Genomic DNA, 115,343 nt, shown 5'->3' with positions numbered 1-115,343 from the left:
CATATTTGCTGCTGATATTATGACAACAGGTAAAACATCAAATCGTCTGTTAGATTTCATCGGCTCGTTCATCGGTCATATCCGAGGCGGGTACGCGGTTACAACAGCTGCCGCTTGTACGCTTTTCGGAGCAATTTCTGGTTCTACACAGGCGACTGTGGTAGCTATCGGTAAACCGATGAGAGAAAGATTACTTAAAATTGGTTATAAAGATCCGACAGCAATGGCATTGATCATCAACTCAAGTGATGTGGCTTTGCTGGTTCCACCGAGTATCGGAATGATTATATACGGACTTGTTTCTGGGACATCTGTAGGAGATTTATTTATTGCCGGAATTATCCCGGGCGTTATTGTATTTTTAAGTTTTTCTATATACAGTATCATTTATGCGAAAATGGCAGATATCCCTCTTGCTAACAAAGCAAGCTGGAGTGAGCGTTTGCACTTGACTAAGAAAGCACTGCTCCCATTAGGGTTTCCGGTCATTATTATCGGAGGTATATATACGGGCCTCTTCAGCCCCACAGAAGCGGCTGGAATGTCTGTTCTTTACGCCTTTGTATTAGAAGTATTGATCTACCGTTCGGTGCATCTGAAAGAATTACCTAAAATCGCACGTTCCACAGGACTGGTTACTTCGGCAGTATTTGTTCTTGTTGCCGGCGGGCAGGCTTTTACATGGGTGATTTCATTCGCTAGGATTCCTCAAATGATTACCGAGACTGTCCTGGGTACAGATCCCAGTGCCATTTATATCCTACTGATGGTGACGATTTTCTTCTTTATCGGTTGTATGTTCGTGGACCCGATAGTCGTCATTTTGATTTTGACACCGATCTTTTATCCAGCTGCCATGAGTGCAGGCATCGACCCGGTTCACCTGGGTGTTGTCATTACTTTCCAAGCAGCACTTGGATCAGCTACACCGCCGTTCGGAGTCGATATATTTACAGCCAGTGCGGTGTTTAATAAACCGTACCTTGAAGTAATCAAAGGCACACCACCGTATATCATCATGATGGTTGCCATATCATTTTTACTTATCTTTTTTGAAGAACTTTCACTCCTTTTACTTTGAGGAGTTGAAAGCTGATATAAAAATATGGGGAGGTCATTGGTATTTTTAAGAAAAAGAGTATTTTTACTTTAGTGTCGTTAGTTATGATAAGCATGATTCTTGCAGCTTGTGGCGGAAGTGACGAGGGTGAAGGAAGTGCAGATGGCGGCGAGACTTATAATTGGAAATTCGTAACCGAAGAAGTGGATGGTCAAGTCCAGTATGAATATGCGGAAGAGTTTGCAAAACGAATGAATGAAAAATCTGATGGTGCCGTAAATATTGATGTTTATGAATTTGGCGGACTTGGAAGTGAAACAGACCAAGTCGAACAGTTGCAGGGCGGTACGGTGGAGATGGCCGTCATGTCCCCTGGTTTTACAGGGAATATGGTAAAAGAAGGACAAGTTTTTGCATTGCACTTCTTGTTTCCTGATAGTGTAGAGAAAACACAAGAAATATTGAACGATAGTGAAGCTTTAAATACTGATCTGCGAGAACTGTATGAAGAACATAGCATTACTCCACTTTCCTATTGGTCAGAGGGTGCGATGCAGTGGACATCCAGCAAACCGATTTCTGAGCCGGCAGATTTTGAAAATTTCAAAATGCGTACACAGACGTCACCTTTGATTCTGAAATCTTATGAAGCATATGGTGCTGAGCCGACTCCGATGAGTTGGTCTGAACTATACACAGCTCTTGATCGTGGTACAGTTGAAGGTCAAGAAAACCCTATTTTCTTCATCGGCGATGCTTCTTTCCATGAAGTACAAGATTACATGACTATTTCAAACCATAATAACTATGTGGCCATGACGACAGTTAATACTGATTGGTATAACGGGTTAGATGATGAGATGAAATCTATGGTCGATGAGACAGTTGAAGAAATGCAGAGCTGGGTCTTCGATGAGCAGAAGAAACAAAACGAAGAATATCTAGAAACGATTAAAAATGATACAGAAAATCCGACAGAGATCATTGAGTTGACAGAAGAGCAGCGTCAAATGTTCAAAGACAAAGCTGAACCTGTCCGTGAATTCTATCGTGAAGAAGTATCTACTGTAGATGGACAAATCCTCGACAAGTTACTCGAAGAGATTGAAGCTGCAGGAGAATAAGTTAAAAAGCTCGCACCCAAATTCCGGGTGCGAGCTTTTTTGTCTTCTCGCTCATTGCGGAGACTGCCACGGTTCGGTTTGCTTTCTGTAATCCAACAAGGTCAATACCATTACAATGATGAAAAGGAAGCTCGAGAGCTTGAAAAGGGTGGCAGTTGTAACGTATTGATAAATAAACCCAAGAATAAAAGCACTTGAACCAATCCCGAGATCGATCGAAGAATAATACATACCATTGGCTATTCCACTTCTTTCTGTCGTTGTTTTTGAAATGACCCATGCTTGAAGTGCAGGCATCATAGAACCAAAGCCGATACCGAATACAGCTCCGGCAAGGACGAGATGTAAATTGGAGCTGGCTAAGGCAAGGATCCACATAGCGATGAATGAAAGCCCAGAGCATACAATAATCAACTTCCACGGGCCATGTTTATCAAAATAACGCCCCGTGATCGGACGGGTGATTGTTGCTAACAAGGCGTTGAAAAAATAAAAAAGGAATGTTCCCGACAACCCTTGTTCATTTCCGAAAATGACTATGTATGTAACAACCGACCCATAACCGAACGTATTGAGAATGGTCACTAGAGCAGGGTATGCACTTTTTTTCTCAATCAATGACCCAGTGAAAGAGAAGGGAGGGGGGGTTTTCTGGTTTTCATAAACTTGGTCTGGAGTAACAAAACGAGTGACTGAAAATAAAACAATAGCCACGCCCCCGAGTGCTAAAGCAATCCATACAAGGAGGTTGAAAGAAAAACTCTGATAAAGATAAATACCGAGACTTGGCGCCATGATCATTCCGACTGTAACAGAAAGTCCAAAATACCCCATCCCTTCGCCGACTCTTCTCCTTGGAACAATGTCAACGGCTGCTGTTCCGTTAACCGTCGTCGACCAACCCCAGGCAAGTCCATGGATGAAGCGGATGAGAAGAAGGACAACTACTACCTGAGTCACTGGGTACAAGGCTGTCATGATCAATAGAGAGATAGCACCTGTAACTACCAAAATTTTTCTCGGTCGGGTCATTAATATATGACCGATGAATGGACGTATGAGGATAGCGGCAAAAGCAAAAGTAGTCGTAATGAGCCCGATTTGTAAACTGCTCCCCCCGATCGACTCGATGTAGGGAGGGAGGTTGGGGAGTAACATTTGAAAACTCATGAATGTGAATAAATTAGCTAATATCAAAAAAATGAAAGGCCATGTCCATAGTTTAGGTTGTTGCATAAATCAGATCCTCGCTTTCGTGTTGTAAGCATGTTCAAAAGGAAACCCACTATCGTCTAGGACATAGCGGGTAATAATAATATGTCTTTGTTCAAAGTCATATTTGAGTAAACTTAAGTATTATACTGGAACATTCGATTCCAAGATGTTGTGTGGAGGAAGGGGCGTTGGGGAACGAGTCGCTTTCCGCGGGAGTCCGTTGAGCCTCCTCGAGCTAACGCTCTGCGGGGTCTCACCTAGAACTCTTATCCCGCAGGAGTCTCCACGTTCCCCCAACGCTCCTTGCGATATAAGTTTCTTTGGAATCGGTCACAACTAATCCTGGCCAGGAAGGTGGAGGTAACGCTCAAACCCCCATGGTAGAGCCTTTTCCGGTAGTCTTCCTTTATGATTTGGAATGATGGTTTCGTTCCTCCAATCATGGGAATGGGGTTTTGGAAATGGCGAGCCTCCTGCGGGAAAGGATAGACTGGCGAGACCCCGCAGAGCTTTAGTAGCTCGAGGAGGCTTGCCGTCTTCCCCGCGGAAAGCGAACCATTTCCAAAACCCCATTTCTCCAAGCAAAAGTAACGAAATCGATCTTACAAATAAGGGGGCTTTAATGGGATATTATCAATGTTATTGATTATTTATGGTCCGTTTCGGCTTTTCTTTCCAACCATTCGTTATAAAAGTGACTGATAATGGCTTTGACTACAGCGTAAGCCGGGATGGCAAACAGCAGTCCAAGGAATCCGGCTAAACTTCCAGCCGCCAGGATCAAGGTGATGATCGTCAGGGGATGAATGCTTAAAGCTTTCCCCATGACATTCGGGGATACAAAGTTTCCTTCTAGTTGCTGAGCGATGATGGTGATGACGACGACCCAAACGGCGAGGATCGGCTCCTGGAACAGTCCGACGAGAATGGCTGGGACAACAGCTAAGAAAGGACCGACGAATGGGATGACATTCATGACCATTGCAAATAAGGACAAGGTCAATGCATAGTTGAGATCGATGATCATATAACCGATCAAGAGCAAAAGACCGACTACGATGCTTACAGTCATTTGACCTAGAATAAACGCATTCAACGTATAGTCGACAGAGTGGGCAAGTTTTTCAAAACTCTTGGCTGCTCGTTTATTCAGGAATTGTTTCACAAAGGGAACGAGCTTATCGCCATCTTTCAACATGAAAAACAAGAAAAATGGAATGAGTACAAGTGCGAAAATAAAACCGATCAATTGGCTTATGACGTTGATGATAATCTTGGAAGCGTTTTGCAGGTATGTCTGTAAATTTTGAGTAACACTCTCAATCGTCCCGTTGAACTGGCTTGGGATAATATCCTGATTCTGGTGCCAATAAGTGATCGTTTCACCCAGCATTTCAGCCATTTCCGGAATGTTGTTCACAAGCTTAGTGAATTGCTCCTGAGCAATCGGGGCGATGAATCTTGTAATTAAGAATCCGATAAAGATATAAAACAGAAAGATAATCAAAATAGCTGAAATGCGCGGGATGCGGTACTTTTCTAAAAGCTTGAGAATCGGTCTGGAGATATAAAATAGGATTCCGCCCCCAATTAAAGGGACGGCTACAGCTCCGATATAGGTCAAGATCGGATCGAAGAAAAACTGGATTTGGTGCAGCAATAGTATAAGCAAAGAGATTAAAATTGCTGCTGCTATAACTTGAAACCAACGTTTATGAATCATTTTTAGACACACCTTTTATGTAAAATTGCAATCTATCATTAGATTCGGCATCGAGAAGGTAATTCCTTTAATGGCTTATAATAAGGGCAGTACAATCCAAATAAACACCATGTATAAATGGAACACTAATCTAAGAATATCAAATATTGGTTGGGAAGCAATACATTTACTTTTTATCGTTGTGCGAATAAACTGATAAAGAAGAACTTTTGAGGAGGAAAGCAATTGAAAAAAGAATTACTCGAACGCTTCACATCATATGTGAAAATAGATACACAGTCTGATGAAACAAGTGATAAAACCCCTTCTACGGAAGGCCAATGGGACCTTGCACATCAACTGGTTGAAGAATTAAAAGCTATAGGTATGAGTGATGTTACTGTGGATGAGCATGCTTATGTAATGGCAACACTTCCTTCCAATACAGATAAAGTTGTACCTACCATCGGATTTCTTGCTCATATTGATACAGCGCCAGATTTCACAGGAAGTAACGTAATGCCGCAAGTGGTTGAAAATTATGATGGGGGAGACATATTTCTAAATGAAAACGTTAAGTTGACACCTGGAGAGTTTCCTGAACTTGTTACATATAAAGGTCAAACCTTGATTACAACAGATGGTACAACTCTTCTTGGGGCTGATAACAAAGCGGGGGTAACTGAAATCATGACGGCTTTGAACCACCTTTTGAAGCACCGGGAAATTAGACATGGGGAAGTGAGAGTAGCTTTTACGCCTGATGAGGAAATCGGCAGAGGACCCCACAAGTTCGATGTGGCTAAGTTTGGTGCTTCCTATGCTTATACAGTAGATGGCGGGCCCGTGGGTGAATTACAATTCGAAAGTTTTAATGCAGCTACAGCTCAGGTCACTTTTCATGGGCACAGTGTTCATCCAGGAACGGCCAAGGGGAAAATGGTCAATGCAGTCAAGCTGGCCATTGAATTACAGAATGCTTTGCCCGAAAAAGAAGCACCGGAATATACAGAAGAATATGAAGGATTTTACCACATGCATTCTTTTGAAGGTGATGTAGAAAAAGCGGAACTGATTTATCTCGTGCGCGATCATGATAAAGAAAAGTTCGAAGAAAAGAAAGATACTCTTATAAAGCATGTGGGTCAAATGAAGGAAAGACACGGAGAGAATCAAGTATCCATCGAAATCAATGATCAGTATTACAACATGGGTGATAAAATCCGTCCACAAATACAGATTGTAGATATTGCTCACAAAGCGATGGAAAAGTTGGGTATAACTCCTTTAGTCAAGCCGATCCGCGGTGGGACAGATGGTTCGCAATTGTCTTATATGGGGCTGCCTACCCCTAATATCTTTACTGGAGGGGAAAATTTTCATGGCAAATATGAATACATATCCCTGGAAAGCATGGAAAAATCATCTAAAGTGATTGTCGAAATAGCGAGACTTTTTGAAGAAGAAACCGATCTTTGAAGAATTTCGCTTTTTCATAAAACGTTCGTTTAGCACCTGCATAAGGAATTGTGTCTGTCCTCATACTAAAGTTATTCCAGGATGTGGGTAAAGATACCCGTTGACAATAGAAGGTTGCGTGCTATGATAGGTATAGATGTAGCATTCCTAAAGGGGAGTAGCTGGTACAATAAAGTCGTCATTTCGGGATAAATCCCCGGCTTTATTGGCAACGTACGTTGTTAGCGAGACCTTTACCCACAGTGGTAAAGGTCTATTTATTTGGTCCTTACCATAGCGGTGGGGATCATTTTTTTATGGGAAAAGGAGAGAATATACGTGGATGCACAATTACTGATTGAATACGGCTGGGTATTGATTGTCTTAGTAGGTTTAGAAGGAATACTTGCAGCAGATAACGCGCTGGTATTGGCAATCATGGTTAAACACTTGCCAGAAGAGAAAAGGAAAAAGGCTTTATTTTATGGTTTAGCAGGTGCTTTTATACTTAGGTTTGGATCTCTATTCATCATCTCATTCCTCGTAGATGTATGGCAGGTACAGGCGCTGGGTGCTGCCTACTTGTTATTCATCTCTGGTAAACACCTTATCGATAAATGGCGGAAGCGCGGGGAGGAAGAAGTAGAGGAAGTAACCGAAGAGGATGCAATGAACCAAAGAGGGAAAGGGTTTTGGGCTACTGTACTCAAGGTAGAACTGGCTGACCTGGCATTTGCTGTCGACTCCATTCTTGCTGCCGTTGCGTTAGCTGTTGCATTGCCTGAGACGGATCTGCCTTCTGTAGGCAGTTTAGATGGTGCTCAGTTTGCTGTTATTCTTACCGGGGGTATGATCGGTATCATCATTATGCGTTTTGCAGCAAACGTGTTCGTGAGATTGCTTAAATCGAGACCTGGTTTGGAAGTAGCCGCCTTCGTTATCGTTGGTTGGGTCGGTGTGAAGCTTGTTGTATCTACCCTTGCTCATCCAAATATCCAAATACTTGATGAGCACTTTGCCCACTCAACAGTGTGGAAGATAATTTTCTACTCTGTGCTTGTTTTGATTGCTGTCCTTGGTTGGTTTTTATCAAGCAAAAAAGAAGTAGAAGAAGCATAAATGAAAACAAGCTGCGATACTATCTCGCAGCTTGTTTTTTGCATCTATGAAAGTGGCATTATACTAAGAGGGACAACCCGGTTATTTGTACAGCTTTCAGCTTGATAATCTTAATCATTTCATCTTTTTCTTAATGGAGGTATGATGGAGATAACCATACTTTTGAATGAGGAGGGACCAGGATGGGGAAAGCAGCTCAACATCCTTCTGAACAGTTTCATTATATTAAGAATCGTATCCAAATGTTAAACCAAGTCGTCTCCACAATGGAGGCCGAAGACGTGGATATGGAAGATTTCAATCGTGTACTTGACATGATTGAACAATTACAAATGAAGATGACACGCTTCAAAAAAGACTGGGAGCAAGGTTCATGAACGCTCGGCATTTGAGTTTGATGACACAGGAGGAAGCCGAAACAATAGCTGCATGGAAGTATCCGCCTCCCTATAACTTTTACGATATGACGGCTGATGAAGAAGACTATGAAGAGTTCATTCATCCAGAAAAAAGAAGCCGGCATACGTACAGTGTTTATGATCGTCACCAACTCATCGGCTTTTTTACTATAAACCCGTTGGGGGAACGAACGGTCGATATCGGGTTGGGTATGCACCCCCAGCTTACGGGAAGAGGAAAGGGGGAGGCATTTTTAGAACAGGGACTTGGTTTTGCTAATCATCAATATCAAGCTGATTGCTTCACCCTTTCTGTCGCTGCCTTCAATCAACGGGCTATTTCAGTCTATGAAAAGGCTGGGTTCTGTAGGAAAGAAACCTTCATTCAAGCGACTAATGGAGGGAAGTACGAATTCGTTAAAATGGAGAAAAATATTCACGATAAACGTTAGGAGAGAGTTACTTTGGCTTTACATCACTTTCATTTGAAAGCAGACTGGCCAGGAGGCCGTAATGAAGTCGGTTATATAGAGTCAGATAAATTGAAAACTGAAATTTCTATTCCGAAAGAGATGAATGGACCGGACATTGGTACGAACCCTGATGAAATGTTGTTAGGGGCAGCCGCTACTTGTTATATCATCAGTTTAGCCGCAATGATTGAACGAGCAAATCTGCCACTGAAAGAATTGGATATGGAGTCAGAAGGGATCGTCGATGTTACAGAGGGCGTATTCACTTATAAAAAAATCATTCATCGCCCACGTGTTTTATTGAGTTCGGAAGCGGATGTGGGAGACTTGAACAAATTAAATCGTTTAATAGAAAAAGCAGAGAAGAACTGCATGATTTCTAAAGCCATTGAGGGTAACGTTGAGCTTGAAATGGATGCAGAGACGTATATTAGTGAATAATGAAAAGGGCCTCCAGCTATGATGTGGCGAGAGGCCTTTTTTGTAATATGGAAAATTATAAAGCGTCCAAGCATGCGGATGTTTTGTGTCTTGGTGCAGGAATTTATTTATCTAACAAATATACTCTGGATTCGAAAGGTTTTAAGGTAAAACTCTTTATCCCCACATGCTGATGAACATTATAATTGGACAAAATCATCTGTTCAGAACTTAAAGTGTAAGAGGACTGGAAACTGCATTCAGCTTTCGTTAAGTTCGTAATGACAAGCGCAACCTTATTATCAAGGGTACGGGTGTAGGCATAAATGCAAGCATCATCTTCCAGCAACAAGTCATAGGACCCATACGTGAACAAGTCGTGCTTCTTTTTCAATTTAATCATTTCTTTGTAATGACTCAATATGGAATGAGAACTGCTTTGTTGGTCCTCGACGTTGATCACTTTATAATTCGGATTGATTTGCATCCAGGGTGTGCCGGTCGTGAATCCTGCCTGGGGCTTGCTGCTCCATTGCATGGGTGTTCGGCTGTTATCGCGCGATGTGTTCCAGAGAATTTTCATGATGTCCTCATGCTTCATTCCTTGTTCTTTTTTCGCTTTGTATAAATTCTTTGCCGCCACATCATCATAATCTTCGATGGAAGGGAAGGCAACATTCGTCATTCCGATTTCCTGTCCCTGGTAAATGTATGGAGTCCCTTGCATGAAGAAATACATGGTCCCGATCGAAGTTGCGCTCTCACGCCAATATGTTTCATCATCACCCCAAGTGGAAACGACTCTCGCTTTGTCGTGGTTCTCAACGAACAGTGCATTCCAACCGTCATCTTCAAGCGCTTTCTGCCAGCGGGTCAATACTTTTTTCAAGCCGATGATATCAAGCTGCTGCTCTGCATCTTGATCCCAAAGATCTAAGTGTTCGAATTGGAAAATCATATCCATTTTCCCATTGTCCCCGACCCAGAGGTCCGCTTCCTCTGCATTGACTCCGTTCGCTTCACCGACAGTCAGGACATCATAGTTTGAATATGTTCGCTCCTTGAATTCTTGTAAAAATTCATGAATTCCTTTTTGGTTCATGTGCATATCAAAGGAAGAAACATATTTCTTTTTTTGCGGATTCGGCATGTCGGGGTAGCCGGGACGCTTTTTGATGTGACTGATGGCATCAATTCTGAATCCATCAATTCCTTTATCCAGCCACCAATTGACTGTATCATACAAGGCTTCACGGACTTCAGGGTTTTCCCAGTTCAAATCCGGCTGTTTTGTTGAGAACAAATGGAGATAATATTGATCCGTCTTTTTATCATACTGCCATGCTGAACCATCAAAAATACTCTCCCAATTATTCGGCTCGGCTCCATTCTTACCATCTCGCCAAATGTACCAGTCACGTTTAGGATGGTCCTTAGACTGGCTGGATTCAATGAACCATGGATGCTCATCACTTGTGTGGTTTAAGACAAGGTCGATGATCAACTTCATGTCACGTTTGTGCACTTCTTCCAATAACTGATTGAAATCGTCCATTGTACCGAATTCTTCAAGGATATCCTGGTAGTCAGAGATATCATATCCATTATCATCTTTCGGAGATTTGTACATAGGACAGATCCAAATGAAGTCGATGCCCAATTCTTTCAAGTAATCAAGCCGATTGATCATCCCTTGTAAGTCCCCGATCCCGTCTCCGTTTGAATCTTGAAAACTACGGGGATACACTTGGTAGCCTACCGCCTCTTTCCACCAAACACGTTCCATAAAGATTCCTCATTTCATAATGATATTTGTCCAAAGACGCCATCTGTTTTTATGCAACCGATTGCATTTTTTAATGGGTAATGGAATTCGGTTCTTATCAAATAATTATAGATGAAAGTATGAATGAAATCGCCAGTATAATAGTCTGATTTATGCAAACGTTTTCTTAATGTATCCTATGTTATCTGATTTTTTGAGCTTTTACAATAGTTTGAAAAGGAGAAAAATAATAAAACAGAGTTGAATCATAAGAATTGCACTATCTTTTGTTTTGATTTATATTTACTATATAGGAACATAATAAAATATCGTTAACCTTCGGGGTCGGGTGGAAATCCCAACCGGCGGTAATGAGCATTTGCTCCGAGCCCGCGACGGAGAACCAGTGTCAAGCACGGTTCTCCCTGATTTGGTGAAACTCCAAAGCCGACAGTCAGAGTCTGGATGGGAGAAGGTTTCAGAAGCGTAAAAGGTACAAAAATGTAACGAGACGTGTACCCTTTATTAGGTGTACTCGAAAATTTTACGTATAAGACCCTGGGGAAGTATGTCTTCTTCAGGGTCTATTTTTTTCGGAAAAGTGCAGGTGAAAGTAATGGATCGTGATGAGAGATATATGTCCATGGCGATACAAATGGCTGAGGAAACAGTCGGTCAGACGAGTCCTAACCCTTCCGTAGCCGCAATCGTAGTCAAGGACAACCAGGTGGTCGGTGTGGGTGTACATGTCCGAGCAGGGGAGCCCCATGCAGAAGTCCACGCATTGACCATGGCTGGCAGTAAAGCAGAAGGTGCCGAGATCTATGTCACATTAGAACCATGCAGCCACTATGGAAAGACTCCTCCTTGTGCGGAAGCAGTCATTAAAGCTGGGATAAGGCGAGTTGTAGTAGCATCCCATGACCCTAATCCGAAAGTTGCAGGCAGGGGCATACAGATGATGAAAGATAAAGGGCTGGATGTACGTACAGGTGTATGGAAAGAAGCGGCTGACGAACTGAATCGCTCATTTTTTCATTTCATACAGACGGGGGAACCTTATGTCAGACTGAAATCGGCGATGAGTTTAGATGGGAAGATAGCGACTGGTTCGGGTGAAAGCCAGTGGATTACAGGGGAAGAATCCCGTCGTGATGGCCATTTTTATCGTCATAAATCTGATGCTATTTTGGTCGGGGTCAACACGGTGCTTGCGGATAACCCTGCATTGACAACGAGGATTGAAGGGAATGGCAGCCATCCGATAAGGATCGTAATGGACACCCATTTGAGAACGCCCCTTTCATCTCAGCTTATTTTAAATGATCAGGCCCCTACCTGGATTTTCGTAGGCAGCCAAGTCCCTGATGCACATTTGCAATCTTTTCAAGAGCATCCGCATGTCCGTGTCATACCTCTAATGGGTGAAAGGGTGTCTGTTGAAGAGGTGCTCCGATACTTAGGTGAGCACAAAGTGACGTCGTTGCTTGTCGAAGGAGGCGCTACAATCGCTGATGCATTCGTTCGTTTAGACAGGGTAGATGAAACGGTCACCTATATGGCCCCGAAGCTTATTGGTGGAAAAGAAGCGTTGACCCCTGTAGCAGGAAAGGGGATTCAGCAGCTGAAAAACGTGCAATCTTTTCAAATCGTTTCCACTGAAATACTGGGAGAAGATCTGAAGATTGTTTCAGTGAAAAAGGAGAATGGCGATGTTTACAGGGATAGTTGAAGAAATAGGGACATTGAAATCTGTGAAAAGTAAAACCGAATCATTAGAGATTACGGTGACGGCTGAAGAAATATTAACAGATGCCAAGCTCGGGGATAGCATTTCCATTAACGGTGTCTGCTTGACGGTGACGGATTTCACGGAGCGCACAGTTTCTTTTGATGTCATGCCTGAAACCTACCGGGCTACGAATATTCACGAATTGAAACAAGGAAGTCCAGTGAATCTAGAACGGGCCATGGGAGCCGGGGGGCGCTTTGGGGGACACCTTGTATCCGGTCATATTGATGGTACAGGTACAATCGTTTCCAAAAATCCAGAATCAAACGCAGTTTATTATGAAATTGCCTTGCCTGATGAACTCATTCATTATTTTGTATATAAAGGTTCAATCGCTGTTGATGGTACGTCCTTGACTGTTTTCGGTGTAGAGGATGACAAGGTGACGATTTCCTTAATTCCTCATACGATGGAACACACGGTACTAGGTGGGAAGGGTCCTGGGGATCACGTGAACATCGAGTGCGATATGATCGGAAAGTATGTAGCCCACTTCTTGGGCGGTCAAAAAAACGAAGAGCCTAAGTCAGCATTGTCGAAGCAATTCCTCTCTGACAATGGCTTTGCTTAAGAGGGTGAGAGTATGTTTGATAGTATTGAAAAAGCAATAGAAGATTTGAAGCAGGGAAAAATGGTTATTGTTTGTGATGATGAAGATCGTGAAAATGAAGGGGATCTGGTTGGAATTGCGGAATATGCCACACCAGAGATGATCAACTTCATGATCAAACATGGACGCGGGTTGGTGTGTACACCGATTACAGATACATTGGCAGAAGATTTAGAGCTGATGCCGATGGTTGACAAAAACTCTGACCCGAACGGAACAGCTTTTACTGTCAGTATCGATCACAAAGATACTACGACAGGGATTTCGGCGGATGAACGGGCTTTGACAATCAAAGAAATGCTTAATCCTGAAACGACGGCTGTAGACTTTCAAAGACCTGGTCATATTTTTCCGTTGATTGCAAAAGAAGGCGGCGTCCTTCGCCGGGCAGGACACACAGAAGCTTCTGTGGACTTAGCCCAACTAGCGGGGGCTCGCCCAGCGGGAGTCATTTGTGAGATCATAAAAGATGATGGGACAATGGCCCGTGTTCCTGACTTGAGAAAAATGGCAGATGAATTTGATATCCCAATGATTACAATTGCAGACCTTATCCAATATCGTCATAAGAAAGAAAACCACGTAAAACGTGAAGTGGAAGTGAAAATGCCTACAGAATACGGTGATTTCCGTGCCATTGCTTTTTCCAATGATATCGATTATAAAGACCACATCGCTTTGGTCAAAGGGGAAATCAACCCAGATGAACCTACACTTGTCCGTGTGCACTCAGAATGTCTGACGGGTGATGTATTCGGTTCCTATCGGTGTGACTGTGGTCCTCAACTGCACAACGCTTTGAAACAGATTTCTGAAAACGGAAGCGGTGTTTTGCTTTATATGCGTCAGGAAGGCCGGGGCATAGGTCTTTTGAATAAGCTTCAAGCCTACAAACTGCAGGAAGAAGGCTACGATACCGTAGAAGCCAATGAAAAACTTGGCTTTGGTCCGGATCTTAGAGATTATGGTGTCGGTGCTCAAATTTTGAAAGACTTAGGCATTACGAAATTGAAGATTCTTACGAATAACCCCAAAAAGATTTCAGGCCTTGGTGGTTTCGGTCTCGAAGTTGTTGAACGCGTACCGATTCAAACGGAGTCCAGAAAAGAAAACGAAGTGTATCTCAAAACCAAACAGTCCAAGATGGGACATTTATTCCACTACTAGAAGGGGAGTCAAACAAATGGTCAAAACAATTGAAGGCAGCTTAGTCGGAACAGGATTGAAAGTAGGAATCGTTGTAGGACGATTTAATGATTTCATTACAGGGAAATTATACGAAGGTGCTGTCGATGCTTTTAAACGTCACGGTGTTGAACTGGATGATGTGGAAGTCGCTTATGTACCTGGCGCGTTTGAGATTCCATTAGTAGCCAGTAAAATGGCTGGCTCCGGTAAATATGATGCTGTTGTTACATTAGGAGCTGTCATCCGCGGGTCTACACCACATTTCGATTACGTATGCAGTGAAGCAGCTAAAGGGGTATCGCAAGCCACACAGCAGAGTGGTGTCCCAGTCATCTTCGGAGTTATCACCACAGACACCATCGAGCAAGCAATTGAACGGGCAGGCACAAAAGCTGGTAATAAAGGATGGGAAGCAGCGACGGCAGCAATCGAAATGGCTACTTTAATGAAAAATTTTGAATAAAGGATGTTGAGCTGACCATGTTTTCTGGTCAGCTTTTTTTATAGTGGAAACCTGACAGGAAGGAAATTTTAAGAGTAAATATATCAGAGGAAAATAAAAGATGAAAAACTTAAAACCATTCATATTTCAAGTGATCTGCTGATCTTACAGAATCGTGGTTTACACCCGCAAGTTTAAAGGAAGGATAAAGGAGAAGGAGGGGCATGATGACGACACGCGCTGTCTGGTTTCGCAGAGATTTGCGATTAAATGATCACACCGCTTTAGCCAAAGCGTTAGAACATACAAAAAAAGGGGATGAAATCGTTTGTGTATTTCACATAGACCCAGCATTGAATGAAACATTTACCCCTAACCACGATTACTTTTTTCAAACATTAGCCACCTTTGTTGAAGATGCGGAACAAAAGGGTGCGCCTATCCACATTATCGAGGGTGATATAGAAGCAGCATTCCAGAACTTGATTGAACAGTTAGATGTTAATATGGTCTATTTCAATCGTGATGAAACTGGGTATGGGAAGAAGCGTGACCAGCAGCTTCTTCCATTCTTGAATTCCATCAATGTAGAGGCTTACCACTATATTGACCATCATTTACATGGCTCAGGTGAAGTGAGGAAGCCAGATGGGAACCACTATAAGGTCTTCACTCCCTATTTCAGGAATTGGAAACAGCTCCAGAAACCAACTGTACAGAAAGTTGACCACGAGCTACTCTCGAAGGTCTCCATCAATGAAAGGATGTCTTTTTCGCAAGGGATAAAGGCTTTCGATGATTTGGTGAATCATACAGAAAGAGTGTTTGAAGGGGTTGGTGAAAAGGAAGCCCGACAACAGTTGGAGCATTTCCTTGAGGAAGATATTTATGACTATGACGAACGGAGAGACTACCCCGCCGTTGATGGGACGAGTCTTATGTCTCGTTATTTACGTACAGGAGCGATTTCCATACGTACCATCTATCATCAGATTGAAGATCGAATCGACCACCGCAGAAAGACGACAGGTGTTGATACGTATGTTTCTGAGCTCGCCTGGCGTGATTTTTACAATATGATTTATCATTTCTACCCAAATGCAGGAAATGAAGAAATGGTGCAAAAATACCAGGGTATCCCTTGGAATAATGATGAAGATATATTCAGGAAATGGCAAGAAGGACAGACTGGTTTTCCCCTTATCGATGCAGCTATGCGCCAGCTTAACGAGACGGGGTGGATGCACAATCGGTTGCGGATGGCTGTGGCTTCTTTTTTAACGAAAGATTTACTCATCGATTGGCGTAAAGGGGAACGCTATTTTAAAGACCGATTGATCGATTACGACCCTGCATCTAACATTGGGGGATGGCAGTGGGCTGCATCCACGGGCACAGACCCAGTTCCTTACTTTCGGGTCTTTAATCCGACACGTCAATCGGAGCGATTTGATCCGCACGGCCGGTTCATTAAAGGATGGTTACCTGAGCTTGAGAATGTAAAAAAGAAACATATTCACGATCCCAGCCGGATGTCTATTGAGGACCAGGAAGAGGCCAATTGTATCATCGGCGAGGATTATCCTGCTCCTATGGTGGATCACAAGCGGATGAGAGAACGGGCGATTGAATTATTTAAAGACAAAACATGAATGGTATCTTTCTGGGAAACCAGTGGGATATATGAAATAATAGTAGAAGATTACCAATTGTTGGAGGGTTCTAATATGGATAAGCATAAAAAGCAGTTAGAAAAATATGCAGACTTAGCATTGAAAAAAGGAGTGAATATCCAAAGAGGACAAGGGATAATCATAAACGCTCCGATTGAAGCGGCGAATCTCGTTCGTACGATTTCAGCTAAAGCGTATGGCAAAGGGGCAAAAAACGTCCATGTTGAATGGGGCGATGAAGTACTTAGTTATATGAAAATGAAAAACGCACCTGCGGAAGTTCTGGAAAACTTCCCGAAATGGAAAGCAGAGGGTCTTGAAGAGATGGTTGCAGATGGATATGCATTATTATCTATTTATGGGCCGAACCCGGATCTTTTCAAAGATGTTGATTCGGAGCGAGTGGCAAAAGCAAATAAAGCAAGTGCGGAAGCTTTGAGCGATTACAGAGATTACATTATGAATGATAAGACTACATGGTCAATCATCGCTTATCCTCAACAAGCCTGGGCGGAAAAAGTGTTCCCGGATGTTTCACCTGAAGAGGCCCAAAACAAGCTGTGGGAACAGATTTTTCAAATTACGCGGATCGATCAAGAAGATCCACTCAAAGCTTGGGAAGAGCATAACGAGCGTCTGCGTCAAGCGCGTGAGTATCTTAATCAAAAACAATATAAAAAACTGCATTATAAGGCCCCTGGGACCGAGCTTTCGATTGAACTTGTGCAGGATCATATCTGGCACGGCGGCTCTACGGAATCTGACAAAGGCGTAGAATTCAACCCGAATATGCCTACAGAAGAAGTGTTTACAATGCCGCACAAGAACGGGATCCAAGGGAATGTGACGAGTACGAAGCCGTTGAACTATGGTGGCAATCTTGTTGAAAATTTCACATTGTCTTTTGAAAATGGTAAAGTGGTCGATTATAAAGCAGAAGCAGGTGAAGAGACCCTTAAACACCTGTTGGAAACAGATGAGGGAGCGAAACGTCTGGGAGAAGTAGCTCTTGTACCGAATGAATCTCCAATTTCGCAGTCAGGACACATTTTCTTCAATACGCTTTATGATGAAAATGCCTCTTGCCACTTAGCTCTAGGGAAGGCCTATCCAACCAACATAAAAGATGGTTCTTCATTCAATAAAGGGCAAATGGATCAACACGGGGTCAACGATAGCCTGGTACATGAAGACTTTATGATGGGTTCTGCAGAACTGGATATAGATGGAGAAACGAAAGAAGGAAACTTTGAACCTATTTTCCGTAAAGGAACATGGGCCATCAGTTTTGATTAATAGGAGCTTTTCAAAAGGGACACCTTGTGGGAGGGTGTCCCTTTATGGTGAGCGTTATCTTGGTTTCCTCTTCTTCAAACATGATTGGGCTAAAGAGAAGTTACATTTATGATCCCATAATGACAATCAGATTACAGTTCATTTAAATTACAGCTAATTAGTCTTAAAATGCAAAGGAATGTGGTAAATAAAGAGTAGAAGAAAAATATTAAAGGGAAGTTCAATGAAAAAGAGGGGTGAGATAACATGAAGCGAGACGCTTTTTTTGATAATGCGAAGTTGGTTTTAATCTTCTTGGTAGTATTCGGGCACATGATTCAGCCTTTCACAGATGGTTCCAGACCTATGTACACCCTATATACGTGGATTTATACGTTTCACATGCCTGCTTTCATCTTTTTGGCTGGATTCTTTGCCAAAGGATCTGGTGAAAAAGACTATATTATACAATTAGCTAAAAAATTGATTCTGCCCTATCTGATTTTCCAATTGGTTTACACAGGATATTACTTTTTCATTGGAAAAGATTCTGGTTTGACTGGAATATTCTATCCGCACTGGTCGCTCTGGTTTTTATTCAGCCTTTTCTGCTGGCATATTCTCCTGTATTGGTTCAAAAAAATCCCACCAATGCTCGGAGTGGCGATTGCTGTCCAAATTGGTGTTTTAGTCGGATATTTCAGTGACGTAGGACATCATTTCAGCCTGTCACGGACGTTTGTATTTTTCCCTTTCTTTTTGGCGGGGTATTGGTTGACGAAAGACCATGTCCACAAATGGCGGACTCGTCGTATCAAGGAGATCAGTCTCGTTTTAATGGCTGTTGTAGCCGGTATGATTGCTATGTTTCCTGAATTCAGTTCAGGATGGCTGTTAGGTTCTAAATCCTATGAGGTATTAGGTAGTCCGGAAATGGGCGGACTGATCCGATTAGGTGTTTATCTTCTAGCCGGACTCATGATGATCAATGTGTTCGCCTGGATACCGAACAAAGAATACCGTTTGACTTACCTGGGTGGAAAAACCCTCTATGTTTACCTGTTGCACGGGTTTTTCATTCAGTTTTTCCGCGAAGCCAACTGGTTTAAAGTCGATCACATATTAGACGTAATAGGATTGGGGATTGTGGCGGCATCCATCGTGTACTTGTTATCCAGCAGTATAATTCGGACGTTGACCCAGCCGATTATTGAAGGTCGTATCCAACTATTGAAAAAGTGGTGGGACCGCACGGACGCTAAAGATTCCAATCTACAATCTTAAGAGGGTTTTACTCTCCCTTTGCCGAACATTTATTTATAAAGGGAGGCAGAGTATGAAAATCTTATCTATGATGGATTGTTCTTATCATGATGCAGTCACTGCTTGGAACGGCAACTTTCAAGATTATGACGTAAATGTAAAGACAGATATTGATGGTTTAACTAAAATGATGAGTTCGAAAAGATTATCACCTCTGTATTCTTTCATTGCCTATGAAGAAGAGCAGCCAATCGGTATTGTGCTGAATAGTATCCAAGAGGTCGCCGGGAAAAAAGCAGCCTATAACGGAGGGACTGCTGTTCATCCGAAATATCGTAAAGAAGGAGTGGGTTATGGGTTAGTCCACTCTTCTCTCAATATTTATAAAAAGGCGGGAGTGGATGAAGCGACTCTTGAAGCAATCTCGACGAATAAGGCGGCAATAAGCTTGTATGAAAAGAACGGCTATCATATTAAGGATCGGCTTCATCTCTTGCAAAAACCGCCTTCAAACCGTTTGGCAGATGGTCCGTATTCGCTGCGCCAGCTTAACAAAAGAGAGTGGCTGGAAGAATTTCCGCTTAATAATGAGTATCCTTGGCAGAATCAAGCTGCTTTTCAGGATGCGGGGGAATATTATCAAATCATTAAAGATGACAAAGCATGTGGTCGGTTGGTAATCTCCCGCGAAAAGAAGAATCATATGACGATCTTCCAACTTTCAAGTGAAGAAGAATACGAGGAAGTAATAAATGCACTTTGTACCTATTTCCCTTCTGATCAAATACTAGCGTTTAATATCCCGGAAAGTCACCCATCATTCAAAGCTTTTATACAAGCTGGTTTCAAATCAGTCCTGCAACAAGTGTGGATGATAAATGCATTAAGGAATACTTCTGTTTGAAATACACACACTTGTAAATAATAGGGGAGACATGTATAAGGAGGTTAGTTGGCATGGCCAAAAAAATTCTTATGATCGTTACGAACGTCGATCAAATGGATAAGGACAACGCAACGGGATTATGGTTATCGGAGTTTGTTGAACCATCTACAGAATTTCAGCAAGCAGGATATGAAGTTATCGCATCCAGCCCTAAAGGTGGGCGCATTCCTATTGATCCCAACAGCTATAGTAATGAACTGCCTCGTGTATGGGACGGGGTCATGGAACCTATTCATGATACCGTGCCTTTATCCAAAGTTGATCCGACCGATTTTGCTGCCATCTTTTTGTGCGGGGGTCACGGAACGATGTATGATTTTCCTGAAAATGAACAGCTGCAAGACCTGCTCAGGCACTTTTTAACAGAAGAGAAGATCATCGGTTCGGTTTGTCATGGCCCGGCAGGCTTCGTAGGAGTGGTAGACCATAACAGTCGCCCAATTTTAAACGGAAAGAAAATAACAGGATTCACAAATGAAGAGGAACAACAAACTGGCCTGGAATCAGTCGTACCGTTTATGCTGGAAGACCAATTGAGAGAAGCTGGTGCTGATTTTGACGCCGGGGAAGCTTTTAAGGATCATGTGGTAGTTGACGCTCCTTTTGTGACTGGTCAAAACCCACAGTCCAGTTTAAGCACAGCACAAAAAGTAATCGAGCAGTTAAAAAACCGCTAAGCTTATTGAAGCTTAGCGGTTTGTTTTTTAGCTGGTTCTGCTAATATGACCTTAGAATAAAAAGTGAGCGATGAGTGTGATAATTGGCAAAGTGATGATTGTACGCTGAAGGAAAATGATGAATAAATCAAGAATATTCACTGGAACCTTAGAGCCAAGCAACAGCCCGCCGACTTCAGACATATAAATAAGTTGTGTAACAGAAAGAGAAGCGATGATGAAGCGGGTCATCTCGCTTTCGATACCTGATCCGATGATGGCTGGCAGGAACATGTCTGCAAAACCTACGAGAATTGTTTCCGAAGCTTCTTGTGCGAACGGAACTTGCATTAATTCAAGTAACGGGATGAAAGGCGTACCGATCCATGCGAAGAACGGGGTAAATTCAGCAATTACAAGTGCAATCGTACCTAAGGCCATTACGATAGGGGCTACTCCCATCCACATGTCTAAGATGTTCTGAGTTCCTTGTTTGAAGAATTGTTGAAGACCACTTGACTTACTACCCTGTTCAACAGCTTTTGTATAGCCGTAAGTGAACAAATTGTGCTGTTCAGGTACATCTTCGTTTTGGTCAGCTGGTTCTTCAGTTACATACGTATCCGCTTTTCGTGAAAGTGGTGGAATTCTTGGCATAATCAGTGCTGCGATGAATCCTGCGAATCCGACCGTCAAGTAAAATGGTATAAACATGTGCCCTAAACCAACTTCTTGGATGACAACGAGACTGAAGGTAATCGATACGACAGAGAAAGTCGTTCCGATAACGGCTGCTTCTCGTTTCGTATAATAACCTTCTTCATATTGCTTACTTGTCAAAAGGACACCAATCGTACCATCGCCTAACCACGAGGCAAGTGAATCGATAGACGAGCGTCCGGGTAAACGGAAAAGCGGGCGCATGATTTTTGTTAATATAACTCCAAATAGTTCAAGTAAACCGTAATTTAACAGTAACGGTAAGAATAGACCGGCAAATAAGAAGACAGCGAAAAGTACATGCAGTAATGAATCAAGCAGCAATCCCCCTGTATTTTCAGAAATGATTGCTTCCGGTCCGATTTGAAAGTAGACCATTATTGCAAAAATCATACCTAAAATTCGGGTAACGACCCACACGGGCGGGACATTGAATAATGATTGGAAGAATGGATATTTTTCCAAAGAATTCGATCCGGCAATCTTTGTGATAATCGTTCCGACCGCCGTGATTGTTATAATGATCGTCATGATCAGTGATAGATAATCGGCTAATTCCGTTTCAAGCCACCCCGCGAGTATGGCAATCGGAATGGTGATCGCTCCATCTTCACCGGCAATCGGAAACATGAATAAGAAAATCCCGATTAAGGATGGAATGATGAAACGTAAATGCGAAGATGATTTAAAGTCTTTAGCTTTCATCCAAAATCTCTCCTGACGTTTTTCTGTTTTTATTTATGAACATTAAAGAATAAATATACAACATTATTTATTCTATTACTTTTCACGACAAAATCCAATAGGGAATTTGTAGAGATAGGTCCATTTATGTTTATTCTACAGGAAACAGAGGAAATCCTGCTTGTACTGGATGATGCCTAAAAAGGGGGAATGATGATGAAACGTTTTGCCGTACCAAAAATTGTTGTCAGTCGGTTCATAGAGTTTGCTGAAGTAAGATGCAACGGAGCAGGAATTCCGGAAAAAATGGTCCAGTACATGCAAGCCTATGTGGAGTTTGTACATAGCTGTCCGGAGTCGGAAGTCGAGACTGACAAAGTGAAGCGGCTTTCTCAAACATTAGAAAAACAATTCCCTCTTGCTGATGGTTTATTATTGAAGAGCTGCACTCAAGAAAACGGGGGACAAGGTGTGAATGGGTATCGAAGCACTGAGCATTCTGAACTCTCAGGAGGTATGAGTGGATTAATCACAGAGGTATCGGTACAAAATAAAGGACTGGCAATTGAAGAAATGGGACGGTTGGAAGAGCCCACTTCAAGGCGCCATTTTTTGACAAAACTGTTCACATTGGCTTCATTTCGTGAAGTGAAAGAAATTGGAAAGATGAATAGCTTGCGGCAGTTTCATACAACCAATAAGTATTTATTCATGGCTTACCATCCGGATACGTTAAAAAGGATGGGCCGGGCGGTAGCGAATCATGAACATTACTCCTTGGAAATGGTTATTGAAAATTATGAGGGACTTTTGCATGAATTGTTGAGGGAACCGGCTAAACCAAGTGCCCACGTAAATGTTTGTCAGCACATTTCCGGCTATTTCAAACAAGAACTTACTAAAGAGGAAAAGGAAAATTTCCGGTCATTATTGGGCCAGTATAAAAAGGGGGAAGTACCACTCAACGCTGTAATCAGGGTTTTGAGTAACTGGGCCTCACATTTTCAAAGCGATTATTTGAAAGGGCAAACTTACTTTGAACCTTACCCCCAGGAACTTTTAGACATATCTGATTCAGGAGAAGGGAGTACCTACCCCTGAATCAGATATACCTTTTCAAAATACGGTCGACGCTTTTGCCGTAAGGCTCTCCGAAAATGTTCAAGTGGACAAGCAGATAGAACAGCTGGTAGAGAGGTTTCGTATCTTCATAGTAATCGGGAAGGGGGAAGACCTCTTTGTAATGATCATAAAATGATTGGGAAAACCCACCGAACAATTCTGTGAAAGCTAGTTCAAATGCATGGTCTCCGTATAATACAGAGGGATCGATAAGGAGGGGAGTTCCTGATGAGTCAGCCATCCAATTTCCTCCCCACAAATCCCCGTGCAGCAAGGAAGCATTGGGTTTAGAAGGAATCCAATTATCTAAACGATCAATCAGTTTTTCCAAGTGGATACGGCGTTGTTTCCCTATCATTCCATTGGCGACACCTACTTCTGTTTGTTGAAGCAGGCGGAAGCGGGCATAATATTCTGTCCAAGAATCACACCATTCGTTCGGCTGATCCAGTTCACCGACGAAAGTAGGTCCATGGAAGCCGAATTTATCAGTGGTTTGTTTGTGCATCTGAGCCACTTGTTGTCCGAGCAAGTCATTAGATGCAGAAGTCCCCGTCTCAATCCATTCCATAGCGAGGGCGGCCTTTTCACTATTTTGTGGTTCGTCGAAATGATAAACATCAGGCACTTCGATAGTTTGGCTGTTTCTGATTATCTCCAGCCCTTTGGCTTCTGCTCGAAAAAAATGGGGAGGGACGTTTTCGTTAATTTTGATGAAGTATGGCTGTGACTCCGTTTTCACATAAAATGTCTGGTTGATGTCGCCTCCGGTTACATGTTTACTTGTAATTATACTGGAGGAGTCCCCCAGCTTATCCAAGGTTTCACGGATAAAAGTTTCCATCATACCCCTCCTGATTTATTAGTGGTAATAATTAATTGCCGGCTTGGTGGTCTTCTGATAAGCGTGAATCGTGTTGATCGTCCTGAAGCCGAATTGCTTATATAATTCTTCCGCCTGTTGGTTTTGGTTACGGACCGATATTGTGACCACATCCAAGTCCAAAGCGTAAAAAGCGTACTGTAGTGCATGATGGATCAATGCTGATCCGATCCCGCTACTTCTGTGGCTTGGAGAGACATTGACAAAGCAAATTTCCCCTTCAAGATCCGGGATGATCGTTTCAAGATAGATGTACCCCGCTAAATCACCATTTTGTAAATAACCCCAGATGTGATTCCCATCCTCTTGAGAGAAATTCAACATTTCATTGGTCGTATAATAAGCGGCAGAAGGGTGCAGTTTATCCAAACTGCTGTAGTCTTCCATATGAATATCAACAATTGATTGATGCTTTTCATCAGAAGCTTCATATACAGATTTATGAACAGCCAAAGTCCGTTCTATATTATAAAGCTCAAATTCGTGGCGCTCTACAAACGATATAAGAGGTTCATTGGATGCGAAACAGGCAACCTTAACTACATCAAAATGAAGCTGAGCAGTCAAAGAAGCTTTGTCCCATAATCGATCGATGACCTTCTCATGCCCCTTTGAAGCGAATGGGCCGAGAAGACGGCAAAGTTTCTGTTCAAAGAAAGGGAGGATCCCTAAGAAGCCAATGATTTCTTCGCCTTCCCATCCTACATAAGCCAAAGGTTCTTTGAACTGAGTCAACGTCCAAATTTGTTCGAAAATCTCATTAGGATCTGAAGCCATCCAAGCTACATAATGATCATCCTGCTCGTTCATATGAAATAACCAATTCGCAACCGTATGCAGCTCTTTAACTTCCAACTCACGAATCTCCATCACAAAATCCCCTTTCATCATAAACAAATTCTTACATAGGTGAATACAAAAGCGCAACCGTTCTGGTAGACACGACAAGCATAAGCAAAACTGTGTCGTGGTGAACTTTACCACAGAACAGTTATGCTTATGACCTCGAGTGTCTGTAAGCTTCTTCGGATTAATTTAGTATTTCATAAACCATAGGTCTTTGATGAACACTATCATTAGATAAGTGAATCGCTGGGTTTTCCGGGTGGTTTCATGATTGATGAATCAGTAATCAGGGAAAGATAGAGGAAGAAGGTGGAAGGGGGACGGAAAATGGGGCATCGTTTGAAATACATAGCACTTTACAGGATATCCGTTATTGTGTGGATGTCTATAAAATTCCTTTTACAAATATTTTGGTTTCATAAGAGACATCGGATTTGGGACCAGGACACTAAGAGAAAGTGGGAAGAGTTGCTTTCAGGGCAGGCGGAAGAGTATCGCAAGAAAGCTGTAGCCCTGGGGGGGCTTCTGATTAAGTTTGGTCAGTTCCTTAGTTCTAGAGGGGATTTACTTCCACAATCGTTTATTAAAGAGTTAGAAGGTCTCGTCGACCGTGTAGAGCCGGTGCCATTTTACCGTTCACGGCAGACGATTGAAGAAGATTGGAACGCCCCGTTAGAAGAACACTTGTCATCAATCGAAGAGGATGCCACAGCTTCAGCTTCTATTGGAGAAGTTTATAAAGGATATCTGAAAGATGGATCTCCTGTTGCGGTGAAAGTGCAGCGTTATCGAGTCAAAGATATCTTCCGTATGGACTTCAAAGCTCTGAAAATCGTATTTTGGCTGCTCGATCGATTTACGGTTTACGGGACTAAAGCTGATTTACAAGCCCTATATCGAGAAGTTGTACGCGTGATAAGTAATGAACTCGATTTTACAATGGAACTTGAAAATGGAAACCATTTCAAAAAGCGTTTTTCAGACTTTTCATCCGTTTACATCCCTGATTACTATAAAGATTTATCGACAAAACGGGTGATTGTCATGGAATGGATCGAAGGAACCAAAATCACGGATTTATCTTTTATTAAAAAAAATGGCATTGATCGCGAACAGCTTGCCCGCACACTATTCGATTTATGTGTGGAGCAATTTTTATACGCGGGTACTTTCCATTCAGATCCGCATTCTGGTAATTTAATGCTGAAAGCAGATGGGACAATTGTGGTCATCGACTTTGGCATGGTTGGAGAAATAAAGAAAGAGGATGCGAATTCCATCCGTGCGATGATCCAGGGATTCATCCTTGATGATTATGACCGGGTGATAGAAGCTTTGAAAGAAATGGACTTTTTACTCCCTCATGCTGACACTGAACGAGTGAAAGAGTTGCTGAAACAAACGGCCGACATGTATTTAGAGGGGAACTTTGACAAGTTGGATGCGCATATGATGAATGATATGCTGGCGGATTTACAGCAGTTCGTCAAAGAGCAGCCCATTCAATTACCTGCAGATTACGCATTTTTAGGCCGTGCGACTTCAATCATTGTCGGCGTATTGAGCAGTGTATATCCGCAAATAGATTTAATTAAGTGGGGCCGCCCGGTTATTAAAGAATGGATGTCTGGAGAGGATTCGAGCTTTTCGCTTTATAAGGAAGTGGCAAAGGAAACAGCACGTCCGCTCCTGTCTCTGCCCCGTGCATTGATCGAGTATTTAGAAGACGGTGACAAAGAGAGGGAGTGGAAGAGTTATCATCAAAAAAACAAGCTGTTCCATCAATACTATCTTTTCTACACACTACTTTCCCTTGTTCTTGCAGCTATAGGGGGCCTTGCTCTTTTTTATACGATGATTGTGCCGGTGCTGCCTAGCTTGTGGATTGGTGGCGTGCTTTCGGGTTTTGGTGTGGTTGGGTTTGTTGTGTTTTCGATCAATCATCTAAGGATGCTCAAACGAATTCATCACAATAGGAGGAATGAAGGATGAGTGATTTACTGAAGAAAGGCTTCCATTTAGGACTTGGTGCTGCACTTAGTGGCAAAGAGATGTTTGAGAAAATGGTTAATGAAATGGTTAAACGGGGAGAAATAAGTCCTTCTCAAGCGAAATCGATGGTGAATAATTGGATCACCAAAGGGGAAACGAAGGACAAAGAGTGGAATCATCAAGCGAAAGCCAAAATGCAGGACCAAATGAAAGAGCTGGGTTTTGTATCCAAAGAAGATTATGAAAAGCTTGAAGCAAGAGTCCAGAAGCTTGAGAGCTTATATGAACGACCATAGATGAAAGCCCGGTTCCCCGTAGAGTGGAAAGGAATCGGGCTTTTATTGTTAAACAATTTATCGGCATTATTGTTGTAATTTAAATTTCTTCAGTGATTCATTTAAACGTTCAGACATGGCAGCAAGTTCTTGTGCGTGGTGGGAGACGTGCTCCATAGAACTGTTTGTTTGTTGTGTGGAGGCTGTCGTTTCTTCTACGCCTGCCGCTGATTCTTCTGAACTGGATGCTACACTCTCAATCGAATGATTCATAGATGTGGTGTTTTCTTGAATGTCCTCCAGGTTTGTAGAAATGTGGTCAATTCCTTCGACCATCGCTTTGATAGAATCCTGGATAGCATGGAACGTTTCCCCTGTGCGTTGAATCTGGCTTGTCCCTTGTTCTACTTTTCCATAGCCATCCTCAAGAGAGTGGGACACATTTTTGGACTCTTGCTGAATGTTTCCTACCATATGAGTGATTTCCCCGACAGAATCAGAAACTTGTTCAGCGAGTTTACGCACTTCATCCGCGACGACTGCAAATCCCCGGCCGTGTTCGCCTGCTCTGGCCGCTTCGATAGCAGCATTCAATGCCAACAAGTTCGTTTGCTCAGCAATGTCTCTGATGACATGCACCAACTTGGAAATCTCCCCTGATTGTTCATCCAAATGATGGACTTTTTTCACAGAGGTCTCCATCACGTTATGAATGGCACGCATCTGCTCGACAGATAGATCCATCAAAGCTTGACCTTCATTGCTTTGTTCCATCACTTTTTGAGATTGATGAGAAACTTTAATTCCTGTTTCATTGGATTCTTCAATTCTGCGGGCTAGTTGATCCATCATCTCTGTCAATGTCGTAGCATCACCGGCCTGTTGTTCTGAAGCGGATGAGAGTTCTTCCATGGTAGCTGCGACTTGTTCGGAAGCTTCTTGAACTTCAGAGGAGGATTGGTGTAGTTCACGGCTCTGGTTATTTACTTTAGTCGAGAGGTCACGGATCTCCGTAATGAGCTGTTGTAGGTTGTATTGCATCAAGGACATAGATGTCGTCAACTGCCCAACTTCATCCTTGTGGTTATCCGATCTTAGTTCATGGTAAAGCTCACCTTCAGATATTTGATCGGCTACTTTTACTAGTCCATCCATTCTCTTCCGAATAGAACGATTGACCATCCACATGATGACCGAGCCGATCACGAGAGCGAGCAAACCTGAGCTGATCAGTATCAGTATTGTTTTTTGCAGGTTACTTTGGGTTTCCGTCATTGATTCTCCCATAGTTGTTTCTGCTTGAGTTTGCAACTCACCTAAAGCGTCCACCAGTTCCCTACGAAGCGTTTGAGTCTCTCGCCTTAAGTCACTGATTTCAGTAGTGTTACTGACATTACCTACTATTTCATCCAAAAATAAAGTATTGATTTGTTCATCCACATCACTGACTGTCTGCATGGTGCTTTCAAGCTCTGTGCCTTTGAAGGTCTCTGTGTACACTTCTTGTAATTCATTGAAACGTGTTCTTCTTTCTTCAAATTCTTCAATATGTTCTCTTCTCGGCTCACTTACATAATCGGCGATTCTAATATCCTTTGTTCGAGCCAATGAAGCCATTTCGCCTGTTTCAATTGCAATTCCGCTTCTATCATCTAATTCTTCAACACTTGTTTTTGCGATCTTAAGCTCGTAGTAAGAAATGGCTATTGTAACTGTAAATAAAATAACAGTGAATATGAATGCTGTTGCGTACTTTGCTCCGACGCTTAAATGATTCCATATTTTCATGTGTTTCTCCCCTTAAACTATTCAATTTTCAAGAATGATTATGTACCATGCCTGATCGCCAACCATTTAAGTGTTATATCGGCGAAAACGTTTGGTTTATTAAGAGAGGCCACTGAAAAACACTTTTCAATCTAGAGGAACTGTTAAAGTTTGTTGTTGCTTCTCACGAATCGCTTGTCGGTGGATGCTTGCCGCGGGCACGGCCTCAGCTAACTTGGTTAAGAAAATCACTTGACCAAGTGGATCTTCGACTCGTGCTTTTCCCGCAGGCGTCACCACCGAACGCTCATCCTGGAATCAACGAGGCCTATCTGAAAAAAGTGATTTTCTTTGATTTATATATGTCTCATCGAAGTAAAGAAGCCGAGTTGAACGATAAAATCGTCCTGCCCGGCCTTTCTTTGATGCATAACAACTCAGAAAGTTGCAGTTCTTCAGTAGCTTCAACATACTTCACTTTCAGCGGAGACGGCCATCTTCCGGGGGCTTCCGCTCGTGTTGTTCCCGCAGGAGGGAGTCTACGTATGTTGCCTACGCTCCATTTGATCCATTCCACACTATTTCGTCTTTTCCTGTGGCAGTTAGTGTTTTGTCCCAGCCCCTGCCTATTTTTCATTATGCATTTTATCCGCGAACTTATAGACAAGCACCATGACTGCAAAAACAAAAAAAGCAGTAACAGCAAGGTTAATATAATAGAAGAAACCTTCTCCCATCCAGTCGAGGGGAGTGCCGGTAACCGGAGGACCTTGCAAATACAAATAGTTAGTGCCTGCTATTGTATTGATCAACCCGATGAAGGTGCTGTAAACGATCAAATATAAGAAGGTTTCCATCAAGTCTTTCCATGAAATCTTTACAGAGGTAGTTACGATTAAAAAAAGACTTGTCCACGAAATAGCCATATGATGTAAGAAAAATTTCCAAAAGCGGAAATGCTCATAGTCATGAAGGAGATCAGGTGTAATGAGTGCGATCGCTGCTGGGACCGTGCCGATAAAGTATGTGATTTTTATCAATTTGGGTTGGTAAGTGAGCAAAGCTAATGCTCCGAGTAAAGAGGCGATGCCGCACAAATGAAGGGGGAGGTGTTCGCCTGTCCCCCAGATGCCCTTAGTAATGGCCCATGTTTGATAGCTGATTTCGGAAAAAAGCAGTAGACAAAACAATGTCCAGCGTATGAGGGAATGGGTCGCACGGGATTTTTTCAGCAAGTTTGCTGTGCTGAGAATGAAGACGGAGACAATTACAAATAAGGTGAGCATCGTGATGTGACTCTGACCGAATAAAGTGAAAGGTTGGTCGATTTGTAAGCTGAACCATGTTTCCATAAAAGCCTCCTAGTGAGTGGACTTAGGCTGTGCTATGATTTTACCATATCATGTTATAGAAAGAGGGTTGGTATGAAAAAGGTCAATTGTTTTCGGTGTCAGTATTTTCGCACCACCTGGAATCCTAATTTTCCAAGAGCTTGTGAAGCGTATGGCTTTAAAACGAAAGAAATGCCGTCCGCATTAGTTTTGAAATCTACGGGTACAGAGTGCATGCAATTTGTTGAAAAATTACGGAAAAAGAAGAATCTAGTATCTGGGAACCCCTCCAATATAGATTTTCGACTGTAAATAATATGAAATTTCAGAATATGTATGGACACTGGCCCATTCTGTGGTATGCTGATGAATATTTAATGGACCGACACAGAGAAAAAACGGTTCAAAAGGTTAATGGAGTGAGAGGAGTTGAGTGAATATGGCAAGAGAAAAATGGGGGACGAAGCTTGGATTTATGTTAGCCGCTATGGGATCTGCGGTTGGACTAGGTAATATTTGGAGGTTCTCCTTCGTAGCAGGGAATAATGGTGGAGGGGCTTTTTTAATACTGTACCTGGCTTTTGTTCTCTTAATTGGTGTTCCTTTGCTGCTGACTGAAGTAAGTATTGGAAGGAAAGCTGAGAGTGATGTGGTCGGTTCCTTTCAAAAATTAGCGCCGCGCACACCATGGTATTTGACAGGTTTCTTCGGTATTGCGAGTGCGTTCTTAATATTGAGTTTTTATGCGGTCGTAGCCGGATGGGCGATTTTCTATCTTTGGAATTATATTAATGGATCTTTCTTTACATCGCCTGAGGTTGGATATGATGGAGCATTCGGTCAATTTATCAGCCATTCGTGGCATCCGATTGCATGGACGGCCTTTTTCATGATTTTGACGATCGTCATCGTCTTGAGTGGTGTGAAAAAAGGGATTGAAGGTGCGAACAAAATCTTCATGCCGTTGCTGGCGTTGATTTTAATCGGTTTAGCTTTCTTCAGCCTTTCATTAGATGGTGCAGCAGAAGGGGTAAGGTTTCTATTTCAGCCAAATTGGGCTGCGTTCAGTGAACCGTCTATTTATATTGCGGCTTTAGGTCAGGCATTTTTCTCACTCAGCTTGGGGATGGGTGCGATGCTTACCTATGGCAGTTATTTGAGAAAAGAAAACAAGCTGCCGAGTGCCGCGCTTGGAATCGGAATCATGGACACATTCTTTGCCATCATTTCAGGGCTTGTAATTTTTCCTGCCGTCTTTGCATTTGGAATTGATCCTAGTTCAGGCCCGCCGCTTGTATTTATTACATTACCAAGTATATTCGAACAAATGCCCTTCGGTGGAATGATCGGCATGGTTTTCTTCTTTGCACTGGTGCTTGCATCACTTTCTTCCTCAGTATCCATCCTGGAAGTACCTACAGCCTTTTTCATGAGAATCTTCGGCTGGTCACGCTTCGCAACAAGTGTCCTGATGGGTTCCATCATGTTCGTCATGGGGATCGGCGTCTCATTGGGATTTGGAATCTGGTCGGGTGTTACACCAATCGGCGAAAGAAATATCCTTGACTCCATGGATTATATTGCTTCTAATATTTTATTACCACTGGGAGGCTTGTCCATGGCCTTGCTCATGGGATGGTATCTCAAGAGATCCGTTGCATTGGAAGCCACTGATTTGACACGTTCTCCTTTAGGAAGTCTTTGGTATTTCATCGTTAAGTTTGTTGCACCGGTGTTAATCCTATTGATCTTCTTGAATAAGATTGGATTATTCTTGTAAAAGAGCGAACCTCGGCAATCCGCCGGGGTTTTCTTTTTGCGAACATTTTTTGAAACATGGAGGAACAAAAGGACAGAGTTCTTCCAGTCATGTTAAACTACGACAGAGTACAATTTTACTGCTAGAATCTATAAATCAGTATAGGTAACAAAGAAAAGGAAAAGGGCAGCTGATTTCTTTTTATGAGTTATCAATCATGCTTATCTTCCAACTTTAAAGGAGTAAATAAAATGGCAATTACTAACCACAACGTCTTGAAGAAGATGTCCAATGAAATACAAGAAGCCATGCTTCAACATGGAAATGAACAAAAGGTTCGGGAACATGTTCGATCAGTGAAATTGCTTGCTGATTTGCTGCTTGATCAAGAATCGAATGGGGAGCAATCAGAATCATCTGTGCAAGAGCCGACCGTTGAAGAAATCCGTAAGATGATGGGGGCAGACAATTCACCATCTGAAAAACGGGAGCCGGAAACGAAGGCCGATCATGAAGAGGCGAACGGTTCTTCCATTTTTGATTTTTAAAGAAAGGGTGAAGTGTAATGAAAATATTTTTGATTTTAGCTGTGTTGAACGGTTTTCTATCTGTAGCCTTAGGGGCATTCGGAGCCCATGGACTTGAAGGCAAAGTTTCACAAAAGGGTCTTGAGCAATGGGGAAAAGCCGTCGATTATCAAATGTTCCATACGATGGCCTTGTTCGTTACAGCTTTATTGATGGGCAAAATCCAGACCGGTTTAATGACAGGTGCAGGCTGGTTTTTCTTGATTGGAATCCTCCTGTTTTCCGGAAGCCTTTATATTTATGCTCCTACAGGGATCAAGACGTTCGCCATGATCACCCCTTTAGGTGGGTTGTCATTTTTGATCGGCTGGATCTTGCTTGGGTATGCTGTCATCAAACATATTTAAAAGTAGAGGATTGTCGTAAAAAACAAAATGATGACAGCGCGCAGCAGTTGGATAATTCCATTAACCTTCTGCTGCATTTTTATTTCTAACAATGCTTCAAATGCGAAGCTGGCTGCCAATACATAAAACATGAGCAGGATAATCCATTGATGTTCCAGTTGAAACAGTCCGAAGATGGCTAAAAGGACAGCCAGTAACAGGGTGCCTAACTGAGCTTTTTGGTAGTTCTCATAAGGTGGTCGCATCGGTTCACCCTTTTCTTTTAATAGTGAAAAACTCGCTACCGAAATAGCGAGTTTGTTTCATGATCCTCAAGGGCGGGATTGCGCCCCCCCTGGGTTAGCGCCATTGTACGGATAGCTGTAATTGATCTCCTCATCGAAGGTGATGTAATCAAGATAAACCATTAACAGTAAATAGCGTTTTCCAGTTTGCGGATCACTCAAAATGATATGGTCTCTTCCTGCTGCTTCTATAATCCCTTTGAAAACCTTCGCATTCCACTGATCATTATTTTCAAATGTCATATATACAGTGGCAGGCTTACCTGCATTCAATCTCAGGATGTTTTCAATGTACGATTGTTCAGAAGGAAGCATATTTGGCGGGTTGACGCTGCCACTGGATTGACCTTGTGTCATTTGTGGAAACTGCATACCGCCTTGTTGGGGCTGACCCTGGTTCGCCATCGGTCCAGTAGGATATTGATACATATACGGATTCTGTTGTCCGTAATACGGGGAAGGCATTTGGCCATACATCGGCTGGCCTTGGCCCTGACCTCCCATTTGAGGTTTCTGCTGTGCCAATTGAATCACTCCTTATATAGGATTTAATAAACACGTGGGTAGTCAGAACGGTTGGGTGAGTCGTACTGGTGAAAATATCCTTTTGTGCAGCCTCAACCCCCCTGAACTATGGTAAACCCGTATAATATTGACACCAGTTAGGTCAATACGTCCACATGTACGTGGTTCACTCCCTTATTGCCGACCCTGAGCATGCTTGGCTTCTCTTCTCCTTCAGTTTTCTTGAGTCCCGTCAAGAGCTTCACTTCTGCTTCGGTGTAAGGAAAAACAACCTCGCTTGTATAAAAGGCATGATTGCATGTTCTTTAACACTATATGTTTACTTCCCGTACAGTTATGATTAAAAATATATACAAGAGTACATCAGAAAAAGAGCGGTCTCCAGAATGTCTGGTGACCGCTTTTCAGAAAAACAGCAACTCTGTTGTTTTTTAGTGGCATGATCTAAAAAATATTTTCACTAAAAAAGTATATGAATATCCTCCTTTACGGGATGAACAGATGCAAGGAGGATCCTAATATAAATTGACATAACACCCATTAGTGTTATAATTTAAATGAAACCAAATGGTGTTATTTTAGGGGGTAAAGTATGAGTCAAAATCAATCTGTATCAGAAATCAAAAAGCAGGTTACATTTAATGCCCCTGTGGAAAAAGTTTGGCAGGCAGTCTCTTCTTCAGAAAGAATTTCTGAATGGTTTATGCCCAATAACTTTCAAGCTGTCGAGGGGCATGAGTTTTATCTTGAGTCTCCCTTTGAAACGTCTGAATGCAAAGTCTTAACTGTCGACCCGCCAAAAGAACTTTCCTTTTCATGGGGAAACCAGGGGTGGGTGGTACATTTTCTGTTAGAAGATTTGGAGGGAAAGACAGAGTTTACTTTGATTCATTCTGGGTGGGGGCATCCAGAAGAGAAAATGCGTCCCACAGACAAGACACACCTGGATACACGCAATACGATGGACAGTGGATGGGATAGCCTCATTAAAGATAGATTACGTAAGGTTGTCGAGCAATAATGAGTGAAGCACCTAAACATGATGCATTTCAAGCTATTGCTGATTCATCACGAAGAGAAATGCTGAAGCTGCTGGCTGAACGGGACTCTTCCATAAAAGAAATCAGTGATCATTTTACAATTAGCAGAACAGCAATAGTAAAGCACCTAAAAGTTTTATCAGACGCAAGCCTGGTAAGTGACCGCAAATCTGGACGTGAAAAGATATACTCTCTGCAGCCTGCGCAATTATTAGAAGTGAAAGAATGGGTTTCCTACTTTGAGCAGTTCTGGGATAATAAGCTTTCAATGTTGAAGCATATGGTTGAGGAAGAGGATTAGATTATTTTAGATATTCCCAGACATAAAAAAAACAGCCGCTAAGGGTACTTAGCGGCTGTTTGAGTTTAAACATGTAAAAATTGTTCAATCGCAGATGGCTTAAGGATATTTCCGATGTAGAAAGAACCGAAATCACCATAGCGAGAAGTCACTTCATCAAAGCGCATTTCATAAACGAGCTTTTTGAACTGAAGGACATCATGTGCGAATAAGGTGACTCCCCATTCCCAATCATCAAAACCGATGGAACCTGTGATGATTTGACGAATCTTACCAGCATATTGCCGCCCGGTCATACCATGAGCATACATCAGTTTAGCCCGCTCATCTTTTTCAAGGACGTACCAGTTATCGTTGCCCTGCCGACGCTTGTCCATTGGGTAGAAACAAATATGATTCCACTTCGGAAGTGTCGGTTTTAAGCGTGCCTGAATTTCAGGGTCATCTTCATTCGTGTTGCCCATATAGTTTGAAAGCTCAACGACAGAAACGTAAGAATAAGAAGGAGTTGTAAACTCAGCTAATTTCGTCTTGTTAAATGCTGTTTCAATTTCATTCAATTCTTCCATTGTAGGACGAAGAATCATCATCATGAAGTCAGCCTTTTGACCGACAATAGTATATAAAGCATGACTGCCTTCTTTATTTTGTTCCGTTTCTTCCCATCGTCCAATTAACTGATGGAATTCATTAATGGCTTGTTCGCGGTCTTCGGTCGATGCATATTTCCAAGCCGTCCAATCGATGGTACGGAAATCATGCAAACAATACCAGCCGTCCATTGTAATAACTGCTTCTGGCATGGGATCGATCGCTCCTTTTATATTGAAGTGTTGGATAAGAAAACTTTCTACCTAAATATAACATAATTGAAGATATGGGGGTAATGAAGTGCGGAAAGGCGCTGGTAGTCCTGAAACGCATAAGCAAGGCATTGAAGTGAAGTGTTCCTTCTTCACGAAAATGAATGGCTTATGTCGCGAAGGACTGCGCCTAGGAGCCGGTCAAATGAAGTGCGGAAAGGCGCTGGTAGTCCTGAAACGCATAAGCAAGGCATTGGAGTGAAGTGTTCCTTCTTCACGAAAATGAATGGCTTAGCTTTCAAGGTAAGTAGTATTAACGTAGGGCAAATAGGGTAAAGTGAAAGTGAAATCGCTTCAATCATAAATTTTGATTCGAACTACTTTCATTTAAACACAAAACGTCTTATCATATATAACAGAAATGAAAAATGGAGGGTTAAACATGAGTAACCTATTTGATACTTTGAAATCAAAAATTGATGGAAAAGGCAAAAAAGTCGTATTTCCTGAAGCTTTAGATGAACGTATCCTTACAGCGGTAAGTCAACTTGGTGCAGAAGGTATGCTAACACCTGTACTAGTCGGAAATAAAGAAAAAATAGAACAGAAAGCAGCAGGATTGAAGGTCGACATCTCGGCATCAGAAATCCTTGATCCTGCAGATTATGCTGAATTCGATGATATGGTTGCAAGCTTTGTCGAACGACGTAAAGGAAAAGCAACAGAAGAAAAAGCCCGCGAAATCCTGCAAGAGGGTAACTATTTTGGTACCATGCTTGTTTATATGGGGAAAGCAGATGGACTTGTAAGTGGTGCGGTTCACTCTACAGCTGATACAGTACGTCCAGCACTGCAGATCATCAAAACGAAACCTGGCATCAAGAAAACATCTGGTGTATTCGTCATGGTTCGAGATGAAGAGAAGTATGTATTTGCGGACTGCGCGATCAACATTAATCCGGATAGTCAAGACCTTGCTGAGATTGCTCTTGCCAGTGCAGAAACCGCTCAGCTGTTTGATATCAATCCGAAAGTAGCGATGCTGAGCTTCTCAACAAAAGGCTCTGCTGAATCTCCAGAAACAGAAAAGGTGACAGGTGCTCTAGAAATCGCTAAAGAGCAAAACCCTGATCTATTGATTGATGGTGAATTCCAATTCGACGCAGCTTTTGTCCCTTCTGTAGCGGAGAAGAAAGCTCCGGATTCTCCATTGATAGGAGAAGCGAACACCTTTGTGTTCCCTAGTCTTGAAGCGGGAAACATCGGCTACAAAATTGCACAGCGACTAGGCAACTTTGATGCGGTAGGTCCGGTTTTGCAGGGTCTGAACCAGCCTGTGAACGATCTATCCCGCGGTTGTAATGCTGAGGATGTATATAAACTTGCCATTATAACAGCTGCTCAATCTGTATAAGAAAACTGCAATACCTTTACAGATCGATTGTGAAAGAGATACATGTAAAAAGCGCTCAGAAACCTCATTCCTCGAGGTTTTCGAGCGCTTTTTCATTTCGTTTAATCATTTGTTCAAATCGTTTGTTGAACCATTCAATTTCTTCTCCTTCAAGAGGCGCCGTCACAATCTGATCAGAAAGCTCATGGATTTTTATTAAAATCCGGTCACGTACTTCAGCGACGGTCAAATGGACCCCCAGCAATTCGTTCAGAGAGGCCATCACAGAAGGATCGATAGCAGGGTAGGTGAAACGTGTATCCTGCTCACGTTTTCCTATTTCATAGAATCGTTTTAAAAGGGCAGCCCGCTCACGACCACTTCCGCTCACATCCAAGTAAATCTGGACAGCAGAGCCGTTTTTCACTCTTCTTTGAGAAATACCTGCGAATTTGCGGCCATCTATACTCAAATCATAAGTGCCTGGGCAATACGACTGGGTGATTTCATATGCCTTTATCTGATCAGTCAAATCTTCAAATAAATATTGGATGAAAGTGACCATCGCATCATATCCATCATGAATGTTCACTTGTTTAGAGTCAGGGAAGATGAAGGATAAGTTCAGGACGCCTTCATCTAACACGACAGCTAAACCTCCTGAGTTCCGTACGATGACTTCATATCCTTGAGTCTTCAAAAAATTGATGCCGTCCTGGATATAAGGAAGTCTTGCGTCAGGTATGCCGAGCACAATTGTATTATGGTGCACCCATAATCTAGCGGTTGTCGGGCTCATGCGCTCACCGACAGAAATAGACAAGGCATCATCCATGGCGAAAGACTGCAACGCGGAGAAAGCAGGTCCGAGGTTGCTTTGATCGATGAAGCGATAGGTCTGGGGTTTTAATAAATCATGAATTGTACTCATAGTTTCCTTTTCTCCTTTTTTACATTCAGCACACTTCATTATATCAAAAGTTGTCTGTTGCATGAATGTCTGATCGTCTGTAAAATCTTCTAGTAGAATAATAATTCGAATAAACACATTTAGAAAAGCTTATAGACAGGCACTAGATGGATGATTTGTCATTTATTGTCTGTCAACATGTTTTTTTGTCACCATTTAAGGTATATAATAGATGAAAATGTCGTGTAGAAAGGACAAACTGATGGCCTATCGTGATGAGAAGTTAAGTGAAGAAAAGGTTTTTAAAGACCCCGTGCATCGTTATGTCCATGTGCGTGAACGGGTGATCTGGGATTTGATTGGCACATCTGAATTTCAGAGATTACGCCGTATTAAACAGCTGGGGACCTCTTATTTGACGTTCCACGGTGCTGAACACAGCCGGTTCAACCACTCACTGGGTGTTTATGAGATTGTCAGAAGAATCATCGAAAATTTCAATGATCGACCAAATTGGGACAATGAAGAACGACTTCTCTGTCTTTGTGCGGCCTTGTTACACGATCTTGGACATGGTCCTTTTTCCCATTCATTTGAAAAAGTATTTAAACTGGACCATGAGGATTTCACCCAGGCGATTTTACTCGGTGACACAGAAGTGAACCACATTTTGAGCCAAGTAGAAAAAGGGTTTCCGAAGAAAGTAGCAGATGTGATCAACAAGACGTATGAAAATAAGCTTGTCGTCAGTCTGATCTCCAGTCAGATAGATGCCGACAGAATGGATTATCTTCAACGGGATGCTTATTTCACCGGGGTCAGTTATGGTCATTTCGATATGGAACGGATTCTTCGCGTCATGCGTCCGATGGAAGACCAGGTCGTCGTGAAAGAAAGTGGCATGCACGCAGTTGAAGACTACATCATGAGCCGTTACCAAATGTATTGGCAGGTCTATTTCCACCCGGTGACCCGCAGTGCAGAAGTGATTTTATCGAAGATCCTTCACCGTGCAAAAGAACTTTATGAAAATGGATATGCCTTCAAGTTGAAACCCACCCACTTTTTATCCTTCTTCGCCGGAGAACCTACGTTGAAGGAATATTTGGCTTTAGATGAATCTGTCACTCTTTATTACTTCCAAATGTGGATGGAAGAAGATGACCCGGTATTGAGTGATCTTTGTCACCGGTTTGTGAATAGACGCTTATTCAAATACATCGAATTCAATCCGAACTCACAGATGAACGAATGGATGGAATTGTACAAACTTTTCCAAAAAGCAGGTTTGAATCCGGACTATTACCTCGTCGTAGATTCCAGTTCGGACCTTCCTTATGATTTTTACCGTCCCGGGGAAGAGGGAGAACGGTTACCGATTCATTTACTTCAACCAAACCAGGAGTTGAAAGAACTTTCAAGGCTTTCGGATATTGTCGAGTCCATCTCAGGAAAGAAACGAACAGATCACAAGCTTTATCTCCCGCTCGATCGTTTAGAAGAGATGTCAAGCAGAAGTAAGACGAAGAAGCGTATTATGGAAATTTTGTATGGATAAGGAGTGAGCCTCCATGTTGGAAAATCATGCGAAGCTGATGCAGTTTTTCTCAAGCACAGAGGAAGTTGTGGGGCGAAAGAAACTACAGAAGATGATTTACATACTGAAGAAGTGTGAAATCCCTTTTGAAGAACGTTATCAATTTCATTTTTATGGACCCTATTCGGAAGAGTTGACATTGAGGGTTGAAGAAATGTGCAATTTGGGATTTGTCCTGGAAACAAAAGAAGAGAAGAAGAGCTATTATCAATATCGTTATCAATTGACTGATAGTGGGCGAGAGTTCCTTAATCACTACGAAATGGACCTCCCGCCGCTGAACAAGCATATCGATGAGATGAACGGACGCAGCTCTCGTTTCCTTGAATTAGTCTCCACGATATTGTTTTTTGAAGATTTACCGAGAGAAGAAATTTCTGAAAAAGTACTCACTGTTAAAAGTGCCCAAAATTATACAGACGAAGATATTGAAGGTGGATGGGAATTTATTGAAAAATTACGATCCATTCATTAATATTAGAATGAAGGTGTGCTTAAACTGTACACCTCTTTTTTTGCTTCGCAATATCTGATAATTCAAAAAATAGCAGGAAGAAAAAGCAGGGGATACGGGGGAGTTGAAAGATGAAGTCAGGGAAGTTCATTGCTTATTATTTGCTGGGTTTAGTGGGGATTTTGTTAATCAGTACATCACCTGCCTTATTCAGGCAGGGAGCTTTTATGAATGTTGGGAATTACATACAAGAACTTAGAGGACTATTCAGCATTCTTCTGGAGCCATCAGAGTGGAATTACATATACAAAGGGGATACTGTACCTTTAATTGAACATTTATGGGAGCCTTATCAATATTCCATGACGATTTTCTTCGGTGGAATTCTCCTTGGTTTCCTTATTGCTTTCTTAGGGGCTTTTGGTACACTATTTCTCCCTAAGTGGGCAAAAGTCATTGTACATCGCGGGTTAGGTGTGTTGGAAGCTATCCCTGATTTATTGCTGGCTTTTTCATTACAGCTTTTTATCGTCTGGTTTTATCGTCAAACCGAAATTCTGTTGATGCCTTTTACAACATTAGGCCAAGAGAAAGTGTATGCATTGCCGATTGTAGCTATAGCTGTTTTACCTATGGTGATGATGTATAAAATCATCCTTATGCTTATGGAAGAAGAGATGACCAAACCCTACGTACAGATGGCGAAAGGGAAAGGGCTTGAGAAAGCGTTCATCTTGTCTGTACACGTGGTGAGAAATATTATCAAGAGTGCCTTTTACCACTCTAAAATCATCATTTGGGGGGCTTTGTCCAGTCTGTTGATCATTGAGTATATTTTTAATATGAATGGGATTACAACAGCGTTTATGGATGATTTCCGGCCGATGGTTTCATCTGTGATTTTATTCCTTGTGTTCACTCCGTTTTACATTCTTTATCAGGGGACAGAGTTATTTTTATTCAAAGATCATAAAGCGGTAGAAGAAGCGAATATCCAAATGAATAGTTTTATCGGATCGTTGTCTGTAAAACGCAGTGGCGGAGAGTGGTTGAAGTCGGCGGTAAGAGAATTCGGAGTCCATTTCAGGAACATCAAATTCCTGACCGGTTTCATCATCATAGCTGGGACAGTGATTGTCAGTGTAGTTTACTCGATGACTGCGGATCCCTTGATCGATCAGTATTTTCAAATCTATGATGAGAATGACCGCCTCGTCAGCGCTTCACCTCATACACCGGAATTTGTCTTTTTAGGAACAGATGCTCTAGGGTACAGTGTCTTCGACCAACTTCTTGCGGGGGCGAAATACACGATTCTGTTTGCTTTGATCATTGCTTTTCTTCGTCTGACTGTCGGCTTTGCCCTTGCTATTCCATACACATTCTTTTTACCTGGAAAAGTCCAGCGAGTATTTGAAAAGCTTGTAGATGGGATGCATTTTCTACCTTTGACGATTATTGCTTACTTGTTACTGAGGCCTGTACTTTGGATGCCGCAAGGAGGATTTACAACAACTGAAACCGAAAGGATACTCTATCAGGGGATCATTTTGACCATTTTGGCCGTTCCGTTAGTCGTAACCTTATTCGGGAATGAAATGAAGCTGATTATGAAAGAAGAGTATGTGACGAGCACGAAGGTCTTAGGAGGAAGTTCCGTTCATCTGCTATGGAAGCACCTCTTGCCACACTTGAGTCCCCGCATGGGGATTGTCTTCGGGCAACAATTTATTCAGACGCTGCTTATTTTCATTCACTTGGGTGTGTTCGAAATTTATTTTGGTGGTACCAAAGTCAGTTATGATCCGTTAATGGGAGATCCGCCTTTGAGTACGACCTACGAATGGTCTGGTTTGATTGGTGCAGCTAAAAATTCACTTATGACAGGGCGTTGGTGGTTGATTATCCCTGCACTTCTCAGCTTTGTTATCATCATTGTATCGATGCAGCTGATCATCCAGGGCATCAAGGAAATACAACAGAAAAGGGTAGGGGTAGTTGTAGAGAAATCGAATGGGCTCAAAAGGTTATTTTCCCGACGTACAGAAAACAAGGCCTCTGCTCGTGATACACATGAAGATCGTTTTGTATTCCTGCAAAAAGTATCAGGTGATTCATACCGGGAAAGGGATAAGAGATGACTTTTAAGGAGATTGAACAAACGTTTGATCAAGTGTTGGCAGAAACGATAGGTGATTGAGAGAGCTTTCTCTAAAACTTCCCCGGCTTTGTATGTTAAAATGGGACAAAATAATAGGTGGAAAGAAGAGGAGGATCACTTCATTATGAAGGAATTTGATCAGTTCAAAAGCAAAGGTGAAGGAAATGATAAAAAGAAAAACCAATTCACCATCATCAAAGATGACTCTACAGACGGCCATGGCGGCTATGGCGTAGGATCGATCAGTCTTGAAAATATGACCCCTGTCATCGTTGATCCGAATGAGGAGGAAGCCTACGTTGACATGGGTGCATTACACGCCCGTAGTAAAGTAGAGAAGCGGATCAAGTTCATTACAGATCGTGACGTAGTGAAAAATGGACTCTTGTATTGGATCGTCTGGGTCACCGTCGATTATCAGGAAGGCAGACCTTGTTATCATGGGGTAGCAGCAAGTGAAATTGTGGTTGACCGTGCCATCAAGCGGGGTTACAAGTTGATGCCTGAACATGTAAACCATATGGATAAATCCTTGAAGGGCCATTTCGTATTGGATCACCTTGATGACAAATCCAAAGGGATTCTCGCAGATTATTTACGCGACTTCAAGCCGGATCTATGGGAAAATACAAGACAAGAATTGAAAGATTCTTTAGCCGCAGAATAATGTGAAGAGACTCCCTGAATACGGGTGGACACTGAAAAAACTTCCCAACCCAGAGGAGTTTTTTAAAGTTTGTTGTCGCTTCTCACGGATCGCTTGTCGGTGAATGTTTGCCGCGGGCACGGCTTCAGCTAACTTGGTCAAGAGGATTGCTTGACCAAGCGGATTTTCGGCTCGCGCTGTTCCCACAGGCGTCACCACCGAAAGCTCGTGGAATCGACAGAGGCCCATCTAAAAAGAGTGATTTTCTTGTCCATTAAAAGAAGCCGAGTTGAACGATAAAACCGTCCAGCTCGGCTTCTTTATTTGATGCATAACTCAAAACGTTGCAGTTCTTCAGTAGCCTTTGAATAAGGGGGCTCTTTTTTGGTGCGGGAAATTATAAATGACCAGCCTGCGAATATTTATTGCTGTAAATAAGTGATAATTGCCGTAAATAAGTGAAAATAAAAATCATGAGTTAAACCTGAGTATTATCAACGTTTGAGACATCATTCCTGAAACTCCCAGTTTACGCCCTTCAGTTTTATGATATTATAAGAACAAACGTTCGTATTATAGGAGGGGCAATATGGATAATCGAAATCGCGATCGGGGAACGATCAAGTGGACATCGCTTATGTTACCGGAACATGTGGAGATGGTGAAACAACTTTGGAAAGAGGACCAGCGCGTAGAAAAAGGAATCATCGATGAACAGAAGGCCGTCGAAATTGATTTTTTAATGCAAAGAGCCTTGAAGGATGATCTGACAGTCAAAATGAGGATTTACAACGGGTTCGAGTATGAAGATGTGTTAGTGAAACTGGAGCGTGTGAATAAGGTGGATCGAATTGTTTCGGGAGTGAATTGGAAGACGAAAGAAAATATTCGTTTAGCTCTTGATGACATTGCAGATCTTTCCATTTTGTAATGGAATCAACTTTGTTCACAAAATGTTCATGAAAAATTCATGGAATCGGGACGGCGAATCTTGACGAATGAGCAGCCGTGGTAATATATTAAGTAACACATGGGTTATACATGTATTACTAGGACAAAGAAAGCGACCGGTTATGCCGGTCGCTTTCTTTGTCTTTTTTTAATCTACTTCAAATGTTTGCTTATCAGAAGAACCAGTCGACGACATCTTTAAACCATGGATCGTTCTTGAATTCATCTTCCAAGTCCTTGCTCTCGTCTCCGCCACAAACTTCCTCAGGTATAACAGATTTTTCCATATAAACCAAGCGCTCTTGCGGGCAGTTGGGTCCTGAGAGAGCTCCAGTTTCTGGGTCAATATAGACACCTTTGACCCCTGGGGGTGGAATGAATGCGGCTGTTGGGAGGGACTCGTGAACGGCTTCCATCGTATCGGCCCAAATGGCTTTCGCATAGCGATGATCATTGAACCCCTCTAATGAGTGGCCACCTTTATCATAGCCCACCCATACTCCAGAGGAATATTGTGGACTGAAACCGATCATCCAGCTATCTGTGTCGGTTGTTCCTGATTTCCCTCCATACATCCGTGTGAGCTTTCCTTTAATTGGTGATCCTGTCACGGAAGCATATTCAGCATCAAGCGACGAATCGAACATTCCAGTCATCATATGAGTGACGGTAAAGGCTCGTTCCGGATCGATCGAGTCATCATTGTTGTAAACCGGTTGATATTCGTAAAGCACATTATCATGACGGTCAGTAATCTTACTTATGGTGTGCCCTTCTAATGATTCTGAACCTTTGATCATTTTTCCATAGGCGCTCATCATGTCATAGAGAGAGATGGAAGAGTAGCCTAAGGCAAGGGAAGCACGTGGCTTCAAGTCTTCTTCAATACCGAAAGTCTGAAGAGTGTCTACAAGCTTCTCTGGTCCGATATCCAGGTGTGTGGATACTGCGTAAATGTTATCGGAGACCGCAAGTGCCTGAGCCATGGTCACCGGTTTTTCTGCGTACTGGTCGTTGAAATTAGACGGTTCATATGGCTCTGGTGAGCCTTCAATATCAAATTCAGTCTGTTTACTTTCGATCATCGTCACAGGAGAATAGCCTTCTGCTAATGCCGCATAGTAGAGGAATGGCTTAATGGTCGATCCGATCGCCCTTTTTGCTTGAGTAGCTCTGTTGAAAGGACTTTCCTCGTAATTTTTACCTCCGATTAAGGCTGTGATTGCCCCTGTATGGCTGTTCATGACAGCCGCTGCCACCTGGATTTCATCATCGTCAGGAATGTTTCTTTTTGCTTTATCCTCTAAAATTTGCTGGTGTTCTTCCACCAGGGTTGTTTGAATATGGTACCCACCTGTTTCAACACTCTCCCTGTCCACTCCTAAAAGCTCTGCCGCTTCCTCCACTACTTGATCTTGAAAATATGGAGCGGTATCTTTATTGTCTGATTCTTGAGTTGTAGAATAAACCAGACTTGCTTCCACCGCTTCTCTTTTCTCAGAAGAACTGATGTAGCCGTTGCGTTCCATTTCTGCTAGAATCTGCTGCTGTCTCGTTTCAGCATTTTCTTCATTCGTCAAAGGAGAATAGTAACTGGGGCCTTTGGGTACACCAGCGAGCATAGCCGCTTCGGTCAAAGTGAGATCTCCAGCGTTCTTGTTGAAGTAATGACGGCTGGCTGCTTCTATCCCGTAAGCTCCATGACCGTAATAGATGGTGTTCAAATACCCTTCCAAAATCTCATCCTTGTTGTAGAAAATCTCTAAACGTATAGCATATAAAGCTTCATGAATTTTTCGTGTCCACGTTTTGTCGTGAGAAAGGTAAAGGTTTCGTGCATACTGCTGAGTGATCGTGCTTGCGCCCTCGGCCATGCGCATTTGTCGCAAGTCAGTCAGGGCAGCGGCAGCGATTCGTTTAAGATCGAAACCGAAGTGTTCATAAAAGCGCCGGTCTTCAATGGCTAAAGTAGCTTCTTTAATTGCTTCTGGCATATCTTCAATATCAATCCAATACCGCTCTTCTGCCCCGCGGTCCTCACCGATGATTTCGCCATTTTTACCGTAATAGACGGTATTCTGCTCAGTCATAAGAGAAGGAGGGCCTTGCGTGATGGCAAAAATAAGCACAACGATAGCGCCTATGAGGGCAGCAATCGCACTGAAAAAAGATAGTTTAATACCAAGCTTCATCCACCTGTATGAAAATCTGAGAAATGATAGCATTCTGTTTATACTCCCCACTGTTATGAATGTGTAAGTATTTGTTCAACTTTTATAAAGACTGCTATTATTATGGGAGAATAAGTAGTAAAATAAACTTCTTGTATGTTTTTTTATATTAAATGGAAAGATCCATAGATGAAAAAGGAGAATGTAACATGGGTACATGGTTTACCGAAAAACAAACCGATCATTTCGGGATTACAGCGAAAGTCAATCGTTCGCTCCATAGTGAGAAAACTGATTTTCAAGATTTGGAAATACTTGAAACAGAAGAATGGGGAAATATGCTTGTCTTAGATGACATGGTCATGACAACAGAGAGAGATGAGTTCGTTTATCACGAAATGCTCGCCCATGTTCCGTTATTCACTCATCCAAGTCCTAAGAAAGTATTAGTAGTCGGGGGCGGTGATGGTGGAGTCATCCGGGAAGTATTGAAACACTCCAGCGTCGAGAAAGCGGTACTCGTGGAAATTGATGGGAAAGTCATTGAATACTCAAAGAAATATTTGCCGAACATCGCTGGTGCACTAGATGATGAGCGTGTGGAAGTGAAAGTGACGGATGGATTTATGCACATTGCAAAAAGTGAACGTGAATACGATGTCATCATGGTTGATTCTACCGAACCTGTTGGACCAGCAGTGAGCCTTTTTTCAAGAGGTTTTTATGAGGGGATTTCAAAAGCGTTGAAAGAGGATGGGATCTTTGTAGCGCAAACGGATAACCCGTGGTTCAAAGCGGATTTAATGAAACAGGTCCATGCTGATGTCAAAGAGACCTTCCCCATTACGAAAGTGTACACCGCGAACATCCCGACTTATCCAAGCGGGCTGTGGACGTTCACAATGGGAAGCAACATCTATCACCCACTGCAAGTTTCGGACGAGCGTTTCTTCGATATCGATACGAAATACTATACAGAAGAGATTCATAAAGCTTGTTTTGCCTTGCCGAAGTTCGTAAAAGATCTGACAAAGGAGTGATGATCAATGCGTTTTGATGAAGCCTATTCTGGAAAAGTGTTCATCATGAGCCGGGCAAGTGAGGAGGCAGCGGAGGCTGTCATTTACGGCATGCCGATGGATTGGACCGTCAGTTTCCGTCCGGGGTCACGATTTGGACCGAATCGGATCAGAGAAGCTTCGATCGGATTAGAAGAGTACAGTCCCTATTTGGATAAACACCTTGAAGAAGTCCTCTATCATGATGCTGGTGACCTGCTGCTCCCTTTTGGGAACCCTGCCCGCAGTCTGGACATCATTGAAGGTTATATAGAGGAATTATTGGATAAAGGGAAATTCCCTCTCGGACTGGGTGGGGAACACTTAGCCACATGGCCTGTCATCAAGGCGATGTACCGGAAGTACCCTGACCTTGCGCTGATCCATATCGATGCCCATGCTGACTTGCGTGAGGAGTACGAAGGTGAAGTCCTCTCACATTCCACCCCCGTTCGGAAAGCATGCGGGTTGATCGGTCCTGAGAATATCTATTCTTTCGGAATACGTTCAGGAATGAGAGAAGAGTTCCAATTTGCTGAAATGTCGGGAATGCATATGTCTAAGTTTGAAGTGTTGGAGCCATTGAAAGAAATCTTGCCGGAATTAGCAGGACGGCCGGTATACGTGACAGTCGATATTGATGTGCTCGACCCTGCTTATGCGCCGGGAACGGGGACGGCAGAAGCGGGAGGCATTTCTTCCAAAGAGCTGCTTGCGAGCATTCATGCCATAGCCGGGAGTGAGTTGGACATTGTAGGAGCAGATCTGGTGGAAGTCGCGCCAGTTTATGATCCTACAGAAAAGACTCCGATTGCAGCCAGCAAATTCGTCCGCGAAATGCTTTTAGGGTTTGTCAAATAAATGATAGAATAGGAAGAACCACTGTGAGGGCTCATAGTGGTTCTTTCTATTTGAAGACATTTTCATGAAATTACACAAAGGAGCGCTTTGTTTTGGATAAAAAGAAATTTACGATTCTATTGTCATATGCAGTCGTCATGACCGGCTTGCTTTTATTGACCTTCGGGGCTGAATGGAACCCTTCGAACTACAGTTATTCGCTCAACAACGAGACGATGGTGATTGAAAAGGGTCTAGCGCAGGAGGTTGAAGAAGTGAGTGTTGGAAACCGGATGAATGACGTGCTGCGTTATACCTTAGCAGTATCAGCGGAACAACAACAATGGAGAATAGATGTAACAGTTATCGGGATTCTGCTTCCCTTTCTATTGCTATTATTCATTCCGGATCTAAGACCATTAAAAAAACATCTATCCACCAGGTGGTACGTGACGATAGTTTTGGCTATCCTGGTTGTATATGCTGCATACAGTGTCCCTAACCACATTTCAAATATCAACGAAGTTCATGAACAAGTCAGCCGCTTGCTTGAATGATACTTGGTTCGCTTGCGTTTTTCGATTCGAATTCTTATAATGTATTAGTTATATCATGTACGTAAAATTCGGCGAAAGAAAAGGTGGAGTAGAGATGCCAAGTAACGCAAAAGAGGTCCAGGTACAGGTTGTCACGGAAATCCAGGATGAGGATCGGAATGAGACGATGGAGATCCAGGGACCTGGACAATTTTTCTCGCGTGGCGACACCCAAGTGCTCACCTTTACCGAGCACCCGGAAGAAAGCGAACCTGTCAACACAATGGTGACAATCAAGCCGGAACATGTAAGCATTAAGCGCAGCGGCGGCGTGGAAATGCGCCAGGTTTTCCAACAGTCGATGGAAACAGAAAACCTATATCACCATACCTATGGAGATTTTCATATGAAGACATATACAGAAGAACTGGATTTCCGATCGTTGCAGGAATCTACTCAAGGACGCCTTTATTTGAGTTATAAAATGACTTTAAACCACGAAGTGACCCAAGCACACCGCTTGACATTGACGTTTGAGGAGGAGAGCGAATCATGAATATCGTTGAACAAATGGAACAAAAGTTGAAAAACGAAATCGTGCGTTCTGTCATAGCAGCTGAACTCGCAAGTGAAGAAGAAATGCCAGAAGTCGTCTTGGAGCAGCCTAAAGACAAAACCCATGGTGACTATGCAACGAACATGGCCATGCAGCTTGCACGTGTAGCGAAGAAGAATCCGCGAGTCATCGCAACGGAGCTCGTCGAGCATTTCGACCATACGGAAGCATCAATTGATAAAATTGAAATTGCCGGGCCGGGGTTCATCAATTTTTACATGAATAATCAGTATTTGACTGAATTGGTACCGGCCATCTTAGATGCAGATGAAGAATACGGACGTACAAATAGCGGCAAAGGCCATAAAGTCCAGGTCGAGTTTGTGTCTGCGAACCCGACAGGTACGCTCCACTTAGGCCATGCGCGTGGTGCGGCGGTCGGTGATTCACTATGTAACGTTTTAGACGCTGCAGGCTATGACGTGTCCCGTGAATATTACATCAATGATGCCGGAAACCAAATGATGAACTTAGCTCTCTCTTTAGAAGCGCGTTATATGCAAGCTCTCGGAAAAGATTGGGAGATGCCTGAGGATGCCTACCACGGCCGGGACATCATCGGGTTAGGTGAACAAATCATAGAAAGTGACGGTGGCAAATGGGCAGATGTTGAAAAAGAAGAACGTCTGCAATTCTTCCGTGAATACGGCTTGAAGTTTCTGCTTGATAAAATCAAAAATGACCTTGAGGAATTCCGTGTTCCATTCGACGAGTGGTTCTCAGAAACATCGCTTTATCAAGGAGAGCAGATCAGCGATGCGATGCAAGTGTTGAAAAACCAAGGCTATGTCTTTGAAAAAGATGAGGCAACATGGTTTGAAACTACTCGTTTCGGTGATGATAAAAACCGTGTGTTAATTAAGAATGACGGAACATACACGTATTTGACTCCCGATATCGCTTACCACAAAAATAAAATGGATCGTGGATTTGACACGTTGATCAACATCTGGGGTGCGGACCACCATGGCTATATTCCACGAATGAAAGCAGCAATTCAAGCACTTGGGTATGATAAAGATACCCTGGAGGTTGAAATCATCCAGATGGTCAATCTCTTCCAAGACGGTGAAAAAGTGAAAATGAGCAAACGTACCGGAAAAGCCGTTACGCTTCGGGAGCTGATGGAAGAAGTCGGCATTGATGCCATGCGCTATTTCTTCTCTATGCGTTCAAGCGACTCTCACCTGGACTTTGACATGGATCTGGCACGCTCAGAATCAAACGAGAATCCTGTTTACTACGTCCAATATGCACATGCCCGTATCTGTACGATGCTAAAGCAGGCAGAAGACAAGGGGCTGGTGAGCGATTCTTTTGATGCCAGTCACTTAACCTCTGAAAAAGAGGAAGATCTGCTGAAACGGTTGGGAGAATTCCCGCAAGTCGTTGCAGATGCAGCTGAAAAGCGTACACCACATCGTGTGACTCAATACGCATTCGACCTTGCTTCTAATCTGCATAGTTTCTACAATGCGGTAAAAGTACTCGACGAGGCTCATCCAGATCGTACAGCCGCACGAATCGCTTTGATGAAAGCTGTGCGTACAACATTGAATAATGCCCTGAAATTGATCGGTGTTTCTGCACCAAAACAAATGTAACCACATATAGTAAGAAAAGGGCGTCTTTGCTGAATGGGCAGGGGCGTTCTTTTTTGTTGAGGGCAGGGGATACAGTCCTTCTTTTCGTTAAGTGAGCAATGTATGATTAAATGATGCTTCCGTGAGAAACCGGAGATATAACCATGGCATGTGTAAATGTATCTCGAAGCGGAAGTCAAGCTGAAAAAAGACGATTGCATGACAAATCAAAGCATGGGAAAAGATAAAGCCCAGTATTACATATTGAAAGGTAGTGGAAATAATGAAAGAAGTCATCATCGCTTTATTGACAGGATTTATAGTTGGGCTCATTTTTGCGGGGTTCAAGCTGCCTATCCCAGCCCCGCCAGCTTTTGCTGGGGTTGCTGGAATCATAGGCATATATTTAGGTTTCAAAGTCATGGGATGGGTTGGTCCGATGCTGCCGGAAATTTTCAAATGAACGTTATAAAAAAGGTCGCAGGAATACTGCGATCTTTTCATTTATCCGCGTACTCAAAGCGCGCCTCTTAAGCCAGTGGTCATCAAACGGGACGGCATCGGCAACATCTTCAAAGTAAGACCTTCGCAAGTCACTGATAAATACTTCATCATAAACATACGTATTCACTTCCTTGTTTAAGAAAAAACTACGCCGGTCAAAATTGGCCGTGCCAATATCCGCGAATTTCCCATCGATCATGATCACTTTGGAATGGTAAAACCCATCATCATAAAAGTGAACGTGACCACCGTGATGATATAATTCCTCTAAAAAAGGGATGCCAGCTTCTTTAACAAAAGGGTGATCAGCTTTCATTGGAATTAAAATGTGAAGGTCTACCCCATTCTTAATCGCTTGTTTCAGAGCTTTTTGTAACTGCTCGGTAGGGACGAAGTAAGGTGATCCAATCAAGATCTCATTTTTTGCGGATTGAACAATACTGGTGAATTCATTTTCCAGCTCGACACCGTCCGTGGCGAACACTTTCAATTTGTGCTTTCCTTTTTCAGTAGTCGTATGTTTTTCAATCTTTTCACCAGTAGCTAAATACCAATCATCCAGTAAAATTCCATGAATAGCACTTACCACAGGACCAGTCACCCGTAAGTGATAATCACGCCAGTCCCCGAACTTCGCAGAACCTCCAATATAATTACTGCCGATATTAAAACCGCCGATATAACCGATTTTTCCGTCGATTACGGTGATTTTCCTGTGATTTCTCCGGTTTATCCGATAAAAGAAATAAGGGAAGCCGGGCGTCTCAGAAAAGGCGAATTGCACACCTGATCTTTTCAAATCCTGCCTTATTTTTTTATTCAATTTATATCCTCCGATACGGTCGGTACATAAGCGGACTGGAATTCCTTCGATCGCTTTATTTTTTAACACTTGCAGGAAATTCTGGCTGATATAGTCGTTGTCCACTAAGAAAAAATATACATCGACTTGTGATTCGGCATTCGCGATATCCTGGAATAAATCTTCATAAAGGGCAGATCCATTTTTATATAGCTGGTAATCCCCTGTAGTTTCCTGTTTAGGGAGGGTGCGGGGGTTTTGATTATGGTTATATTTCCCTATTTTAAAATCAATGATAAGTAATAAAATGAAAAGGATAGCTATTAGAACAAGAGTGATGAGCATGGCTGATCCATCTCCTTAACTGTTTCTTCCTCCTAGTCTCCCCGTTTCTTGAGGTTTCAATAGGAAAAAGGCGAAAATATGTTGACTGAATGCTCATTCATAATTTATAGTAAAGCTATAAGATTCAGAAAATTTTAAGTTTCTGGGCCGAGAAAAGGGGAATCGCGCATTTTGCGATAACAACAAAGAGGGGGAGAACATATGAATCCGTTGTTAGTAGCAAACTGGATTTTGTTCCTTGGCGTAACGGTATACGGTTTGTACTTATTTGTTCGTGTCGTACAAACCCGTGTCGCTTATATTAAGATGGGGAAGAAATTCGAGTATGATAAACAACTGAAAAGACGTTTACAGAAAATTTGGATTTACGTTTTCGGACAGAAAAAATTATTGAAGGATAAAAAATCAGGCATCATCCATGTCATGATGTTCTATGGCTTTATCCTTGTCCAGTTCGGGGCGCTGGATTTCATTTGGAAAGGACTGGCACCTGACTCCCACTTACCATTAGGGCCTTTCTATCCTGGCTTCACGTTCTTCCAGGAAATTGTGACATTAACAATTCTTGTTGCTGTCATTTGGGCGTTTTATCGTCGCTATATAGAAAAATTGGTTCGCCTGAAGCGTGGGTTTAAAGCAGGGCTCGTACTTATTTTCATTGGCACATTGATGGTGACGGTTTTAGTAGGGAACGGCATGGGGATTATCTGGCATGGCCATGAAGGCGCATGGACAGAGCCTATTGCGTCCACAATTGCAAGCGCTTTCGCATGGCTGCCTCCTGTAGCAGCAGCCACCGTGTTCTTTGTGATGTGGTGGATTCACCTGTTGATTTTACTGACTTTCCTGGTTTATGTACCACAATCCAAGCACGCTCACTTACTCGCTGCTCCTGTTAATGTTTTTCTTAGTCGAGAAGATCCTCCAGGGAAGCTTAAACCGATAGATTTTGATATCGACGAAGATGCCGATGAAGATGAGGTCTCTTTCGGCGTCGGAAAAATCGAGGAGTTCGATCAATTACAAATGATCGATTTTTATGCCTGTGTGGAATGTGGTCGTTGTACAAATGTCTGTCCAGCATCAGGATCGGGGAAAATGCTCTCTCCAATGGATTTGATTATTAAATTGAGAGACCATCTGACTGAAAAAGGTGCGGCTGTCACAGGGCAGTCTCCCTGGGTACCATCTTATGCCTTTTCAGGAACGGAAGGGAACACATTAGCTCAAATGGCCCGCTCCCAGGGGACTGAGGAAGCAGCGTCTACACTTGACGCTGTAAACGAAAAGAGCTTGATCGGTGATGTCATTACAGAAGAAGAACTATGGGCATGTACGACATGCCGAAACTGTGAAGATGCTTGCCCAGTCATGAACGAACACGTCGATAAAATCATCGACCTTCGTCGGTATCTTGTAATGACGGAAGGGAAAATGGATCCAGATGGACAACGTGCGTTGATGAATATCGAACGCCAGGGAAATCCGTGGGGGTTATCGAAGAAAGAACGTGAGGACTGGAGAGATTTGGATGAAGAGGTTCAAATTCCGACTGTGAAAGAATTGAAGAAATCTGGCGAAGAGTTTGAATATCTCTTCTGGGTCAGCTCAATGGGATCCTACGATAACCGCAGCCAAAAAATCGCAATGGCTTTCGCCAAGCTTATGAATGCTGCAGGAATCAAGTTTGCGATTCTCGGTAATAAAGAGCAGAACTCAGGGGATACAGCCCGTCGGATGGGAAATGAATTCCTCTTCCAGGAACTTGCTGAAAAGAATATGAAGGAATTTGAAAAACATAATGTGAATAAAATCATTACCATTGACCCGCATGCTTACAACATTTTCAAAAACGAGTATCCGGATTTCGGCCTTGAGGCAGAGGTTTACCACCATACTGAAATGTTGGCTGAATGGTTGAAGGATGGCCGCTTAAAGCCTGAGGGTGTAGTCAATGAAAAAATCACCTATCATGACAGTTGTTATCTTGGGCGCTATAACGAAGTCTACCAGCCACCGCGTGAAGTGCTTGAGATGATCCCTGGTGTGGAAGTGGTTGAAATGAAACGAAACCGCTCCAACGGAATGTGCTGTGGTGCTGGCGGCGGCATGATGTGGATGGAAGAGAAGTCTGGAAACCGCGTAAATGTTGCCCGTACAGAACAGGCTCTTGAAGTGGAACCGACTATGATTTCCAGCGGATGTCCATTCTGTCTGACGATGCTTTCTGATGGTACGAAAGCAAAAGAAGTAGAGGAAGAAGTTAGTACAATGGACATTGCGGAAATATTAGCGAAGTCCATGTTTGAAAAAACAGAAGAGAAAACAGCTTAATCAAACGTTTGACCAATAAGGGAAACGAGTCGAATGTATGAAAAATGAGGATTAATATTGTGAAAATTGTGGAAAGTGTACAGCATTTTATGTACACTTTCCTTATGAGACGAAATTGAGCGAGCGTTCAATCGTCATTTTTTGAAAGCGTTATCAAAAATAAGGAGGAAAACACATGCGTAAAACTGTGATAGTAGCTGGGGCCCGTACACCTTTCGGGAAATTCGGAGGTTCTTTAGCACCATTGACGGCTGTTCAACTTGGAGGTATAGCCATCAAAGGAGCGTTAGAAAGAGCGAAAGTTAAACCAGAAGATGTGAATGAAGTAATCATGGGAACCGTACTGCAAGGCGGTCAGGGTCAACTTCCATCCCGTCAAGCTTCACGTGAGGCTGGCATTCCGTGGGAGGTCAAAACAGAAACAGTCAATAAAGTCTGCGCATCAGGTATGCGAAGTGTCACAATGGCAGATCAGTTCATTCGTTTAGGGGAAGAAGAGGTGATTGTCGCCGGAGGTATGGAAAGCATGAGCAATGCCCCTTACTTCATGCCGAAAGCACGGTGGGGATTACGCATGGGGGATGCTCCTGTCAAAGATATGATGGTTCATGATGGATTGACCTGTTCTTTTGAGAATGTCCACATGGGCAACTATGGAAACCGGACAGCAGAAGAGTTTGAATTGACACGTGAAGCTCAAGACGAATGGGCCTTTCAAAGCCATCAAAGAGCAGTAAAAGCGATTGAAGATGGGAAATTAGGGGAAGAAATCACGTCTGTCGAAGTTCCACAACGAAAAGGTGACCCGACAGTTGTCGACACAGATGAAGCACCGCGGAAGTCTACGACAGTGGAAGCTCTGGCCAAGTTACGTCCTGTCTTCGATAAAACAGGGACGATTACAGCAGGGAACGCTCCGGGTGTGAACGATGGTGCTTGTGCGATGCTTTTAATGTCGGATGAAAAAGCTGAAAAAATCGGGGCTGATTCATTAGCGACTATTTTAGCCCACGATGAAATTGCGGTAGAGGCTCAACATTTTCCGCAAACACCAGGGCTGGTCATCAATAAACTTCTCGAAAAGGCAGGAAAATCAATTGAAGATATAGATTTATTCGAAGTAAACGAGGCTTTTGCAGCCGTATCTTTAGCTAGTGGCAAAATTGCAGGGTTGGACCATGAAAAAGTCAATGTCAATGGTGGTGCTGTAGCTTTGGGTCACCCGATAGGTGCGAGCGGTGCACGTATTTTGCTGACACTTGCCTATGAATTGAGACGCCGTGGCGGTGGGTTAGGTATCGCAGCGATCTGTTCAGGCGGTGGCCAAGGGGACGCCGTATTGATCGAAGTTCCGAAACAATAAGGGGGAATAAAGGATGACAATCAATCAGGTAATGGTCATAGGAGCAGGGCAAATGGGAGCAGGAATTGCTCAAGTGTTCGCTCAATCCGGCCTGAAAGTAAAGCTTAATGATATGAGTCAAGATGCATTGGACCAGGGTTTGGCGGGCATTGAGAAGCGTTTGGGCCGTGCTGTGGAGAAAGGGAGAATGACAGCGGAGGAGCAGCAGGAGGCAGTCCAGCGGTTGAGCGGGACGACTGATTTGAAAGATGCTTCGGATTGCGACCTTGTAATCGAAGCAGTCATTGAAAAAATGGAGGTGAAGGTAAGTGTTTTTCAACAGCTTGATGAAATTACACCTGCTCATGCCATTTTAGCTACAAATACCTCGTCCCTACCGATAACAGAAATTGCGGCAGCAACAGAGCGCCCTTCCCAAGTGATTGGAATGCACTTCATGAACCCGGTTCCTGTGATGAAATTGGTCGAAGTCATCCGTGCGCTCCAAACCAGTGATGAAACTTATCAAGCGATTGAGGATATGACGAAAAAGTTGGAAAAAACCCCGGTGGAAGTCGAGGACTTTCCGGGTTTCGTTTCTAATCGAATCCTGATGCCGATGATTAACGAAGCGATTTATACCGTTCATGAAGGCGTGGCTTCTGCAGAGGATGTGGATGCCGTGATGAAACTTGGTATGAACCACCCGATGGGGCCATTGACATTAGCGGACTTCATTGGACTTGATACATGTCTGTATATTATGGAAGTGCTTCATGATGGATTTGGAGACAGCAAGTATCGTCCATGCCCGCTCCTCCGTAAGTACGTCAAGGCAGGCTGGCTTGGTAAGAAGTCAGGGCGCGGTTTTTACATCTACGATTAACGTGTGAAGGGGAGAGCGAGAATGGACTTACAATTTACTGATGAACAGAAGATGATGAGAAAGATGGTACGTGACTTTGCAGAGAATGAAGTAGCTCCAGCTGTTGAACGAATGGAAAGGGAAGACCGCTTTCCATCAGAGCTGATTCCGAAAATGGGGGAACTGGGTCTCATGGGTGTTCCCATCCCTGAAAAATATGGTGGAGCTGAGATGGACTATACTTCGTACATCATCGCCATTCATGAATTGTCAAAAGTCAGTGCAACACTTGGTGTCATCTTATCTGTGCATACATCTGTGGGCACAAATCCGATTTTATACTTCGGAAATGAAAATCAGAAAAACAAATATATTCCGAAGCTTGCTTCGGGAGAGTACCTCGGAGCGTTCGCCCTGACAGAGCCAGGTGCTGGATCTGATGCGGGCAGTTTGAAAACGAGAGCGGAGAAACGAGGCGACCATTATGTCTTGAATGGATCGAAAGTGTTCATTACGAATGGTGGAAAGGCTGATACATTCATCGTGTTCGCCCGCACAAATCCTGATGTGAAGACAGGTAAAGGCTTGAGTGCGTTTATCGTGGAGCGGGACACCCCGGGTTTTTCAATCGGAAAAGCAGAGAAGAAGATGGGGCTCCACGGGTCAAGTACAGTGTCATTGAGTTTCGATCAATGTGAAGTACCGGCTTCTCAACTCCTTGGAAATGAGGGAGAAGGGTACAAAATCGCGCTTGCAAACTTGAACGTTGGGCGGATCGGAATTGCGGCTCAATCGCTCGGAATTGCGGAAGCGGCTTTGGAGCATGCGGTTGGATATGCCAAGGAACGTGAACAGTTTGGCAGACCGATCGCTCACTTGCAGGGCGTCGCTTTCAAGATAGCAGATATGGCGACAGAGGTAGAGGCATCAAAACTGCTTGTCTATAATGCAGCTTCCCTTCAAGCGGAAGGGAAAAAATGCGTAAAGGAAGTTTCCATTGCGAAATTGATGGCTTCAAAAACGGCAGTCCGTACAGCAATTGAAGCGGTTCAAATCCATGGCGGATACGGGTATACGGAGGATTATGCTGTTGAAAGGTTTTTCAGGGATGCCAAGGTTTGTGAAATCTATGAAGGTACAAGTGAAATCCAGCGTGTGGTAATCGGAAATCATTTGCTTAGAGATTGAGGAGGATTCGAGAATGAATTTTACATTAACAGAAGAGCAGGAAATGCTTAGAAAAATGGTTCGTGATTTTGCAAAGAATGAAGTAGAACCAACCGCAGCGGAACGTGATGAAGAAGAACGTTTTGACCGTGAGATATTCGATAAGATGGCAGAACTCGGCTTGACAGGGATTCCTTGGCCTGAAGAGTATGGGGGGATCGGATCGGACTTCGTGAGTTATGTGATCGCAGTCGAAGAGCTGTCCCGTGTCTGTGCATCAACTGGTGTAACATTATCAGCCCATATTTCACTAGCAAGCTGGCCGATCTATAAATTCGGATCAGAAGACCAGAAGAAAAAGTACCTCACCCAGTTAGCCTCTGGTGAAAAGCTTGGGGCGTATGCATTGTCAGAACCTGGAGCTGGTAGTGATGTTTCCTCGATGCGGGCACAAGCGAAACCGAATGGGGATCATTATGTGTTGAATGGCAGTAAAGTATGGATCACAAACGGCGGTGTCGCAGATATTTACATTGTTTTTGCCAAAACAGATCCTGAGCAGGGAAGTCGTGGCATCAGTGCCTTTATTGTCGAGAAAGACACACCGGGCTTCTCTACAGGCAAGAAAGAGAAGAAGTTAGGGATTCGTTCTTCTCCTACAACAGAGCTTATTTTCGAAGATTGTAAGATACCGAAAGAGAACTTGTTAGGGGAAGAAGGGCAAGGTTTCAAAGTAGCAATGATGACGCTGGATGGCGGCCGAAATGGAATTGCTGCTCAAGCGGTGGGAATCGCTCAAGGTGCGCTGGATGAATCCATCTCTTATTCGAAAGAGCGGGAGCAGTTCGGGAAGCCGATTGCCAATCTCCAGGGGATTTCATTTAAAATCGCTGATATGGCAACAGAAATTGAAGCTTCAAGACTGCTTACCTATCAAGCGGCATACTTAGAATCAGAGGGTCTGCCGTACTCCAAATCGTCTGCGATGGCAAAACTGTTCGCCGGGGACACAGCGATGAAAGTGACGACAGAAGCCGTCCAAGTCCATGGGGGCTATGGATATACGAAAGATTATCCAGTAGAACGATATATGCGTGATGCGAAAATCACTCAGATCTATGAAGGTACACAGGAAATTCAAAGGCTTGTTATCGGCCGTATGATGACGAAATAGAAAGGTGACTGAATTATGCATCCACTCGCGGAACGGATTCAAAAACAGGATATGCGAGCATTGGCACGTGCAATCACATTGATTGAAAACGACGATGATCAGAAGCTCTCTTTGATGAGCGATATTTTTTCCATCCAAAAGCAAGCCCACTATATAGGGATCACTGGTTCTCCAGGGGCAGGAAAAAGTTCACTGATCAATCGGCTGCTCACTTTTTTGAGACAGCAGAATCTTACAGTCGCTGTCATCGCTGTCGATCCTACGAGCCCGTTCAGCGGAGGTGCTTTGCTTGGTGATCGCACGCGCATGAACCAACATTTCCTCGACCCTGGTATTTTCATCCGCAGCATGGCCACAAGAGGAAGTCTTGGAGGACTCGCCCGTGCAACTAAGGACAGCATCCGTGTTTGTGATGCTTATGGGTTTGATGTCGTACTGGTTGAAACTGTAGGTGTCGGTCAATCAGAGCTCGACATTATGAAAGTGGTGGACACGACAGGACTCGTACTCACTCCTAACAGTGGGGATGTGCTGCAAATCTTCAAAGCGGGGATCATGGAAATTGCTGATTTGTTCATCATCAATAAAGCTGACTTACCTGGTGTAGGGAAATTGAAGTCGACCCTTGAAGAATACATGATGATTGTTCAGCCCAAAGGATGGCAGCCGCCCATTGTGCAAACAATTTCCACTGAATCAGAAGGTATGGACGAATTGTGGAAGAATATGAATGACCATCATTCCTATTTATATCGTACGGATTCAGGAACAGAACGGAGAAAGCAACAGCTGAAATTAGAAGTCTATGATTTAATTCGAGAAGAGATTTGGCGGGATGTCAAAACAGAAATTGAACGGGATGAGCAGAAATTGGAGGTCTTTCAAAATCCAGATGCTGATCCTTATCAGCTGGCCCGTTCTTGGGTTAAAGAATGGGGGAGGAAGGGTGAGTGACATTGGCTGAAAAACAAGTACCCTCTACCATAAAAGATGAAGCACTCGTCACCAAACGGAGAAATCAGATGATCAGAGGCGCCGTAACACTTTTTATAGAAAAAGGATTTCACAAAACGACAACCCGTGAAATTGCAAAAGCCTCAGGTTTCAGCATCGGCACGCTCTATGAGTATATCCGAAAGAAAGAAGATGTCTTGTTTCTCGTCTGTGACTCGATCTATAAACGAGTGAAGGAGAGGATGGAAGCCTCTATCGACCCGAATCAGACTAGTGTACAAAGTTTGGTTCACGCCATACGCTCTTACTTCCAATTGATGGACGACATGCAGGACGAAGTACTTGTCATGTACCAAGAGGTGAAATCATTATCACGCGATGCTCAGGATTATGTCTTGCAGAAAGAAAGAGAAATGGTGAGTATGCTGGAACAAGTCATCTTTAACAGCCTTCCCGGTCAAAGGTCAGAAACACAAGTGAAACTGATCGCGAACAATATATTTGTCCAGGGGCAGATGTGGGGTTTCCGCAGGTGGATTCTCCAACGGACATTTACGATTGAAACATACACAGAAATTCAAATTCAATTGTTATTGGAAGGTCTCAATAGCAAAGTAGAGGAATCATCTTAAAAGAAAGGGAGATGGGATATGGAACAACCGACGGTATATAAGCCGAAGAATCCCGTTCGTTTTGTAACCGCTTCCAGTTTATTCGATGGTCATGATGCGTCTATTAATATCATGAGGCGTATTCTGCAATCGACAGGTGCGGAAGTTATTCATTTAGGACATAATCGCTCAGTAGAAGATGTTGTGAATGCAGCGATTCAGGAAGATGCTCAAGGAATTGCGATTTCCTCTTATCAAGGGGGGCACGTCGAGTATTTTAAATATATGGTGGACCTTCTGAATCAAAAAGGTGCCGGCCATATCCGCGTTTATGGTGGCGGGGGTGGTGTCATCATTCCTAGAGAAATCAAAGAGCTTCACGAATATGGCGTGGCCCGCGTTTTTTCTCCGGAAGATGGGCGGTCATATGGCCTTCAAGGTATGATCAATTCAATGATCGAAGAATGTGATTTCATTCCTCCTTTAGATGTCGAGCAGGGAGTAAAAGATTTATCTGAAGGAAACCATCAAGCGATGGCCAGGTTCATTACCTATGTAGAAAACACGCCGAAAGAAGAACGTGAAGCGGTGGCCGCTTTTAAAACAGCCGTAGAAAAAGTCCAGGAAAAGACAATCCCAGTCCTTGGAATTACAGGGACAGGTGGAGCTGGTAAAAGTTCACTTACGGATGAATTGATTCGCCGGTTCGTCAATGAAGTACCTGATAAGAAAATAGCGATTTTGTCTGTCGATCCGACGAAGAAAAAAACAGGGGGTGCTTTGCTTGGAGATCGTATCCGTATGAATGCGATTTTCAATCCGAGAGTTTATATGCGCTCCCTGGCGACAAGGGAGGCTCGCTCTGAACTTTCAACAGCAGTCGAAGAAGCGATTCAGGTCGTCAAAGCTGCAGGTGTAGATTTTATCATTATTGAAACGAGCGGGATCGGGCAGGGGGATGCAGCCATAACGGATGTGACTGATTTGTCCATGTATGTCATGACGGCTGAGTTCGGCGCCCCTTCCCAGTTAGAGAAAATCGACATGATCGATTTCGCAGACTTTATCGTGATCAATAAGTTTGAACAAAAAGGTTCTGAGGATGCTATGAACCAAGTGAAAAAGCAGTACCAGCGCAGTCACATGCTTTTCCATGAAGATGACAGCAAGTTTCCGGTATATGGAACTATTGCAAGTCAATTCAATGACCCCGGCACCAACACTTTATTCGCAGCCTTGATCGATCAATTGAATGAGAAATATGCTTGGGAGGATGACACTTCTTTTACTGGTGTAGATAAAGTAGAAAAGCAGAACGTCATCATTCCGAATGAGCGGAAGCAATATTTAAGAGATATTTCCTTAGCCGTCCGTAATTACCATACAGAAACAGAAGATCAAGCTGACAAAGCCCGTAAGCTTTACCAGCTCAAAGGCACATTGGAATTGCTTGAAAATGAAGAGGTCAAAGACAGCATCACACGAATGGTCGACGATTATGAGCGTTCATTGAAACGTGAAACGATAGATAAGCTGGAAGACTGGGATGACCTTCATGAAAGGTACAGTGGTGATACGTACACATTCAAGGTGCGTGATAAAGAGATTACCATGGATTTGAACACCGAAAGTTTAAGTGGAACAAAAGTACCTAAAGTCGCACTCCCGAAATACTCTGACTGGGGCGATCGATTGTCATGGCTGCTTCGTGAAAATGTTCCTGGAGCCTTTCCATTCACGGCAGGAGTATTTCCTTTCAAACGCAAGGGGGAAGATCCGAAACGTCAATTTGCTGGCGAAGGGACACCGGAACGTACAAACAGACGTTTTCATTACTTATCAGAGGGTGATGATGCCAAACGTTTAAGTACAGCGTTCGATTCTGTCACCTTATATGGAGAAGACCCTGACGAACGCCCGGATATTTACGGAAAAGTAGGAGAGAGTGGAGTAAACATCTGCACACTCGATGATATGAAGAAGTTGTATGATGGTTTCGACCTTGTCGATCCTTCAACTTCTGTATCGATGACGATCAATGGTCCGGCACCGATTATTCTTGCGATGTTTTTCAACACGGCCATCGATAAGCAATTGGAGAAATTCAAAGAAGAGAATGGCCGTGCCCCGAGCGATGAAGAAGCGGCGAAAATCAAGGCGGAAACGATTCATGTCGTTCGCGGTACCGTCCAGGCAGATATCCTGAAAGAAGATCAAGGCCAGAACACATGTATCTTTTCCACAGAATTTGCATTGAGAATGATGGGGGATATTCAGCAATACTTCATCGATCATGAAGTTCGCAACTATTATTCCGTTTCTATTTCGGGCTACCACATTGCTGAGGCAGGAGCGAATCCGATTACACAGCTTGCGTTCACACTCGCAAACGGATTCACCTATGTCGAGTACTATTTGAGCAGAGGCATGGATATCAATAAATTCGCGCCGAACTTATCGTTCTTTTTCTCAAATGGATTGGATCCGGAATACACTGTCCTCGGACGCGTCGCACGTCGTATATGGGCGATCGTCATGCGGGATAAATACGGAGCCAATGAGCGAAGCCAGAAGTTGAAGTACCATATCCAGACTTCAGGACGCTCCCTGCATGCCCAGGAAATCGACTTCAACGATATTCGCACGACTCTGCAAGCGTTAATCGCGATTCAAGATAACTGTAACTCCTTGCATACAAACTCTTATGATGAAGCGATCACAACACCAACAGAAGAATCTGTTCGACGCGCAATGGCGATTCAGATGATCATCAGCAAAGAGTTTGGATTGACGAAGAATGAAAACTCTTTACAAGGCTCCTACATTATCCGCGAACTGACAGACCTAGTTGAGGAAGCAGTCCTGCAGGAATTTGAACGCATCAATGATCGCGGCGGAGTACTGGGTGCAATGGAACGCCAATATCAGCGTGGTAAAATCCAAGAAGAGTCTTTATATTATGAAGGGAAAAAGCATTCAGGAGAGTTGCCGATCATAGGTGTCAACACGTACCTGAATCCGAACCCGCCTTCTGAAGAAGAAATCGACTCTATGGAACTTGCCAGAGCTGGTAAGGATGAAAAAGAGCACCAAATCCGTGAGTTACGTAATTTCCAAAACGAGAATGAATCGGAAGCAGATCAAGCGCTTAATCGTTTGCAGGAAGTCGCTGCAAGCGGAGGGAATATTTTCGCAGAACTCATGGAAATCGTAAAAGTAGCAAGCCTCGGCCAAATCACCAACGCCCTCTACCAAGTAGGCGGACAGTACAGAAGGAATATGTGATAGTAAGTGTGGAGAGGGACGTGTAGACTTGCCCCGCATAAGCAGCCCATCGAAGTGAAGGGGGTTTTTCACGCAGATGGGCTGCTTATGTCGTGAAGGTCTGTCCCTCGCAACCGGATAAGTAAGTGTGGAGAGGGATGCGGAAGCCTTGGATCAAGCGGGTCCTCGATAAATCATCAAATATAACGATCTTCACTTTCTAAGGAGGCTGAGGGGATGTCCGCTGAAATCGATGCGGAGCGGCGTATGCATTTATTGCTTCATAAATAAAACCCGAACGATTCGTTCGGGTTTTCTAGTGGAAAAAACCTTTTATCCCAGCCTCAATGCTATTAGTGACCTCCACCAACTTGATCTTCGTCATGGGCCTGGTTCACATCAGTTACATAAGGTTTTTTCATGCCGTACCATTCGTAAGTGATATTATAGGTCTCACCAGTTTCAAGCAGCATCCAGGTGCTTGTGTCCTTTACATGGACCTTTTTATCTTCCACGATGATGAAGTAATCCTCCTCATCATGTGTCTTTTCGGTAATCACAGCTTCTTCCATATGTTTTGAATGAATCATACCAAAGCTTGTAAATAGCCATATTCCAATTGCCAGCACTGCGATTAAAGTTGCAATCCAATTAAAAGGATGGGATTTCATTAGTATTTCTCCTTACTTTAAGTATTTTTTTGTTGATCAAGGTGCTTCTGCATTTAAGATAGGAGTCCCGTCATTTCCCAGCCCACCAACTTCATCTTGGGGAAAAGACTTTTCTCTCCACGAACCTGCACATTTGTGAAGGAATGCTGGTAGTCATTTTTAAGATACAAAAACAATAATGACAGTGAATATACCCTATTTTAAAGTAAAATGGCAGGAACACCAAGATTATTGTCTAATCAATATTTTAAATGAAAAGTTTACTTTCATGTTACTTTGGCTACAAAAGATAATAAAGTGAAAGGCGTTCCCTATTTGATTTTTGTAAAGTCAACTCATATAATGGGTGGTATGATTAAATGTGATTCGTATGCCTATGAAGTCATTAATTCTATTTTGTCTATATAAAGGAGTGCTGGACCGTGAGCTTAAAAGAATTTAGCCAAGACCAAATTAATGAAATCTCCATGATTGAACTGGCTACCATTATATTGGAAGAGGAAAGAGAAGCCATCGATTTTAATGAGATTTTCCGCCGTATTGCGACGATGAAGAAATTCAATGCCAAACAAAAACAAGAGTACATCGCCCAATTTTACACAGACATGAATATCGATGGGCAGTTCATGACGATCGGTACGAACCGCTGGGGGCTTAAACGCTGGTACCCTGTAGAACAGATGGAAGAGGAAATTGCCAGCCTTCCACAAAAACGTAAAAAGAAAAAGAAAAAGAGAAAAAAGAAACCTTCCAAGTTGCTTGAAGATGAATTGGGCGTTTCTGAGTATGACGATACAGAAGAAGATGGTCTTGAAGATGATGTGGAATTAACGGATGAAGACCTTGACCTTGATGATAATGATGATTTCGAAGGTGACTATGATGAGGATGATCTCGACGAAGAAGAGGAAGAAATAGTCGAGGATGATATCAGCTTCATTGGTGATGATGATGAAGAAGAAAAATAATGTGGTTGACTTTTAAAAGTCATATCAGTAGAATCTTATTTGGGCTCTTTAATTTCTTAATCGAAATTCCAAACGCTCCCCGAACCGGGGGAGCGTTTTTTGTTTTTTATAGGAAATTGTAAAAAAATCGGTCGACGGAGTATTTTTATTTTTTATAATGAATTTCAGCTTCAACGCCCACATCAAATAATAAATCATGTCTTGCTATGGGTGTGAATACTGCCATTTCAGGAGTTTGCTTTACTTTTTAACGTTGTGGGTGCAGATGCTTTTGTTTTTTTACCCCTTATCAAAAATATTTAATAGTAAATAACTAAATAAGACAAAGAGAGAAAGAGGGATTCAACGTGGCAACAAAGTATATTTTCGTAACTGGCGGTGTCGTTTCTTCCTTAGGTAAAGGCATAACGGCTGCATCATTGGGCCGACTATTAAAAAACAGAGGATTGAAAGTAACCATTCAAAAATTCGATCCGTACATCAACGTGGACCCGGGGACGATGAGTCCATATCAACACGGAGAAGTCTTCGTTACTGACGATGGCGCAGAAACGGATTTGGACCTGGGTCATTATGAGCGTTTCATCGATATCAATCTGAATAAGTTCAGTAATGTGACAACAGGGAAAGTCTACTCTAATGTTATTAAAAAAGAACGTCGCGGTGATTATTTGGGAGGCACAGTCCAAGTAATTCCACATATCACGAACGAAATCAAAGAACGTGTATTCCGCGCAGGACATGAAACGAACGCGGATGTTGTCATAACTGAAATCGGTGGGACGGTCGGAGATATCGAATCTCTTCCATTCCTTGAAGCCATCCGGCAGATCAAAAGTGATATCGGCCGCGAACATGTCATGTACCTGCATTGTACCCTTGTGCCTTACTTGAAGGCAGCTGGTGAAATGAAGACAAAACCTACCCAGCATAGTGTGAAAGAACTGCGCTCTCTCGGTATTCAGCCAGATGTCATAGTGTTACGTACGGAGATGCCTATCTCTGAAGACATGAAAGAGAAGATTGCTCTCTTCTGTGACATTAATAAGAACGCTGTGATTGAAGCAAGTGATGCGGATACGCTTTATAAAATCCCGATTACACTCCAGGACCAAAAGTTGGATGAACTTACATGTGATCACTTTGGTTTGAATTGCCCACCTGCAGATATGACAGAGTGGAACAAACTGATTGACCGGGTGAAAAGTTTGCAGCATAAAACAACAATCGCTCTTGTCGGTAAGTACGTGGAGCTCCCGGATGCCTACATCTCTGTCGTCGAAGCCTTGAAGCACGCGGGTTACAGTTACGACTCTGATGTAGATGTGAAATGGGTGAATTCCGAGAACGTGAATGCGGATAATGTTGCCGAACAATTGCAAGATGTAGATGGAATCCTTGTTCCAGGTGGTTTCGGTGATCGTGGTATTGAAGGAAAGATTGATGCCATTCGTTTCGCCCGTGAAAAACGCATTCCATTCTTGGGAATTTGTCTTGGAATGCAACTGGCGACTGTTGAATTCGCTCGTAATGTGCTGGGGCTGAAAGGTGCGCATTCTGCAGAAATCAATCCATCCACCGAATACCCGATTATTGACTTGCTCCCTGAACAGAAAGATGTGTCCGATCTCGGGGGGACCTTGCGTCTGGGTATTTACCCTTCCCGTCTTCAAGAAGGGACAAAAGCGATGGAAGCTTATGGAGAAGAAGTCATTTATGAGCGTCACCGTCATCGTTTTGAGTTCAATAATCATTACCGTGAGCAAATGGAATCCGCTGGTTTTAAATTCTCAGGAACAAGCCCGGATGGCCGCTTGATAGAAATTATCGAAGTGGAAGACCATCCTTGGTTTGTCGCCAGCCAATTCCACCCGGAATTCAAGTCTCGTCCGACTCGTCCGCAAGAACTCTTTTACGGCTTTGTCGGAGCAGCGATGAAAACAAATCAATAAAAGGAGAAAGTGCTATGTCCCACGGACGTAGCACTTTTTTTGTGGGATTTCGGGGTGTATTTTGGAGTATTTCTGTTTATTTTGTCATATGAACTAACAGAAATTTTGACATACCGAACATATATGCGCAGGAAATGAGAGAGAAGTCCTCGAATGTAAATAACAGGGATAAAAGAGGGATTAGTTTAAACAGCTGAAAATTGCAGGAGAAAGGAAGGGGAAAAATCATGTCGAATAAAATCCTTATCGTAGATGACCAACCAGGAATACGACTTCTTTTAGTGGAAATTTTGAAAACAGAGGGATATGTTACGGTATGCGCGAAAACGGGTAAGGAAGCTTGTGACCTGGTTGAAGAACACAATCCGGACCTCATCATCATGGATTATAATCTGCCGGTCATGCATGGCAGAGAAGTTCTTCAGTATCTAGAAAAAACAGACTTTGATGCCCCAGTGATCATAATCACTGGCTCATCTAAAGACTCATTGGAAAAAGACGTCGATTTTCCTTTTGTTACAGATATCATAGCAAAGCCATTCGACATCCATAATTTGAAAAAAATGGTCGAAAATACCCTTGTTCATAGTCGGTCATGACTTTTTTTACAATGTAAGCGTTATATAATTCTCCTGCTGTTGCACCATGGAAAGGGTATTGGTATTCTAATACTGTAACCAAACTTACATGGTGTGTTTTCTTATGGAAACAGGCTTGTAAATAGGCGTAGTACGTAACTAAAGGAGGATTCTTTCATGCCACTAGTATCTATGAAAGAAATGCTAGAAAAAGCGAAGGAAGAACGCTACGGTGTAGGTCAGTTCAACCTGAATAATTTAGAATATGCTCAAGCCATTCTTCAGGCTGCTGAAGAAGAGCAGTCCCCGGTTATCCTGGGTGTATCAGAAGGTGCTGGACGTTACATGGGTGGTTTCAACGTGGTCGTCGATATGGTGAAAGCACTTATGAAATCATATGGTACGACAGTCCCTGTTGCGATTCACTTGGATCATGGTTCAAGCTTTGAGAAATGTGCAGAAGCGATCCACGCTGGTTTTACTTCTGTCATGATCGACGCTTCCCATGACCCATTGGAAGAGAACATTGCAGTAACTCGTAAAGTTGTTGAACTTGCTCACATCCACGGCGTATCTGTAGAAGCAGAACTTGGCCGCGTAGGTGGACAAGAGGATGATATCATCGTAGACGACGCTGAAGCTGCGTATGCGATTCCTTCTGAATGTAAGCAATTGGTCGACGAAACGAATGTTGATGTATTTGCACCAGCACTAGGTTCTGTCCACGGACCTTATAAAGGCGAGCCGAACCTTGGCTTTGATCGCATGGAAGAAATCATGGGCCTTGTAGACAAGCCGCTTGTTCTTCACGGTGGTACAGGAATCCCGACAGAAGATGTTAAAAAAGCAATTTCTTTCGGTACAGCAAAAATCAATGTAAATACAGAGAGTCAGATGGCTCAAGGCAAGGCTGTGCGTCAAGTACTAGCTGACCAGCCTGAACAATATGATCCTCGTAAATATCTGGGACCTGGACGCGACGCTATCAAAGAAACCGTTATCGGTAAAATGCGCGAGTTCGGTTCTTCTCAACAAGCGTAAAAATAGTAAAGAGGAAAACCGCTACCATGTAGCGGTTTCCTTTTAATGAGCTATGAAAACGCCATCATTCGACAATTTTCACGATTGCCAAAAATAGAGGGAAGAGGAGTGGGGATATGAAATTTTTCATCGATACAGCGAACATTGAAGACATACGCGAGGCGAACGCTTTAGGAATATTAGCAGGGGTGACGACAAACCCGAGTCTTGTAGCTAAAGAAGGTGTCTCTTTTCATGAACGTTTGAGAGAGATTACAGATGAAGTGGATGGTTCTGTAAGCGCGGAAGTAATCTCGGAAGATGCAGAAGGCATGATTCAAGAAGGAAAAGAGCTCGCTGCAATCGCCCCGAACATTACTGTTAAAGTTCCGATGACTTTAGAAGGTTTGAAAGCAGTGAAAGCATTCAGCGACTTGAATATCAAAACGAATGTGACCCTTGTTTTCTCTGCGAACCAGGCTTTACTAGCTGCCCGCGCAGGTGCTTCCTTTGTTTCTCCATTCTTGGGACGCCTGGATGATATCGGCCATAATGGTGTAGAGCTGATCGCACAAATCTCTGAGATTTTCGATCGTCATGCGATAGACACGGAGATTATTGCAGCGTCTGTCCGCCACCCGGTCCATGTGACAGAAGCAGCTTATCATGGGGCGCATATTGCGACAGTACCATTTAAAGTATTCAGCCAAATTGTGCAGCACCCATTAACCGATCAAGGCATTGAAAAGTTTTTAAATGACTGGAATAAACAAAAATAATTGGTGTGTAATGGAAAATATTGCACATACTAAGGTTATAATCTTTACCTTAAAGCGAGGAGTTATCCATGCATAAACTATTAGTGGAAGGCGGAACCCTTCTTCGTGGTCAAGTACGGGTCAGTGGAGCGAAAAATAGCGCTGTAGCCTTGTTACCTGCAGCTATTCTAGCAGAATCGCCCGTGACGATCGAAGGACTTCCTGACATATCTGACGTTGGAATTTTGTCTGACCTGTTAGAAGAAATTGGAGGAACAGTCCGCAAAGAAGATAGTACTGTTCATATCGATCCTTCTGAAATGGTGGACATGCCACTGCCGAATGGAAAAGTTAAAAAATTGAGAGCTTCCTATTACTTCATGGGAGCAATGCTCGGTCGTTTCAATAAGGCTGTCATCGGTCTTCCCGGTGGGTGTCATCTTGGGCCGCGCCCGATCGATCAGCACATCAAAGGTTTTGAAGCTTTAGGCGCTGAAGTGACAAATGAACAAGGGGCGATCTACCTCAGGGCTAAGGAGCTTCGTGGGGCGAGGATCTACCTTGATGTCGTCAGTGTCGGTGCTACCATCAACATTATGCTGGCTGCTGTAAGAGCGAAGGGGAAAACTGTCATTGAAAATGCAGCTAAGGAACCAGAAATCATTGATGTAGCCACATTACTTACAAGTATGGGAGCAAAGATCAAAGGTGCAGGGACAGATGTGATTCGTATCGAAGGTGTCGATAGCCTCCAGGGATGTCTGCATACGATTATTCCAGACAGGATCGAAGCAGGGACCTACACGATCATGGCTGCTGCTCAAGGAGAGGAAATGATTATTGATAACGTCATCCCTCAGCACTTGGAGTCGCTTTTGGCAAAACTGAGAGAAATGGGTGTCACGATTGAGGAAAACGATGAACAACTGTATGTTCGTCCAGGGAAAAACATGCGTAGTGTTGACATTAAGACACTTGTATACCCCGGTTTTCCAACGGATTTACAACAGCCGTTCACTTCTCTCCTCACGCAGACTCATGGAACAGGTGTAGTGACAGATACGATCTATCAAGCACGTTTCAAACATGTAGATGAACTGCGGAGAATGAATGCTTCGATCAAGGTTGAAGGCGGTTCAGCCATAGTGACTGGACCATCTAAGCTGCAAGGGGCAAAAGTGAAAGCGACGGACTTACGTGCTGGCGCAGCCCTTGTCATAGCTGGTCTGATGGCAGAAGGTACCACAGAGATTACTGGTGTTGATCATATAGAACGCGGGTATGATAACATTACGACTAAGCTGAACAACTTAGGCGCAAAGGTCTGGTTCGAGGAAATGTCTGAAGAAGAAATTGAGCAATTCCAAAACTCTTAACTGCCATATCTTTCCATAAGAAATGAGAACAAACCTTTTCTGAATGGAGAGAAATTCTGGCATCCATTTCATATGGATAAGGTAACGACAACGACCCGAACGGTGGTCGTGAGAGCAAAACCAGGCAATCTCCGTTCACAGACGGATATCAAAGCCTGATGAAAAAACGAATCTGGTTATTAAACCACGATTTAAATCTTTATTCTTCATCATAAGAGGAAGTCGTATTGCAGCGGCTTCCTCTTATCCTATAATAACCCCCTCCAAAAAGTTTTCGTAAATTAGGATTGAAACTGTGTAAGGACAGGAGTACAATAAAGGTTGTTTGATAGCGATAGAAGATAATGGCGACCATAGACCTCCGAAAGCTTCTATAAATATTACTTCACTTAACTTCTCCTGGATCTTCTATTCGGGCATTCATACTTAGAGAAGTCATTACTTTCCAAATGAAAAGCTTTTCGGGATTTATTTATTATCATAAGACAAAGCAGTGATGAGAATGACAACCAGCTCCAGAGTTTTCAGGGAAAACGACAGGAGGCATCAAACTCATAGGAGGAAGATACCTTCATTGAGATAGTTTGCTTTAGCGTGACGGGGCTCCAAAGCTTCGCGCTTTTGGCTTACGAACTTGACAGATATAAAGAAATATAAAAAAAGTGGTGATTACGTGGCAGATATAACTATCTCCAATTTAGAAACAATGACATTGAAAGGTCTTTATGCAAAAGCTAGACAGTATAAAGTATCTTACTATGCGAAACTTACGAAAAGAGAATTGATTTTTGCAATCTTGAAGGCTCAAGCTGAAAAAGATGGCTTTTTATTTATGGACGGGATTTTGGAGATTATTCCTTCTGAAGGGTTTGGATTCCTGCGTCCGATCAACTATTCCCCGAGTGCGGAAGACATTTACATCTCAGCCTCTCAAATCCGTCGCTTTGACCTGAGGAATGGGGATAAAGTTTCCGGAAAAGTCCGGCCTCCGAAAGAAAATGAGCGTTATTACGGGTTGCTGCACGTAGATGCAGTGAATGGGGAGGACCCGGACTCTGCCAAGGAAAGGGTACACTTCCCGGCACTTACTCCTCTTTATCCGGACCGTCACATAAAACTTGAGACCGAGACAAAAAAACTGTCTACTCGAATCATGGATCTCATGGCTCCTGTAGGGTACGGACAACGTGGACTCATTGTTGCTCCTCCAAAAGCAGGGAAAACGATGTTGTTAAAGCAGATGGCCAACAGCATATCCACCAATCAGCCTGATGCGAAATTGATTATTTTACTTGTGGATGAGCGTCCGGAAGAAGTGACGGACATTGAACGTTCTGTCGCCCCTGATGTTGATGTAGTCAGCTCGACTTTTGATGAAGTGCCGGAAAATCATATTAAAGTTTCAGAACTTGTGTTGGAGCGAGCCATGCGTTTAGTTGAACACAAGCGTGATGTCATCATATTGATGGATAGCATTACAAGACTAGCAAGAGCTTACAACCTGGTCATCCCTCCGAGTGGACGTACCCTTTCAGGGGGGATTGACCCAGCGGCTTTCCACCGTCCGAAACGTTTCTTCGGTGCAGCTCGGAATATCGAAGAAGGGGGAAGCTTGACGATTTTGGCTACTGCCCTTGTAGATACAGGCTCACGTATGGATGACGTCATCTATGAAGAATTTAAGGGAACTGGAAATATGGAACTGCATCTGGACCGCAGTTTGGCCGAACGCCGGATTTTTCCTGCCATCGATATATTGCGCTCAGGTACTCGGAAAGAAGAGTTGCTGCTGTCCCAGGCTCACCTTGATAAAGTTTGGGCGATCCGTAAAACGATGTCAGATGCCCATGATTTCTCAGATCGCTTCCTACGCCGTTTGAGATCGTCAAAAAATAATGAAGAATTTTTCGATTTAATGGACAAGGATATGAAAGGAAAAGCGACGCCTGCCCGGCGTTCGTAAATGTTAAGGAACTCTTAACAGTCCTTCTTTAATTATCAAGTTCATGTTGCATTGGGGTTGTCCCCCTGTTATAATCATTCTATGTGAGTTTCAGTACAAGGTGTTATCACGAACCTTCGACGGCTCTTACAATAACTCTGTTTCTTAAGGACTCAGGGCAAAAAGGAGTGGAAGAACATGAAAGCAGGAATTCATCCAGAATACCGTAAAGTCGTATTCCTAGACACAAGTTCTAATTTCAAGTTTCTAACAGGTTCTACTCAGAATTCTGAAGAAACAATCGAGTGGGAAGATGGAAACACATACCCATTGATCCGTGTAGAGATTAGTTCTGCGTCTCACCCGTTCTACACAGGTAAGCAAAAAGCTGATAAAGCTGGCGGCCGTGTGGATCGATTCAAGAAGAAATATAACCTTTCATAATAATGATACACCTTCTTTTGAAGGAAATTTCATCATTTTGAACAAAAACAGGCAAATTGTCTCAAAGGTTTGCCTGTTTTTTTGTCAAAAAATAGGGGTGTGAGGAGATTTCCTAGGAAGTCTTTTTACCCTTTAGATAGTTTTCAATAAATGAGGGGAGCTGTCCTTGGCGATTTATAGCCGCTGATTCATAGGGGTTGATCAAGGTAGCTCTTTTTTGATGATAAGGTCGTTCGAAAGTGTAAGGCTCTTAAGTTTTTCTTGCACTATTGGATCTTGATCGAGTGAGAAGGGAGCGACAGTGGACGTGTATGTAATGAAACAAAGCGGATGGGTAGAGCTTATTTGTGGAAGTATGTTCAGTGGTAAATCAGAAGAACTGATACGCCGCGTGAGAAGAGCGACATTTGGCAATTTGACCGTCCGTGTATACAAACCTGCGATAGATAAGCGGTATAAAGATGATGCCGTTGTCTCACATAATGGTACATCAGTGATGGCCCGGCCTGTGGAAAGCTCGTTGGACATCCTCCAGCATGTTTCGGACGAGGTGGATGTAGTCGGAATTGATGAATTGCAGTTTTTGGATAAACATATTGTAGAAGTAGTAGAATGTTTGGCGGACAGAGGCATACGCGTCATCGTCGCAGGTCTAGATACAGACTTTAGAGGAGAGCCTTTCGGAAAAATGCCTGAAATGATGGCTTTGAGCGAAAGTGTAACTAAATTGAATGCGATTTGCCCGATTTGCGGATCGCCGGCTAGTCGTACACAACGTTTGATTGACGGAGCTCCCGCATCGTATGATGATCCAATCATCTTAGTCGGAGCTTCCGAATCCTATGAGCCTAGATGCCGTCATCACCATGAAGTTCCCAATAAACCCAGGCAACAAGAAGTGAAAGCAGCTTATGCTGAAAAAACGATGAATAAATAGGTCTCCCCGGCAGCTGAAATCTCAGCTGCCTTTTTTGTATATCAACAAAGCTGCCGATTGTGTAAGACTCAGTTTCGAGATATTTGGGGAGTGCGAATGGGGTCTTGGAAGCTACTGAGGCCACTGAAAAACCCTTTTCAATCTAGAAGAACTGTTAAAGTTTGTTGTTGCTTCTCACGCATCGCTTGTCGGTGGATGCTTGCCGCGGGCACGGCCTCAGCTAACTTGGTTAAGAAGATCACTTGACCAAGTGGATCTTCGGCTCGCGCTGTTCCCGCAGGCGTCAACACCGAACGCTCCTCGTGGAAGCAACGAGGCATATCTAAAAAGAGTGATTTTCATTAACATACTTGAGGGCAATGAAAAAAGCCTCCTAAAGAAAGGGAAACACCCTACTTTGGGACAGGGATCTATAATGAAAAGGCTCTACAGGAGGTTTTTTCGCTTCTTTTTCCATTAAACAGTCGGATAGCATACAAATCGATTTCGAGATGCTTAATACGGCTAAGGGGCGGAGGGAAACGGTGAGACTCCTAACTTGAAAGCGGAAGTACCTTGATCAGCGGCGTATGGACTGGACTGAGCTGGAGGAGATAAAGGAAACACGAAGAGCATAGCGATTCGATGTTGACTTATCGTACAGAAGCGAGGGAAGTCTCACTAGCTGCTAGGTACTGGAGCTGGATAGCACTTGTGCGGTTTAAGATCTCCAACCGAAATTCAGCCTCCAATGGTTTAAGAACTGGGATTAGCGTGACAGGTGAGACCCCGCAAGGCGTAGCCTGAGCAGGCTCAGCGCGCGCCCCACGGAAAGCGATCCGTTTCCTGCAGCCCCTAACAGCTCCATAACATCTCGGAAAACGAGTCTTACGCCCCCTGCTATAATATTGAATAACCTTGTTTGATTTAACGAGACGTTTCGTTTAAATAGTAATAAGTTGTGGAACTTTAAGGAGCAGATACTTAAAAATGACGGAGGTCAATTATGGATAAGCAATCTGTACAATCAGAAATGTCCAGTTATGTAGGTAAACTATTGCGAGATCATTTTGGGAAAGGACCATCATCAGTCTTCGTCTCCCTGGAAGACCCCTACCTCACCATTTATTTAAAAGATTTTTTAGCACCGATGGAACGTGTTTTGGTCGGTCAAAAAAATCATAATAAAGTGGAGGAAACACGAGATTTGATGATGAGAGAACTGATTCCAGATATTAAGGCTACTTTTCGTGCGAGTGTAGGAATTGAAGTTGAATCAATCTATTACGACTGGTCCTTCCCCAATAAATCAGGAATATTAATCGGAATCGTGAAAAGCGACCAGCAGAGCACTAACCTTAAATCATATGACCCTGGCTCTACTTTATATGAAGAAGTAGAAAAGGTAAGCGAACAAGCTGAGAAAGCACCGGAGTCGATAAATTCCTATTTATTGAATGACCGGACGCTCCTTATTGTAAGGTCAGGTATTTTGGTAGCCATTGAAAAAGAACTGATTGCTTCCGGTTATGAAGAGCCTCTGAAGATTTCGAAACGGCGTCTGGAGAAGCGTTTACTCAACAGGGCTTCTTTTGAGAAAATTCTTGGAAAACGAATAGAGGATACCTTTGTGGACTGGGATTTCCAAAATGACCGAAGTTACATCGTCTTTCTCTTACGTCCATAAAAAAGTTGCTGGATAACACCTGCATTAGTGAAAAGCCCCGAACCATCCTAAAAAGCCGAAGAAGCATCCCCTTATACCAGGGGGTTTTCATAAAAGAGTTTTTCTACTATAATAATAAGCGGGATGAAACGAAGAGCCGTTTGGTCCTTATGTGTAAAACCCATTTATAAAAAGGAACATAAAATAATCGGTAAAATTGAGCTGGACAATAGAGCTAGACAAAAATCCGAGAAGTACTCCATCCTGTGGGGACTTTTCGGATTTTTTTATTTTCCTTTTATTGTAATTCCGCGTAGTAGAAAGGGGTATCTATGGTATATCGTATTGTCGGAGTCGACGACCAGCATATAGTAATTGAATTCAGAAGAAATGATGAAGAAGTGACTTTCGAGTCTTATGAAGAGGCTGAAGAGTATTTACAACACATAAAGAGTGAGGGAGTCATCCCCTCGAAATATAAACTAGAAATCCAAAAATAAAAAGTAGCGGGTGCGCCAGGTCAGCACATGACCTGGTGCATTTTCAGTTTTGGTTATAATACCAATTAATGTTAGGTGAACCTTAATGATGTTGGTTCGTTCCTTCTTTCTTTCTTTCTTTCCTTTCTTCATTGCTCATCCTGTAACTGAACCTGACTGGAATTACTGACCTGACAAAGGTGGAGTTTATAGGGGATGCTTTTTACATAATCAAGGTGGTTCGGGAAATAATAATGAGCAAAAGAGAAGAGGTGAGGAAGATGTTTCGATTTATTCTAATGCTGGCAGTGTCCCTTATGCTTATGACAGCGTGCGGACTGCAAATGGAAAATTATCAGGGTCAAACCAGTCGTGATGATGTGGAGAATATGGGTATGAATAATGAGGCGACTGAGGAAACGGAAAATCCCCGATCAATAAGTAAAGTCGGTGATACATGGGGAATGAAACAGGATCGCGAGTTGATTAAAGAGTCGGCCCAAGAGCTTCCTGGCGTTGAGGTTAAACGGGTCATATTGGAAGCGAATAAAGTGTGGGTGACGGTAGATATCGCCGGTGAAGATGAGATGTCTGAGAAAGAGAAGGAAGAATGGAAAGCACAAGTGGAAGAAGCGATTTATCAAGCAGTGCCAAGCTATGATATTCAAGTGAAAATCAAGTGATCTCGTCAGCCCGGAGCTATCCGACTATGGAGGTTCAGGGCTGTTTTTTTATGCAGCAAGGAAGGTGTGCTGTTGTATCCGTGATCTCTCTATAATATAATTAGAATGTTATGGAGAAAGAGGTGCATACCGTTGATTGAACGTTTACAAACATTAGAAGATCGTTATGAAAAATTGAATGAATTACTAAGTGATCCTGAAGTGATATCTGATACAAATAAACTCCGCGAATATTCAAAAGAGCAATCTGGCTTGCAAGAGACCGTAACCGCCTATCGTGAGTACAAAGAGGTTACTGAGCAGTTGGATGATGCCAAAGCAATGCTTGATGATCAGCTCGATGATGATATGGTCGAAATGGTCAAAGAGGAAATAAGTGAACTGTCCAAGAGGAAGCAAGAGCTTGAAGAAAGTTTGAAGGTCCTTATGCTTCCGAAAGACCCGAATGATGATAAAAACGTCATCATGGAAATCCGCGGGGCAGCCGGTGGCGATGAAGCATCCTTATTTGCTGGGGATTTATATCGGATGTACGCTCGTTATGCTGAAATGCAGGGCTGGAAAACAGAAGTCATTGAGGCGAACGCCAATGACGTAGGTGGCTATAAGGAAATCATCTTCATGGTTAATGGACATATGGCTTTCTCGAAAATGAAATTTGAGAACGGCGCCCATCGTGTACAGCGCGTGCCCGAAACAGAATCGGGTGGGCGAATCCATACGTCAACCGCTACAGTTGTCGTTATGCCGGAAGCCGAAGAAGTTGAAGTCGAAGTCCATGACAAGGACATTCGTGTCGATACGTTCGCTTCCAGTGGTCCAGGGGGGCAAAGTGTTAATACGACGATGTCTGCCGTGAGACTCACCCACGTACCTACGGGGATTGTGGTTTCTTGTCAGGATGAAAAGTCCCAAATCAAAAATAAAGAAAAAGCGATGAAGGTCCTCCGTGCCCGGATCTATGATAAGTTCGAGCGGGAGGCACAAGCAGAATATGATGAAAGCAGGAAGTCTGCCGTGGGAACCGGAGACCGTTCGGAGCGGATCCGTACCTACAATTTCCCACAGACGCGTGTAACTGATCACCGTATTGGCTTGACTTTGCAGAAGCTCGATCAAATTCTGCAGGGAAACATGAATGAGATCATTGAAGCTTTATTGATAGAAGAACAAACCAATAAACTTGAACAGCTTGGTGAATGATATGCAGCCTACTTTTACGACGATTCGGGAAGCCCGCCGCTGGGCTTCTCTTTTTTTACAAAAGCACGGGAGAGAAGCGCGTGTGGGGGACCTTTTGATCGAAAACCTTTTAGGATGGTCACAAGCAAAAATACTAGCTTATGAAATTGAGGAATTCCCTTTAAGCCTAAGAGAAGATTTTGTGAATCAAATCCATGCACATGCCGAAACGGGTGTTCCAGTCCAACACATAACCGGCTTCGCACACTTTTACGGGCGTGAATTCAAGGTCAGTCCCCATGTACTTATTCCTCGGCCTGAAACAGAAGAGCTTTTGCTTGGAGTGATTGAATTTATCCGCTCTCATAAAATTGATCGTCCCAAAATCGCTGATATCGGGACAGGAAGTGGAGTCATCTCGATTTCGGCTGCTTTGGAAATACCTGATAGCGAAGTCATAGCTGTGGACATTTCTGAAGATGCGCTCGCTGTAGCTGCGCGTAATGCGGAGGCAATGCAAGCTGACATTCAGTTTTATCAAGGAGACTTCCTCAACCCGTTGAAAAATCATTCGATCGATATTGTTATATCCAACCCTCCCTACATCTCTCATAAGGACAAGAGCGGGATGGATGATACTGTCGTCAACTTCGATCCTGAACTGGCACTTTTTGCTGATGAGGATGGTTTAGCGGCTTATCGGATTATGCTTGAACAATTATCCACGTTTGAAAAGAAACCTTTGTGTATCGCTTTTGAAATTGGTCACCAACAAGGAGTAGCTGTGGAGGGCATGATCAGAAAACTTTTACCTGAGTACGAAACGGAAATCCGTAAAGATATGAATGGCAAGGATCGAATGATTTTTAGCTTCCATAAAGAATTAAGAGTTTCATAGAATTTTGATTAAAGTTCTTTTCCTCTGACCATACTAGCGACTAGTACAGGGACAGGGAGGAAAACAATATGAAAAACAGCTTACTTCTATTAATGGGATTGACAGTCATTCTTACAGTCCTCCCTTGGGGACAGCGTATGGAAGCGGAATATGGACAAAACTTTCAAGTGATTCCAGATGAAGCCATTCGTCTGCGGATATTAGCGGATAGTAACGATGAAGAAGATCAACAGGTCAAACGCGAAGTAAGAGACCAAGTGAATGCGGAAATCACTGAGTGGGTGGAAGACTTGACATCAGTCGAAGCAGCCCGTCAATTGATCGGGGACCGTTTACCGGAACTTGAAAAGATCGTAGCTGAGACACTGGAAGCCAAAGGTATCGACCAAACTTATACAGTGGATTATGATTCCAGTGTTACCTTTCCGACAAAATTGTACGGCTCATATATTTACCCTGCAGGAGAATACGAAGCGATATTGATTACATTAGGTAGTGGAGAAGGGGATAACTGGTGGTGTGTATTATTCCCGCCTCTGTGCTTCCTGGATTTCTCCAACGGGACGAGTGTTGCTGAAGCAGAAGAAGTGCCTGCAGAAGAAGCACCAGTAGAGAAGGAAGAGAAAGAAGTGAAGTTCTTCGTCGTGAAAATATGGGAAAATATCTTTTCCTAGCATATCATCCACACCCCTTTTCATAGAGTAGGAGAAAAGGGGTGTGGATTCTGTTATGTATATTGAAAAAGTGGAAGAAGAGCTCTATCAATTGAAAAAGAAAGATCAAACGATCGGGACTTTCAAACTCATTGAATTTGCGGGTGACATAGGAAAACTGGAGCAATTGCAGGTCGCTGATCACATCTCTCCGGGGCGGGTGCTTGAAGTCTTTGAAGTTATTCAATCCTTTGTGGAGGAGGAAGGTTTTGCTGAATTGCATGTGGAAAGTCACTCGCAAACGCTCGATTTTCTTTTACAACATCAACAGTTCAAATTAGATGATGTCGAAAAAAGTTTGTGGATATTCACGGTTAACCACAAGTAACTGTTAATAAGTGAGTTACTTATGCACAAAAAACCTATTTTTTGTGCATAAGCTGTGAATAGATATTTTTAGATGCGTAAAATTACTAACGGAAATTTTGGATATGTGGGTATCTTTGTGGATAACTCAATTCATCATGAGGACATCCTGTGAATAATGTCTGAATTTGCGATATTTTGTAGAATTATTCATAATAGTATTAAGAGAAAAAACAACGGCTGAGAGCCATCCACAAATACATCTTTTTTCATTTCTTAGATAAGCAGAAGGAGTACGTATGATGAGCATGGAAACAAAGGTTTGGAATGAAGCTATTGAATTTGATTCTTCTATAAAAGAGGCGGCACAATTCCTCCTGAACAAGCAAGTCGTTGCCTTTCCAACAGAGACCGTTTATGGCCTTGGTGCCGATGCTACGCAGGAAGCTGCCGTGCAACGGATTTTCGAAGCTAAAGGGAGGCCGTCTGATAATCCATTGATCGTCCACGTAGCGGATAAAGACCAAGTCGAAAAATTGGTGCACGTTATACCTCCTATCGCTCGACAGCTCATGGATGAGTTTTGGCCCGGTCCGCTGACGATTATTATGGAGAGTAACGGGTCTGCCGCTGAAAATGTCACAGCTGGCTTATCCACAATCGCCATCCGTATGCCTGACCATCCACTGGCGCTCGCTTTATTACGTACTACGGATCGACCACTAGCCGCCCCGAGTGCAAACCGTTCCGGCAGGCCCAGCCCGACCACGGCTGAGCATGTTTTTCAAGACTTGAATGGACGGATCGCCGGCATCCTTAATGGTGGACCTACTGGGGTCGGAGTGGAGTCAACTGTTGTTGACTGTACGACCGAAATCCCTGTCATTCTTCGTCCAGGAGGCGTAACTAAAGAAAATTTGGAACAAGTGCTTCCGGAAGTCATCATTGATCCAGCGCTTGCTAATGAAGCGCAATCTCCAAAATCTCCGGGGATGAAATATACTCATTATGCCCCTGAAGCGCCACTATGGTTAGTGGATGGGGAAGAAGATTTCTTCCATGACCAGATGGAAAAGTTATCGAAGCAAGGTTATCGCGTCGGTGTAATTGCAAGTGATCAGTTGGCTGCTCAATTGAAGCACGCTTCACTGATTACATGTGGATCAAGAGAAAATTTAGCGCAAATAGCTGAACGACTCTATGGAGCATTAAGAGAATTCAAGAAGGCAGACATCGATATCATCTTGTGTGAAACATTCCCGGAAACCGGGGTCGGTGCTGCTATTATGAACCGATTGACAAAGGCAGCTGTGAAAAAAATCAAGCAGTACTAACATAGAGTCCCCTTTCCGCGCATACGATGATATAGCATGTCCGAGGAGGGGGATTTTCAGTTGGAGCAGCTGACTTCATTGATTTTGTTATCCATTGCCTTAGGTTTAGATGCTTTTTCCGTGTCCTTAGGGATGGGCTTACAAGCGGTACGTTTAAAACATGCTTTTGTCGCTGGAATCGTCATAGGTGTTTTTCATATTTTCATGCCGGGATTAGGAATCCTGCTAGGAAAATGGCTCTCGGTTAGTGCTAGCGAATGGGCGACATTAGCTGGTGGGGTCATGCTGTTTGGTTTAGGTGCCTATGCTGTATTCGCTTCCTTTACAGAGAAGCACTCCTTCTCGTATCGGATGACAGGCGTAGGTATATGGTTATTTGCTTTGAGTGTGAGCATTGATAGTTTCCCGGTCGGTTTCAGTATAGGCTTGAGAGAAGCAGAAGTTTGGATATATGTTCTGTCTTTTGGAGTATTCAGTATGGTGCTTACATGGGCTGGGTTCATCATTGGACGCAGAGCGGGTGGTCTTCTCGGCACCTACAGTGAATTGCTTGGCGGAAGTATTCTGTGCGCTTTAGGTCTAAGTGCCATATTTTGACAAATTTTTAGTCGAGCATCTTCCTGTGATATTATAGAGAAAATGGACTATGGGTTAGGAGAAGAATGGTTATGAATATTTTATTTGTCTGTACTGGAAATACCTGCCGAAGTCCGATGGCGGAGGCATTATTGAAATCAAAACTTGCGGATGGACAAGTTCGATCTGCGGGCATTTTTGCAGGCAAAGGGGAAACGCTTGCGAAAAATTCCGAAATCGTCCTTGGTGAAATTGATTTAACCCTGGACCATCAAACAAATCCTGTGGATAAGGATTCCTTAGCCTGGGCGGACCTGGTTCTTACTATGACAGATCGCCATAAACAAACATTGGCTTTGCAATATCCTGAATACGAGGACAAATATTATACGCTCAAGGAGTATGTGTTGGTGAACGAGGTCCAATGGGATAAATTGAAAGATTTATACAGCAGCTTTGAGGACAAGCGTTCAGCGATTCTAAGTGAGCATCAGTCCTCTTTGGATGATTATGAACTTGAGAAGAAGCTGCTGGAAGAGTTGGGAGAGGAAATTAAAGAAATTGAACAATTGGAAAATGACCTGCCTGACTTGAATATAACCGATCCTTTTGGAGGAAATGTTAGCATCTACCGAAATACTCGGGATGAACTGGAAGAGCATATTGAGCTGCTAGTAAAAATGTTGGAAAGAAATGATAGTTAAAGTTTCTTTTAAGGAGAGCTGAAAGTGTATTGAAATCGATTCAGTTTTACGTTTGAAACCATTCCTTTATTAGTAAGGAATTGGTTCTCATTACATATTCATTTGATGCTTTATCCAATAACTGTACTGCATTGGCCGGCCGGGAAAGAGGAAAAGGTCAGGCGAGATGAAAGTAGCTTATTACATAATAAGAAGGCCTATTGAAGCAAATCCGTCGCAACTGATTGACAGCTGAGAGGGAAACTGTCACGATGAGATTGATTATAGTAGACGGGAGTGTCAGAAGATGAAAGTAATCCTTGCTTCAGATCATGGCGGCATCAATTTACGTAAAGAAGTGGCAGATGTTTTGGAAGAACTTCAAATAAAATTTGAAGATATCGGATGTGAATGTGAAAGCTCTGTCGATTATCCTGATTACGCTATTCCGGCAGCTGAACGTGTTGCTGACGGTGAATTTGATAAAGCGATCTTGATTTGCGGGACAGGCATCGGTATGTCCATTTCTGCAAACAAAGTAAAAGGCATACGCGCTGCCTTAGTCCACGATCTCTTCACTGCTAAAGTGACACGGGAACATAATGATTCCAATGTGCTTTGTATGGGTGAGCGTGTGATCGGTCCTGGTCTGGCGAAAGAAATTGCTAAAACTTGGGTTTCTACAGATTTTGAGGCGGGCCGTCACGAAAGACGTGTCAGTAAGATTGCCGAATACGAAAATAAGTAATACAATGGAATATAGAAAAGCGGAAGCATATGTATGCGGAAGCTGACAATTGAAGGAGGAGCCGATTGCTTCTCCTTTTTTCATATCCCCTTGGAGGAGGTGGAGTAAAATGATGGATTTAGAACAGATTCAAGCGGATGTCAACAATGTAGTCAACCAGTTGATAGAGGATGGTTCTACTAGACGCGGCTTATTTGTCATCGGATGTTCGACGAGTGAGATTGCAGGTAAACGAATAGGTACTTCGGGAAGTGAAGCGATTGCTGAAGTCGTATTTAGTGAACTGAAGAAACTAGAAGATCGAACAGGTGTACAATTCGCTTTTCAGTGCTGTGAGCATTTGAACCGTTCGCTGGTCATAGAACGATCAATTCTAGATCAGCAACGCTTAACAGAAGTTGCGGCAATCCCAGTCCCTCAAGCAGGGGGATCGATGGCTTCGTATGTTTTTAAGCAAATGAAGGATCCAGTTCTAGTGGAACGGATTGAAGCTGAAGGTGGTCTTGATATAGGAGATACTTTGATCGGGATGCACTTGAGGCGAGTCGCTGTTCCGCTTCGGATTGAGCAAACGTCCATCGGCCATGCTCATGTAACGGCTGCTAAAACTCGACCCCCTCTCATTGGCGGGGAAAGGGCAGTCTATGTAAATCGTTCAGAAGAAGGGTCATGTGATCATTAGGAATGGAAAGGGGAACGTTTGACCATGAATCATGTTAAATCAACAGACGCAGAAATTTTTGCAGCAATCAAGGATGAGAAAAATCGCCAACAGGATAATATTGAACTGATTGCCTCAGAGAACTTTGTATCAGAGGCTGTAATGGAAACGATGGGGACTGTGTTGACGAACAAATATGCAGAAGGCTATCCTGGCCGCCGTTATTATGGTGGATGTGAACACGTGGATGTGGTTGAGAATCTAGCTCGTGACCGCGCGAAACAGCTGTTCGGAGCAGATCACGCGAATGTCCAGCCGCATTCTGGGGCCCAAGCGAATATGGCCGTTTATTTCACAGTTCTGGATCATGGTGATACAGTATTAGGAATGAATTTGAATCATGGTGGTCACTTGACTCATGGCAGTCCGGTCAACTTCAGTGGAAAGCTTTATAACTTTGAAGAGTATGGTGTAAATGATCAAGATGAAACCATTGATTATGATGATGTATTAGCGAAGGCTAAAGAAGTACAACCGAAACTTATCGTTGCCGGTGCCAGTGCCTATCCAAGAAAGATCGACTTTGCTAAATTTCGTGAAATCGCGGATGAAGTTGGCGCATACCTGATGGTAGACATGGCCCATGTGGCAGGGTTGGTCGCTACTGGACTGCATCCGAACCCAGTGCCGCATGCTCATTTCGTTACGACCACCACTCACAAGACATTGCGCGGACCTCGTGGGGGTATGATTCTTTGTGAAGAATCCTTTGCTAAAAAAATCGACAAAAACGTTTTCCCTGGCATGCAAGGAGGACCGCTTATGCATATCATCGCTGCAAAGGCTGTATCCTTCAAAGAGGCATTAGAACCTGAATTCAAAGAGTACTCACACCAACTTGTCGCAAATGCCAAACAGCTGGCTCAGTCTCTTTTAGATAAAGGAGTCGACCTCGTTTCTGGTGGTACGGATAATCACCTTCTCCTATTGGACTTGCGTAACAAAGGACTGACAGGAAAGGTGATTGAGAAAGCTTTAGATGAAATAGGAATTACGACGAATAAAAATGCGATTCCGTTTGACCCTGAAAGTCCATTCGTCACAAGTGGAATCCGTATTGGTACAGCAGCGGTGACAAGTCGTGGCTTCAAGGAAGCTGAAATGGAAGAAATCGCTGACCTGATTGCATATACTCTTGAGCATCATGAAGATGAAGCGAAGATGAAAGAAGCAGAAGAGCGTGTGCGTCAGTTGACTGGCCGTTTCCCTATGTATCAAACACTGAATTATTCTTCCCTTTAATAGACCGAAGAGCCACTAGTAACTACTAGTGGCTCTTTTTCGAAAACCGCAGTCAACCATTACCGAACAGATGCAGATGCCGGAACACTTGAAAGCCTGATTTCGAGACTTTTAATGAGGTTTTAGGGCTATGGGGAACAACTCATCCAGTTCCATTGTCCAGACACTCGCGTCATAAGCAGAACATCAAAGGAATGAAAAACCACATCCCGATGATGTTCTGCTTATGCCAATCGTGTCTCCCAGGGCAATTCCGCATTTGAACACTTTCCGCGGGCGTGTGCTGAGCCTTCTCAGGCTCAGCGCCTTCCGGGGTCTCACCTATCCCGCTCATCCCGCAGGAGTCTCGTCATTTTAAAGCCACCCCTTTCAACATAGGATGAACGAACCTTGGTTAGGTATATTTGTACTCCAATACGGTTCTCTTTCATAGGGAGCGCTCTTCACTAGAAGCACCGAAGTTGAGGTTTCCGTTCTCCACATAAAAGAAGAAGGTACGGGAAATTGCGAGACTCCTATGGGAGGACAGGCATGGTGAGATCCCGGAAGGCGAAGCCTGAGGAAGCTCACCACATGCCCCCACGGAAAGCGATCCGTTTTCCCAGCCACCATTTTCTTATACAAAAGTCTCGAAACCAAATTTTCCTGATACGGAGCTTTTATTGGAGGAGAATGGTTGTGGGTCATTGTAGTGGGTTGCAGTAGTGTCTCTTTTTCAGTACAATTTAAAGGATGTAAACTTTGAGAAGGAGTGATTGGCAATGGCAAACGTTTATGTACTGGATCATCCCTTGATTCAACACAAATTGACGTACATACGTAAAAAAGAAACAGGAACGAAAGATTTCCGTGAGTTAGTGGACGAAGTAGCTGCATTGATGGCTTTTGAAATTACACGTGACCTTCCTCTAGAAGAAGTCGAAATCGACACACCTGTTGTAGAAGATGCGAAAGCGAAAGTGCTGACAGGTAAAAAAATCGGTCTCGTTCCTATCTTACGTGCTGGTCTTGGTATGGTGGATGGAATCATTCAGTTGATTCCTGCTGCAAAAATCGGGCACGTTGGCCTTTATCGTGATCCAGAAACGTTAAAGCCGGTAGAGTATTATGTCAAACTTCCTAGTGATATTGAAGAGCGTGAACTGATTGTTATCGACCCGATGCTGGCGACAGGGGGATCAGCGAATGAAGCTATCGAATCCTTGAAGAAACGGGGAGCTCGCCAAATCCGTCTAATGTGCCTTGTTGCTGCTCCAGAAGGTGTCGATGCTGTACAGGCAGAGCATCCGGACGTTGATATCTACTTAGCCGCTCTTGATGAAAAATTGAATGAAAAAGGATACATTGTACCTGGTTTAGGCGATGCTGGTGATCGCTTATATGGAACGAAGTAAAAAATAGACTAGAACTTCCTCATTAAAGGAGGAGAATACATGAGTAATCGTATTAAAGTAATGACGATTTTCGGTACAAGACCAGAAGCGATAAAAATGGCGCCACTTGTATTGGAATTGAAAAAAAGGTCTGAGCAATTCGAGCCCATTGTTGCCGTTACAGCACAGCATAGAGAAATGCTCGATCAAGTGTTATCTATTTTCGATATTGAACCAGATTATGATTTGAATATCATGAAAGCTCGTCAGTCTTTAGCACAAGTGACTACTCGTGCGTTAGAGGGTCTGGACGAAGTGATGAAAGAAACGGAACCTGATATCGTTCTCGTCCACGGTGACACAACAACAACATTTGCGGCTTCATTGGCAGCTTACTATAACCAGATTCCTGTCGGTCATGTTGAAGCTGGTTTGCGTACGTGGAATAAATATTCGCCTTACCCGGAAGAGATGAACCGTCAGTTGACGGGGGTCATGGCTGATCTGCATTTCGCACCTACCAACAAGTCACGTGACAACTTAGTTGCTGAAAATAAGTCGGAAGACCATATCTTCGTAACTGGAAATACAGCAATCGATGCTCTGCAAACGACGGTGGATGACAGCTACACTTCCGACGTTTTGGCAGAAGTCGATGGAAAACGACTAGTTTTGATGACTGCTCACCGCAGGGAAAACCTTGGAAATAATATGCAGCAGATGTTCCGTGCAATCAAACGTCTTGTGGAAGAACATGAAGAGATACAGGTCGTTTATCCTGTTCATTTGAATCCTGTTGTCAAAGAAACAGCAGATGAGATCCTTGGGAATGATGAACGTATTAAATTGATCGACCCACTTGACGTCATCGATTTTCATAATTTTGCTGCAAGAGCACACTTGATATTGACGGATTCTGGCGGGGTACAAGAGGAGGCTCCTTCTCTCGGAGTGCCTGTGCTTGTCCTTCGTGATACAACAGAGCGTCCGGAAGGTATCGAGGCAGGAACATTGAAGCTTGCGGGAACGGAAGAAGACCATATTTTCCATTTAGCACATGAGTTGCTTTCAGATGAAAGTAAGCATGAAGCTATGGCGAAAGCTTCGAATCCTTATGGAGATGGTCAAGCTTCCGCACGTATCGCTGAAGCTATCCGCTATTTCTTTGGACATCGGGAAGACAAACCTGCGCCATTTGAAATTGAATAAATGAGTAAAGACTGGGCTCTCTTGGAGCCCAGTCTTTTTTTGAATGAACTCATAAAAGCCGGCGCTTGGTGTGGAGCTTTCAACCATTTCTCCCTCTTCTTCTTTTACCCTCCTTTCTTTTTTTAGTAATCCTATCAGCAAATATTTTTCACCTTGAGTATAAACACATTACACTGACAGAAGATAAAAGAAAAAGGAGCGCTGTTTGATGAGGTTTTATATTTCTATCTTCTTAACTTTTGTCATACTTACGGGATTTAGTGCTCCTCCAACACCTGTAGCACCGGAAGAAGAAGTGACGATCATCGTAGAGCTGAAAGAAGATACTGCTCCGTTCATTTCAGAGTTGAAAAGAAGGTTACCTCGTCTTGAAGTAGTGGCTGAATACGATACGATTTTTAATGGAGTAGCCATACGCGGTACGGCCGAGGAACTGGAAAAATTAGTGCGAATGGATAACGTCGTCAATCAGTACCCTGTTCAAACATACAGATCACTCGGTGAAAAGCCTCTAAGTTTCACAACGGAAGATATTCGTAATCGAATTCAGTCTCCTTATACAGGAGATGGGGTAAAGGTCGGGATCATTGATACAGGTATTGATTATACACATCCAGATTTAGAAGCCAATTATAGCGGTGGATTTGATACGGTCGATTTTGATGAAGATCCCATGGAGACAGAAGGGGAAGGAAAAACTGTACACGGAACCCATGTAGCTGGAGTTATCGGAGCGAATGGGGAAATGGAGGGGATTGCTCCTGAGGCAGAACTATATGCCTATCGCGCTCTTGGACCCGGTGGCGTAGGCTCCTCTGTGCAAGTGATTGCGGCATTAGAAGAAGCGGTGAAACAAGGAATGGACGTGATCAATCTTTCACTCGGCAATGACGTAAACGGACCGGATTGGCCTACCACTCATGCCGTAAACAAAGCTGTAGAGTTAGGGGTGGTTGTGGTTGTGGCAGCAGGAAACTCTGGCCCTGATTCCTGGACTGTCGGTTCCCCGGCTACATCATCAGATGCTATCACTGTAGGAGCTTCAGCTTTATCAATGAAAGCACCTATATTAAAAGTACCAGGAGAAAGAAGTAAGGTCGCTGTTCAAGTGTTATCTGGTTCACAGAAGTGGAAACTGGATAAAAAGTATCCGATTGAATATGTGGGCACAGGAGAAAAGAATCTCGATAATGTTTCAGGCAAGATTGCTTTGTTTGAAAGAGGAGGGATTCCTTTCAGTCAAAAAGCTTTGCGAGCCTATAAAGCAGGAGCGAAAGGTGTGCTCATTGCTAACAATGAAAAAGGGATGTTTTATGGAGGATTGGATGGTTTGAACTTGCCGATTCCCGTTGGTGCGATTTCGCAAGAAGCTGGAAAGTGGTTGGTGGAGAAAGCGGTCCAGCAGAATCAATGGATAGAGACAGTGCAAGAATCCTTAGGTGATCAAGTGGCGCCTTTCAGCTCACGCGGTCCTGTGACCACCAGTTGGGAAATCAAACCTGACCTCCTTGCACCTGGGGTGGATATCATGAGTACTGTGCCGGGGGGATACCAGGCACTTCAAGGGACAAGCATGGCGGCTCCACACGTGGCTGGAGTTGCGGCACTGATGAAAGAAGCGCACCCTGATTGGAATGCGGAACAAGTGAAAAACGCACTAACAACATCGGCACAACTGATTTATAATAAGGAAACGCCTTTTCCTCCAACCCAGCAGGGGGCTGGTTTCATCGATGTCAATAAAGCTCTTGACCCTGAGATTGTAATTAGTGCAGCTCCACTTTCTTTCGGAAAAGCAGACGATAATTTCTTCAGAAAGAAGCTCTCATTTAAAGTAGAAAACCTATCAGATGAACCTGTCCAATTGCAGATGGAAAGACCGAAATCCGAAAACGGCGAATCATGGACAGTACCGATGACGATGGAAATTCCACCAGGAAAGTCTGAAGAGGCAGACGTGGAGTTGCGTTTGAATAATGCGTTTTTAGAAGAGGGAATCCACGAAGGATACTTGACTCTTAAAGGGGAGACTGATTATCAACTGCCATATGTCTATGTAAAAGAGCGTTCTGACTATAATAAGGTCTCAGGCTTTGAGCTGACTCAAAATTGGAATGATGAAAAGGGAGGCATGTATCGTTTTCACCTTGCTGACCAGGTGGAAAAAGTGACGATTGACTTATATCGTGCTGGGACATTGTTGAATATTGGGACGATTGCAGAAATTGATCAACCTCGACCTGGAATGATAGAAGGGGAAGCCGGGCTGAAAAATCTTGACCTGAAGGGGGCTTACCTGGCTGTTGTTACTGTAAATTCCAATGAGGGATCTGATAGCTATTCTTTCCCAGTTTATATAGAAGGAGAATAAATAGAAATGAAAGCATCGCTCTTGGTTAAAAAGGCGGTGCTTTTTTTTATTTGCAACTCTATTAAGTGCGTTTTTAAATAAGTTTTTCGCCAAATCAGACTGAAGAACTTTTCTGTGGTATAAAAAGTTAAATGCTGGAACACAACCCATTATTTTGATGAGGAGATACTTAATTTATCTAGTGAAATTCATGTTTTGTGTGAAGGGTAAAATTGTGACAAAAATGTGATCGAATTTTGTCATCCATTTGTACTTTTGCTCACAAACTCATTGACATCAAACCACCCCTAATGTATTCTTACATAGTGTGGAATGATAAGGTTTTCACCAGTGACAGCAAAGGTTTTAACCCTTTTTTATTTGTCAAGAAAGGTCAAGTCATGAAACAAACCAAACCACCTTTTCAAGCAATGGCTTTAACGAGCAGCATCGCTTCCCAACTTGCTGGCGGACCACTTGTCGGCGCATTTCTGGGGAAATGGATTGATGGTCATTATTCCACCGGACCCACATTCTTAATCATTGGAATTTTCCTCGGGTTAGGTGCAGGTACATATGGAACTATTCATTTAGTACGGACGTACACGGGAGACGATTAACATGGAGACATATCAGCATATGATGGCCCGTCAACGAAAATGGATGTTCTATCTTCTGGCTTTATTAGTACTTGGTTGGGGCATCACCCCTTGGCAGCCAATTTTCCTCGGACTTCTGCTAGGAAGTGCATTAAGCTTTTACAACCTCTGGCTTATGCAACGGAAAATCCGCAAGCTTGGAGAAGCTTCTGCAGAGAGCCGCTCTGTAAGAGGAATTGGTACTTTTACGCGATTGGCTTCCGGCGCTTTAGCCGTAGTCATTGCCCTTCAGTTTGAAGAATATTTCCATTTAATTTCAGTAGTATTGGGCTTAATGGCAGCCTATTTTGTCATTTTAATAGATTATCTGTTCAATAAATCAACAGTTTAGCATGATGGAAGGTAGGTGAACAGTTTGAATCACGAAGCACCGATGTGGGAGGATGCGTTTGGAATCTTTTGGTTGGATTTCAACTTATCGAACGTTCTTATGATGTTTGTTGCATCATTGGTCGTATTCATCCTCGGAGTAGCGGCGACACGAAACATGCAGCGTTATCCAACAGGTTTTCAAAACTTCATGGAGTGGCTGATTGATTTCATCAAAGGCATCATCGGATCGAACATGGATTGGAGAACAGGCAGACTCTTTTTGCCCCTTGGGCTAACATTATTCGCCTACATATTCGTAGCAAATATGTTAGGGGTCGTCACAAATGGTGTAGTTGGACACACCCTATGGTGGAAATCTCCGACAGCCGATCCGGGAATTACCTTGACTCTTGCGACATTGGTCGTAGTGTTATCCCATTATTATGGGGTGAAGTTGAAAGGTGGCAAGGAATATTCAAAAGGATTTGTACGTCCTTTACCGTTCTTATTGCCATTCAAAATCATTGAAGAGTTCTCGAATACGTTAACACTTGGTTTACGTCTTTACGGGAACATTTATGCAGGTGAAATCCTGCTGAGCTTGCTCGTTGGATTAGCAGCGACAGGCGTGGGTGGATTTATCGGAGCAACACTTCCGATGATAGCATGGATGGGCTTTAGTACTTTCATTGGTTTCATCCAAGCGTTTATTTTCGTTATGTTAACGATGGTTTACTTGTCTCACAAGGTGAGCGACGACCATTAATATAAAGCATTAAAATTATTTTTTTAAAAATATTGAGGAGGATTTTCATTATGGGTCTTTTAGCAGCTGCAATTGCAGTAGGTTTAGCAGCACTAGGTGCTGGTATTGGTAACGGTCTGATTGTAAGTCGTACAGTAGAAGGAATTGCGCGTCAACCAGAATTGCGCAGTGCACTTCAAACAACAATGTTCATCGGTGTTGCCCTAGTAGAGGCGATTCCTATCATCGGCGTTGTTATTGCATTCATCGTAATGGGTCAATAACAAGGAAGAGCGAATACGCTTATGGCGAAGTTCAACTCCATCGATCTTCGCCTTTCCTTTACCTTACGAAAACTTTATACCCGTGAGTCATGGTAAGAAAACTTCGACGGAAGCTGTTTTTACAGCGGAAGCCGGGTTTTTCGCTTGTCTAGCTGTATTGTTTATCGCAAATATACGCTCTATATAAGTGAAAGCCTGTTATGAGATGGTGTGGAGAGGAGTGAAAACTGTGCAAGGATTTACAGAGAGTATGGTCCTCGGAGCTGGAGGACTTAACATAGGTGACATGATCATTCAACTTGTTTTTTTCCTTGGTCTACTGGCCCTTTTAGGTAAGTTTGCTTGGGGACCATTGATGAACATGATGAAAGAACGTGAAGATTACGTAGCTAATGAAATCAACACGGCTGAGAAAAGTCGCGAAGAAGCTCAACGTATGCAACGCGAAGCTTCTGAGGAATTGAAATCAACACGTCAAGATGCACAGAATATCATAGAGGATGCCCGTAAAACGGCAGGCCAGCAAGAACGGGATATTCTGGAAAATGCTAAAGCAGAATCAGAACGTATCAAAGAGTCTGCTCGTCAGGAAATTGAACAGGAGAAAGAAAAAGCAGTACAAGCCCTTAAAGACCAAGTGGCATCCATGTCTGTCATGATTGCTTCGAAAGTAATTGAAAAAGAACTTTCTCAAAAAGATCAAGAGGCATTGATCAATCAGTATATCGATAAGGCAGGCGAAGATCGATGAGCCAGTCTATCATTGCCAAACGCTATGCTGATGCCCTTTTCCAACTGGGAAAAGAAAGATCGAAATTAGATCAATTTGAAACTGAACTACTAACATTACGTGAAGTTTATCGTGATAACAACAAAATCGTCTCATTCCTGAAGCACCCTCGTGTATCTGTAGATCAGAAGAAAAAAGTCATGATGGATTCTTTTCAGTCTTTCTCTGAAGAGATCGTAAATACACTGAAACTCCTGGTCGAGAGACACCGTGAAGATATTATCGCAGATATGATACAGCATTATATCGGGATGATGAATGATGCAAAAGGAATTGCAGATGCGGATGTTTACTCCGTCCGCGAACTTTCGGAAGCAGAGAAACAACGTCTTTCAGAAACATTCGCACCTAAGGTCGGTAAACAATCCTTGAACCTGACGAATATCGTAGATTCTTCCATCCTCGGCGGCATTCGATTGAGGGTGGGTAACCGTATATTTGATGGTTCTGTCAGTGGAAAGCTTCGCCGTATAGAGCGCGAGCTAGTTTCTACGAACAAAAGATGATAGGGGTGAAATGACATGAGCATCAAAGCTGAAGAAATCAGTGCGCTGATTAAACAGCAAATTGAAAACTATGAATCAGATATAGAAGTCAATGATGTGGGTACCGTAATCGAAGTCGGTGACGGAATTGCCCGTGCTCATGGCCTTGATAACGTCATGGCTGGTGAGCTAGTTGAATTCTCGAATGGTGTCATGGGAATGGCACAAAACTTGGAAGAAAGTAACGTTGGTCTTGTCATTCTTGGACCATATACTGATATTAAAGAAGGCGACGAAGTTCGTCGTACTGGAAGAATCATGCAAGTACCCGTCGGGGAAGAAATGCTGGGCCGTGTCGTGAATCCACTTGGACAGCCTGTAGATGGCCGTGGTCCAATTGAAACGACGAAAACTCGCCCTATTGAATCTCCGGCCCCTGGTGTTATGGATCGTAAATCCGTTGATGAGCCACTCCAAACAGGTATCAAGGCCATTGATGCTCTAGTACCTATTGGTCGTGGTCAGCGTGAGTTGATCATTGGTGACCGTCAAACAGGTAAAACTTCCGTTGCAATTGATGCGATACTAAACCAACATGATCAGGATATGGTTTGTATTTACGTTGCCATCGGGCAAAAAGAATCTACCGTGCGTGGTACTGTAGAAACTCTGCGACGTCATGGTGCACTTGATTACACGATCGTAGTTACAGCGAGTGCTTCTCAACCAGCACCGCTCTTATACTTGGCTCCATATGCAGGTGTATCACTTGGTGAAGACTTCATGTACAACGGTAAGCATGTGCTTGTCGTATATGATGATCTTTCTAAGCAGGCGGCTGCATACCGTGAACTTTCTCTACTATTACGTCGTCCCCCAGGTCGTGAAGCTTTCCCGGGAGACGTTTTCTACCTACACTCTCGTTTGCTGGAACGTGCGGCTAAGCTCAGTGACGCTAAAGGCGGCGGCTCATTGACTGCTCTTCCTTTCGTTGAGACACAGGCTGGAGACATTTCTGCATACATTCCAACAAACGTGATTTCCATTACAGACGGTCAAATATTCTTACAATCTGATTTGTTCTTCTCCGGGGTACGTCCAGCGATCAACGCAGGTCTCTCTGTATCGCGTGTAGGTGGCTCGGCTCAAATCAAAGCTATGAAAAAAGTAGCCGGAACACTAAGACTTGACCTTGCATCCTATCGTGAACTTGAAGCCTTTGCACAGTTTGGTTCTGATTTGGATAAATCCACACAGGCAAAACTGAATCGCGGAGCTCGTACAGTGGAAGTACTGAAACAGGGTCTTCACCAACCATTAGCTGTAGAAAAACAGGTCATGATCATTTATGCACTTACAAAAGGTTTCCTGGATGAAATTCCAGTAGATGATGTCACTCGTTTCGAGTCTGAGTTCCATAACTGGTTGGATAACAATCGTAAAGAGCTTCTTTCTCAAATTCGTGAGACAGGCAAACTGGCTGACGATGAAGACATGAGTGGTGCTGTGAAAGAATTCAAGAAAACATTTGTTGTTTCTGAATAAATGAATCATAGCTGGAAAGGGTGGTGAAACAGCGTGGCATCCCTTAGAGATATTAAAGGTCGGATTACATCTACGAAGAAGACGAAACAAATCACAAAGGCGATGGAGATGGTATCCGCTTCAAAGCTGAATCGCGCCGAGCAGAATGCTAAAAGATTCGTTCCCTACAGTGAAAAAATCCAAGAAGTGGTCGCGAGTATCGCCCAAGGTGGCGGTGATGCAAGCCATCCAATGCTTGAGTCGCGCGAAGTCAAGAGGACAGGATATCTTGTCATCACTTCTGACCGCGGACTGGCGGGGGCATTCAATAGCAGCGTTCTCCGGAAAGTTTACCAACAGATCCGAGATCATCACACCTCTGCTGAAGAATATACCCTGATTACGATGGGTCGTATCGGTCGTGACTTCTTCCGCAAACGTAATATGCCAGTAGATATGGACATTACAGGTGTGGCTGATCAGCCGGATTACGCTGATATCAAGGATATTGCTTCAGATACGGTTCAACTATATACCGATGAAAAAATCGATCAGCTATACATTTATTACAATCATTATGTCAGCGCTATAACTCAAGAAGTTACGGAAAAGAAAGTGCTGCCATTGACTGATTTGAATAAAGAGGGCAAAGCGAGTCAAAGTTCATATGAGTATGAGCCTAATCAAGAAGAGATTCTTGAGGTCTTGCTTCCGCAGTATGCTGAAAGCTTGATTTATGGTGCTTTGCTCGATAGTAAAGCAAGTGAGCACGCGGCTCGAATGACAGCGATGAAGAGTGCTACAGATAACGCTGATGATTTAATTGGCGATCTTACGCTTTCTTATAACCGCGCACGTCAAGCTGCTATTACCCAGGAGATTACTGAAATTGTCGGCGGTGCAGCTGCCCTCGAATAGGAACTCCCGTATTTTTTCAACAGTAAGTTAGGAGGGAAATCGATGAGTAAAGGACGCGTGACTCAGATTATGGGACCGGTTGTTGACGTAACCTTCGATGACGGCCAACTCCCAGATCTTAACAACGCATTGCACGTCCAATATGACGCGCAATCTGAAAATGAATCAAACGTAGACCTTACATTGGAAGTCGCCCTTCACTTGGGTGACAACACTGTCCGTACAGTAGCCATGTCATCAACAGAAGGTGTCATGCGTGGCACACCGGTTACAGATACAGGAAGCCCTATTTCTGTCCCTGTAGGAGATGTGACGCTTGGTCGGGTATTCAATGTACTTGGTGAAAATATTGACTTGGATGAACCCCTTGGAAATGAGGTTCGTCGTGACCCGATCCACCGTACTGCTCCGGTATTCGAAAATCTGGCGACAGAGACTGAAATCCTTGAAACAGGAATTAAAGTCGTTGACCTTCTTGCCCCTTATGTAAAAGGTGGTAAGATCGGATTGTTCGGTGGTGCCGGTGTAGGTAAAACCGTTTTGATCCAGGAATTGATCAATAATATCGCTCAAGAACATGGTGGTATTTCCGTGTTTGCTGGTGTAGGAGAGCGTACACGTGAAGGTAATGACCTTTACTACGAGATGACGGATTCAGGTGTAATTAAGAAAACAGCAATGGTATTCGGTCAAATGAACGAGCCGCCTGGAGCGCGTATGCGTGTTGCTCTATCCGGTCTGACTATGGCTGAATACTTCCGTGATGAACAAGGACAGGATGTACTCTTCTTCATCGATAATATTTTCCGCTTTACCCAAGGTGGTCTGGAAGTATCTGCCCTTCTCGGTCGTATGCCTTCAGCTGTTGGATATCAGCCGACCTTGGCAACAGAGATGGGTCAGCTTCAAGAGCGAATCACTTCTACAGACAAGGGATCTGTTACATCGATCCAGGCGATTTACGTACCTGCCGATGACTATACAGACCCTGCACCAGCTACGACTTTCGCACACTTGGACGCAACCACAAACCTTGAACGTAAACTTTCAGAGCAAGGAATCTATCCAGCCGTAGATCCACTGGCTTCTACGTCTCGTGCCTTGGACCCTGAGATTGTTGGAGACGAGCACTATGATGTAGCTCGTGAAGTTCAACGTACGCTTCAGCGTTATAAAGAACTTCAAGATATTATCGCTATCCTCGGGATGGATGAGTTATCTGATGAGGATAAATTGACAGTATCTCGTGCACGTCGTGTACAATTCTTCCTTTCTCAGAACTTCCACGTAGCTGAACAGTTCACAGGACAACCTGGTTCTTACGTGCCTGTTTCAGAAACAGTCAAAGGCTTCAAGGAAATTCTTGACGGCAAATATGACGATGTTCCTGAAGATGCATTCCGACTTGTCGGCCGTATCGAAGACGTCGTAGAAAAATCAAAACAAATGCAATAAACAGTTCAATGACAGAGAGGGAAGACTTTACTTGTTGATGAGCTTCCCTTCTCTTCATGATCAGCCAAGGAGGAATACGAATGAGCACACTGACGGTGAGTGTAGTCACTCCTGATGGCCCGGTGTTGGAAGATGCATTTGAAATGGTTAGTTGTAAGGCGGAAAGTGGAGAACTCGGGGTTCTACCTGGACATATCCCTATGGTAGCTCCGCTAACCATCAGCGCTGTTCGCTTAAAAGGGGAAGGTAAGTCCGATCGGATCGCAGTCAGCGGTGGGTTTTTAGAGGTTCGTCCTGATAAAGTGACAATCCTGGCTCAATCAGCTGAAAAACCTTCGGATATTGATATCGACCGTGCCCGGATGGCAAAGGAACGTGCCGAGCGTCGCCTGCAAGATAAACAAGCCGATATTGATTTCCAACGGGCTGAAATGGCACTCAAGCGAGCCATCAATCGTTTGCATGTTTATGAAAATAACTTCTAAACTGCTTTCATCTTGAGAGCAGTTTTTTAGTGAAATTTATGACATGATAAGACTTTGGTGAATCAACAAACTTTATCATCCTCGAATCGTCAGCAAACGCTGGGTTTAAAAGTCAAAATGAAGGGAATCCATCTTTATTGCCCGGGAAATGAAGCGGAATATTCCTTCTTTTGTCGTCTGTTGGCTTCTTCTACGAATAAAGTTTGACGTAAAGAAGGACATGTCGACAAACAGTAGAAAGGAGTGATCGTTTTGGAACAATACTTTGCTGAAGAAGCTTTGCTTAGTATGACATCACATTTAATTTTCATTGTCATAACATGGAGAGTTTTGCAATCGGTCAACTTTGATGCTTTTTTCAAAAAAGATCGGGTATTTGAGGCCAGGGCTTTGATTATTATGATTACCATCGCATTAGGTACAGCGGTCAGTAACTTCTTTTTAGAGTTCATATCATGGTCGAACAGTCTTGTCTATTTGTTTTAGCACCATACATGTGTGAAATTGTCTAATGTTGTTAGGAATTGTATCGTATGATTGTTGTCTTCTCAGGCCAAACTTATAGTAAGTCAATGCTTGGGGAGGCATTTAAAGATGAAAAGTATGTTTGCTGGAATTATCGCTTTACTTATTATAGGAACAGGTGCTTATCCACAGGAAATGACAGAAATTCAAGAAGTCATTATGGAGTTTTCGTCATTTGCTGCGGATAAGCAGCTAGATGTGAATGAGTGGACGATCACAATGAAAGAAAAGACGACACCAGAAGAAGCAGAAAGAATCAAAGCAGATATGACGATGCTTTTTGAACGACCGATAATTCAAAAAGAAATAATGACAAACGCGACAAAATATACAATTACGGACAGTCAAAAAAACAAAAACTTCGTCGAAACTTATATATTGATCTATCCTACAAATAAGAAGAGCAGTACAGAAATGGTTTACACCGTGCAAGGTCAGGGAAAACCTTCATTAAGTAAACATGATACAAAAATTGTAAATGAAGTGAAAAGTCGATTTTTCTCGAAAAATGTCACTATTTTCTCTTGTCTTAAAGCGACATATAGTGGTATTATGAATGATGTTTTAGTCTATGAAAAATTCGAACAAGCATTCAATATTACAACAATAAATGAAATCGACGACGAAAACGGTTGGACTAGCAGATCCGGCTATACAAATCAATGGGGTCATACCTTGCCAGTAGGGGATCAAACTGTAAATGTTCAGTTTGCTACAAGAACTTTGGGCGGGGAGACAACCATCACTATTGGCACACCCATTATTACTGCTGAATATTAATAATAGTGAATAAGGACGCGGAGGAGAATGAACCTTGGAAAAAATCATCGTCCGTGGTGGGAGGCAGCTGACCGGCACCGTGAAAGCAGAAGGTGCTAAGAATGCCGTACTGCCTGTCATCGCAGCAAGTATAATTGCAAGTGAAGGAAAAAGCGTACTACATGAAGTACCTGCTTTAGCTGATGTATATACAATTAATCAAGTCATTCGACATATGAATGCAGATGTAAATATGGTAGGAAATACAGTGACTGTGGATGCTTCAGGTCAATTGTCTACTGAAGCACCAATTGAATACGTAAGGAAAATGCGTGCTTCTGTTCTTGTATTGGGACCACTTTTGGCCCGGTATGGCCGTGCTAAAGTTGCATTGCCAGGTGGGTGCGCGATTGGATCACGCCCACTCGATCAGCACTTGAAAGGCTTTGAAGCTATGGGAGCTGAAGTAACCGTAGGAAACGGGTATATCGAAGCCGAAGTGAAAGGTCGTTTGCAAGGCGCCAAGATTTACTTTGATGTACCAAGTGTTGGTGCAACAGAGAACGTCATGATGGCCGCCGCTTTGGCAGATGGAAAGACAATCTTGGAAAATTGCGCAAAGGAACCAGAAATCGTCGACTTGGCCAACTACCTGAATAAGATGGGGGCACATGTTGTCGGTGCGGGGACAGAGACCATTCGAATCGAAGGTGTAGAGAAGCTTGTGGGAGCTACCCATACGATTATCCCTGACCGTATTGAAGCAGGAACATTCATGGTTGCTGCTGCCATAACAGGCGGGAATGTCCTTATAAAAGGTGCGATGCATGAGCACTTGCGTTCACTCGTTTCTAAAATGGAAGAAATGGGCGTCATCATCCAAGAGGAAGATGATGGACTGCGAGTCATCGGTCCTGACATCTTGAAAGCTACAGACCTCAAAACGATGCCGCATCCAGGTTTCCCGACTGATATGCAGTCACAAATGATGGCTCTTATGTTAAATGCCACGGGAACAAGCGTCATTACTGAAACGGTATTTGAAAATCGTTTCATGCATGTGGAAGAGTTCCGCCGCATGAATGCTAACCTGAAAATTGAAGGCCGCAGTGTAATCGTTGAAGGACCGTCTTCTCTGCAAGGGGCAGAGGTTGCAGCAACAGATTTGCGAGCTGGGGCAGCCCTGATTTTGGCTGGGTTAGTCGCTGATGGTTACACAAGAGTAACTGAGTTGAAGCACTTGGATCGCGGTTATGTGGAATTCACTGAGAAATTAGCACAAATTGGCGCTGACATTGAACGAGTCAAAGAAGAAGAAGTGTATATGGAAGAAGCTGAACCAAGCGAATCAGTATCGACATTATAATATATACATCATGATTGCTTGCCTGTTTCAATATTTTTGAAATAGGCGAGCATTTTTAGTTCTATCATCTTTCATTTCTGGATACATTTTAGTAGAGGGATCTACTTTGTGACCAGGAGGATGCGGATGAAAAAAAATAATGGAATCGGACTGATTGCTTTATGCAGCTTATTTGCAACTATGCTTATTATACCTACACTGATCGTCGTCCCCTTTACAAATTCCGGTAATACCGAGAAAGTGGAAGAAACTCCACCCACTGAGCAAGTGGCAGAGGTTGAAGATTCCGCCTTTTCTGTAAGTGTGTGGAGAAGTGAGACGGAAAAGGTGGAGGAAGTCCCTCTGGAAACCTATGTCTCTCGCGTTGTGGCTTCTGAAATGCCGGTTAATTTTGAGATGGAGGCATTGAAGGCGCAGGCATTGGCGGCGAGGACATATATAACTCGTCACTTAGTCGAAGGAGAAAAGGTTTCTTCTGAAGCAGATGTGACTGATACGGTTTCTCATCAAGTGTATAAGGATGATAAAGAACTGAGAACTTTGTGGCAGGACAGTTATGCTGATAATATGGAAAAAATCAACCAGGCCGTGAAAGCGACAGCAGGCGAAATCATAACATATGAACGGGAACCGATCGAAGCTTCTTTCTTTTCGACGAGTAATGGTTTTACAGAAAATGCGGGAGATTACTGGGAGCATGACATTCCTTATTTGAAAAGTGTAGAAAGCCCCTGGGATCAAGGGTCACCTAAATTTTCAGATCAAAAAATCATTACGGTCGCTCAGCTCGAACAAACGCTGGGAGTCAGCGTAGGTGCGGGTATCCAACAATCTACGATGACCAAAACAGAAGGAAATCGTGTAGATGAAGTACACTTAGGTTCTCAAACATTTTCCGGGAGAGAAATCCGTGAAAAGTTCGAGCTGCCTTCCAGTGATTTTTCTATTCAACAAAAAGGCGAACACGTTATTTTCACAACTAAAGGTTACGGACATGGCGTAGGGATGAGCCAATATGGAGCTAACGGCATGGCAAAAACGGGGAAAGATTATAAAGAGATCATCCACCACTATTATCAAGACATTGAAATTTCCCCATTGAGTACACAGACGGCTTCTCTTAACGGGGAAAAACCAGTCAATTGAGCGAGCTGCAGAGGCAGCTCTTTTTTTATGATATGAGAAAAGGGATGGGGTGACTCAACATTTTTCCTTTTGTTTCATAACTGAATAATCATTGAAAAAAGGGGCTTGATAAGAATTTCTACAGAGTAATTCATATAAAATTTTCTTCTAAATGTATATAATCCCTCATAAGTGTTCAGAATGGTTTTTGAGGTGATGAACATGAAAGAGGAAGGTAAAAAAAGCGTGACAAAATTAAAGTTTAAACGCTTGATGCGCAAGAAATGGTTGTATCCAGCTTTGTATTTGTCCGTAGCCGCATTAGTTCTAGTAGGAGTGTTCTGGTATCAGCAGGGAGCGAGTGATTTGGAAGACAAAATCGCTGAGCAGCCACAGTCTGAAGTGCAAGATGAATACCTGACAAATGACAAAGGTCAGGATTCTGTGCCAGTCATGGACAATCAGGAAAACTTGGAAATGCCGGTAGCAGATGAGCAAACAGCTTCGATTGTCACAAAATTCTATGACTATGACGCGTCCGAGGAAGATCAAGAAAGTGCACTGGTCCTATACAACAATAAGTACTACCAAAGTGAAGGCGTAGATATTACTAGAGAAGATGGAGAAGCATTTGAAGTAACAGCTGCTCTATCAGGAACAGTCACAGAAGTGAAAGAAGACCCACTTTATGGGAATGTCGTCGAAGTCAAACATGATAACAATTTGGTAACGGTCTATGCTAGTTTAGAAGAGGTTGAAGTTTTGGCCGGTTCTGATGTTTCTCAAGGGGATGCACTCGGGGCAGCAGGTCGTAATTCCTTTGGACAAGCAAGCGGTGTCCACGTCCACTTCGAAGTTCGTAGTGATGGCCAACCGGTAAACCCGGAAGATTTCTTTGGTCAACCAATGAGCCAAATTGCGGATGAGGCTGGAGAAGCGACAGAGGAAGAGGAAGCGCCGACAGATGAAGCTTCAGAAGAAGAAGAAGCACCATCTGAAGAGCCTACTGAAGATACAGAACAGCCAACAGAAGACACAGAACAACCAACAGAAGATAAAGAACAACCAACAGATGAAGAAACAAATAGCGATGAAGATACTACTCCTGGATCAGAAGAAGAAGAGCAAACTCCAGATGAAGATAGTGCATCTTCCATCTCTAATACTCAAGCTTAAAAAATGAGGGTTATGCCCTCATTTTTTTTTTTTTGGTTAAAAAACTCTATTCCCTCATGTTTTCCATCCTCTTGCAACGGTAAAAAGCCCCAACGTAATTGTAAATCCACTATATCTATCTTCAATTCTCAAAAGGTTCTGTTCTTGCTATTCATGGTGAATGCTTCCATCGCTGCTTAAAGCTATCATTATTCATATGAAAATTTTCGCCGGGAATTCAATGGATTTCTGTTTTATGTTACTGTAAGCAAAAAAAGTTTCTTTTTTCATTTGCAAGTGAAGGTAAGAAACCCGTAGTGAGGAGTGAGGAAATATGGTGAAATCCTATTGGCTGGAATTTTACTCATTTTAGTTATTATCGCTCGTAATTTAAAACTGATCGGTGAGAAATTACCTGGAACCCCGGACAGGAAAAGCAACTCAAAGAAGGAGGGTGAAGGTGACGGTCCTCCTATATAAACAACAGCTTTTTGTCCTTATGACGCTTTAATGGAATAAGTGAAGAACTTCGCCGACTTCTATAAAACAGCTTATGAAAACACAACAACAGCTGAATTGGTCTAATTCATCAGTCCTTGCATCCTGTGGCATATCTGGGAACTTTTATTAATACAATGAGGATAACCGAGCACTCGGTAACATCCAGGGTGATACATCATGAAAAGACATCTAGAGTAAACCACCCCTATAACCTAATAAAAGCGCTTTTCTAGTAGCCCCTCCCCTGGATAGTCAATCACAGGAGGCGAGTGGAGTGCATGATTACATCAAAGAGAGGACCATCAAGATTGGGGAACACATTATTGAAACGAAAAAAACGGTGAGAGTGATCGCCAAGGAATTTGGCGTTTCAAAGAGTACGGTCCATAAAGACTTGACAGAAAGACTTCCTGAGGTGAATCCTGAGTTAGCTAAGGAAGTAAAGAAAATTCTCGATCACCATAAAGAAATACGTCATTTGCGCGGTGGAGAAGCGACACGCAGAAAGTACAAGTCACAATTCCTGGATGATCAACCAGTCCAGCCCCTTTTATAAGCAGGACACCTCCCTTTGTCAAAATTCCTCGATACTTGGTAACTTTTTTCATTTCCCATAAGACGAATGTCGTAATTTTGTGATAGAATATAGAATTAGATGTGCAATATTTAAATGGAAATATACTTTCAACAATTGGGAAACATAAGTTATCGAAGTTTCGATTTCATTGCCCGCATAGCAGCTCCTAAAGACCTGCTATGTTTCAAGGGGCGATTATGCTTTTTTACAATAGGGAGGATCTACAGGACATGTTTGCGAGAGATATAGGAATTGACCTTGGTACAGCCAATGTGCTCATCCATGTGAAAGGTAAAGGAATAGTATTGAATGAACCGTCTGTGGTGGCTATGGACCGTAATACAGGTAAAGTACTTGAGGTGGGGGAAGAAGCTCGTCGAATGGTGGGACGTACGCCAGGAAACATTGAAGCTATCCGCCCGCTGAAGGATGGTGTCATTGCTGATTTTGATGTGACAGAAGCGATGCTTAAGCATTTTATTCAAAAAACTAATGTGCGGGGCTTTTTATCCAAACCGCGCATGTTGATCTGCTGCCCGACGAATATCACCAAAGTGGAGCAGAAAGCTATCAAAGAAGCGGCAGAAAAATCAGGCGGAAAAAAAGTATATCTAGAAGAGGAGCCCAAGGTGGCAGCGATCGGCGCCGGAATGGATATCTTCCAACCGAGTGGAAATATGGTTGTAGATATCGGTGGTGGCACGACAGATGTCGCTGTACTATCCATGGGTGATATTGTCACGGCTTCTTCTATCAAAATGGCCGGAGATAAGTTTGATCATGAAATTCTGCAATACATTAAGAAAGAATACAAGCTCCTCATAGGTGAACGTACGGCAGAAGACATTAAAATAAGTGTAGCAACTGTATTTCCAGGTTCGAGGAATGAGGAAATCGAAATCCGCGGGCGTGACATGGTGTCAGGATTGCCACGTACGATTTCCGTTAATTCTAATGAAATAGAAAAGTCGCTGCGTGAATCTGTTCAAGTCATCATTCAAGCTGCTAAACAAGTGCTGGAGCGCACTCCACCTGAATTATCTGCAGACATCATCGACCGTGGAGTGATTATGACAGGAGGCGGTGCACTTCTCCATGGCATCGACCAGCTGCTTGCAGAAGAATTGAAAGTTCCTGTCCTTGTTGCTGAAGCGCCGATGGACTGCGTAGCTACTGGTACAGGCATCATGCTTGAAAATATCGATAAGCGTATTTCTACGAAGTTCTAATTCACACGGACCACTACGGAAGGAGCGATCACCTTGTTAAGAGGATTTTACACAGCTGCCTCAGGTATGATGGCGAATCAACGCATGCAGGAAACATTGTCGAACAATATGTCGAATGCCAATACTCCAGGATATAAAGCGGATCAAGGAACGATGAGGGCATTTCCAGAGCTTTTGATTGAGCAAATGGGAAGCGAATCGATTCCTGTGTCACGAGGGTTTAATGTACCTGTACGCGGCCATGTAGGGTCCCTTAACACAGGTGTATATATGCAAGAAGCCATTCCCTCGTTTGCCCAGGGAGACATAAGGGAAACAGGTGTCGGCACAGATTTCGCCCTTATCCAGGGAACAGTTCCTGATGAATCAGGCTCAATTTTTTTTAATGTACAAAACGAAGCAGGAGAAGAAAGATATACTCGAAATGGTAACTTCACTGTGGATGGAGAAGGGTTCTTAACAACGAATCAAGGGTATTATGTGCTTGATGATACAGGGAGCCCGATCAACACTGGCGGGATGGAGTTCGATCTTTCTTCAAATGGTACCTTGACGGTTGATGGACAGGAAATTCCCCTTGGACTTTCTTACAGCCCTGAAGCTGGGAGTATGGTGAAAGAAGGAAATGACTTGTTCCAAGCGGCAGAAAATGGTGAGCCGGTCGAGAATGCAAGAGAAAATGGAGCTGTAGAATTCAATGTACGGCAAAATTTCCTTGAGCAGTCGAATGTGGATGCTAATAGAACGATGACGGAAATGATGAATACATATCGCTCGTTCGAAATGAATCAACGTGTGTTAAAAGCGTATGACCAGAGCATGCAGAAAACAGTGACTGAAATCGGTAGAATACGTTAAGGGAGTGTCAGCATTGATTAATCGTTCGATGATCCAATCAGCAGTCACAATGGGGCAGCTGCAAAGCAAGTTGGATTTGATAGGGAATAACTTGTCTAATAGTGAGACCACGGGCTATAAAAGTCGAAGCGCTGACTTTTCTTCGTTACTTTTTCAACAAATCGATAATCAATCACATGAGCATGCTCAGGTTGGACGTACAACCCCGGAAGGTGTCAGAATAGGGGCAGGTGCTAGACTTGGACATACGAACCTCGATTATAGACAAGGGAGCCTGCAAAATACAGGGAGAGACCTGGATGTTGCCCTTTTAGGGGATAATCATTTATTTCAGCTTCGTGTTGAGACAGAAACCGGGCCAGAGACCCAATTTACGAGAGCTGGTAACTTTTATTTGAATCCGATCGCCAACGGACAAGTCCTGCTCACAAACTCTAATGGACATCCGGTAATCGGAGCAGATGGAGAGAATATTGTCTTAGAAGAAGGGTTCCAAGGGATTTCTATCGATCAAGATGGTTCCATTCTAGTGAAGCGCGGAGATGGACAGGCGGTAGAAGGGGAGCTTAGCGTCACAGAGGCAGTCCGTCCTCGTATGCTTGAAGCGGCAGGAGATAACCGTTTCCGAATTCCGGATGGTATAAACCCGGATGGAATCATGGAAGACCTGCCCCGTGGCGATATTGAAATGAAAAACAAGACACTCGAGGCATCCAATGTGGATGTATCGAAACAAATGACAGATATGTTGATGGCACAGCGAGCTTACCAATTCAATGCGAAATCCATATCGACAGGTGATCAGATGATGGGGCTTGTTAATCAACTGAGATCATAAACGTAAGGAGTATGACGACCATGGCAACAAATCCTAATTCAAAAGGGAAAAAGCTTAATAAAGAGCAGGAAAGAGAAAAAAAGCGTAAAGCCCTAGATGAAGCAACGAAACAGAATACAGCGAAGAAAGAATCGTCCAAGAAGCAAAAATCTGTGAAGGAAGAAAAAGCTTCAAAGAAAGGACGCCGCCGCGTTCTGCCTATTTGGCTGCGTATCATCCTTGTCCTGCTCTTCAGTGCAGTCGCTTTAGTGTTAGGATTGATGGTCGGTTACGGTGTGATCGGTGAAGGAAACCCAACAGATGCGCTGGAAATGGATACGTGGAAACATATTTGGAATTTTGTAACGAAAACGGAATAGAGAAGAAGGCAGCTTGTCCTACATTATATGTGCAAACAGCCTTTCTATGCGAACACGAGCCAACCTGGCTCGTGTTTTTTCTTTATATGAGAAAGAAACTCCCTCTCTCACTCCACGGAAGTCCCCTTTTTATCTGGGTGACTCAGCTATTAAGACACTTTGGGTCCGCTGCGTTATGAGGAGGTGGGCTGGCCGGGAACCAACTCGTCTAGCTCTATCGCCCAGACAACCCATCTGTTCTTGAAGAATGGCCCCTCCCTTTTCAGAATGAGTCTCCGACGTTCAGAGGTTGGTATTCTAGGTGGCTAGGGTGCATAAATCACTTCACAAAAGGATTTTTCTCCAAAAACAAGTGGTCTTCTTTCAATGGACTCTACATTAGGCGGCTGAGCAATTCACTGCCATTCCAATAATAGATAGCACACTGAACGGCGCCGAGGTACGTTATATGGCAGGGGGGCGGAGGGGAACGATGAGACTCCTGTGAGACACGCGGGTTAGATGAGACCCCGGAAGGTGTAGCCTGAGGAGGCTCAGCGCACGCCCACGGAAAGCGAATCGTTTCCCGCAGCCCCCTTATTCACACTATATTCTCGAAATCCAGTCTTATCTAACATATTCAACCCCACAGATGTTTTCAACTTATGATTTAGGGAATGAAAAACATACAACGAGTTGACGCAGAAGGGAGGGTACAGGCTTGAAAACAGAGGTATTCATTGCTGGTGGAGGAGTCGGAGGTTTGACGCTGGCTGTGAAATTAGCGAGACGGGGTGTCCACGTCGTCATTGCAGAACAGTTATCTAAGGAATCCAACGCTTATAAAGGAGAGCTTATTCAACCGAAAACATTAGCCATCCTTGAGCGCCTGGGAGTGTTAGACCAAATTGAAGAAAACGGACATCCTATCGATCAATTGAGGTTCCAGGAGGTGAATCGCAATCATGGAGAACTGCCTCAGGAAATCAATCTTACAGAACTGAATTATAGCAGGGTCGCAAGTAATTACGATCATGCGTTGATGGTGCCCCATGAGAAGACTAAAGAGATCCTCAGGAATAAAGGAAAGTCATATGAAGAGTATTTTCATTATCTACCCGGAACGAGATTTTTAGGATTTGAAAATGGCATGGCAAAAGTGAAGCGGAGAAAGGAAACATTCCATATCCAGGCTCAGGTGTACATAGGGGCGGAAGGTCGAAGTTCGCCTACACGTGATGCCATGAATGTCCAAGTGGAACGGAAAGATTATAACCACCATTTTCTGACCGTGACGATACCCAGGCCAGAAGATTTTACAAAAGGTAAAATCATTACGAGTACCAGTTGTTTTCTCGGCTTATTCCCTTTACCTGATAATGAAGTGAGGACTGTTTTCCTCATTAAAGCAGGAGAGTATAAGACGATCAAGGAGAAGGGATTGGAGTATCTTTATCAAGCTTATAGTGAACTGGAACCGGAACTGTCCGCAGGTGTAAGAAATATTAAGGACTGGAAAAAAGTCCAGTTGATGATCCCTTACACTTATCATGTAGATCGTTATTATACAGGCAGTTTGGCTATTATCGGAGATGCGGCTCACACGGTTCATCCGATGGCTGGTGAGGGAATGAACTTGGCGATCCAGGATGCAGATGTGCTTGGAGAACTATTGGCATGGTGCAAGGAAGAAAATAAGCGCTATACCGACCATCTTCATTATTATGAAGATGTCAGAAGACCTCGTGTCTCCTTTTTACTGACCTTGAGTCACTTGTCCGCTCTTGTATATTCCTTTCAATATGAATGGTGGCGTAAGTTCAGAATGCTTGCAGTGCAGCGTATTTATGATGATGATCAGCTTCATGTCAAACAAATGCTGAATATATCCGGGCTTGGAAGATGGGATTTCAATTTGCTGGATCGAGCGATACAAGGAAGTATGCTTCCGGCGAGAAAGATAAAGGTATCGGATCATAAACAGCACCAGTATCTTTTCTCTGAAGCGGAAGATTATCCCTGGAAAAGGAATGAGAAAGGAATGATTACATGAGTGAGTGGATAAACGTCATGCAGGCTAGAAAGTGGATGAAAAAAAATGAGTCCTTTCTGCCGAGTTGGCATGCGTATGTCGGGTCAGAATTAGGATTATTTGATGAATTCGAAAGTGCGCGGACGGTAGAAGCCATCAGTGAGAAAACAGGATATCCTCATGATTTATTGGCTTCCTGGGTGAAAGTCGGTGTAGCTGTTAAACATTTGAAGAAAAGACCGAACGACCGCTACCGCACGTCTAAAAGAAGATGTGCCAGCCTGATGGGAAATGATGCTTCTCCTGGTGTGAAAGCTTTACTGAAAGAGATGATGGAACTGCATTTCCCTACGATGCTGCAATACCCTGCTATCATGAAATCGCATGAACGTGCGGAGTTCAATCATGACCTTCACGGGGGAGTCGTGGCTGAGACATCAGCTTTGCTGGAACACTTCGCCATTAAAAAGATCAAGAAAATGATTCGGGATAAAAAGGTAGAAACCATCGTCGATCTTGGATGTGGACATGGGGGGTACCTGAGGAAGCTGGCTGCGGAGTTTCCACATGTTCAGATGACTGGTGTCGATATCAACCAAAAAGTAATCGACCGTGCGCGAGAGCTATCAGAAGAATTTCCGAACATTCAATTTGAAGTCGGGGATATCAATGAATGGAAGCCTGCGAATGATGAAAAGGTGGATGTTGTCTTATTGCATAATATTTTTCATTATATTCATCCCTCGTCAAGGAGAGAGTTATTGAATCATCTTCATCACTATGTGAGGGGGCAGGGGCTGCTTTCTGTCATCACTCCTATCAATGAAACAGAACATGGGGAAGCCTTTTCCTCTGCCTTCAACAGTTTTTTTGTAGCTCATTCCAATCTTTTCTCATTACCGAACAAAAACGAACTTAAAGAAATATCTGAGCACTGCAGCTATGACCTTTTTGATTTGGACCCCGTCATAAAAGAAGGATCATGGTACACATGCTGGATGAGTCCTTCCAGCCCGGTCAAAGAAATGAAGCACACGCGAATGGCCGGCAGTTCAGAACAGACTTTGGCAACAAGTTCATTTGACCAGTCTGAGCTTACTCGAAGCTCCTGAAAAACTTATAACACAAAGAAAACCGCTGAGATTATTAAGTCTCAGCGGTTTTTTCACCGTTCAAAGGTTTACTTTGCTTAAACATGGCGGAGTGATTATGGTTTTACCCCTATAATCCTCCCCGTCCTTGTACAAGACGTACAATAAGAACGATAAGAGCAATGACCAGCAGCAGGTGAATCAAATTACCTGCAATACCGCCGATTACACCGAGCAACCAAAGTACAAGGAGCACTATCAAGATGGTCCAAAGCATGAGGAGTCCCTCCTTTTCTAATGTTGTAAAATGTGAACTTAGAGATATAATTTCCCATTTCTCATTATCTAAAACAGAAACCCCGAAAAAACTTTGTCCCATAGTGGTTGTACCCTTATAATAAAGTAATGAAAGAAGAAAGGAGCCAGATGATGTTAGACATACAAGCAATCAAAGAAATTATCCCCCACCGTTATCCTTTTCTGTTAATTGATCAAGTCGAAGAACTCGTAGAAGGAGAGCGTGCGGTCGGGTACAAAAATGTAACCGTAAATGAACCCTTTTTCCAAGGTCACTTCCCGGATTATCCGGTAATGCCTGGAGTGCTGATTACAGAAGCCTTAGCACAAATGGGTGCAGTAGCCATGTTGAAAAAAGAAGAAAATCAGGGGAAACTCGCTTTCTTTACAGGCATTGATAAGTGTCGCTTCAAACGCCAAGTGAAACCGGGGGACCGTTTGAAACTGGAAGTGGAAATCGTTCGGATCAAAGGCCCGATGGGGAAAGGTAAAGCTACAGCTTCTGTTGATGGAGAAGTTGCTTGTGAAGCGGAAATCATGTTTGCCTTGAAATAAGCACAAAAAATCCGCTGTCAATCTAAATAGTTTAAATAACAGTACAAATAGTAAGTAAAAAACGAGGCTGTGACAAAAGAATTTTTCCGCTAGAAAACCCGAATTCGTTCGGGTTTTCTTTATGAAGCAATAAATGCATACGCTCCGTTTGATCCATTCTACTTTATTGTTCGTCTATACCAGTGGCAGTTATCGTATTGTCCCCGTCTCGTTCTGTTTTATATTCCATTGTTACACTGAAGGCAATTATTATTGATATAACCAAATATCATATACTCCTCTTATAAATAAAATCAAGTCACCAATGGTACCGACACAAAAGAAAATGAAATAATAGCTTGAAATAGTAATTTCCTTATTAAACAACTCTTTAAATGCTTGGATGAACATTCGATTGAATTTAAACCAACTTAATATCCAGCCGATAAGAAGGAAACTGACGATCATCATTTATTATCACCCTCTCTACCAATCACTCTTTTCTTCCTGACGAAAAAGCAGCTGCCATGTTGCTTTCAGTACAAATTCCTTACGATATCTTCATTCACTTTAGCACGAATCCCGTTTTCCTATCGCTTTATCAAAATTAACATAGCAAATGACGCTTTAATTGAATGGTGATCTCTAAAGCTGAATCATAACATAGTCGGACCTTCTATATTCAGACAGGAGGCTGTAGTAGTTTTTTTATATAATTTTTGATTTTATGGATGAATTTTCCCAATATGGGACATACTAGATTTCGTAATCATTAAAAAGGAGGAATCACCAATGAAAGCATTGCTATTAAAACTTTCGGTTGCAATTTTGGCCATCTCTTTGCTTGGTGCTTGTGCTTCGGAGGAAGAACCGCAGGATGAGGGCACTGAGGAAAACGTGGAAGAAGGAAATAACAACGAAAATGGAGATATGGAAGACCAGGGCACTGAAGAAAACGACATGAACAAGAATGATGATAAGAAAGAAGACCAGGGTGATATGACTGATGGTGAAAACGGAAATGGTGAAGATGGCGCCACTAACGAAGACACCATGGAAGACGAAAACAATAATGAGTAAACTTACTTAGCCGCTGTTTTTAGCGGCTTTTTTTTATTTGTCAAAAGTGCTTTCATTATTAAAATGCGAAAACTCCCCATCCTTCGTAACGATACACTTCATCTTTCTCCCGGCTCGGGTGAATTTTTTTATTATCCTGCTTTATTCGATCACGTCTCACGTCTAATGGAAAGGATTGTGGCAATTGCCATTATACATATACCGCCAATGGTGAGCAGGGGGACGAGGAAGTGGAAGGGTGTCATGAAGTTAATTAGAAAAATCCCGATCCCTGCCATAAACATAATGAATCCAGTCCAAGCTAATTTCTTTGCCATCAATGACAGCTCCTTCTTGATAGATAGAAAGACAGCGGCTCTCAACCACTGCCTTCCTTATGCTTATCCTTTTACATCAATACGGTTACCAAGGTCAGGATGAGGAACGGATTGTTCAAGCATCTCCACCATTTGATTCCCTCTCTCTTCTGCATCACCCTTAACTTTGTCCATCATTGCCAAGCTGGATTGCTGTTTTAACTGGGTGGTGCTCATCGCCATTGATAAGGCTGCAATGTCCATTAAATCCCTCCTTCCTTTCTACTATCGGTTAATCAGAAATGTCCTCAAGCAAAATCCCGGACTCGTTTTTCTCAGTTCGGATATTTGATTTCCTTTGGAATATAACTGTTTCTTATGTAAAATAGAATTAGAGATAGTTATAGAATCTTTTCTTTTAGGGGTTTCCCTGTTTCAATTGTGTGGAATAAGCGAATAGAGGTGATTATTGATGAAATACAGAACGGCGAACGACTTGAAAGATTTATTATTAGAAGATCACGAAAAAGTGGTGAATCGAATACCGCTTGAAAAACTGGACGTGTATCTTTACCTCCATACCGTCTATCAAGATACGTACGTCCCGGACGACACATTGTATCAATTCATCTTCCGTCACTTTTTCCGATTGGACAATCCGAGTTTGACGAAAGAGTTTGAAAACTACTACTTCAAGCTGATGGAAGAACAAAGGGGTTATGAGCGACCGAACATCGTTCAAATTACAAAGAGTTTATATGAAGTGAAGAACCACAAAGGGAATCCTACCATGCAGTTTCCTTTAGCAGCCTCAATGCTGCACACCCTCAACCCTAGTTTTCCGACGTATGATAGTGACATTGTCAAAGCTTTTGACTATTCATCAACATATCACTTGTCAGGGTTCGATAAGAAAATGAAACGGTACATCCGCCAATATCAGCATACGTTCAAAACTTACGAAGAATTACTGGAAGATGAAGCTTTAGAGCCGCTCTTTGCCCATTTTGATGAGCGTTTTCCGGAATATGATCTGCCGAAAGTCAAAAAACTGGATTTGATTGTAGCTCAGATCGGGAACAATCTACAATGAATGCTTTGCCGAACCTATAAGGGTTCGGCTTTTTTTCTGTCCTCTGCTTTCCATCGTTACAGTCCTTAAATTAGGGATGGGGATATGCCGGGCAGCTATTCATATCATTCCACAGTAAAAATGAACAGTAACAGGACTGAATCAGACACAATTTTGTCAATTTCGATTCCATCCTACAAGTTGCATTACAATTCGCAGTTTAGTAACATTAATCGTAATTATGACTACTTGGTCAGTGTGGAGATAGTCTTAAAATATCGGGATTTTAAGCTTGTTTGCAGGGGAGTATATACTTAAGTCGGAAAAGTGCGAGAATAACATAGATGTTTGTTATTGAAAGTTTTAATGAGAGGGAGTATTGAATGAAACGGTTGTCCATTTTGATAGTGCTGCTCATCTTTGTAACCGCTTGTACACAGGAGGATGCAAGTGAAGATGTCGAGGAACGAATCACTCCTGTAGAGGTAGAGAACATTAAGAAAGAGGACTTTGTTGTCGATCGCAAAATAGTCGGGCGTGCTACATCAGCTGATTCGTCACCTGTGACAGCGCGGACCCCAGGCGAACTGGTAACACTGAACGTTTCTAAAGGTGACCGGGTAGAAGAAGGGGAAACGATTGGTGTCGTGGACCCTGGGACAGGGGAGAGCCAGGTGGAACTTCAACAGTTGGCTGTTCAACAAGCAGAAAAACAGTTGGAAAATGCTCGAATATCTGAACGACAGGCAGAACGGGGAGTTGAAAATGCAAAGGAGCAAGTAGATCTTGCTGAACAAGCTTCCCAGTCAGAAGCAAGTCAATCTGCTCAAGCGGCTCAGGCTGCTCAACAACAATACGAGCAAGCCCAGCAGCTTGCAGATGAAACAAAGAAGTTGGTGGAGGAAGGAACCGTCCCTGAAGCCCTTTATGAACAGGCGCAAAATAGAGCAGATCAAGCGAAAGCTCAGTACCAGCAATTACAAGGGCAAAAAGGCCAATCCTCATCAGCTGCAGGACAAGCTGAGGCACAGGTTGATCAGGCTGAACAGCAGTTTGAGCAGGCACGTGTAGCTGTTGACCAAGCGGAACTGCAGGTCGAACA

117 protein-coding genes and 1 riboswitch (2 of these 118 only partly in view) are annotated in these 115,343 nt (G+C 43.2%); of the genes, 95 read left to right on the top strand and 22 right to left on the bottom strand.

Annotated elements, in window-relative coordinates:
- Together ACTWPX_RS00895 and ACTWPX_RS00890 are read left to right on the top strand one after the other, a co-directional pair.
- Positions 1-1,081, top strand: the 3' portion of a protein-coding gene (locus ACTWPX_RS00895; protein ID WP_128525505.1) for a TRAP transporter large permease. It extends 185 nt beyond the left edge of the window; the window shows 1,081 of its 1,266 coding nt (coding positions 186-1,266); its start codon lies beyond the left edge, outside the window; its stop codon occupies positions 1,079-1,081.
- 83 nt (positions 1,082-1,164) lie between these two features.
- A complete protein-coding gene (locus tag ACTWPX_RS00890) occupies positions 1,165-2,184 on the top strand; it encodes a DctP family TRAP transporter solute-binding subunit (RefSeq protein WP_443118099.1) in 1,020 nt (339 codons plus the stop codon).
- Positions 2,185-2,235: 51 nt separating this feature from the next.
- Here the strand turns inward: ACTWPX_RS00890 and ACTWPX_RS00885 are convergent, their stop codons facing one another.
- Together ACTWPX_RS00885 and ACTWPX_RS00880 are read right to left on the bottom strand one after the other, a co-directional pair.
- Complete coding sequence (locus ACTWPX_RS00885; protein WP_443118098.1) at positions 2,236-3,420, bottom strand: MFS transporter; 1,185 nt, start codon at positions 3,418-3,420, stop codon at positions 2,236-2,238.
- Positions 3,421-4,045: 625 nt separating this feature from the next.
- Entirely contained in the window at positions 4,046-5,122 is a 1,077-nt protein-coding gene (locus tag ACTWPX_RS00880) for an AI-2E family transporter (protein WP_443118097.1), read from the bottom strand.
- A 225-nt stretch (positions 5,123-5,347) separates the two neighbouring features.
- Here ACTWPX_RS00880 and pepT point away from each other — a divergent pair, with 225 nt between their 5' ends.
- The 5 genes from pepT (at position 5,348) to ACTWPX_RS00855 (ending at position 8,990) form a co-directional block, all read left to right on the top strand.
- Positions 5,348-6,580, top strand: coding sequence for a peptidase T (gene pepT, locus ACTWPX_RS00875; protein ID WP_443118096.1), 1,233 nt, complete (start codon positions 5,348-5,350; stop codon positions 6,578-6,580).
- A 318-nt stretch (positions 6,581-6,898) separates the two neighbouring features.
- Positions 6,899-7,678 (top strand): TerC family protein, encoded by a 780-nt coding sequence (locus tag ACTWPX_RS00870; RefSeq protein WP_128525509.1) that lies wholly within the window; start codon positions 6,899-6,901, stop codon positions 7,676-7,678.
- A gap of 182 nt (positions 7,679-7,860) precedes the next feature.
- Positions 7,861-8,055 carry an SE1561 family protein gene (locus ACTWPX_RS00865; protein WP_128525510.1) on the top strand — a complete coding sequence of 65 codons (195 nt, stop codon included), beginning with the start codon at positions 7,861-7,863 and terminating at the stop codon, positions 8,053-8,055.
- Positions 8,052-8,528 (top strand): GNAT family N-acetyltransferase, encoded by a 477-nt coding sequence (locus ACTWPX_RS00860; RefSeq protein WP_443118095.1) that lies wholly within the window; start codon positions 8,052-8,054, stop codon positions 8,526-8,528. Before ACTWPX_RS00865 ends, ACTWPX_RS00860 begins: the two co-directional genes overlap by 4 nt.
- A 12-nt stretch (positions 8,529-8,540) precedes the next feature.
- Positions 8,541-8,990 (top strand): OsmC family protein, encoded by a 450-nt coding sequence (locus ACTWPX_RS00855; RefSeq protein WP_443118094.1) that lies wholly within the window; start codon positions 8,541-8,543, stop codon positions 8,988-8,990.
- 103 nt (positions 8,991-9,093) lie between these two features.
- On the opposite strand, the gene ACTWPX_RS00850 is transcribed toward ACTWPX_RS00855, so the two are convergent.
- On the bottom strand, positions 9,094-10,755 hold the full coding sequence (locus ACTWPX_RS00850; RefSeq protein WP_443118093.1) for an alpha-glucosidase: 1,662 nt from the start codon (positions 10,753-10,755) through the stop codon (positions 9,094-9,096).
- A 310-nt stretch (positions 10,756-11,065) separates the two neighbouring features.
- A riboswitch (FMN riboswitch) is annotated at positions 11,066-11,215 on the top strand.
- Positions 11,216-11,350: 135 nt separating this feature from the next.
- Here ACTWPX_RS00850 and ribD point away from each other — a divergent pair.
- From ribD to ACTWPX_RS00805, 9 genes are all read left to right on the top strand, one after another.
- Positions 11,351-12,466 carry a bifunctional diaminohydroxyphosphoribosylaminopyrimidine deaminase/5-amino-6-(5-phosphoribosylamino)uracil reductase RibD gene (gene ribD, locus ACTWPX_RS00845; protein WP_443118092.1) on the top strand — a complete coding sequence of 372 codons (1,116 nt, stop codon included), beginning with the start codon at positions 11,351-11,353 and terminating at the stop codon, positions 12,464-12,466.
- Positions 12,447-13,097, top strand: a complete 651-nt coding sequence (gene ribE, locus ACTWPX_RS00840) for a riboflavin synthase (RefSeq protein WP_443118091.1) — start codon at positions 12,447-12,449, stop codon at positions 13,095-13,097. Before ribD ends, ribE begins: the two co-directional genes overlap by 20 nt.
- 12 nt (positions 13,098-13,109) lie before the next feature.
- Positions 13,110-14,303, top strand: a complete 1,194-nt coding sequence (locus tag ACTWPX_RS00835; protein ID WP_443118090.1) for a bifunctional 3,4-dihydroxy-2-butanone-4-phosphate synthase/GTP cyclohydrolase II — start codon at positions 13,110-13,112, stop codon at positions 14,301-14,303.
- Positions 14,304-14,319: 16 nt separating this feature from the next.
- Positions 14,320-14,787, top strand: coding sequence for a 6,7-dimethyl-8-ribityllumazine synthase (gene ribH / locus ACTWPX_RS00830; protein WP_128525517.1), 468 nt, complete (start codon positions 14,320-14,322; stop codon positions 14,785-14,787).
- A 203-nt stretch (positions 14,788-14,990) separates the two neighbouring features.
- On the top strand, positions 14,991-16,418 hold the full coding sequence (locus ACTWPX_RS00825) for a cryptochrome/photolyase family protein (RefSeq protein WP_443118089.1): 1,428 nt from the start codon (positions 14,991-14,993) through the stop codon (positions 16,416-16,418).
- A gap of 75 nt (positions 16,419-16,493) precedes the next feature.
- Complete coding sequence (locus tag ACTWPX_RS00820; protein ID WP_443118088.1) at positions 16,494-17,735, top strand: aminopeptidase; 1,242 nt, start codon at positions 16,494-16,496, stop codon at positions 17,733-17,735.
- Between the two features lie 246 nt (positions 17,736-17,981).
- Positions 17,982-18,998 (top strand): acyltransferase family protein, encoded by a 1,017-nt coding sequence (locus ACTWPX_RS00815; RefSeq protein ID WP_443118087.1) that lies wholly within the window; start codon positions 17,982-17,984, stop codon positions 18,996-18,998.
- A 52-nt stretch (positions 18,999-19,050) separates the two neighbouring features.
- A complete protein-coding gene (locus ACTWPX_RS00810) occupies positions 19,051-19,881 on the top strand; it encodes a GNAT family N-acetyltransferase (protein WP_443118086.1) in 831 nt (276 codons plus the stop codon).
- 53 nt (positions 19,882-19,934) lie between these two features.
- A complete protein-coding gene (locus ACTWPX_RS00805) occupies positions 19,935-20,600 on the top strand; it encodes a type 1 glutamine amidotransferase domain-containing protein (protein WP_128525522.1) in 666 nt (221 codons plus the stop codon).
- 51 nt (positions 20,601-20,651) lie between these two features.
- Here ACTWPX_RS00805 and ACTWPX_RS00800 read toward each other — a convergent pair whose 3' ends face one another.
- Positions 20,652-22,004 (bottom strand): YjiH family protein, encoded by a 1,353-nt coding sequence (locus ACTWPX_RS00800; protein ID WP_128525523.1) that lies wholly within the window; start codon positions 22,002-22,004, stop codon positions 20,652-20,654.
- Between the two features lie 195 nt (positions 22,005-22,199).
- Between ACTWPX_RS00800 and ACTWPX_RS00795 the strand changes: the two genes are divergently transcribed.
- On the top strand, positions 22,200-23,084 hold the full coding sequence (locus ACTWPX_RS00795; protein WP_443118085.1) for a YbgA family protein: 885 nt from the start codon (positions 22,200-22,202) through the stop codon (positions 23,082-23,084).
- Position 23,085: 1 nt separating this feature from the next.
- On the opposite strand, the gene ACTWPX_RS00790 is transcribed toward ACTWPX_RS00795, so the two are convergent.
- Positions 23,086-23,949 (bottom strand): fructosamine kinase family protein, encoded by an 864-nt coding sequence (locus ACTWPX_RS00790; RefSeq protein WP_443118084.1) that lies wholly within the window; start codon positions 23,947-23,949, stop codon positions 23,086-23,088.
- Between the two features lie 18 nt (positions 23,950-23,967).
- Positions 23,968-24,858 (bottom strand): GNAT family N-acetyltransferase, encoded by an 891-nt coding sequence (locus tag ACTWPX_RS00785; RefSeq protein ID WP_443118083.1) that lies wholly within the window; start codon positions 24,856-24,858, stop codon positions 23,968-23,970.
- A gap of 303 nt (positions 24,859-25,161) precedes the next feature.
- Between ACTWPX_RS00785 and ACTWPX_RS00780 the strand changes: the two genes are divergently transcribed.
- Together ACTWPX_RS00780 and ACTWPX_RS00775 are read left to right on the top strand one after the other, a co-directional pair.
- The gene (locus tag ACTWPX_RS00780) at positions 25,162-26,826 is read left to right on the top strand and encodes an ABC1 kinase family protein (RefSeq protein WP_443118082.1); all 1,665 of its coding nucleotides are present in this window, start codon (positions 25,162-25,164) and stop codon (positions 26,824-26,826) included.
- Complete coding sequence (locus ACTWPX_RS00775; RefSeq protein WP_443118081.1) at positions 26,823-27,122, top strand: phasin family protein; 300 nt, start codon at positions 26,823-26,825, stop codon at positions 27,120-27,122. The genes ACTWPX_RS00780 and ACTWPX_RS00775 overlap by 4 nt, the downstream gene beginning before the upstream one ends.
- 66 nt (positions 27,123-27,188) lie before the next feature.
- On the opposite strand, the gene ACTWPX_RS00770 is transcribed toward ACTWPX_RS00775, so the two are convergent.
- From ACTWPX_RS00770 to ACTWPX_RS00760, 3 genes are all read right to left on the bottom strand, one after another.
- Complete coding sequence (locus tag ACTWPX_RS00770) at positions 27,189-28,889, bottom strand: methyl-accepting chemotaxis protein (protein WP_443118080.1); 1,701 nt, start codon at positions 28,887-28,889, stop codon at positions 27,189-27,191.
- A 126-nt stretch (positions 28,890-29,015) separates the two neighbouring features.
- Positions 29,016-29,168, bottom strand: a complete 153-nt coding sequence (locus tag ACTWPX_RS00765) for a hypothetical protein (RefSeq protein ID WP_164908481.1) — start codon at positions 29,166-29,168, stop codon at positions 29,016-29,018.
- Positions 29,169-29,494: 326 nt separating this feature from the next.
- Positions 29,495-30,220: a YwaF family protein gene (locus ACTWPX_RS00760; RefSeq protein ID WP_443118079.1), complete on the bottom strand. Its 726-nt coding sequence runs from the start codon at positions 30,218-30,220 to the stop codon at positions 29,495-29,497.
- A 418-nt stretch (positions 30,221-30,638) separates the two neighbouring features.
- Between ACTWPX_RS00760 and ACTWPX_RS00755 the strand changes: the two genes are divergently transcribed.
- The 3 genes from ACTWPX_RS00755 (at position 30,639) to ACTWPX_RS00745 (ending at position 32,892) form a co-directional block, all read left to right on the top strand.
- Positions 30,639-31,979, top strand: coding sequence for a sodium-dependent transporter (locus tag ACTWPX_RS00755; RefSeq protein ID WP_443118078.1), 1,341 nt, complete (start codon positions 30,639-30,641; stop codon positions 31,977-31,979).
- 230 nt (positions 31,980-32,209) lie between these two features.
- Complete coding sequence (locus ACTWPX_RS00750) at positions 32,210-32,506, top strand: YwdI family protein (RefSeq protein WP_443118077.1); 297 nt, start codon at positions 32,210-32,212, stop codon at positions 32,504-32,506.
- Positions 32,507-32,523: 17 nt separating this feature from the next.
- Positions 32,524-32,892 carry a DUF423 domain-containing protein gene (locus ACTWPX_RS00745; protein ID WP_443118076.1) on the top strand — a complete coding sequence of 123 codons (369 nt, stop codon included), beginning with the start codon at positions 32,524-32,526 and terminating at the stop codon, positions 32,890-32,892.
- On the opposite strand, the gene ACTWPX_RS00740 is transcribed toward ACTWPX_RS00745, so the two are convergent.
- Both ACTWPX_RS00740 and gerQ read right to left on the bottom strand, forming a co-directional pair.
- On the bottom strand, positions 32,889-33,137 hold the full coding sequence (locus ACTWPX_RS00740) for a hypothetical protein (RefSeq protein ID WP_443118075.1): 249 nt from the start codon (positions 33,135-33,137) through the stop codon (positions 32,889-32,891). The genes ACTWPX_RS00745 and ACTWPX_RS00740 overlap by 4 nt on opposite strands.
- A gap of 66 nt (positions 33,138-33,203) precedes the next feature.
- The gene (gerQ, locus tag ACTWPX_RS00735; protein WP_443118074.1) at positions 33,204-33,701 is read right to left on the bottom strand and encodes a spore coat protein GerQ; all 498 of its coding nucleotides are present in this window, start codon (positions 33,699-33,701) and stop codon (positions 33,204-33,206) included.
- A 592-nt stretch (positions 33,702-34,293) separates the two neighbouring features.
- On the opposite strand from gerQ, the gene ACTWPX_RS00730 reads away from it, so the two are divergent.
- Together ACTWPX_RS00730 and ACTWPX_RS00725 are read left to right on the top strand one after the other, a co-directional pair.
- A complete protein-coding gene (locus tag ACTWPX_RS00730) occupies positions 34,294-34,722 on the top strand; it encodes an SRPBCC family protein (RefSeq protein WP_443118073.1) in 429 nt (142 codons plus the stop codon).
- Positions 34,719-35,042, top strand: coding sequence for an ArsR/SmtB family transcription factor (locus ACTWPX_RS00725; protein ID WP_443118483.1), 324 nt, complete (start codon positions 34,719-34,721; stop codon positions 35,040-35,042). The genes ACTWPX_RS00730 and ACTWPX_RS00725 overlap by 4 nt, the downstream gene beginning before the upstream one ends.
- Positions 35,043-35,107: 65 nt before the next feature.
- Here ACTWPX_RS00725 and hemQ read toward each other — a convergent pair whose 3' ends face one another.
- Positions 35,108-35,845, bottom strand: a complete 738-nt coding sequence (gene hemQ, locus ACTWPX_RS00720; protein ID WP_128525536.1) for a hydrogen peroxide-dependent heme synthase — start codon at positions 35,843-35,845, stop codon at positions 35,108-35,110.
- A 442-nt stretch (positions 35,846-36,287) separates the two neighbouring features.
- Here hemQ and pta point away from each other — a divergent pair, with 442 nt between their 5' ends.
- Entirely contained in the window at positions 36,288-37,259 is a 972-nt protein-coding gene (gene pta, locus ACTWPX_RS00715) for a phosphate acetyltransferase (RefSeq protein ID WP_443118072.1), read from the top strand.
- A 64-nt stretch (positions 37,260-37,323) separates the two neighbouring features.
- Here pta and ACTWPX_RS00710 read toward each other — a convergent pair whose 3' ends face one another.
- On the bottom strand, positions 37,324-38,169 hold the full coding sequence (locus tag ACTWPX_RS00710) for a lipoate--protein ligase family protein (protein WP_443118071.1): 846 nt from the start codon (positions 38,167-38,169) through the stop codon (positions 37,324-37,326).
- A 241-nt stretch (positions 38,170-38,410) separates the two neighbouring features.
- Here ACTWPX_RS00710 and ACTWPX_RS00705 point away from each other — a divergent pair, with 241 nt between their 5' ends.
- The 4 genes from ACTWPX_RS00705 (at position 38,411) to ACTWPX_RS00690 (ending at position 43,027) form a co-directional block, all read left to right on the top strand.
- Complete coding sequence (locus ACTWPX_RS00705) at positions 38,411-39,706, top strand: HD domain-containing protein (RefSeq protein ID WP_443118070.1); 1,296 nt, start codon at positions 38,411-38,413, stop codon at positions 39,704-39,706.
- A 13-nt stretch (positions 39,707-39,719) separates the two neighbouring features.
- The gene (locus ACTWPX_RS00700; RefSeq protein ID WP_443118069.1) at positions 39,720-40,220 is read left to right on the top strand and encodes a YwgA family protein; all 501 of its coding nucleotides are present in this window, start codon (positions 39,720-39,722) and stop codon (positions 40,218-40,220) included.
- 110 nt (positions 40,221-40,330) lie between these two features.
- Positions 40,331-42,340, top strand: a complete 2,010-nt coding sequence (locus ACTWPX_RS00695; protein WP_443118068.1) for an ABC transporter permease subunit — start codon at positions 40,331-40,333, stop codon at positions 42,338-42,340.
- 144 nt (positions 42,341-42,484) lie between these two features.
- Positions 42,485-43,027, top strand: a complete 543-nt coding sequence (locus ACTWPX_RS00690) for a YwhD family protein (RefSeq protein WP_443118067.1) — start codon at positions 42,485-42,487, stop codon at positions 43,025-43,027.
- On the opposite strand, the gene ACTWPX_RS00685 is transcribed toward ACTWPX_RS00690, so the two are convergent.
- Positions 43,013-43,225 (bottom strand): hypothetical protein, encoded by a 213-nt coding sequence (locus tag ACTWPX_RS00685; protein WP_443118066.1) that lies wholly within the window; start codon positions 43,223-43,225, stop codon positions 43,013-43,015. The two genes, ACTWPX_RS00690 and ACTWPX_RS00685, sit on opposite strands and share 15 nt — an antisense overlap.
- 370 nt (positions 43,226-43,595) lie before the next feature.
- Here ACTWPX_RS00685 and ACTWPX_RS00680 point away from each other — a divergent pair, with 370 nt between their 5' ends.
- A complete protein-coding gene (locus tag ACTWPX_RS00680; RefSeq protein WP_443118065.1) occupies positions 43,596-43,937 on the top strand; it encodes a YolD-like family protein in 342 nt (113 codons plus the stop codon).
- 193 nt (positions 43,938-44,130) lie between these two features.
- Here ACTWPX_RS00680 and ACTWPX_RS00675 read toward each other — a convergent pair whose 3' ends face one another.
- Entirely contained in the window at positions 44,131-46,149 is a 2,019-nt protein-coding gene (locus ACTWPX_RS00675; RefSeq protein ID WP_443118064.1) for a transglycosylase domain-containing protein, read from the bottom strand.
- 188 nt (positions 46,150-46,337) lie between these two features.
- Here ACTWPX_RS00675 and speE point away from each other — a divergent pair, with 188 nt between their 5' ends.
- The 6 genes from speE (at position 46,338) to ACTWPX_RS00645 (ending at position 51,224) form a co-directional block, all read left to right on the top strand.
- Complete coding sequence (gene speE, locus ACTWPX_RS00670) at positions 46,338-47,168, top strand: spermidine synthase (protein WP_443118063.1); 831 nt, start codon at positions 46,338-46,340, stop codon at positions 47,166-47,168.
- A 6-nt stretch (positions 47,169-47,174) separates the two neighbouring features.
- Entirely contained in the window at positions 47,175-48,047 is an 873-nt protein-coding gene (speB, locus tag ACTWPX_RS00665) for an agmatinase (protein WP_443118062.1), read from the top strand.
- Between the two features lie 92 nt (positions 48,048-48,139).
- Complete coding sequence (locus tag ACTWPX_RS00660) at positions 48,140-48,583, top strand: hypothetical protein (RefSeq protein WP_443118061.1); 444 nt, start codon at positions 48,140-48,142, stop codon at positions 48,581-48,583.
- A 94-nt stretch (positions 48,584-48,677) separates the two neighbouring features.
- The gene (locus ACTWPX_RS00655; protein ID WP_443118060.1) at positions 48,678-49,118 is read left to right on the top strand and encodes a DUF1934 domain-containing protein; all 441 of its coding nucleotides are present in this window, start codon (positions 48,678-48,680) and stop codon (positions 49,116-49,118) included.
- Positions 49,115-50,782 (top strand): arginine--tRNA ligase, encoded by a 1,668-nt coding sequence (gene argS, locus ACTWPX_RS00650; protein ID WP_443118059.1) that lies wholly within the window; start codon positions 49,115-49,117, stop codon positions 50,780-50,782. The genes ACTWPX_RS00655 and argS overlap by 4 nt, the downstream gene beginning before the upstream one ends.
- A gap of 262 nt (positions 50,783-51,044) precedes the next feature.
- Positions 51,045-51,224, top strand: a complete 180-nt coding sequence (locus tag ACTWPX_RS00645) for a XapX domain-containing protein (RefSeq protein ID WP_443118058.1) — start codon at positions 51,045-51,047, stop codon at positions 51,222-51,224.
- 3 nt (positions 51,225-51,227) lie between these two features.
- Here the strand turns inward: ACTWPX_RS00645 and cls are convergent, their stop codons facing one another.
- Positions 51,228-52,412, bottom strand: a complete 1,185-nt coding sequence (cls, locus tag ACTWPX_RS00640) for a cardiolipin synthase (protein WP_443118057.1) — start codon at positions 52,410-52,412, stop codon at positions 51,228-51,230.
- Positions 52,413-52,613: 201 nt separating this feature from the next.
- Here cls and ACTWPX_RS00635 point away from each other — a divergent pair, with 201 nt between their 5' ends.
- The 8 genes from ACTWPX_RS00635 to icmF all read left to right on the top strand — a co-directional run bounded on the left by ACTWPX_RS00635 (position 52,614) and on the right by icmF (position 64,144).
- Complete coding sequence (locus ACTWPX_RS00635) at positions 52,614-54,746, top strand: heterodisulfide reductase-related iron-sulfur binding cluster (RefSeq protein WP_128525552.1); 2,133 nt, start codon at positions 52,614-52,616, stop codon at positions 54,744-54,746.
- Positions 54,747-54,921: 175 nt separating this feature from the next.
- Entirely contained in the window at positions 54,922-56,109 is a 1,188-nt protein-coding gene (locus tag ACTWPX_RS00630) for an acetyl-CoA C-acetyltransferase (protein ID WP_443118056.1), read from the top strand.
- 13 nt (positions 56,110-56,122) lie between these two features.
- On the top strand, positions 56,123-56,974 hold the full coding sequence (locus ACTWPX_RS00625; protein ID WP_443118055.1) for a 3-hydroxybutyryl-CoA dehydrogenase: 852 nt from the start codon (positions 56,123-56,125) through the stop codon (positions 56,972-56,974).
- A gap of 21 nt (positions 56,975-56,995) precedes the next feature.
- Complete coding sequence (locus tag ACTWPX_RS00620; RefSeq protein WP_443118054.1) at positions 56,996-58,141, top strand: acyl-CoA dehydrogenase; 1,146 nt, start codon at positions 56,996-56,998, stop codon at positions 58,139-58,141.
- Between the two features lie 13 nt (positions 58,142-58,154).
- A complete protein-coding gene (locus ACTWPX_RS00615; protein ID WP_443118053.1) occupies positions 58,155-59,294 on the top strand; it encodes an acyl-CoA dehydrogenase in 1,140 nt (379 codons plus the stop codon).
- Positions 59,295-59,309: 15 nt separating this feature from the next.
- Positions 59,310-60,248 (top strand): methylmalonyl Co-A mutase-associated GTPase MeaB, encoded by a 939-nt coding sequence (gene meaB / locus ACTWPX_RS00610; protein WP_443118052.1) that lies wholly within the window; start codon positions 59,310-59,312, stop codon positions 60,246-60,248.
- A 2-nt stretch (positions 60,249-60,250) separates the two neighbouring features.
- Positions 60,251-60,880: a TetR/AcrR family transcriptional regulator gene (locus ACTWPX_RS00605; RefSeq protein WP_443118482.1), complete on the top strand. Its 630-nt coding sequence runs from the start codon at positions 60,251-60,253 to the stop codon at positions 60,878-60,880.
- A gap of 18 nt (positions 60,881-60,898) precedes the next feature.
- Positions 60,899-64,144: a fused isobutyryl-CoA mutase/GTPase IcmF gene (icmF, locus tag ACTWPX_RS00600; protein WP_443118051.1), complete on the top strand. Its 3,246-nt coding sequence runs from the start codon at positions 60,899-60,901 to the stop codon at positions 64,142-64,144.
- Between the two features lie 332 nt (positions 64,145-64,476).
- Here icmF and ACTWPX_RS00595 read toward each other — a convergent pair whose 3' ends face one another.
- Entirely contained in the window at positions 64,477-64,794 is a 318-nt protein-coding gene (locus tag ACTWPX_RS00595; RefSeq protein ID WP_443118050.1) for a hypothetical protein, read from the bottom strand.
- Positions 64,795-65,216: 422 nt separating this feature from the next.
- Between ACTWPX_RS00595 and rpoE the strand changes: the two genes are divergently transcribed.
- The 9 genes from rpoE (at position 65,217) to ACTWPX_RS00550 (ending at position 74,769) form a co-directional block, all read left to right on the top strand.
- Entirely contained in the window at positions 65,217-65,762 is a 546-nt protein-coding gene (rpoE, locus tag ACTWPX_RS00590) for a DNA-directed RNA polymerase subunit delta (protein ID WP_443118049.1), read from the top strand.
- A gap of 347 nt (positions 65,763-66,109) precedes the next feature.
- Positions 66,110-67,714 (top strand): CTP synthase, encoded by a 1,605-nt coding sequence (locus ACTWPX_RS00585; RefSeq protein WP_443118048.1) that lies wholly within the window; start codon positions 66,110-66,112, stop codon positions 67,712-67,714.
- Positions 67,715-67,941: 227 nt separating this feature from the next.
- A complete protein-coding gene (locus ACTWPX_RS00580) occupies positions 67,942-68,313 on the top strand; it encodes a response regulator (protein WP_128525561.1) in 372 nt (123 codons plus the stop codon).
- A 156-nt stretch (positions 68,314-68,469) separates the two neighbouring features.
- Positions 68,470-69,333 carry a class II fructose-1,6-bisphosphate aldolase gene (fba, locus tag ACTWPX_RS00575; protein WP_128525562.1) on the top strand — a complete coding sequence of 288 codons (864 nt, stop codon included), beginning with the start codon at positions 68,470-68,472 and terminating at the stop codon, positions 69,331-69,333.
- A gap of 116 nt (positions 69,334-69,449) precedes the next feature.
- Entirely contained in the window at positions 69,450-70,091 is a 642-nt protein-coding gene (gene fsa / locus ACTWPX_RS00570; protein WP_128525563.1) for a fructose-6-phosphate aldolase, read from the top strand.
- 68 nt (positions 70,092-70,159) lie between these two features.
- Complete coding sequence (locus ACTWPX_RS00565; RefSeq protein WP_128525564.1) at positions 70,160-71,446, top strand: UDP-N-acetylglucosamine 1-carboxyvinyltransferase; 1,287 nt, start codon at positions 70,160-70,162, stop codon at positions 71,444-71,446.
- 673 nt (positions 71,447-72,119) lie between these two features.
- Positions 72,120-73,409, top strand: a complete 1,290-nt coding sequence (gene rho / locus ACTWPX_RS00560; RefSeq protein ID WP_281974484.1) for a transcription termination factor Rho — start codon at positions 72,120-72,122, stop codon at positions 73,407-73,409.
- Positions 73,410-73,586: 177 nt separating this feature from the next.
- On the top strand, positions 73,587-73,832 hold the full coding sequence (locus ACTWPX_RS00555) for a type B 50S ribosomal protein L31 (protein WP_128525566.1): 246 nt from the start codon (positions 73,587-73,589) through the stop codon (positions 73,830-73,832).
- A 307-nt stretch (positions 73,833-74,139) separates the two neighbouring features.
- Positions 74,140-74,769 carry a thymidine kinase gene (locus ACTWPX_RS00550; protein WP_443118481.1) on the top strand — a complete coding sequence of 210 codons (630 nt, stop codon included), beginning with the start codon at positions 74,140-74,142 and terminating at the stop codon, positions 74,767-74,769.
- Between the two features lie 137 nt (positions 74,770-74,906).
- On the opposite strand, the gene ACTWPX_RS00545 is transcribed toward ACTWPX_RS00550, so the two are convergent.
- Positions 74,907-75,059: a hypothetical protein gene (locus tag ACTWPX_RS00545; protein WP_443118047.1), complete on the bottom strand. Its 153-nt coding sequence runs from the start codon at positions 75,057-75,059 to the stop codon at positions 74,907-74,909.
- A 695-nt stretch (positions 75,060-75,754) separates the two neighbouring features.
- On the opposite strand from ACTWPX_RS00545, the gene ACTWPX_RS00540 reads away from it, so the two are divergent.
- From ACTWPX_RS00540 to ACTWPX_RS00355, 38 genes are all read left to right on the top strand, one after another.
- Positions 75,755-76,435 (top strand): Na-translocating system protein MpsC family protein, encoded by a 681-nt coding sequence (locus ACTWPX_RS00540; protein WP_443118046.1) that lies wholly within the window; start codon positions 75,755-75,757, stop codon positions 76,433-76,435.
- 311 nt (positions 76,436-76,746) lie between these two features.
- A complete protein-coding gene (locus ACTWPX_RS00535; RefSeq protein WP_443118045.1) occupies positions 76,747-76,914 on the top strand; it encodes a hypothetical protein in 168 nt (55 codons plus the stop codon).
- A 260-nt stretch (positions 76,915-77,174) separates the two neighbouring features.
- A complete protein-coding gene (locus ACTWPX_RS00530) occupies positions 77,175-77,576 on the top strand; it encodes a hypothetical protein (protein WP_128525569.1) in 402 nt (133 codons plus the stop codon).
- A gap of 132 nt (positions 77,577-77,708) precedes the next feature.
- Complete coding sequence (gene prfA, locus ACTWPX_RS00525) at positions 77,709-78,779, top strand: peptide chain release factor 1 (protein WP_443118044.1); 1,071 nt, start codon at positions 77,709-77,711, stop codon at positions 78,777-78,779.
- A gap of 1 nt (position 78,780) precedes the next feature.
- The gene (gene prmC / locus ACTWPX_RS00520; protein ID WP_443118043.1) at positions 78,781-79,656 is read left to right on the top strand and encodes a peptide chain release factor N(5)-glutamine methyltransferase; all 876 of its coding nucleotides are present in this window, start codon (positions 78,781-78,783) and stop codon (positions 79,654-79,656) included.
- A 68-nt stretch (positions 79,657-79,724) separates the two neighbouring features.
- Entirely contained in the window at positions 79,725-80,330 is a 606-nt protein-coding gene (gene spoIIR / locus ACTWPX_RS00515; RefSeq protein WP_443118042.1) for a stage II sporulation protein R, read from the top strand.
- Between the two features lie 43 nt (positions 80,331-80,373).
- The gene (locus ACTWPX_RS00510) at positions 80,374-80,697 is read left to right on the top strand and encodes a hypothetical protein (protein WP_128525573.1); all 324 of its coding nucleotides are present in this window, start codon (positions 80,374-80,376) and stop codon (positions 80,695-80,697) included.
- 286 nt (positions 80,698-80,983) lie between these two features.
- Positions 80,984-82,009, top strand: a complete 1,026-nt coding sequence (locus tag ACTWPX_RS00505) for an L-threonylcarbamoyladenylate synthase (protein WP_443118480.1) — start codon at positions 80,984-80,986, stop codon at positions 82,007-82,009.
- Positions 82,010-82,069: 60 nt separating this feature from the next.
- Positions 82,070-82,606 carry a manganese efflux pump MntP gene (locus ACTWPX_RS00500; protein WP_443118041.1) on the top strand — a complete coding sequence of 179 codons (537 nt, stop codon included), beginning with the start codon at positions 82,070-82,072 and terminating at the stop codon, positions 82,604-82,606.
- A 71-nt stretch (positions 82,607-82,677) separates the two neighbouring features.
- On the top strand, positions 82,678-83,289 hold the full coding sequence (locus ACTWPX_RS00495) for a low molecular weight protein arginine phosphatase (RefSeq protein ID WP_443118040.1): 612 nt from the start codon (positions 82,678-82,680) through the stop codon (positions 83,287-83,289).
- Positions 83,290-83,575: 286 nt separating this feature from the next.
- The gene (rpiB, locus tag ACTWPX_RS00490; protein ID WP_128525576.1) at positions 83,576-84,016 is read left to right on the top strand and encodes a ribose 5-phosphate isomerase B; all 441 of its coding nucleotides are present in this window, start codon (positions 83,576-83,578) and stop codon (positions 84,014-84,016) included.
- A 109-nt stretch (positions 84,017-84,125) separates the two neighbouring features.
- A complete protein-coding gene (locus tag ACTWPX_RS00485) occupies positions 84,126-84,698 on the top strand; it encodes a TIGR01440 family protein (protein ID WP_443118039.1) in 573 nt (190 codons plus the stop codon).
- A 24-nt stretch (positions 84,699-84,722) separates the two neighbouring features.
- Positions 84,723-85,979, top strand: coding sequence for a serine hydroxymethyltransferase (glyA, locus tag ACTWPX_RS00480; RefSeq protein WP_443118038.1), 1,257 nt, complete (start codon positions 84,723-84,725; stop codon positions 85,977-85,979).
- A gap of 761 nt (positions 85,980-86,740) precedes the next feature.
- Complete coding sequence (gene upp, locus ACTWPX_RS00475; protein WP_443118037.1) at positions 86,741-87,373, top strand: uracil phosphoribosyltransferase; 633 nt, start codon at positions 86,741-86,743, stop codon at positions 87,371-87,373.
- 39 nt (positions 87,374-87,412) lie between these two features.
- Positions 87,413-88,561 carry a non-hydrolyzing UDP-N-acetylglucosamine 2-epimerase gene (gene wecB, locus ACTWPX_RS00470; RefSeq protein ID WP_128525581.1) on the top strand — a complete coding sequence of 383 codons (1,149 nt, stop codon included), beginning with the start codon at positions 87,413-87,415 and terminating at the stop codon, positions 88,559-88,561.
- A gap of 208 nt (positions 88,562-88,769) precedes the next feature.
- Complete coding sequence (locus tag ACTWPX_RS00465; RefSeq protein ID WP_443118036.1) at positions 88,770-90,932, top strand: S8 family serine peptidase; 2,163 nt, start codon at positions 88,770-88,772, stop codon at positions 90,930-90,932.
- A 380-nt stretch (positions 90,933-91,312) separates the two neighbouring features.
- Positions 91,313-91,531 (top strand): AtpZ/AtpI family protein, encoded by a 219-nt coding sequence (locus ACTWPX_RS00460; RefSeq protein WP_443118035.1) that lies wholly within the window; start codon positions 91,313-91,315, stop codon positions 91,529-91,531.
- 1 nt (position 91,532) lies between these two features.
- A complete protein-coding gene (locus ACTWPX_RS00455; protein ID WP_128525584.1) occupies positions 91,533-91,901 on the top strand; it encodes an ATP synthase subunit I in 369 nt (122 codons plus the stop codon).
- A gap of 24 nt (positions 91,902-91,925) precedes the next feature.
- On the top strand, positions 91,926-92,648 hold the full coding sequence (gene atpB / locus ACTWPX_RS00450) for a F0F1 ATP synthase subunit A (protein WP_128525585.1): 723 nt from the start codon (positions 91,926-91,928) through the stop codon (positions 92,646-92,648).
- A gap of 50 nt (positions 92,649-92,698) precedes the next feature.
- On the top strand, positions 92,699-92,911 hold the full coding sequence (gene atpE / locus ACTWPX_RS00445; RefSeq protein WP_014644824.1) for a F0F1 ATP synthase subunit C: 213 nt from the start codon (positions 92,699-92,701) through the stop codon (positions 92,909-92,911).
- Between the two features lie 229 nt (positions 92,912-93,140).
- On the top strand, positions 93,141-93,662 hold the full coding sequence (atpF, locus tag ACTWPX_RS00440) for a F0F1 ATP synthase subunit B (RefSeq protein WP_128525586.1): 522 nt from the start codon (positions 93,141-93,143) through the stop codon (positions 93,660-93,662).
- Positions 93,659-94,207 (top strand): F0F1 ATP synthase subunit delta, encoded by a 549-nt coding sequence (locus ACTWPX_RS00435; protein ID WP_443118034.1) that lies wholly within the window; start codon positions 93,659-93,661, stop codon positions 94,205-94,207. The genes atpF and ACTWPX_RS00435 overlap by 4 nt, the downstream gene beginning before the upstream one ends.
- Before the next feature lie 15 nt (positions 94,208-94,222).
- On the top strand, positions 94,223-95,731 hold the full coding sequence (gene atpA, locus ACTWPX_RS00430; protein ID WP_128525588.1) for a F0F1 ATP synthase subunit alpha: 1,509 nt from the start codon (positions 94,223-94,225) through the stop codon (positions 95,729-95,731).
- A gap of 33 nt (positions 95,732-95,764) precedes the next feature.
- A complete protein-coding gene (locus ACTWPX_RS00425; protein WP_443118033.1) occupies positions 95,765-96,628 on the top strand; it encodes a F0F1 ATP synthase subunit gamma in 864 nt (287 codons plus the stop codon).
- 42 nt (positions 96,629-96,670) lie between these two features.
- Positions 96,671-98,083: a F0F1 ATP synthase subunit beta gene (gene atpD / locus ACTWPX_RS00420; protein WP_443118032.1), complete on the top strand. Its 1,413-nt coding sequence runs from the start codon at positions 96,671-96,673 to the stop codon at positions 98,081-98,083.
- Between the two features lie 80 nt (positions 98,084-98,163).
- Positions 98,164-98,568, top strand: coding sequence for a F0F1 ATP synthase subunit epsilon (locus ACTWPX_RS00415; RefSeq protein ID WP_128525591.1), 405 nt, complete (start codon positions 98,164-98,166; stop codon positions 98,566-98,568).
- Between the two features lie 252 nt (positions 98,569-98,820).
- Positions 98,821-99,054 carry a DUF1146 family protein gene (locus ACTWPX_RS00410; protein WP_128525592.1) on the top strand — a complete coding sequence of 78 codons (234 nt, stop codon included), beginning with the start codon at positions 98,821-98,823 and terminating at the stop codon, positions 99,052-99,054.
- Positions 99,055-99,162: 108 nt separating this feature from the next.
- Positions 99,163-99,873 carry a YwmB family TATA-box binding protein gene (locus ACTWPX_RS00405; RefSeq protein ID WP_443118031.1) on the top strand — a complete coding sequence of 237 codons (711 nt, stop codon included), beginning with the start codon at positions 99,163-99,165 and terminating at the stop codon, positions 99,871-99,873.
- Positions 99,874-99,907: 34 nt separating this feature from the next.
- Positions 99,908-101,218, top strand: coding sequence for a UDP-N-acetylglucosamine 1-carboxyvinyltransferase (gene murA / locus ACTWPX_RS00400; protein ID WP_443118030.1), 1,311 nt, complete (start codon positions 99,908-99,910; stop codon positions 101,216-101,218).
- Between the two features lie 126 nt (positions 101,219-101,344).
- Entirely contained in the window at positions 101,345-102,364 is a 1,020-nt protein-coding gene (gene spoIID / locus ACTWPX_RS00395) for a stage II sporulation protein D (protein WP_443118029.1), read from the top strand.
- 225 nt (positions 102,365-102,589) lie between these two features.
- Positions 102,590-103,519: a peptidoglycan DD-metalloendopeptidase family protein gene (locus tag ACTWPX_RS00390; RefSeq protein WP_443118028.1), complete on the top strand. Its 930-nt coding sequence runs from the start codon at positions 102,590-102,592 to the stop codon at positions 103,517-103,519.
- 754 nt (positions 103,520-104,273) lie between these two features.
- Positions 104,274-104,555 carry a sporulation transcriptional regulator SpoIIID gene (gene spoIIID / locus ACTWPX_RS00385; RefSeq protein ID WP_128525597.1) on the top strand — a complete coding sequence of 94 codons (282 nt, stop codon included), beginning with the start codon at positions 104,274-104,276 and terminating at the stop codon, positions 104,553-104,555.
- A 251-nt stretch (positions 104,556-104,806) separates the two neighbouring features.
- Positions 104,807-105,805 carry a rod shape-determining protein gene (locus ACTWPX_RS00380; RefSeq protein ID WP_128525598.1) on the top strand — a complete coding sequence of 333 codons (999 nt, stop codon included), beginning with the start codon at positions 104,807-104,809 and terminating at the stop codon, positions 105,803-105,805.
- A 33-nt stretch (positions 105,806-105,838) separates the two neighbouring features.
- Positions 105,839-106,663 carry a flagellar hook-basal body protein gene (locus tag ACTWPX_RS00375; RefSeq protein ID WP_443118027.1) on the top strand — a complete coding sequence of 275 codons (825 nt, stop codon included), beginning with the start codon at positions 105,839-105,841 and terminating at the stop codon, positions 106,661-106,663.
- A 16-nt stretch (positions 106,664-106,679) separates the two neighbouring features.
- The gene (locus ACTWPX_RS00370) at positions 106,680-107,501 is read left to right on the top strand and encodes a flagellar hook-basal body protein (protein ID WP_443118479.1); all 822 of its coding nucleotides are present in this window, start codon (positions 106,680-106,682) and stop codon (positions 107,499-107,501) included.
- A 20-nt stretch (positions 107,502-107,521) separates the two neighbouring features.
- On the top strand, positions 107,522-107,860 hold the full coding sequence (locus ACTWPX_RS00365) for a DNA-directed RNA polymerase subunit beta (RefSeq protein ID WP_128525600.1): 339 nt from the start codon (positions 107,522-107,524) through the stop codon (positions 107,858-107,860).
- Between the two features lie 700 nt (positions 107,861-108,560).
- A complete protein-coding gene (locus ACTWPX_RS00360) occupies positions 108,561-109,892 on the top strand; it encodes an FAD-dependent oxidoreductase (protein ID WP_443118026.1) in 1,332 nt (443 codons plus the stop codon).
- Positions 109,889-110,983 (top strand): class I SAM-dependent methyltransferase, encoded by a 1,095-nt coding sequence (locus ACTWPX_RS00355; protein WP_443118025.1) that lies wholly within the window; start codon positions 109,889-109,891, stop codon positions 110,981-110,983. The genes ACTWPX_RS00360 and ACTWPX_RS00355 overlap by 4 nt, the downstream gene beginning before the upstream one ends.
- Before the next feature lie 109 nt (positions 110,984-111,092).
- On the opposite strand, the gene ACTWPX_RS00350 is transcribed toward ACTWPX_RS00355, so the two are convergent.
- Positions 111,093-111,239: a lmo0937 family membrane protein gene (locus tag ACTWPX_RS00350; RefSeq protein ID WP_128525603.1), complete on the bottom strand. Its 147-nt coding sequence runs from the start codon at positions 111,237-111,239 to the stop codon at positions 111,093-111,095.
- A 152-nt stretch (positions 111,240-111,391) separates the two neighbouring features.
- On the opposite strand from ACTWPX_RS00350, the gene fabZ reads away from it, so the two are divergent.
- Complete coding sequence (gene fabZ, locus ACTWPX_RS00345) at positions 111,392-111,814, top strand: 3-hydroxyacyl-ACP dehydratase FabZ (RefSeq protein ID WP_128525604.1); 423 nt, start codon at positions 111,392-111,394, stop codon at positions 111,812-111,814.
- Positions 111,815-112,063: 249 nt separating this feature from the next.
- Here fabZ and ACTWPX_RS00340 read toward each other — a convergent pair whose 3' ends face one another.
- Positions 112,064-112,264 (bottom strand): hypothetical protein, encoded by a 201-nt coding sequence (locus ACTWPX_RS00340; protein WP_443118024.1) that lies wholly within the window; start codon positions 112,262-112,264, stop codon positions 112,064-112,066.
- Between the two features lie 321 nt (positions 112,265-112,585).
- Here ACTWPX_RS00340 and ACTWPX_RS00335 point away from each other — a divergent pair, with 321 nt between their 5' ends.
- The gene (locus ACTWPX_RS00335) at positions 112,586-112,873 is read left to right on the top strand and encodes a hypothetical protein (protein WP_128525605.1); all 288 of its coding nucleotides are present in this window, start codon (positions 112,586-112,588) and stop codon (positions 112,871-112,873) included.
- A gap of 149 nt (positions 112,874-113,022) precedes the next feature.
- Here ACTWPX_RS00335 and ACTWPX_RS00330 read toward each other — a convergent pair whose 3' ends face one another.
- Positions 113,023-113,190, bottom strand: a complete 168-nt coding sequence (locus ACTWPX_RS00330) for a hypothetical protein (protein ID WP_443118023.1) — start codon at positions 113,188-113,190, stop codon at positions 113,023-113,025.
- A gap of 63 nt (positions 113,191-113,253) precedes the next feature.
- Positions 113,254-113,433, bottom strand: coding sequence for a YjfB family protein (locus ACTWPX_RS00325; protein ID WP_443118022.1), 180 nt, complete (start codon positions 113,431-113,433; stop codon positions 113,254-113,256).
- A 208-nt stretch (positions 113,434-113,641) separates the two neighbouring features.
- Here ACTWPX_RS00325 and ACTWPX_RS00320 point away from each other — a divergent pair, with 208 nt between their 5' ends.
- Both ACTWPX_RS00320 and ACTWPX_RS00315 read left to right on the top strand, forming a co-directional pair.
- Complete coding sequence (locus tag ACTWPX_RS00320) at positions 113,642-114,262, top strand: hypothetical protein (RefSeq protein ID WP_443118021.1); 621 nt, start codon at positions 113,642-113,644, stop codon at positions 114,260-114,262.
- 362 nt (positions 114,263-114,624) lie between these two features.
- Positions 114,625-115,343, top strand: partial view of an efflux RND transporter periplasmic adaptor subunit gene (locus ACTWPX_RS00315; protein WP_443118020.1) — the 5' portion only. The gene runs 628 nt beyond the window's last position; 719 of the gene's 1,347 nt are visible here — the first part of the coding sequence; its start codon is at positions 114,625-114,627; its stop codon lies off the right edge, out of view.

Origin of the sequence: Halobacillus sp. H74 (genome assembly GCF_052246715.1) — a bacterium.
Lineage (GTDB): Bacteria > Bacillota > Bacilli > Bacillales > Halobacillaceae > Halobacillus > Halobacillus litoralis_A.
The sequence above is the reverse complement of the archived record's forward strand: the minus strand, read 5'-3'. Positions and strand labels throughout refer to the sequence as shown.

Bases quoted from the DNA above. Each gene is read 5' to 3' on its own strand.
- ribH (WP_128525517.1), top strand. From the start codon at position 14,320: ATGGTCAAAACAATTGAAGGCAGCTTAGTCGGAACAGGATTGAAAGTA.
- hemQ (WP_128525536.1), bottom strand. From the start codon at position 35,845: ATGCCAGAAGCAGTTATTACAATGGACGGCTGGTATTGTTTGCATGAT.
- ACTWPX_RS00455 (WP_128525584.1), top strand. From the start codon at position 91,533: ATGGAGACATATCAGCATATGATGGCCCGTCAACGAAAATGGATGTTC.
- speE (WP_443118063.1), top strand. From the start codon at position 46,338: ATGGGTACATGGTTTACCGAAAAACAAACCGATCATTTCGGGATTACA.
- ACTWPX_RS00495 (WP_443118040.1), top strand. From the start codon at position 82,678: ATGAATATTTTATTTGTCTGTACTGGAAATACCTGCCGAAGTCCGATG.
- ACTWPX_RS00680 (WP_443118065.1), top strand. From the start codon at position 43,596: ATGGATAATCGAAATCGCGATCGGGGAACGATCAAGTGGACATCGCTT.
- fabZ (WP_128525604.1), top strand. From the start codon at position 111,392: ATGTTAGACATACAAGCAATCAAAGAAATTATCCCCCACCGTTATCCT.
- ACTWPX_RS00355 (WP_443118025.1), top strand. From the start codon at position 109,889: ATGAGTGAGTGGATAAACGTCATGCAGGCTAGAAAGTGGATGAAAAAA.
- ACTWPX_RS00795 (WP_443118085.1), top strand. From the start codon at position 22,200: ATGAAACGTTTTGCCGTACCAAAAATTGTTGTCAGTCGGTTCATAGAG.
- ACTWPX_RS00365 (WP_128525600.1), top strand. From the start codon at position 107,522: ATGGCAACAAATCCTAATTCAAAAGGGAAAAAGCTTAATAAAGAGCAG.
- ACTWPX_RS00505 (WP_443118480.1), top strand. From the start codon at position 80,984: ATGGAAACAAAGGTTTGGAATGAAGCTATTGAATTTGATTCTTCTATA.
- ACTWPX_RS00535 (WP_443118045.1), top strand. From the start codon at position 76,747: ATGGTATATCGTATTGTCGGAGTCGACGACCAGCATATAGTAATTGAA.
- ACTWPX_RS00885 (WP_443118098.1), bottom strand. From the start codon at position 3,420: ATGCAACAACCTAAACTATGGACATGGCCTTTCATTTTTTTGATATTA.
- ACTWPX_RS00700 (WP_443118069.1), top strand. From the start codon at position 39,720: ATGTTGGAAAATCATGCGAAGCTGATGCAGTTTTTCTCAAGCACAGAG.
- ACTWPX_RS00825 (WP_443118089.1), top strand. From the start codon at position 14,991: ATGATGACGACACGCGCTGTCTGGTTTCGCAGAGATTTGCGATTAAAT.
- ACTWPX_RS00615 (WP_443118053.1), top strand. From the start codon at position 58,155: ATGAATTTTACATTAACAGAAGAGCAGGAAATGCTTAGAAAAATGGTT.
- spoIIR (WP_443118042.1), top strand. From the start codon at position 79,725: ATGAAAAACAGCTTACTTCTATTAATGGGATTGACAGTCATTCTTACA.
- ACTWPX_RS00415 (WP_128525591.1), top strand. From the start codon at position 98,164: ATGAGCACACTGACGGTGAGTGTAGTCACTCCTGATGGCCCGGTGTTG.
- prmC (WP_443118043.1), top strand. From the start codon at position 78,781: ATGCAGCCTACTTTTACGACGATTCGGGAAGCCCGCCGCTGGGCTTCT.
- ACTWPX_RS00635 (WP_128525552.1), top strand. From the start codon at position 52,614: ATGAATCCGTTGTTAGTAGCAAACTGGATTTTGTTCCTTGGCGTAACG.
- ACTWPX_RS00810 (WP_443118086.1), top strand. From the start codon at position 19,051: ATGAAAATCTTATCTATGATGGATTGTTCTTATCATGATGCAGTCACT.
- ACTWPX_RS00580 (WP_128525561.1), top strand. From the start codon at position 67,942: ATGTCGAATAAAATCCTTATCGTAGATGACCAACCAGGAATACGACTT.
- ACTWPX_RS00465 (WP_443118036.1), top strand. From the start codon at position 88,770: ATGAGGTTTTATATTTCTATCTTCTTAACTTTTGTCATACTTACGGGA.
- ACTWPX_RS00760 (WP_443118079.1), bottom strand. From the start codon at position 30,220: ATGGAAACATGGTTCAGCTTACAAATCGACCAACCTTTCACTTTATTC.
- ACTWPX_RS00820 (WP_443118088.1), top strand. From the start codon at position 16,494: ATGGATAAGCATAAAAAGCAGTTAGAAAAATATGCAGACTTAGCATTG.
- upp (WP_443118037.1), top strand. From the start codon at position 86,741: ATGGCAAACGTTTATGTACTGGATCATCCCTTGATTCAACACAAATTG.
- ACTWPX_RS00595 (WP_443118050.1), bottom strand. From the start codon at position 64,794: ATGAAATCCCATCCTTTTAATTGGATTGCAACTTTAATCGCAGTGCTG.
- rpiB (WP_128525576.1), top strand. From the start codon at position 83,576: ATGAAAGTAATCCTTGCTTCAGATCATGGCGGCATCAATTTACGTAAA.
- fsa (WP_128525563.1), top strand. From the start codon at position 69,450: ATGAAATTTTTCATCGATACAGCGAACATTGAAGACATACGCGAGGCG.
- ACTWPX_RS00750 (WP_443118077.1), top strand. From the start codon at position 32,210: ATGGCAATTACTAACCACAACGTCTTGAAGAAGATGTCCAATGAAATA.
- ACTWPX_RS00860 (WP_443118095.1), top strand. From the start codon at position 8,052: ATGAACGCTCGGCATTTGAGTTTGATGACACAGGAGGAAGCCGAAACA.
- ACTWPX_RS00780 (WP_443118082.1), top strand. From the start codon at position 25,162: ATGGGGCATCGTTTGAAATACATAGCACTTTACAGGATATCCGTTATT.
- ACTWPX_RS00620 (WP_443118054.1), top strand. From the start codon at position 56,996: ATGGACTTACAATTTACTGATGAACAGAAGATGATGAGAAAGATGGTA.
- wecB (WP_128525581.1), top strand. From the start codon at position 87,413: ATGAGTAATCGTATTAAAGTAATGACGATTTTCGGTACAAGACCAGAA.
- cls (WP_443118057.1), bottom strand. From the start codon at position 52,412: ATGCTCATCACTCTTGTTCTAATAGCTATCCTTTTCATTTTATTACTT.
- ACTWPX_RS00625 (WP_443118055.1), top strand. From the start codon at position 56,123: ATGACAATCAATCAGGTAATGGTCATAGGAGCAGGGCAAATGGGAGCA.
- ACTWPX_RS00695 (WP_443118068.1), top strand. From the start codon at position 40,331: ATGAAGTCAGGGAAGTTCATTGCTTATTATTTGCTGGGTTTAGTGGGG.
- ACTWPX_RS00800 (WP_128525523.1), bottom strand. From the start codon at position 22,004: ATGAAAGCTAAAGACTTTAAATCATCTTCGCATTTACGTTTCATCATT.
- ACTWPX_RS00755 (WP_443118078.1), top strand. From the start codon at position 30,639: ATGGCAAGAGAAAAATGGGGGACGAAGCTTGGATTTATGTTAGCCGCT.
- atpA (WP_128525588.1), top strand. From the start codon at position 94,223: ATGAGCATCAAAGCTGAAGAAATCAGTGCGCTGATTAAACAGCAAATT.
- ACTWPX_RS00880 (WP_443118097.1), bottom strand. From the start codon at position 5,122: ATGATTCATAAACGTTGGTTTCAAGTTATAGCAGCAGCAATTTTAATC.
- ACTWPX_RS00770 (WP_443118080.1), bottom strand. From the start codon at position 28,889: ATGAAAATATGGAATCATTTAAGCGTCGGAGCAAAGTACGCAACAGCA.
- ACTWPX_RS00565 (WP_128525564.1), top strand. From the start codon at position 70,160: ATGCATAAACTATTAGTGGAAGGCGGAACCCTTCTTCGTGGTCAAGTA.
- ACTWPX_RS00690 (WP_443118067.1), top strand. From the start codon at position 42,485: ATGAAGGAATTTGATCAGTTCAAAAGCAAAGGTGAAGGAAATGATAAA.
- atpD (WP_443118032.1), top strand. From the start codon at position 96,671: ATGAGTAAAGGACGCGTGACTCAGATTATGGGACCGGTTGTTGACGTA.
- ACTWPX_RS00775 (WP_443118081.1), top strand. From the start codon at position 26,823: ATGAGTGATTTACTGAAGAAAGGCTTCCATTTAGGACTTGGTGCTGCA.
- ACTWPX_RS00785 (WP_443118083.1), bottom strand. From the start codon at position 24,858: ATGGAGATTCGTGAGTTGGAAGTTAAAGAGCTGCATACGGTTGCGAAT.
- ACTWPX_RS00320 (WP_443118021.1), top strand. From the start codon at position 113,642: ATGAAATACAGAACGGCGAACGACTTGAAAGATTTATTATTAGAAGAT.
- ACTWPX_RS00645 (WP_443118058.1), top strand. From the start codon at position 51,045: ATGAAAGAAGTCATCATCGCTTTATTGACAGGATTTATAGTTGGGCTC.
- ACTWPX_RS00435 (WP_443118034.1), top strand. From the start codon at position 93,659: ATGAGCCAGTCTATCATTGCCAAACGCTATGCTGATGCCCTTTTCCAA.
- ACTWPX_RS00405 (WP_443118031.1), top strand. From the start codon at position 99,163: ATGAAAAGTATGTTTGCTGGAATTATCGCTTTACTTATTATAGGAACA.
- ACTWPX_RS00380 (WP_128525598.1), top strand. From the start codon at position 104,807: ATGTTTGCGAGAGATATAGGAATTGACCTTGGTACAGCCAATGTGCTC.
- ACTWPX_RS00530 (WP_128525569.1), top strand. From the start codon at position 77,175: ATGTTTCGATTTATTCTAATGCTGGCAGTGTCCCTTATGCTTATGACA.
- ACTWPX_RS00325 (WP_443118022.1), bottom strand. From the start codon at position 113,433: ATGGACATTGCAGCCTTATCAATGGCGATGAGCACCACCCAGTTAAAA.
- ACTWPX_RS00460 (WP_443118035.1), top strand. From the start codon at position 91,313: ATGAAACAAACCAAACCACCTTTTCAAGCAATGGCTTTAACGAGCAGC.
- icmF (WP_443118051.1), top strand. From the start codon at position 60,899: ATGGAACAACCGACGGTATATAAGCCGAAGAATCCCGTTCGTTTTGTA.
- ACTWPX_RS00815 (WP_443118087.1), top strand. From the start codon at position 17,982: ATGAAGCGAGACGCTTTTTTTGATAATGCGAAGTTGGTTTTAATCTTC.
- ACTWPX_RS00340 (WP_443118024.1), bottom strand. From the start codon at position 112,264: ATGATGATCGTCAGTTTCCTTCTTATCGGCTGGATATTAAGTTGGTTT.
- ACTWPX_RS00890 (WP_443118099.1), top strand. From the start codon at position 1,165: ATGATAAGCATGATTCTTGCAGCTTGTGGCGGAAGTGACGAGGGTGAA.
- ACTWPX_RS00335 (WP_128525605.1), top strand. From the start codon at position 112,586: ATGAAAGCATTGCTATTAAAACTTTCGGTTGCAATTTTGGCCATCTCT.
- ACTWPX_RS00850 (WP_443118093.1), bottom strand. From the start codon at position 10,755: ATGGAACGTGTTTGGTGGAAAGAGGCGGTAGGCTACCAAGTGTATCCC.
- atpE (WP_014644824.1), top strand. From the start codon at position 92,699: ATGGGTCTTTTAGCAGCTGCAATTGCAGTAGGTTTAGCAGCACTAGGT.
- ACTWPX_RS00835 (WP_443118090.1), top strand. From the start codon at position 13,110: ATGTTTGATAGTATTGAAAAAGCAATAGAAGATTTGAAGCAGGGAAAA.
- pta (WP_443118072.1), top strand. From the start codon at position 36,288: ATGAGTAACCTATTTGATACTTTGAAATCAAAAATTGATGGAAAAGGC.
- ACTWPX_RS00705 (WP_443118070.1), top strand. From the start codon at position 38,411: ATGGCCTATCGTGATGAGAAGTTAAGTGAAGAAAAGGTTTTTAAAGAC.
- ACTWPX_RS00805 (WP_128525522.1), top strand. From the start codon at position 19,935: ATGGCCAAAAAAATTCTTATGATCGTTACGAACGTCGATCAAATGGAT.
- ACTWPX_RS00630 (WP_443118056.1), top strand. From the start codon at position 54,922: ATGCGTAAAACTGTGATAGTAGCTGGGGCCCGTACACCTTTCGGGAAA.
- ACTWPX_RS00740 (WP_443118075.1), bottom strand. From the start codon at position 33,137: ATGCGACCACCTTATGAGAACTACCAAAAAGCTCAGTTAGGCACCCTG.
- fba (WP_128525562.1), top strand. From the start codon at position 68,470: ATGCCACTAGTATCTATGAAAGAAATGCTAGAAAAAGCGAAGGAAGAA.
- ACTWPX_RS00675 (WP_443118064.1), bottom strand. From the start codon at position 46,149: ATGAAGCTTGGTATTAAACTATCTTTTTTCAGTGCGATTGCTGCCCTC.
- spoIID (WP_443118029.1), top strand. From the start codon at position 101,345: ATGAAAAAAAATAATGGAATCGGACTGATTGCTTTATGCAGCTTATTT.
- ACTWPX_RS00485 (WP_443118039.1), top strand. From the start codon at position 84,126: ATGATGGATTTAGAACAGATTCAAGCGGATGTCAACAATGTAGTCAAC.
- speB (WP_443118062.1), top strand. From the start codon at position 47,175: ATGCGTTTTGATGAAGCCTATTCTGGAAAAGTGTTCATCATGAGCCGG.
- ACTWPX_RS00540 (WP_443118046.1), top strand. From the start codon at position 75,755: ATGGATAAGCAATCTGTACAATCAGAAATGTCCAGTTATGTAGGTAAA.
- ACTWPX_RS00745 (WP_443118076.1), top strand. From the start codon at position 32,524: ATGAAAATATTTTTGATTTTAGCTGTGTTGAACGGTTTTCTATCTGTA.
- ACTWPX_RS00730 (WP_443118073.1), top strand. From the start codon at position 34,294: ATGAGTCAAAATCAATCTGTATCAGAAATCAAAAAGCAGGTTACATTT.
- ACTWPX_RS00330 (WP_443118023.1), bottom strand. From the start codon at position 113,190: ATGGCAAAGAAATTAGCTTGGACTGGATTCATTATGTTTATGGCAGGG.
- ACTWPX_RS00655 (WP_443118060.1), top strand. From the start codon at position 48,678: ATGCCAAGTAACGCAAAAGAGGTCCAGGTACAGGTTGTCACGGAAATC.
- ribE (WP_443118091.1), top strand. From the start codon at position 12,447: ATGTTTACAGGGATAGTTGAAGAAATAGGGACATTGAAATCTGTGAAA.
- ACTWPX_RS00865 (WP_128525510.1), top strand. From the start codon at position 7,861: ATGGGGAAAGCAGCTCAACATCCTTCTGAACAGTTTCATTATATTAAG.
- ACTWPX_RS00555 (WP_128525566.1), top strand. From the start codon at position 73,587: ATGAAAGCAGGAATTCATCCAGAATACCGTAAAGTCGTATTCCTAGAC.
- argS (WP_443118059.1), top strand. From the start codon at position 49,115: ATGAATATCGTTGAACAAATGGAACAAAAGTTGAAAAACGAAATCGTG.
- ribD (WP_443118092.1), top strand. From the start codon at position 11,351: ATGGATCGTGATGAGAGATATATGTCCATGGCGATACAAATGGCTGAG.
- ACTWPX_RS00790 (WP_443118084.1), bottom strand. From the start codon at position 23,949: ATGGAAACTTTTATCCGTGAAACCTTGGATAAGCTGGGGGACTCCTCC.
- ACTWPX_RS00710 (WP_443118071.1), bottom strand. From the start codon at position 38,169: ATGAGTACAATTCATGATTTATTAAAACCCCAGACCTATCGCTTCATC.
- meaB (WP_443118052.1), top strand. From the start codon at position 59,310: ATGCATCCACTCGCGGAACGGATTCAAAAACAGGATATGCGAGCATTG.
- glyA (WP_443118038.1), top strand. From the start codon at position 84,723: ATGAATCATGTTAAATCAACAGACGCAGAAATTTTTGCAGCAATCAAG.
- ACTWPX_RS00350 (WP_128525603.1), bottom strand. From the start codon at position 111,239: ATGCTTTGGACCATCTTGATAGTGCTCCTTGTACTTTGGTTGCTCGGT.